A 110192-nucleotide genomic window follows, 5' to 3' on the forward strand; every position below is an offset into this window, starting at 1 on the left:
TCAACATGGATCATCTGCGCGAGCACAAGAAGGAGAGCCTGAGGGCCTTGGCCGCCTGAGCACCGTCATGTGTCCGCCGCTCCGCTAAACACGGGGGCTGCGCTGCGGACACGCCGACGTCACCGCAATGCCACGCCATTTTGCAGAACTTGACGCACACAACTTGTGTCCAGAACTGCAACGTGGTGCCGATACACCATCTCCCAGCCCTTCCAGCCGGTGAACAGCAGTATGCAGACCACTATGAACGACAAGAGCACACCCCATGGGCGGACCGCGGCTTCGGCGCCTTGCGCATAGCGAAGGTAGAAATTGATCAGTGCCACAACGACCGCGGTCAAGTTGCCCAGCATGTGGTACCAGGCGTCGGACAAGGCGCGAATGCGCGGCTCGTTGAGGAAGTCGATAAAACCGGCTGTCGCAGCGAGAAGGGCCATTACTATGGCTGCCCCGATCAGCCACATCGATGCTCGTGCCCAGAAGGCATCGGCAGTCCCCCAGAAAACCAGGTCGGTGACAAACGCACCGACAAGAAACGCGACAGGAAAAGGTATCAGCATCGGGTGGAGGGGGTGAGTTCCTACTTTGGCCGTACTAACTGGATTCGTGGGCATGGAACGCCTCCGCGTAGCAAAGCTTAAATAAACGCTCAGATACGGGTTTTCGTTCCAAATAGAGACCGACCTGAACTGCTGTCGCGAAGCTCCGGCTGACTCTTTCACGCCACCTGCCATGGCAGTCGGCGTATTTCATCCAGCTATTTTTGCGTCACTCAGCGGCAGCACCCGCCACGCCCTTGCGTGTGGCTTCCACCATCCGCCGCCGCGCCCTGAACACGCCCCATTGCTGGTCGACCAGCACGCCGATGAGGATCACCCCGCCCATGACGGCGAAGTTGAGCGAGGACGGGATGCCGAGCAGGTTGACGAGGTTCTGCAGCTCCTGCAGCAGCACGGTGCCGAGCAGGACGCCGATCAGCGAGCCTTCGCCGCCACGCAGCGAGAAGCCGCCGAGCACCGCGGCCGCGATGGCATAGAGCTCGTAGAACTGGCCGTGGCTCGCCGGCGAGATCGAGCGTGTGTACATGGCGAAATAGATCGCTGACAGCGCCGTCAGCACGCCGCAGATGACATAGGCGGCCATGACGATGCGGCCGGTGCGGATGCCGGAATATTTTGCCGCTTCCTCGTTCTTGCCGATGGCATAGAGATAGCGCCCGAACACCGACCGGTGCAGCACCACCCACATGACGACGGCGATGACGATCAGCGCGATGAAGCTGTTCGGCACGCCCCAGGACCGCCCCGCCGTCAGGAACTCGAGTTCCGGGAAGTTCTGTCCGAAGGCAAAGCCGGCGGTGCCGTCGGCGGTGTAGAAGCGCGCCACGCCGCGATAGATCAACAGGCCGCACAAAGTCACCACGAAAGGCTGCAATTTGAGCCGGGTGATCAGCCAGCCATGCGCCAGCCCGATGATGCCGCCGAGCACCAGGATCAGCGGCAGGGCGACCGGCCAGGCCATGCCGCGCGTGGCGATGAAGTCGATGAACAGCACGCCGAGCAGCGCAACCACCGAGCCGACCGACAATTCGATGCCACCGGTGATGATGACGAAGGCTTGGCCAATCGACAGGATGCCGAACAACCCGATCAGGTTCGAGGTGTTGGCGAGATTGATCGGCAGCAGGAAGCGTGGGTTGATGATTGCCACCACCGCGCCGACCACCAGGATCAGGATCAGCAGGCCGAGATCTTTCTTGCTCATCGTCTTCTCCCAGTGCCTGCGAACTACTTCGGCTGTTTGCCGACCGCCAGCAGCAGCACGTTTTCCTGGCTGAACCGGTCCTTGTCGAGAATGCCCGAGATCTGGCCTTCATGCATGACGGCAATGCGGTCGGAAACGCCGATCACCTCCTCCATGTCGCTGGAGATCATCAGCACGGCGACGCCGGCATCGGCCAGCGCCCGCATCAGCCCGTAGATCTCGGCCTTGGCGCCGATGTCGATGCCGCGGGTCGGCTCGTCGAGGATCATCACCTTCGGCTTCATCGCCAGCCATTTGGCCAGCACGACCTTTTGCTGGTTGCCGCCCGACAGCGTGCCGGTGCGCGTCTGGACGGAGGGCGCCCTGATGCCGAGATTGGTCTTCTGCTTCTCGGCGGTGGCGGATTCCGCGCCGGCCGAGACCAGCGAGCGCCGCGAATGCGCCGGCAGATTGGGCAGCGAGATGTTCTGGGCAATCGACAGGTCGAGCAGGATGCCGGTCAGCTTGCGATCCTCGGGGACGAGGAAAATACCGTTGGCCACTGCGTCCGCGGCCGAACCAAGAACCAGATCTTTTCCGTCAAGCTGGAACGAGCCGCCAAAGCTCTTGTCGATGCCGAACAGGACGCGCGCCAGCTCCGTCCGGCCCGAGCCGACGAGACCGGCGAGGCCGAGGATCTCGCCATGCCTGACATCGAGGTCGACGGGCCGGTCGGGATAGGCAGCGGTGCGAATGGCCTTGACCGACAGCGCGACAGAGCCCGGCGGGCGCGCCGATTCCGCGGCCTTCTCGCGCTCCTTCAGCATGCGGCCGATCATCAGCTTGACCATCTGGTCGTGATTGATGGCGCTCTTCGGCAAGGTTCCGGCGAGCATTCCGTCCCTGAGCACGACGACGCGGTCGGCGACGCGCTCGACCTCGTGCAGGCGGTGCGAGATGAAAATGACGCTGATGCCGTCTGCCTTCAGCGCCTTGATGACACCGAGCAGCTTGTCGGTTTCGGCGATCGGCAGGCTCGATGTCGGTTCGTCGAGGATGACCAGCCGCGCCTTGATCGACAGCGCCTTGGCGATCTCGACCATTTGCTGCTGGGCCAGCGACAGCGCCGACACCGGCGTATCGGCCGAGAAATTGGCGCCCACGCGTTTGAGCAGCGGCGCCGCCAGCGCTCGCAGCCTGGCGCGGTCGACCAGCCTGAACGGGCCGGCGCGCAGCGGTTCGCGGCCGAAGAAGATATTGGCGGCGACGTCGAGGTTCTCGAACAGGTTGAGTTCCTGGTGGACGAAAGCGATGCCCGAACCGATGCTGGCCTCGACGGTCAGACTGTCATGGGCGACGCCATCGACGGTGATGGTGCCGGTGTCCGGCCGGGTCACGCCGCCGAGGATCTTCATCAGCGTCGATTTGCCGGCGCCGTTTTCGCCGACCAGGCCGATGACCTCGCCGGGCCTGACCTCGATCGAGAACCCGTCCAGCGCGACAACGCCGGGATAGGTCTTGCGCACGCCGTCGAGGCTCAGGAACGGAGCGGCCGTGGATGCAACGATGGATGGATCGGAATAATTCATCACGCCTGACAGCAGCCGGTGAGCCGTTTTGGCCTCAGACTGACGGGCCTTGCGAGGCGCGTCAATAGAATCGCCGGCTCAGGGCGAACCCTTGAGCCGGCGCAACCTAATTCGCTCAGTTTCCCGACATCGCCTTGAGGTTGGCGGCGTAGGCGTCGACATCGTCCTTGCCGATGATCTTGGTCGGCACGATGATCAGGCCATCGGCGGGAACGCCCGACTTGTCGCCCTCGAGATAGGCGGCCATCAGCTTCATGCCCTGATAGGCCCATTCGAAAGGCTGCTGTACGACGGTAGCGGCGACGGTGCCTTCCTTGACGCCGCCCAGCGTGATCGGATCGTCGTCGAAGCCGACGACGGTGATCTGGCCGAGCTTGCCGGCATCGCGCAGCGCTTCATAGATGCGCGGCGTGTTGTAGGAGTAGAAGCCGACCATGCAGGTGACGTCGGGGCTGGCGACCAGCGCGTCCTCGACGTTCTTCTTGGCGCGGGCCTGGTCGATGTCGTCGCCACGCACGTCGACCAATTCGATCTTGGTGCCGGCGAGGCCGTCCTTCATGCCCTGGATGCGTTCCTTGGCATTGTCGGCGCCTAGCAGGCCAACGAAGCCGAGGCACTTGCCGCCGTCGGGCATTGCCTTCTTGGCGATCTCTGCCGCCTGCTTGCCGGCATCGACATTGGAAGAGCCGATATAGGCGACACGCTTGGTCTGCGGTGCGTCGCTGTCGGTGGTGAACAACGCCGTTTCCGAGGCGATCTTGTTCAGCCCGTCGGTCGACGTCTTGGGATCGACGGCCGAGACCATGATCGCCTTAACACCGGCCGTCACCAGATCGTCCATAAGGCGCTGCTGGATGGCGACCGAGGACTGCTCCGGATATTTGAGTTCGAGATTGTAATTGGGCAATTCGCCTTGAGCCTTCTTGACGCCGGCTTCGGCAGCCTTCCAGAAATCGGAAGCGCCGTTGACGACGAAGGCCAGTGTCGGCTTGTCGTCGGCCCGCGCAATTGCGCTGACGGACAGGCCGAGCAGCAGGGCCGCAGCGGCGACGGACGCATTTCGTATCGCAGATTTCATATTCAACCTCCCATTTGACTCAGTAATTTTCGCTGATGATGAACGTGCCGGCGCGGCTTGGACGCCCTCCTCCTCAGGGTTTCGGCAGCGAAGAACGACGCCATTCCAGCCGCGATCGTCGACTTTAGAGACTCATTCGTCGTTCGTAAATAGTCCGATTTGTCTGACATTTCCCGGCAGGCGAACTTCGGCTGATGGGAACCGTCCGATACCAGGCTGGCTTGCGTTCCGAACATGCGCGGTCCGATGTCGTCCGGGCATGACGGATTGACGTTATAGGGATGCCAGATATTAGTAAAGAGTATTAGTTGATCGGGATTCTCGCCACAAACGAGAGAGGCCTTCCAGTCGTTGCCGCTCGGGATTGGCGACTAAATCGTCTCAGAGGGTAGATTATATCTATTAGTGGCGCTTTGCCTTATAAATGCGAAATTCGAGGGACTAACGCCATGAACGAACCACTTCGGGATGCGGTCCTTCAGGGTACCAGACGGCGCAAGCCGTCCGGGAAAAACCCCAAGGGCCGCGTCACCATGACCGACATCGCGAGGGCCGCAGGCTGTTCGCAGGCGACGGTCTCGTTCGTCCTCAACAACACGCCGGGCATCAGGCTGTCGCAGCAAACCCGAGAGCGGGTGATCGAGACCGCACGAACGCTGGGCTATTCGCCGCCGGTGTTTTCCGCCCTGCGAGCCCCGGTTGCCGCATTCGGCGGGCTGGATGGCGTGATCGGCTTCGCAGTCGACCAACTGGCGACCAGCCCGGAGGCGGTCGTCGCCATTGAAGGGGCGCGGCAAGCCTCATGGAACGCCGGCAATGTGCTTTTGGTGGCGCAGACCATGGGCGACGAGGTGATGGAGCCTCGCGCCATCGCAGCGCTGACCAAGCGGGGCATTTCGGCGCTGATCTACATGACCATCTTCACCCGCGAGATCGTCGCGCCGGACCATCTCTACGGCCTCGACATTCCGGTCATCCTGCTCAACTGCTACACCGCCGACTATGCCTTCCCCGCCGTGGTGCCGAGCGAGATCGCCGGCGGCCAGAGCTCGACCCGCCACCTGATCAGCCATGGCCACAGACGTATCGCCACCATTACCGGCGAGCCCTGGATGCAGGCGGCGCAGGACCGCCTGAAGGGTTACCGCCGGGCGCTGGCGACAGCCGACATCCCGTTCGACCCGGCGCTGGTCGTCGAAGGCGATTGGTCGGCGAGCGCCGGCTATGCCGCGACCGTCAAGCTCTTGGCGCTGAAGGACCGGCCGACCGCCATCTTCTGCCAGAACGACCGCACCGCGATCGGCTGCTACGAGGCGCTAAAGGAGGCCGGCCTGCACATCCCCCGGGATATTTCGGTGATCGGTTATGACGACGAGGAGATCGCGCGGCATCTGTTCCCGCCGCTGACGACGTCGATCCTGCCGCATATGGCGATGGGACAATGGGCGATCGAGCAGCTCGAAGTCCCCGCTGCTCCCGGTCGTGGCCGCTATCCCATCACCAAGCTCGAATGCCCGCTGGTGGAGCGGGAGTCGGTTGGCGCTCTGGCGGGCTGAGGCGAGAGCGCCGGCGATCGACAATGGCACAGGCTTGACATCGGGCCCGGCATATACCCGATTGATTTCATGAGATTGCAAAGCTGCTACAATTTTCAGGACTTCCGCCGGCTGGCAAAACAGCGCCTGCCAGGTCCGATCTTCAATTATATCGATGGCGGCGCGGACGACGAGACGACGCTGCGGCGCAACACGGCGGCGTTCGAGGACTGCGATCTCGTCCCCAACGTCCTTGCCGGCGTCGGACAGATCGACATGTCGGTCACCGTCATGGGCCAGAAGCTGGCGATGCCGGTCTATTGTTCGCCGACGGCTCTCCAGCGGCTGTTTCACCATAGCGGCGAGCGCGCCGTCGCCGCGGCGGCGGAGAAGTTCGGCACGATGTTCGGCGTCTCGTCGCTCGGCACGGTCAGCCTGGAGGAAGTCCGCAAGCACAGGACGCCGCAGGTCTATCAGTTCTATTTTCACAGGGATCGCGGCCTGAACCGCGCCATGATGGAGCGCGCCAAGGCGTCCGGCGTCGAGGTGATGATGCTGACGGTCGACAGCGTCACCGGCGGAAACCGCGAGCGTGACCTGCGGACCGGCTTTTCAATCCCCTTTCGGCTTACGCTCGGCGGCATGATGCAGTTCGCGATCAAACCGAGATGGGCTATCGACTATTTGACGCACGAAAAGTTCAGCCTGCCGCAGTTGGACGGCCATATCGATCTCGGCGGCGGAGCGCTTTCCATCAGCCGCTATTTCACCGAGATTCTCGATCCATCCCTGGATTGGAAGGATGTCGAAGACATGGTGCGCTTCTGGAACGGCCAGTTTTGCCTGAAGGGGATCATGAGCGTTGCCGATGCCAGAAAGGCCGTCGACATCGGCTGCACCGGCATCGTTCTGTCAAATCATGGCGGCAGACAGCTGGACGGCTCGCGCAGCCCCTTCGACCAGCTGTCGGAGATTGCCGACGCGGTGGGCGACAAGATAGACGTGATCATCGACAGCGGCGTCCAGCGCGGCACGCATGTGCTGAAGGCCCTGTCGTTGGGCGCCAAGGCCGTCGGCCTCGGGCGCTACTATCTCTTCCCGCTGGCAGCCGCCGGACAGGCCGGCGTCGAACGGGCGCTCGGCCTGATGCGAACCGAGATCGAACGCGACATGCGGCTGATGGGATGCAGGTCGGTGGCAGAGCTTTCCAGGGGGAATGTGCGGTTTAGGTGATAGAGCCGGGAAGTGGCGCACGGCATAAGCTTTTCGAAGTGCGAAACTATACCGACCTGCCGCTGCTCCTGCCGTCCGTTTCGAAGACAGCCTCGCCGGAAACAGCATCCGTATATCCGCCCTCAAGCTGCTGCAACGTATGCCGGAACCGATCAAGATTGCCCAGCATTTTGGGCCTGGCATCGACCATGTGCTGAAAAGTGTCCCACTCTCCAATCGAGAAGAAGGCGCCATCTCCCGATTTGATGAGAGCCATTTTTCGCAATCCCTCGAAATTGCGCGGAGCGCTGCTGAACAGTTCGACGAATTCGTCTTCACTACCCGGCTTGACCCGGAAGCGGACGCTGTTGAATGCCGTCATCTACGTTCCCCCGTGAAAGAACTGAAAACCTCGAATATGCGAGGCCCTAACGCACCTCGAACCCTTCGAACAGGTGTACAGGAAAATCGGAAGGTTGGCTTCAGTCACCTCTGGCCGAAAGCCCCGTTTCTGGCGCTATTTTGCCAGGAAGAGGACGACGCTCGATCGCAATCGGTACGCCCTTCCGACCGGCAATGAAACGCGCTGTTAACGCCGTTCGCGGGTGACAGGATGTTGGCCGCAGTTCGAAGGTATAATCTGCGTCTCGCTGTCAGTTGCGGAGGCGAAAATGAATTTGCTTCGGATTGCGCTCTTGTGCACGGCCATGATCGACCTTGGAATGCCGGCCGTTCGCGCTGAGGATCGGCCTGTGCCGCAGAACAATAAAGCCGCAACAACGCAGCCGCCCGTTCATTGTGAGGGCCAAAATTGTCTCCCGCCGGCGAAAGATCCCGTGCAGGAATGCACTGGCCAGGATTGCACGCCAGGCCCGCCGACTGAACCGGGCCCGGAGATTAAGCAGGCCGACTGAGCAGCATTAGCTGACGATCCCCTTTTGGGCATGGATGGCGCTCAGCCCTCGCGACTTTCCGGCCACCGGTAGTAGATTCTGTTACCAATGTTCCCGGGGTAGGCATGAGTTTAATGGCGCGCCCGAAGAGATTCGAACTCCTGACCCCCAGATTCGTAGTCTGGTGCTCTATCCAGCTGAGCTACGGGCGCGCAACAGGCCATGCTTTGCATAGCCCCGCGATCCGATCCTGGCGACCGGCCGCGAATGTGAGCTGTTCCCTAGCGACTGAATTTGCGAAAAGCAAGCCGATCCTGGCCAAAAGTTTTGCCGTCATGCGCCGGCCGGCGAAGGCAAGATCGCGTCACGCGGCGGCCGAGCCGATAGGTCGTCGTCTTGGATCAGTCATTTGCCAATCGGAACGGCCCGTAACGAAACACGCCGTTGCACGGCGGCCGAGCCGATGGCTCGTAGTCTCGGACCAACCATTTGCGAATTGAAACGGTCCGTAACGAAACGGTTCGTTACGCCGGGCGACGCAGACCGTTGCGGGCCTGGTCGAGCCGGACCGGCTGGTCGGGAATGGTGACCGCGAATGTGGTGCGGCCGCCGATGCTTTCGACCAGCTCCACCGTGCCGCCATGGGCGCGGATCAATTCATGGGCGATCGCCAGGCCAAGGCCGGTGCCGCCGCTGCGGGCCGAGCCGCGAAATGCCGCGAACAGGTTTTCTCGCGCCTTTGGCGGCAGGCCGGGGCCGGTGTCGGTGACGACGATGCGGCTGACGCTGCCGATGCGCTCGGCCGATATGGTCAGGCGGCGCACCACGGCGCTCTCGGTGTCGGCCGCCATCGCCTGCACGGCGTTGCGGCTAAGATTGGTGAGCACGCGGAACAGCTGGTCGGAATCGGCGTCGACCTCGAGCACCGGATCGACGGCGTTGACGAATTCGATGCCGCATTCGATGTCGAGCAGGCCCTGGACGTCTTCGACCAGCTGGCGCAGCCGCAGCCTGCGGCGCGACGGCGGCGGCTCCTGGGTGCGGCCATAGGCCAGCACGCCCTCCGAATAGGACACCGCACGGTCGAGCGCGCGCAGCAGTTTTGGTGCGAAGGCCTGCACGGTCGGGTCCTTGACCTGGCGCAGGCGGTCCGACATCAGTTGCGCCGAGGCGAGGATGTTGCGCATGTCGTGGTTGATCTTCGACACGGCCAGGCCGAGATCGGCCAGGTGCTTCTGCTCGGTCAGCATCTTCTGCAGCCGCTCCTGCATCTGCGACAGCTCGCGTTCGGCGACGCCGATCTCGTCGGCCCGGGCGGCGGGGTGAATGATGCGACCGGGATCGTCGGGCGCCTCGGAAAAGGACAGCATCGAGCGTGTCATCGTCCTGATCGGGCCGATCATGATCAGGTCTATCGCGGCGTAGACCAGCATGGCGGTGAACAGCGAGATCAGCAGCGAGACGAAGGCGACGTTGCGCGAATAGATCAGCATGGCATTGCGCAGGCGGTGGTCGGGCATGATCAGCTCGAATTCCTTGTCGCTGTCGCCGACCGGCCCGAAAACGCGCAGCATCCGCTTGCCGCCGAAAAACAGCGTGTCCAGCGCGCCGGTCATACCCTTGATCATGCCGACATTGGCGATATCGATATGCTCGTCGACCTGCGGCGGCATTTCGGCCACCACCAGAAGCCGCGAGACGCCGCCGTCGCGCACGGCGATCGCCTTGGCGCCGATCGCCATCAGTACGTCGTTCTGGGCGGCACGCGACAGCGAGGCAGGTTCGCCCTGCACCAGGACGATGGAAACCGCGGCGGCGGTGCTCAGCCTCTCCTTCAGCCAGCTCAGCCTGTAGCTGGCGATCCAGGGCACGAAGATGAGGATTTCGGCCAAGAGCACGAAGACGATGGTGAGCAGCAGCAACTTGGTCGACAGGCCGCGCGCCAGCGGCACCCTGCGGGTGGCCGCCTTCGCCTGGGCGATGCTTTCGTCGGTTGCTGGGACTTCACTCATGCTCGTCGTCACGGCTGCCTGTCATCACGGCTGCTTGTCTTAGGGACTGCTCGTCTTCACGATCGCTTGATCGGGTGAGATTAGGCGATTGCGGCTTTTTTGCCAAATTCATCCTTGGTCGAAGCCGGACAAAGGGCCGCAAGACTTCGATGCCGGTCCGACAATGCCGGCCCGACACGCTGGATTGACTTCCAAAACCCTTCTTTCTATAAGCCCGCTCACGCTCGGGCCATTCGTCCCGGCGCGGTTTCGATCGCGCCAAAACCGGCCCGGCAAAGCTCCTGTTACAAAGTGACAGAATCAAGAAGGGCCGCACCCCGCGGTATTTAAACAAATGAAGCGTACTTACCAGCCGTCCAAACTCGTCCGCAAACGCAGGCACGGTTTCCGCGCCCGCATGGCCACCAAAGGTGGCCGCGGCGTCGTCGCAGCCCGCCGCAACCGCGGCCGCAAGCGTCTCAGCGCCTGAGCACCAAGCGAGAGACAAGATCGTTGCCCGCAACCGGCAAGCCAACGGGTGCCCATCCCAAGCGGCTTCTGAAGCGCGCGGAATTCCTGGCTGTCCGCCGCGGCGAAAAGCGCCGCGGGCGGCTTTTCCTCGTCGAGGTCCTGGGCCGCGGCGACAGCGAGGCGCCGCGCGTCGGCTACACCGTCACCAGGAAGGTCGGCAACGCCGTCGTTCGCAACCGCATCCGGCGGCGGCTCAGAGAGGCCGTGCGCACGCATGCCGCGGATGACATGGCGCCCGGCAATGATTATGTCATCGTCGGGCGCGAAGACGTGCTTACCACTCCGTTCGGCCAGTTGAAGGCCGAACTCTCCCGCAGATTGCGTGGAACACGATAGGCCAAGGGCTTCGATGGAAAACAACCGCAACTTCTTCATCACCATCGCACTGTCGGTGCTGATCCTGGCGCTTTGGCAATATTTCTATGTGATGCCGCGCAGCGAGATGCAGCGCGAAGCCGCCCGCATCGAAGAGCAGCGCGTGGCGGAGCAGAAGAAGGCCGCCCAAGGCACCAGCCCGGGCGCCAGCGAAACACCGGTGCAGCCGAGCGCCATTCCGAACGCGCCTGGCGGCAACGCGGTGACGCCGGCCGGCCGCGAGCAGGCGATTGCCTCGACCAGCCGCGTCAAGATCGACACGCCGAGCCTCGAAGGCTCGATCAACCTCACCGGCGCGCGTCTCGATGATCTCAAGCTCAAGCACTACACGGAGACGGTCGACAAAAACTCACCCAAGATCGCGCTGCTCAATCCTGAGTCGCTGCCGAACGGATATTTCGCCGAGATCGGCTTTGTTGGCGAAGACAAGGCGGGAACGCTGCCGGGACCCAAGACCGTTTGGAACGTCGACGGCAATCCGACGCTAACGCCGGCTACACCAGTGACGCTCACTTTCACCAACGACAAGGGCCTGACTTTCAAACGCACATTCTCGGTCGACAACGACTACATGTTCACCGTTTCCGACACCGTGCAGAATTCCGGTAGCAGCCCTGTCTCGCTGTTCAATTACGGCCGCATCACCCGCTTCGACAAGCCGGCGGTCGCCAGCATCTATGTGTTGCACGAAGGCCTGATCGGCGTCACCGGCAGCGAAGGCCTGCAGGAACACAAATACGCCGATCTCGAGAAAAACAAGCAGTACACACCGAGCAAGTCCAAGGACGGTTGGCTGGGCATCACCGACAAATACTGGGCGGCGACGCTGGTGCCGACAGAGGCGCAGGAGTTTCAGCCAAACTTCGCTTATTACGAGGACGGCCGTCATCGCTATCAAGCCGACTTCCGCACGGACGCGATTGCGCTGCAGCCCGGCGAATCCAAGACCATTGAATCGGAGATCTTTGCCGGCGCAAAGGAAGTCAACAAGATCAATGCTTACGAGAAAGATCGCAAGATAAGGCTTTTCGAAAAGCTGATCGATTGGGGCTGGTTCTGGTTCATAACTCAGCCGATGTTCTCGCTGATCGACACGCTTTACAAATTCTTCGGCAATTTCGGTCTGGCGATCCTCGCCACCACCGTCATTGTCAAGGCGCTGTTCTTCCCGCTCGCCAACAAGTCCTATGCGTCGATGGCGAACATGAAGAAGGTGCAGCCCAAGATGCTCGAGATCCGCGAGAAATACGCGGACGACAAGATGAAGCAGCAGCAGGCGATGATGGAGCTCTACAAGACCGAGAAGATCAATCCGCTCGCCGGCTGCTGGCCGGTGGCATTGCAGATCCCGGTGTTCTTCTCGCTCTACAAGGTGCTCTACATCACCATCGAGATGCGGCACGCGCCGTTCTTCGGCTGGATCCAGGATCTGGCGGCGCCGGACCCGACATCGATTTTCAACCTGTTCGGGCTGATCCCCGTTACCTTGCCGCACATGCTGATGATCGGCGTCTGGCCGCTGATCATGGGCGTGACGATGTTCCTGCAGATGCGCATGAACCCGACGCCGCCGGACCCGACGCAGGCGGCGATCTTCACGTGGATGCCCGTGATCTTCACCTTCATGATGGCGGGTTTTCCGGCCGGCCTCGTCATCTACTGGGCCTGGAACAACACGCTGTCGATCCTGCAGCAGGGTGTGATCATGAAGCGGCAAGGCGCCAAGATCGAATTGTGGGACAATCTGGTCGCGCTGTTCCGCAAGAAACCGTCGCCGGCGGAATAGCCGGCACTCCGACGATGCGAGACCAAAAAGCCCCGGTTCGTCCGGGGCTTTTTGCACAAGCTGCCCGCCTGGATTAAGCGATTGGTACTGCCGGACGGATCGCGCTATTTTGACCTGGCTGGCAGTTGCTCGACGGAGCTCGATATGACCGGACCCAATCCATCGATCAAGCATCCGATCCCGTTGCACACACGCGTCGGCTTTCTGAAACCGCTGGTGACGGCACCGAATATCGAGATCGGCGACTTCACCTATTATGACGACCCTGACGGACCCGACAAATTCGCCGAAAAATGCGTGCTGCATCATTATCCGTTCATCGGCGACAGGTTGATCATCGGCAAGTTCTGCGCCATTGCCGAGGGCGCGCGCTTCATCATGAACGGCGCCAATCACGCCATGTCCGGCTTTTCGACCTATCCGTTCAACATCTTTGGTCACGGCTGGGAGGAAGGTTTCGACCCGGCGACATGGTCGAAGGAGGTGCGTGGCGACACAATCGTCGGCAACGACGTCTGGATCGGCATGGAAGCGGTGATGCTGCCGGGCGTGAAGATCGGCGACGGCGCCATCGTCGCGGCAAAGTCGGTGGTGACGCACGATGTGCCGGCCTATGCGATCGTCGCCGGCAATCCGGCCAAGGTGGTAAAGATGCGCTTCGACGACAGGACCACCCGGCGGCTGCTGGCGCTGGCGTGGTGGCACTGGCCGGTGGAAAAGATCAGCCGCAATCTCGATGCCATTCGTGGCAGCAACATTTTTCTTCTGGAGGCAGCGGTTTGAACGCGTTGAACAAGACCACGATCGGCATCGAATTGTTCACGCGAGCCTGGATCTTCATCCGCGGCGTGCCGGCGATGAAATTCCTGCCGCCGGAGGGTCCACCCGAGATCGCCTTTGCCGGCCGCTCCAATGTCGGCAAATCGTCGCTGATCAACGCGCTGGTCAACCAGAAGGGGCTGGCGCGCACCTCCAACACGCCGGGCCGGACGCAAGAGCTCAACTATTTCGTGCCTGGCGGATTTTCGGGAGAAGGCGCCGATCTGCCGCCGATGGCGCTGGTCGACATGCCAGGCTATGGCTACGCCACGGCACCGAAGGAAAAGGTCGACGAGTGGACGAAGCTCGTGCTCGACTATCTGAAGGGCCGGGTGACGCTGAAGCGCGTCTACGTGCTGATCGATGCCCGCCATGGCATCAAGGCCAAGGACGACGAGGTGCTGTCGCTGCTCGACAAGGCGGCGGTGTCGTATCAGATCGTGCTGACCAAGACCGACAAGATCAAGGCGGCGGGGGTACCGCGACTGGTCGAGGAAACGCTCCAGAAGATCAAGAAACGCCCGGCGGCCTTCCCCTTTGTGCTCGCCACGTCGTCGGAAAAGAGCGAGGGCCTCGAGGAATTGCGTGCGGCGATCGTGCTCGCCGCCAATGGCGGATAGGCAACGGACTCCGACGGCTGGTCAGGCGGGGCTGGAGGCCCGTTCCTGCTCTGCAAGCTGTTCGGTGCCGTAGGCCTTCAGGAACACATCGACGCCCGACCTGACGATGTGTTCGATCTCGGCCGCACTTGGCGCCTTGGTGCGATAGGCGAAAATGCACTGGCGGAAAAGACCGGCCAGACACAGCTCGGTGAACTGATAGGCGGCAAGCTCGACGTCGTCGATCTTCAGCAGGCCGCGTTCGATAGCCATGTTGAGGAAAACGACGACCCTGTCATGGCCACGCTTCGGGCCGCGTTCGTAGAACCGGGCACCAAGCTCCGGAATGCGTTCCGACGCGCCGATCACCGTCCGCTGCGCCAGGATGACCCTCGCCGAAGTGATCTTCATGGACAGCACGATGCCGAACTTCACCAGCGTCTGGCGAAGGTCGCCGATCTGGTCGAGCACTTCGTACATGTTCTTGAAAATCGTGCCGCGCTCTTCCTCGATCAGCGCTTCGAACAGCTCTTCCTTGTTGGCGAAGTAGACATAGATGGTGCCCTTGGACACGCCGGCCTCGCGCGTAATGTCGTTCATCGACGCGGCTTCGAAGCCCTTATCGATGAAGACACGGCGCGCACCCTCGATGATCTGGCTGCGCTTGACCGGGTCTTGCCCCGCGGCCGGGCGGCCGCGCGGCAGACTGTCCAGCAGATCGCACTGGTCCTTGCCGGCGCTGGGCAATGGGCCTGAATCAGGCAAAGGAGCGGCCTTGGGGGCTTCGGCCATAATGTCACACCTCGTAAAATAATTCGAACCATCCGGTTCGATTGCTCTTGATATGGGCCTCTTTAAGCGCTAAGTCAACGTCGAGATCGAACCGAACGGTTCAGTCTGACGAAATTCAGCGCCAGTTAATTTAGAGAGATATCATGTCCTCGAACGCGCCCACCAGTGCCGAAGTCCGCCCCTTCCCCAGTGCCAAGGTCCAGCCTGCGATCGAAGCGCCGGAAACCCCTCTCAAGCCCGCCGACGTCACCCCGCTGGCTCCCGCCAAGAAGAAGCGCTCGATGCGCTCGATGTTGCTGCCCATCATCGGCCTGGCCCTGCTGGGCGCCGGCGCCTGGTATGGCTATGATTACTGGACCGACGGGCGCTTCATGATCACGACCGACGACGCCTATGTCCAGGCCGACACGGCGTTCATCTCGCCAAAAATCTCGGGTTATGTCGATCAGGTCAAAGTGACCGAGAACCAGCAGGTGAAGGCCGGCGACCCGCTGCTGATCGTCGATGACGGCGACTACAAGATAGCCGTTGCCCAGGCCGAGGCGCAGATCGCCACGTTGAGCAAGACGCTCGACCGCATCGATGCCCAGACCGAGGCGGCGCGCGCCTCGCTCAAGCAGGCGCAGGCGCAGAAGACCGCCGACCAGGCCGCGGCCGATAATGCGCAGCGAGCTCAGGTTCGTGCCGCCCAGTTGCTCAAGACCCGCGTCGGTACCCAGGCCCAGTTGGACGATGCCCAGACGGCGGTCGAGCAAGCCAATGCCGCACTAGCCGGCGCCGACGCGCAGATCGCGGCGGCTCAGGCGAATATCGGCGTGCTCCAGGCGCAGCGGGCGGAATCGGCAAGCACGCTGGCCTCGCTGCAGCTTGCCCACGACAAGGCGGTGCGGGATCTGTCCTTCACCGTGCTGCGCGCACCCTATGACGGCGTGGTCGGCAACCGCTCGGTCGAGCAGGGCGACCTGATCAGCCCCGGACAGAAGCTCGCCGTCATCGTGCCAATGGACAAGCTCTACATCGTCGCCAACTTCAAGGAGACCCAGCTTGCCCGGCTGGTGCCTGGTGAAAAGGTCAGAGTGTCGGTCGACGCGATCGACGGTCAGGACATCGAGGGTACCGTGTCGTCGCTGGCCCCGGCTTCGGGAGCAGTGTTCTCGCTGCTGCCGCCGGAGAACGCCACAGGCAATTTCACCAAGGTGGTGCAGCGCGTTCCGGTTCGCATCGACGTGCCCGCGGATGTGCTGAAGACGGCCAAGCTGCGCGCCGGCCTGAGCGTCGTCGTCGCTGTCGACAGCCGCACGGCGCCTTCGGCATCGAAGTAAAGCGGAACCGGGAGCAAAGGTCATGGCGACCGCAAGCCTAACTGCAGGATCGGCGCCGACGCCAGCCATGCCGGTGCCGGTTGACCACATCTCGACACGCCGCGTCATCGCCTTCCTGGCAATGGTGTTCGGCATGTTCATGGCCATCCTGGACATCCAGATCGTCTCGGCCTCGCTGGCCGAGATCCAGGCGGGCCTGAGCGCCAGTTCGGACGAGATTCCGTGGGTGCAGACGGCGTATCTGATTGCCGAGGTGGTGATGATCCCGCTGTCGGGCTTCCTCAGCCGGATGCTGTCGACGCGGGTGCTGTTCACAATCTCGGCGGCAGGTTTCACCGCGGCCAGCGCGCTGGCGGCGACCGCAACCAATATCGACCAGATGATCGTCTACCGCGCCGTGCAGGGCTTCATCGGCGGCGGCATGATCCCGAGCGTCTTTGCAGCCGCCTTCACCATCTTCCCGCCGTCGCGTCGCGCCATGGTCTCGCCGATGATCGGCCTGGTGGCGACGCTGGCGCCGACCATCGGCCCGACCGTCGGCGGCTATATCAGCCATGCCATGTCCTGGCACTGGCTGTTCCTGGTCAACGTCGTGCCCGGCATTCTGGTGACGACGGCCGCCTGGTCGCTGATCGACTTCGACAAACCCAATCTCAAGCTGTTCAGCAAGTTCGACTGGTGGGGGCTTGCCGGCATGGCCGCCTTCCTCGGCTGCATGGAATATGTGCTGGAGGAAGGTCCCAACAACGACTGGCTGCAGGATCAGGCGGTGTTCATCTGCGCCGTCATCATGACCTTCGGCGCGGTGCTGTTCTTCTGGCGCGTGTTCACCGCCGAGGAGCCGATTGTCGATCTGAGGGCTTTCAGCAATATCAATTTTGCCTTCGGCTCGCTGTTCTCCTTCGTCGTCGGCATCGGCCTCTACGGTCTGACCTATCTTTATCCCGTGTTCCTGGGGCGGATCCGCGGCTACGATTCGATGATGATCGGCGAGGCGCTGTTCGTCAGCGGCCTGGCCATGTTCTTCACTGCGCCGATCTCCGGCATCCTGTCGAACAAGATGGACCCGCGCATCATGATGATGATCGGCTTCTTCGGTTTCGCCACGGGGACCTGGTGGATGACGCATCTCACCGCCGACTGGGATTTCTATGAACTGCTGATCCCGCAGATCCTGCGCGGCTGCTCGATGATGCTTTGCATGGTGCCGATCAACAACATTGCGCTCGGAACCTTGCCGCCGGAGCGGCTGAAGAATGCGTCTGGCCTGTTCAACCTGACCCGCAATCTGGGCGGCGCCGTCGGCCTGGCAGTCATCAACACCGTGCTGATCGACCGCAATGCCTTCCACTACGCCAGGCTCTCCGAGCACGTGCAATGGGGAAGTGCCGCTGCGCAGCAGAAGCTGCAGAACATGACGCTCAACTTCGAGCAGACCGCCGGGCTCGACGCCTCCAAGGCGGCCATCTCCAAACTGTCAGGCATGGTCCAGCAGCAGGCGTCGCTGCTGTCGTTCATGGACGTATTCTTCATGCTGACGGTTTTGTTCGCGACGCTTGGGCTCTTCACCCTGGTGATCCGCAAGCCAGCCGCTCAGGGCGGCGGTGGCGGAGGCCATTGAGGCGCGCTGGATCCCCCGCCTGGCGCCCTCGCGCATGACCCCGAAAAGCGATTTTCGGGGTCATGCGCAAAATCAACCATTACGAAGTCCTCTCGCGCTCCGACAAAGTCAGGGTCGCAGCCGTCCTCACGCCGTCGCCGGCTTGAAGGTCAAGGCAACGCCATTGATGCAGTGTCGCAACCCGGTCGGCGGCGGACCGTCGTCGAATACGTGGCCGAGATGGCCGCCGCAGCGGCGACAATGGACCTCCGTGCGGGTCATGCCCAAAGACCTGTCCACGGTCTTGCCGACGGAATTCGGGATTTCCTGCCAGAAGCTCGGCCAGCCTGTGCCGGAATCGAACTTGGTCTCTGACGAATAGACCGGCAGGCCGCAGCCGGCGCAAGCGAAGATGCCTTTGCGGTGCTCGTTGAGCAGCGGACTGGTGCCCGGGTATTCCGTGCCCTCCTTGCGCAGCACATTGAAGGCCGCGTCGGACAGGATGGCGCGCCACTCGGCTTCGGTCTTGGTAACCTCGAAAGTCTCAGCCGCGCGTGCATCCTGGGCTCCGCCCATGCGCAGCGCGGTGGCGCCTGCGACAACGCCAATGGCTGCCGCACCACTCAAAAGAAGCTCGCGACGGTTCATGGCCATTCCTCCTGTCATTGCTTGTGCCAAATTCGACCGCCACACGGAAATCAAAAGCCGGTGACGATCGCTGTCCTCAAAGCGGGACTCCGCGCCTATCCACATCTTGCGTGAACGGCGCGGAGTGTGCGCAGGGAGGCCCTTAGCGATATCTTCGCCGGCAGCGTGCGTTTGTTACATCTTCGGCAGGAGAACCTTGTCGACGACGTGGATGACGCCGTTGGACTGCTCGACATCGGCGATCGTCACATTGGCGACGTTGCCGTTCTCGTCGGTCACGGTGACCTTGCCGCCGTCGGCCTTGAGCGACAGTTCGCAACCACCGACCGTCTTGACCTTGTGGGTGCCGCCGTCGTTCTTGACCATCTTGGCGACGTCGGCGGCCATCGCTTTGGCGCCGATGACATGGCAAGTCAGGATCTTGACGAGCTTGTCCTTGTTTTCAGGCCTGAGCAGCGTCTCCACCGTGCCGGCTGGAAGTGCCGCAAAGGCCTCGTTGGTCGGCGCGAACACAGTGAAGGGGCCAGCGCTTTGCAGCGTATCGACCAGGCCGCCTGCCTTGACGGCAGCGACCAGCGTCGTGTGGTCCTTCGAGTTGACAGCATTTTCGACGATGTTTTTCTGGGCGTACATGGCGGCGCCGCCGACCATCGGATTTTGAGCATAGGCAATGGTGGCGAGCGCGGAAATGGCGACCGTGCCGGCAAGCAAAAGGGTGGCGAATTTACGCATGATTTCAATCTCCTCGGGTTATCGTTCCCCTCATTTGGGAACGCAAGGAAATACGCGATAGAAATGCTGGAGTTTCGTCCTCTCCGCAAAAAAAATATTTGTCGCTGCAATTTGCCCGGCGCGGATCGACAGCCGCCAACAAGCTTTGCAGGCGTTTCAATCGCGGGAGATAGATTTCAGGTCTGCTTTCGGAGATGAGAAGCGGTCAGATGCTCTTCAGATCGCCCGCTGCGACCACCGGTCCAGTCGGCTGGCCGGTCGGTGAACCGCCGGCAGGCTCAACGCTGACCGCAAGCACGGCGCCTTGCGCCAATTTCTCCTGGACGGCGGGCGGGATGGCCAAATGCGCGGTCGCACCGGCCGGGATGACGCCCATCGACACCGGCGCCTTCTTGCCTTCGATCATCCACAGCTCGAAGTCCTTGCCGGCGGCCCGCTCGCCGGAAACGTGGGAAAGACCGACCTCGTGACGGGCGGCATCGTAGACGACGAGATATTTGACGTCGCTGCCTTCGGCCGCCAGCGAGGCGACAAGCCGCGCCTGCGGCGGTTCGGTGGACGGGCGGAAGTAAGGCACGGCGACGTAGATCGCCAGCGCCGCAATGGCGGCGGCGGCAAGACCGCGCCAGAAGCCAAGGCTCGACCACAGGCCGGCGCGCGGCTCTGCAGCGAACAGCCGGCGGTCCAATGCTTCCTTGACCCTGATCGGAGGCTCTGTCTCCGGATAGGCGGCGGCCATCGGCGAAAGATGCGCCTCCCAGGCATCGACAAGGCGCGCGAAGGCGGCGTCCGCATCGATGCGGCGCGACGCGATCTCGCGTTCATCGGCGGCCAGAACGCCAAGAACGTATTCGGCGGCGAACAGGTCGTCGCCCCCACGTTCCGGTCCATTGTCGTCAGCCAGCGTCATCTTTCCAGGCATTCTCTCAGTTTCAACAGGCTGCGGCGCAGCCAGGTCCGCATCGTGTTCAGCGGTACGCCATAGCGCTCCGCCAGTTCGGCATAGCTTTTGCCATCCAGATAGGCGCCCCGGACGGCCGCCGCCCGGTCCTTCTCCAATTCCTTGAGACAATGGTAGATGCGTTCGGACTCACCGCCCGCCACGGCCATGGCCTCCGGCCCCGGCGCCGGATCGGCCACGTCGAGCGCGGCATCGATATAGGCGGCAGGCTCTCGCCGCGCCCTGATCCGATCGATCGCATGATTGCGCGCAATGGCCACCAGCCAGGAGATCGGGCTCAGATCCGAAACGGCGAAACGGTCCGCCTTCGTCCATATCTTGACGAAGACCTCTTGAAGCGCCTCTTCTGCATCTCCCCGATCCTTCAATACACGAAGGCAGACGCCGAAAAGTTTCGCGCTGGTCTGCCGGTAGAGCAGATCGAACGCAGCCCGGTCCTTCATCGAAGTCCGGACAATCAGGTTGCTGATGTCCTGCGGCGTCATCCGCCGCCAAATTAGGCGATTGCAACGTATTTGCAACGACTGAAATGGTCTTGCGCACCGGCAGCGCCAGCGTCGATTGCCAATGAAATCGCCGCCCGCTAGCTTGCAATGAGCGGGAGGGCGACCATGTCGATCGAGCGGGTTCTGTGGGAGCATGACGCAACCGGCCAGGCCGCACTCGTGCACAAGGGAGAGATCACACCGCAAGATCTCGTCGATGCGGCGATCGCCCGGGCCGAGGCCACCCACCCGGAGATCAACGCCATCGCCGAACCGCTCTATGAGGCGGCGCGGGCGCGGGCGAAAACCGTCGACCGCAAGCTGCCGTTTGCCGGAGTGCCCTTTGCGCTGAAGGATCTTGGCATCGCTATGAAGGGCGTGCCGACGCATGGCGGCAGCCGCATCCCGGCCTTCACCCCCGATTTCAGCTCGGTGATGACGGAGCGCTATCTGGCCGCCGGCCTGATTCCGATCGCCACCAGCACCGCACCCGAACACGGGCTGAGGCTGGTGACCGAATCGGCGGCTTTCGGCATCACCCGCAACCCATGGGACACCGCGCATACGACCGGCGGTTCCTCGGGCGGTGCGGCTGCGCTGGTCGCGGCCGGCGTCGTGCCGGTGGCGCATGCCTCGGATGGCGGCGGCTCGATCAGGGTGCCTGCGGCCTGTACCGGGCTGGTCGGGCTGAAGACGTCGCGCGGCCGGGTGCCCTTGACGCCACTCGTCACTGAAAGCTGGTACGGCTTCGTCGTCGACCATGCGCTGGCTCGCTCGGTGCGCGACACGGCCCGGCTGCTCGACCTGACCCACGGGCCGGAACCACTGTCGCCCTATGCGGCACCGCCGCCGAAAGGCAGTTTCACTGCGGCCGCCGGGCGCGATCCGGGCAAGCTCAAGCTCGCCTTCTATCGAAAATCGCCGCTCGGCCTGCCGATATCGGAAGAGACGTTGAAAGCTCTGGATGCGGCGATCGGGCTGGCGCGCGAAGGCGGACACAGCGTCGAGGAGATCGACCTGCCCTATATCGATCGCGATTTCATCGCCGATTTCGCCAGAACCGTCGCTGCGGCGGTGGCCGGCACGATGCGTGGCGAGGCCTTGCGCGTCGGCCGCTCCATCTCAGGCGACATCGAACGCGCCACGCGCGTGATGAGCCGGTTCGGTGAAATTCTCTCGGCCGGCGAAATCTATGCCGGCCTGCAGCGGCTGCACGCCACTTCGCGCCGGCTTATCGCCGAAACCGCGCACTATGATGCGGTGCTGATGCCAGTTATCGCGCACCCGCCGGTCGCCTGCGGCGTCATGGACCCGAAAGGCGCCGACGAATTCATCGAGAATGTCCTGGACAGACTGCGCCTCGCCGGCCTGCTGAAGTTCAAGCCGCTATTCGGTCAGCTGATGGACAAGAGCCTGTGGTTCACCCACTGGCCGGCGATCCAGAACGTCAGCGGGCAACCGTCGATCACGCTTCCGGTTTACGTCACCGATGCCGGCCTGCCGCTCGGCGTCCAGGCCGCTGGCCGCCCCGGCGACGAGGAAACGCTTTTGTCGTTCGCCGCGCAGATGGAAAGGATCTCGGGCTGGCTGGGCCGACGGGCGCCGCTGCTGCGGCCGGCATAGGCGGTGATTTGATCGATCGTGACAGCAAAGCCGTTTGCCCCCTCCTCCAATTCCCGCTAAGACGCCGCCGTTCATGCCAAGCTGGGAACCACGCCGATGACGGATGTCGCCGCCACCGCCGAAATGCAGGCCGCGCTGCTTTCAAGGGCGCTGCCCTATATGCAGCGCTACGAGAACAAGACGGTCGTGGTGAAATATGGCGGCCACGCGATGGGCGACATCGCGCTCGGCAAGGCTTTCGCCCGCGACATCGCACTTTTGAAACAATCCGGCGTCAACCCGATCGTCGTGCATGGCGGCGGGCCGCAGATCGGCGCCATGCTCAGCAAGATGGGCATCGAATCCAAATTCGAGGGCGGCTTGCGCGTCACCGACCAGAAGACCGTCGAGATTGTCGAGATGGTGCTGGCCGGGTCGATCAACAAGGAGATCGTCGCGCTGATCAATGCCGAGGGCGAGTGGGCGATCGGGCTGTGCGGCAAGGACGGCAACATGGTGTTTGCCGAAAAGGCGCGCAAGACCATGATCGATCCGGATTCCAACATCGAGCGGGTGCTCGACCTGGGCTTCGTTGGTGAGCCTGTCGAGGTCGACCGCACATTGCTCGACCTCCTGGCGCGGTCCGAAATGATCCCGGTGCTGGCGCCGGTGGCGCCCGGCCGCGACGGCCATACCTACAACATCAACGCCGACACTTTTGCCGGCGCCATCGCCGGCGCCTGCCAGGCGACGCGCCTGCTGTTCCTTACCGACGTGCCCGGCGTGCTCGACAAGGACAAGAAGCTGATCGACGAGTTGACCGTGGCCGAGGCCAAGGCCCTGATCAAGGACGGCACTGTCTCGGGCGGCATGATCCCCAAAGTCGAGACCTGCATCGAGGCAATCGAGCGCGGCGTCGCAGGCGTCGTCATCCTCAACGGCAAGACGCCGCATGCGGTGCTGCTCGAGCTGTTCACCGAACACGGCGCCGGCACGCTGATCGTGCCGTGAGGCCGGGTGTCTGAGGGGCTCAAGCATTTGGCGAAATAGCGGTCACGGACTGACGCGACAGGCGTTCGACAACCATCGATTCCTCTTCCTCGTCTTGCGGCGCGCCCCAGAATTCGGCGAGCGTCGGGCCATTTTTCAGGCGGCGGTCGCGGACCAGAAAGCCCCAGACTTCGCGGAACCAGACGCGGCGGCCCATTTTGGTGTACCAGCGCATCGAATGCCGTTGCTCCGGATCCTTGTGGAACAGGATGCGCGCCAGCGCCTTGGGCCGCGACTGCACGGCCAGTTCGATCAGCTTGACGGCGAAGAACAACATCCACGGCTTGAGGCGCGTCATCCGCAGCACCTGGTGCTTGTAGTCCCACAGGCGGGCGTCCAGTTGGATCACCTTGCGGTCCCTGGCAATCCTGAAGAACGGCGTCCAGCGGTGCGGCGTTACATAGAGCGCCTGGATCTGGTCGGGGTCATAAGCGATCAGCTGGCGGAAGCCGCGCCAGAGGTCGCGCAAACTTTCGTCCTCGAAACCGGCCACCCAGGTCGCCATCGACAAGATGCCATTGAGGCGCAGCAGCCGTATCGCCTCGCGGTCGGATGAGGTGCTGCCGCCCTTGCGGATCAATGCAAGCGTCTGCTCGTCGGTATTTTCCATGCCAAGCAGCCAGCGGATGACGCCGGCCTGGCGATAGAGATGCAGGCTGTCGGCGTCGCGGACGATGTCGTCGGCGCGGGTGGAGCCGACGATCAGCACCGGCACATTCTCGGCGATCATCGCATCGAGAAAGGCGCGCCAGGATTTTTTGGACGACGTCGGGTTCTCGTCGGCGAGGTTGATCAGCTCGACGCCATGCTCGCGGTGCAGCCAGGCGATCTCTTGCGCGAATTTCACGGGGTCGCGATGCCGCCATCGCGTCCAGAAGCCGCGCTGGCCGCAATAATTGCACAGATGTGGGCAGCCTCGCGAGAACTGCATGACCACCGCACGCTTGCCTCCCCAATAGCTGTAGCGACTGAAATCGATCAGTTCCCAGCCGATGCGGTAGACGTCGAGGTTGGCGATCGTTCTTGCCGGCTTGGTGGCAAAGGGCTGGCGCAAATCGTCAGGAAAAGCGATCCCCGCCACGTCCGACAGCGGCTTGCGTTTCTCAAGCGCTTCGACCAGCGCGACGATTGTCGCCTCGCCCTCGCCGCGCACGATGAAGTCGAAGGCATGCGTTTCGGCCAGTATGTCGCGCCAGTGATAGGTCGGAAACACGCCGCCATAAATCAGGATTGTCGCTGGCTCGATGTGCTTGACCATGCCGGCGATCAGCAGGGCTGTCGGATGCGCAGAGGTCGAGCCGGAATGGCCGATCAGAATGCAGTCGGGATGGTCGCTCAAGGCGTCCCGGACCAGCGTGGCAAGCGGCATCGGCCCGAATTCGGCGTCCACAAGCCGTAGTTGATGTCCCGCGTCGATCAGCGGACCGCCCAGTGCCAGCAAGCCGAGCGGCGGCAGATGGTCGTCCGGCACACGGCTGCCGATGGCGGTATGCGGCGGGTTGATCAAGACGATTTTCATGGCGGGCCTTATGCAATGGCGGTCCGCATGTCGTAGTCGGCGATCTAGCTCTGGAGATTGGCTCGCTTCAGCAGTTTGTGTGCAGCTTTTCCGCAGAAATGCCTATCGTCTGAGATGTGCAAGCGGGACATGGCCAGGCCCCTTGATGTTCTGCAGCACAAGCTGCGTGTGTACGTCGCGCACGCCTTCGAGCCGCATCAGCCGGTGCATGACGAAGGCATTGAGCTCGTCGACCGACGGCACCATGACATGCAGCAGGAAATCGTAGTCTCCAGTCATCGTCCAGCACGACGACACCTCGTCCATGCGCTGCACGGCGGCGATAAAGGTTTCGGGCGAGCCGTCGCTGTGGGTTACGAGGCGCACCTGGATGAACACTTCGACCATCAGCCCGACGGCGCGGCGGCTGAGCACCGCAGCAAAGCCCTTTATGATGCCCGCTTGCTGAAGGGCCTCGAAGCGCCGCGCGCAAGGTGTCGTCGACAGCCCAATCTCCTGCGCCAATTCGGAGACCGGCTTGCGCCCGTCGCGCTGCAGGATGTCGAGCATCTTGATCTCGAATTCATCAAACTGAGGCATTTTCACTCTCCCAAAGCTCGATCGTGGAGTCTTTTACCTCCAACCCCGCATTTGAGCCACCATCAAAGCTGATTTGCCTCGCGCCATCCCGCTAGAATTTCCGGCAATCCGCTGATCATGATTTCCAGGGAGAGCAAGCCATGACAATGAACGTTGCCGACTATGCCCGCGAATGCGCTGCGCGAGGCCTTCGCGGCGATTATTCGGTCTGCCGTGCCGATTTCACCGTGGCGCAGGGCTACAATTATAGCGACGAAGAACAGGCGGTGTGGCGCACGCTGTGCGACCGCCAGACGAAGCTGACCAGGAAGCTCGCCCACCATTCCTATCTCGATGGCGTTGCGGCGCTCGGCCTTCTCGACAAGATCCCGGATTTCGGTGAGGTCAGCGAGAAGCTGCGCAAGCTCACCGGCTGGGAGATCGTCGCCGTGCCGGGGCTCATTCCCGCCGCGCCGTTCTTCGACCACCTCGCCAACCGCCGGTTCCCGGTCACCAACTGGCTGCGAACCCAAAAGGAGCTCGACTACATCGTCGAGCCCGACATGTTCCACGATTTCTTCGGTCACGTGCCGATCCTGACGCAGCCGGTCTTTGCCGACTTCATGCAGATGTATGGCAAGAAGGCCGACAGCGTGATTGCGCTCGGCGGCGACGAGATGATCACCCGGCTTTACTGGTACACCGTCGAATACGGGCTGATGCGCGAGCCGGGCCAGCCGCTGAAGGCTTTCGGTGCCGGGCTGATGTCATCCTTCACCGAGCTTCAGTTCGCGGTCGAAGGCGGCGAGGCGCACCATGTCCGCTTCGACCTGGAAACCGTGATGCGTACCGGCTACGAGATCGACAAATTCCAGCGTGCCTATTTCGTGCTGCCGTCGTTCGACGCCCTGCGTGATGCTTTCGAGACCGCCGATCTTGCGGCGATCGTGGCGCGCCGCAAAGGCGAGCCAGCGCTCGACCCGGCGAGCCTATAGGCTGTCGGTTATTTCCAACGCCTCGGCCTTCAGCCGGGCCAGTTGGTCGCGCTGAAGGTCGAGGGACGCCGTGACGAAGCGCAGGATCGTGGCGAGCTCAGTGTCGCTGAATGTGGCGATCAGCTTTTCTCCCTCCTGCGCGATCGCGCCATAATAGCGCGTCGATAGTTCTCGCGTGAGTTCCGTCGCCTCTATGACCACCTTGCGCCTGTCCTCAAGGCTGCGCGTTCGTGTCAGCAGGCCGCGCGCCTCCAGCCGGTCGATCAGCGCGGTGACCGCGGCCGGCGTCAACCCTGTTGCGGCCGCGACCTCGCCAGCCGATCGCGGGCCGCCATAGAGCAGCGCTAGGCAATGGCGTTCCGCCATACTCAGCCCAAGCCTATCGCCCACTGCCTCGTCATAAGCCTGCGTCGCGTCCTGCCAGCCCATAATGGCAAGGCTGATCGCGGTCTTCATGTCGGCCCGATTCATGCTTGACGAATTTATTTCGATCATCTAACTATCAATCTGCCTAACATTACGGCCATTATAGTAATATGCTGCATCAGGCGCAAGGCAAGGCCTATCGCAGCCTGCAAGGAGTGAAACATGAATCAGACCCCGACGCGCGGCCCACTCACACCAGCCGAGGAGTTCAAATACGCCAAGCTGGCGATGGAGTGGTATGGCTGGGGCTCTCCCATTGGCCTTGGCATCGCTCTGGTCGCGTTGGCGGCCGCCGTCCTGCTGTTCCGCATCGCTATCTTCGGATTTTGACAGTCTGGCCCCGGCGCGGTTGAATGCAGACAGGGTGGAACTCTCTCAGCTCAGGCGGCTTCGGAAATATCGCGGTCGATGATCGACAGATTGCGGCCGCGATGCTTGGCCTCGTAGAGCCGCTGGTCGGCGGCGCGCATTAGCTCCGACACTGCGGCGTCTCTGCCGCAGGTGATGCCGCCAATACTGACTGTCAGCGGAACCGTTCGTTCGTCGACGGGCCGGAAACGGATACGCTCGACTTCACGCCGGATGCGCTCGGCGATGCGCCTGGCCTCGTGTTCGGTGGCACCAATCAGAAGGGCGCAGAATTCCTCGCCGCCGATGCGGCCAAGCACGTCGCCGCTGCGCACGCCACGCTCTATCGCGTTTGCGATCAGGAGCAGCGCATCGTCGCCGATAAGATGGCCGTAGCTGTCGTTGATGGTCTTGAAATGGTCGGCATCGACGATCAGCAATGCCCCGCGATCGGATTTGCGCCGGGAGCCGTCGAGAGCGGCAAAGAAACTTTCGCGGTTGAGCATGCCGGTCATGTCGTCGCGGCTCGCCTTTTCCGCCAAGCGCCTGTGCGCGGCGGCGAGTTGGGCATGGGCGCGGGCGAGCTCGCGATGCGCGGTCTGCAACCTTTCGCCCTGCCAGAACGTATAGGCGCCGATGCTCCAGGCAAGCGCGAGCGGGCACACGGTGGATGTCAGCCAGATGGTGCGATTGATCGGAAACCCCATTGCCGGCACGACGATCAGCGTCAGCAAAAGCGAGACCGCGACGGAGGCGAAAGCGATGGCGGCAGACTTTAGAAATATGCGATTCATCGCTTGCTCCCACTGGTCCGTCTTTCGGCGATGCTTAAGATTTTAATCATTGCGCCATTTTTACCACCCAGGGCGCGCATAGGTTGTGGATAAACCTCCTGTTAGAAAGATCGTTTCGTGCCATAAGGACGTATGACCACACTTCCCGACCCCGGCCGCTTTGCCCATGTCACCGACTGGGTGTTCGATCTCGACAACACGCTTTATCCGCATCATTCGAATCTGTTCTCGCAGATCGATGTGAAGATGACCGCCTACGTCGGAGAATTGCTGACGCTGCCGCGCGAGGAAGCACGCAAGCTGCAAAAGGAGCTCTACCGCGAATATGGCACGACGCTGAACGGATTGATGACGCGCCACGGCATCGACCCCGATGATTTTCTCGAGAAAGTGCACGACATCGATTATTCCTGGCTGGTTCCAGATCCCGTCCTCGGCACCGCCATTCGCCAGCTTCCCGGCCGTAAATTCATCTTCACCAATGGCGATCGCCGGCATGCCGAACGCACCGCGCGGCAGTTGGGCATTCTCGAGCATTTCGATGATATTTTCGATATCGTCGCAGCCGGACTGAACCCCAAGCCGGCGCGGCAATCCTATGAGAAATTTGCCGAACTCCACGCCGTTACCGGGCAAAATGCGGTGATGTTCGAAGATCTTGCCCGCAACCTGTCGGTCCCGAAATCGCTGGGCATGACCACAGTGTTGGTGGTGCCGCGCAATTTCGAGCCGACCTTCTCGGAAATCTGGGAACGCGACCCGGCCAACGAGGACGATGTGGACTTCGTCACCGACGACCTCGCCGGCTTTCTCACGGCGATCGTGGAAGTCCCTGCTTGAGGCAGCCGGCGCGCTTCAAGTCCTTGCTTGCATGTCAAAGTTTATAGAAGCGGCTGACGATCCCCCAGGCCTCGTCGGCAGTGTCGACGAAATCGATGATATCCTGGTCGCCGGGCGTGATCGTGCCTTGCTCGGCGAGGAAATCGAGGTCGATCGCCCTTGCCCAGAAAGCCTTGCCGAACAGGATGACCGGCACGCGTTCCATGCGGCCGGTCTGGATCAGGGTCAGCGTTTCGAAGAACTCGTCCATCGTGCCGAAGCCGCCTGGAAACACCGCAACGGCCTTGGCACGCATGACGAAATGCATCTTGCGGACCGCGAAATAGTGGAAGTTGAAGCAGAGTTCCGGCGTCACGTAGGCGTTTGGCGCCTGCTCGTGCGGCAGCACGATGTTGAGACCGATCGACGGCGCGCCAACATCGTCGGCGCCACGATTGCCGGCCTCCATGACGCCCGGCCCGCCGCCGGTCACCACGACGAATTCGCGATAGTACGAGATGGCCGACTGCTGCGAGCAGAGGCGAGCGAATTTGCGCGCCTCCTCGTAATATTTGCTGTTTTGCTCGAGGTTCTTCTTCTGCGTCTCGTTCTTGGCCGCCCAGGCTTCGCCGCCGGGCTCGGGGATGCGGGCGCCGCCGAACAGGATGACGGTCGATTGGATGCCGCGCTCGGCCAGGATCATCTCCGGTTTCAGCAGTTCGAGCTGCAGCCTGACCGCGCGCAACTCGCGCCGCGTCATGAAATCGGGATCGTTCCAGGCCAGCCGGTATGTCTCCGCGCGCGTTTGCGGCGTGTCCGGCACGCTTCTCGACCGCTCCAGATCCTCGTCCGAATGCGGCAGCGGCGTCCATCCCGTTTTTTCCATGGGAGTCATATTTGCTTTACCCGTCCAATCATTCACCTGCGCCGTCCCGTGACGCTGCCGCGATTGACCCTCCCCAAGCCTTCACATAGGGTCCGCGCGACTTTCAAACAGGTTAAGGCGCCGGCCCTTAACACCTTGGTAATGGAGCGAATTCATGTCGAAGCCCGATCTCGCGAGCCTCGAGGAGATTATCGAGAACGCCTTCGAGGAACGCGACACGATTTCGACCGCAACCCGCGGCGAGACGCGCGAGGCCATCCAATCGGCGCTCGACCTGCTCGACCGGGGCGTCGCCCGCGTCGCCGAGCGGCAGGCCGACGGCAAATGGCACGTCAACCAGTGGCTGAAGAAAGCGGTGCTGCTGTCGTTCCGGCTCACCCCGATGGAGATCATAAAGGGCGGTCCCGGTCAGGCGGTATGGTGGGACAAGGTGCCTTCGAAGTTCGACGGCTGGAGCGCCGTCGATTTTGAGAAGGCGGGCTTCCGCGCCGTGCCGTCGTCGATCGTGCGCCGCTCCGCCTATGTCGCGCCCGGCGCCGTGCTGATGCCGTCCTTCGTCAATGTCGGCGCCTATGTCGACAGCGGCACCATGGTCGACACCTGGGCTTCGGTCGGCTCCTGTGCCCAGATCGGCAAGAATGTGCATCTGTCGGGCGGCGTCGGCATCGGCGGTGTGCTGGAGCCGATGCAGGCCGGCCCAACCATCATCGAGGACAATTGCTTCATCGGCGCCCGTTCCGAAGTGGTCGAAGGCTGCATCGTGCGCGAAGGCTCGGTGCTCGGCATGGGCGTCTTCATCGGCCAGTCGACCAAGATCGTCGACCGCGCCACCGGCGAGATCTTCTACGGCGAGGTGCCGCCTAATTCCGTCGTCGTCGCCGGCTCGCTGCCGGGCAAGCCTTTTCCAAACAACGAGCCCGGCCCCAGCCTCTACTGCGCCGTCATCGTCAAGCGGGTCGACGCCAGAACCCGTTCCAAGACATCGATCAACGAATTGCTGCGCGATTGATCTTTCTCAACGAATACGGACGGAATTCGCTTGCCTGACAGATCAGACCTCATCTGGCTTTTCTTCAGAACTTCGGGCCGCGTCAGCCGCGCGGCCTATTTTCTGGGAGGACTGCTGGTGGCCATCATACAGGCCCTCCCACTCTACCGTTTCACGCTGGTTCCGGAAGGCACTACCGAGAGCAACATGTGGTCGTTCATTTTCTTCATCGCCTTCATTGCCTCGCTTTGGTCGAACGTGGTGCTGGCGGTGAAGCGGTTGCACGACCTCGACAAGCCGGGCGTTGCGGCGCTGGTGCTGTTCGTGCCGGTTGTCTCGATTATCGCTTTCCTCGTGCTTTGCCTATTTCCCGGGCAGCCGGGACCCAACCGCTACGGCAAGCGCACCAACGCACCGGCCGAACCCTGAGCGCCGATCGGATATTTCGTCATGCGCTACCGCTCGCTTGATTCGAAACTGATCCTCGAAACCGCCGAACGGCTGGAAGAGCGCGTCGCCGAGCGTTTTCCCGATGCCGGCTTGCGCGGCGTCGCCGCCGAGCTCGTGTCGCTGTCGCGCGATCTGGCAAAGGCAGCCAAGGCGCTGGAGGCGCCGATCTGGTGGCTGCGCGGCCTCATCATCGCCGCCTTCGTCGTCGGAGCGCTGATGTTCCTGTTCGTCGGCACAATCCTGCCGCTCGGCCGCATCTCGGGAAACCACGATGCCTTCCAGTCGATGCAAGGCATCGAAGCCTCCCTCAACATGATCATCCTCGCGGTGCTGGGCTTTCTGGCCCTGATTCGCTCCGAGGAGCGGATCAAGCGCAAGCGGGTGTTTCGCCAGCTCCACGGGCTGCGTTCGCTGATCCACGTCATCGACATGCACCAGCTGACCAAGGATCCGGCAACGCTTTCAGCCAGTTTCAAGCCGACTGCGCATTCGCCAGCCCGCATCACCAACGCCGCCGACCTTGCCCGCTATCTCGACTACTGCTCCGAGATGCTGTCGATCACCGGCAAGATCGCCGCGCTGTTTGCGCAGTCGGTCAATGACGCCGTGGTCATCGACGGCGTCAACGACATCGAGAACCTGGCTTCGAACCTCTCGCGAAAGATCTGGCAGAAGATCACGCTGATCGAAACCCCTCATGGGCAGCCGGCACGTGCGGCGAAGACCTATCCCGAGCCGGGTCCGCCGCGTCGGCCTGCAGTCCGCAGACAACCGGGGCCGGCAAGCTAAAACCGGCCATCCGGCGGCAGATCCGCTAGAACGGTTCATCGTTTCGCAGAAACGCCGAACCGCTCTATCTTTTTGTTTTGACGCAATTCCGGACGGAAAACCGCTTCACACTTTTCCTGGAATTGCTCCAGAGCGGCGGAACGGGGAGTTCCGAAAGCCCGGTTTTGCGCCGGATGCTCTAAGCGAATGTTAATCACCCTGGCCCAGCATGCCGGCGAAGACTGTGTCGACCGGCACGGAGCGCTCGACTGGCAAGCGACCTATCCCTGACCACCAACGAGCCGCGCAAAACGTGGAGCGCCGCCGCTCGCCTGTTTGCCTGGTTCTCTTCGCCGATGAAATTGGAACCGGAAGCTGTCCGCGCCCGGCTTCTCGACACCACCTTCGAGCGCAAATTCGCGGTCCTGTTCGGCACCATCAGCGTTCTGTTGGTTGCGGTCAGCGCCGCTCTTGCCACCGGGGATTGGTGGCCCTACGCCTGGATTGCCGCCGACCTGATGCTTTTCACCGTCCGCGTTCTGCTGATGCGGGAATGCGAGCAGGCCCGCAGGCGCGGCTCGAAAGGGCCGCTGGCGGGCCTGATGGCAGCCAGCGGCGTCTGGTCGGTCGTTTTCGGCCTCGGCTGCTATGGCTGTGTTGCCGGCGGGAATATGGCGCTTTCCGTACTTGCCGCCTTGAATGTCGCAGGCGTCGTCGGCATGGTGTCGTCACGCAATGCGGCGACCCCGCGCTTCGCCATATTCGTCATGTTGGCCGTAAGCCTGCCTTACGTGGTCGGTGCATTGTTTTCTGCGGCGCCCGGAATGCCGATCGTCGGAATTCAAACGCCGTTCTATGTGGCCGGCGTCATCATCGTGCTGCTTCAGAACCACGCAATCAATGCCCGCATGATCCGCGCCGAACTGGACAATCGCGACCTGGCCATCAAGGACGCGCTGACCGGCCTGCCAAACCGCATCTTCCTGCAGGAGAAATTGCGCGACATGTGCCGCGACCTTGCGGCGCCGGCCGCCAATGGCGGCAAGCCGTTTGCAGTGCTCAGCATGGATCTCGACGGTTTCAAACAGGTCAACGACCGTTTTGGCCACGCCGTCGGCGACGTGCTGCTGCGCAAGGTGGCCGAACGATTGAAGCGCGGCTTCCGTCCGGGGGACGTGGTCTTCCGTATCGGCGGAGACGAATTCGTCATTCTTTTGCCCGCAACCTCGGAGATCGAGGCCACCTACCTGGCAAAGCGGGCCATCGAAAAGGTCTCGGTCCCCTTCGACCTCGGGGTCGGCTCCGCCATCCATGTCGGCTTGAGCGTCGGCAGTGCATGCGCACCCGCCGACGGAGGCGATCCGGAAATCCTGCTCACCTGTTCCGACCATGCGCTCTACGAGGCCAAGCGCACCGGCAAGGGCCGTTACTGGGCGCCTGTGCGGGCTACGATCTGACGGTCGCGACAACGGCTTCCGGCGTCTGGCAGGGCGATCCGCGCCTCTTCTGCTCGGCCGCGCGCACCAGTGCCGTAACATGCTTCAGCAACGGCGCCGGCGTGCCGGCCTTTTCGGCCAAACGCAGGACCGCGCCTTGCAGTTCGCCGATCTCCGTCGGCCGGCGGCGCTGAAGGTCATCCCACATCGACGAACGCGCGGCAGGGTCGATGGCAAGCATCCGCCGCGCCAAGAACTTGAACAGCCAGTCGGGCAGGCGAAGCACTTTCGGCAGCAGCGCGGGACGCAGGCCGGCGATGCGAGCGGGTTCGATGCCCGTCGCCATCATTGCCGCCAATGCTTCGTCGATCTGGCCGGCCAGGATCAGCCGCCAGCGGCGATCGGCAAGCTCTGCCGCCAGCGGCAGGCCGGAAAGCGCCACCAGCGCGTTGTTGAGGTTGAGCAGCAGCTTGCCCCATAGCACCGCTTCGATGTCACCATGCGTGGCAACGGCAAAGCCCTCAACGTCAAGCAGTTCGTCAAGGCCTGTCGGACCCTGTTCGATCATCACCTTGCCGCCGCTGGCGCGGTGCAGACGAAGCGGCAATTCGCCCTCCGCCGATTGGACCACGTTGAACGGCACCATGCCCGCGAGCACCCGCCGGGCGGCGAGATGGGCTCGCAACTTATCGGCATTGTCGACGCCGTTCTGCAGACTGAGTACCACCGCATCCGGTCGGGCATGGGCCGCAATAAGCCCGGCCATGTCCTGCGTCGCGCCGCTCTTGACCGTTAGCAGGATGACATCGGCACCGGGGAATGCCGCGGCCGGATCGGCGGTGACCGACAATGCCTCCGGCTTGACGGATCGGTCGCGGCCATCACGGTCGGTGATGCGCAATCCACCTTTTTGCAGCGCCTTCTCGATGCGAGGCCGCGCCAGCAGAACCACCTTTCGCCCGGCAAGTATCAGGCAGCCGCCGGCGTAGCATCCGATACTGCCGGCACCGGCGATTACGATCGTCCTGCCATGCGTGATCATGCGATGGCCCTGTCCTGGTCGAGAGGCCTTGCCGCAATTATACGGCATGAAAACCATAATGTCGGCGGCATGGCTGGCCCTTATGTCTGGCCGTGACAGGCCTTGCGCTTTCGACTATCGCTTTTGCCCATGACGCTGCCTACCGATCCGACCAGAAATCTGGCTGCTCTCATCCGCTGCGCTTCCGTGACGCCCGCCGAAGGCGGTGCGCTGAGTGCGCTGGAAGAAATGTTGAAGCCGCTCGGCTTTGCCGTCGAGCGCCCGATGTTTTCCGAATCCGGCACACCTGACATAGAGAACCTTTACGCGCGGCGTTCCGGCAACGGCCCGCATCTGATGTTTGCCGGCCATACCGATGTCGTACCGGTGGGCGATGAAACAGCCTGGACGCACCCGCCCTTTGCCGCCGAGATCGCCAATGGCGAGATGTTCGGCCGCGGCGCCGTCGACATGAAGGGCGGCATTGCTTGTTTCGTCGCGGCGGTAGCGCGACATATCGCGCAGAAGGGCGGCCCGAAGGGGTCGGTCTCGCTGCTGATAACCGGCGACGAGGAAGGGCCGGCGATCAACGGCACGACGAAACTGCTCGAATGGGCGGCCGCCAAGGGTGAGAAATGGCATGCTGCGATCGTCGGCGAGCCGACCAATCCCGACGCGCTCGGCGATATGATCAAGATCGGCCGGCGCGGCTCTCTATCGGGCACGGTCGTCGTCAACGGCCGCCAGGGCCACGCCGCCTATCCGCAGCTAGCCGACAACCCGGTGCGCGGCCTGGTGACGCTGGTCGACGCCTTGCTTCACCCCGTCTTCGACAACGGAACAAGGGATTTCCAGCCGACCAATCTTGAGGTGACCTCCATCGATGTCGGCAATCCTGCCACCAACGTCATCCCGGCGAAGGCGGCGGCTAGCTTCAATATCCGCTTCAACGACACATGGACCGCCGAGACGATCCAGGCCGAGATCCACAACCGCCTCGACCGGGCGGCGAAACGCAAGAAATACCGCGCCGGCAAGAAGACGCCGGTCGACTACGAGATCGTCTGGCGCGACGGGCCGAGCCATGTTTTCCTGACACGCGACGACAGGTTGATCGAGACGCTTGGCGGCTCGATCATGGCGGTGACCGGCAGGAAGCCGGCGCTCTCCACCTCCGGCGGCACCTCCGATGCCCGCTTCATCAAGGATTATTGTCCGGTGGTCGAATTCGGACTGGTCGGCAAGACCATGCACATGGTCGACGAACGCGTGGCGATTGCCGACCTCGAGACGCTGACGCAGATTTATCTGCGCTTCGTTGAAGACTGGTTTGCGCAGGACATATCCTAGTGATGCTTTCAGCGGATGAAACCTACGCTTCGCTTGCCGGTGCCTGGCGGCTGATGCTCGGCAAGGCCGACGGATTTCGCCTGCTCGACCTTTCGGCGGACGGTTTCTGGAACTCCTTTTTTGCCATCGTCGTCGCGGCGCCGGCACTGATCGTCGGCTGGGTCGGTATTGCCAACGAAATCGGCGATCCCAACGCATTCGTCGGCCGTTTCAGCATGTTGATCCGCCTGGCAACCGTCGATATCGGCGCCTGGGTGCTGCCGCTCATAGGCCTCGCCCTGGTGGCGCCGCGGGTCGGCGTCGGCGGCCGTTTCGTCCATTATGTCGTGGCCAGCAATTGGGCCTCGGCGATCATCGCCTGGATGATGCTGCCATCGGCGTTGATCCGGCTTTTCCTGACGTCGGCCAACGAAGTCTCCGGACTCGTGTCGCTGCTGTTGTTCGCGCTGTCGATGGTCTTGACCTGGCGGATGACCAACGTTGCGATCGGCAGGGGTGCGGCCGCCGGCAGCGCCGTTTTTGCCGGCATGTTCGTGGCGTCGCTGATCGTCCTGTTCGGCCTGCAGGCGCTGCTCGGGATCAGCGTTCCGGATCAGCCAGGCGTCGGATAATCGACGCCGACGAGAAACAGCCCGTCGGGCGGCGCCACCTGACCGCAGGCCGCACGGTCGCGCGCCTCAAGCGCCGCCTTGAGGTCGGCAACAGTCCAGCCGCCTTCGCCGACACGTTTGAGCGAGCCGACCATCGAGCGCACCTGGTTGTGCAGGAATGACCGCGCCGAAGCGCGGACCTCAATGAAATCGCCCGCCCGGCTGACATCCAGCCGGTCGAGCGTGCGGACGGGGCTGGTGGCTTGGCACTGGGTCGAGCGGAAGGTGGTGAAATCATGCCGGCCAACCAGCACCTTTGCCGCCTCGTGCATGGCACCGGCATCGAGCTGCTTCGGTACCCACCAGATCTTGCCCTTGTCGAGCGCCGCCGGCGCGCGGCGATTGACGATGCGGTAGAGGTAATGGCGGCCGATCGCCGAGAAACGCGCATCGAAGCCATCCGGCACGACGGCGGCCTTCAAGATGGCGATGCGCACCTTGGCCGCTTGCAGATGCGCGTTGACTGCGTCGCGCACCTTGTCGCCGGGCCATGCCTTGATCAGATCGACATGCGCCACCTGAGCGGTCGCATGGACGCCGGCATCGGTGCGGCCGGCGGCGCGCAGCGAAGCCTGCTCACCACAGAACTTCTCGATCGCCTGCTCGATCGCCTGCTGCACCGATGGCTGGTTGGCCTGGCGCTGCCAGCCGGCGAAGAGACTGCCGTCATATTCGATGTCGAGGCGAAAACGCGGCATTCCCGGATCGAGGCGAAAATCAGGCGGCGAGGGCTGAGCCGAAGGCCGAGGCGTAGACCAGCCTGCCGGTCTCCGGCGCCTCGCCCCAGGCAAGCGCCTGCAGGGCTTCGCTTTGGTAGTCGCTCTCGAATTTCGCGGCACGGGCACGACTGTAGCCGAAACGCCCATAATAGGCCGGATCGCCGAGCACCACGGCGAGCGTCTCGCCAGCAGCCTTCAGGCGGATATGCGCCTCGCGGACCAGCGCACCGCCGATGCCGGTGCCGTGGAACGACGGCTCGACCGCCAAAGGAGCCAAAGCCACCGCCGGGAAGCTCTTGCCGCCATTCTGCACGAAAAGCCGTGAAAACAGGATATGGCCGACCACTTGCCCGTCTTCGTCCGCCACCAGTTCGACGACGGCATCACCGCCGGTGACCAGCGCGTCGACCAGTCCGGCCTCCGTCTGCTGGCCGAATGCGTGTTCTTCGACAAGGCGGATCGCCTCGCGGTCCCGCGGCGTCGCCGCGCGTATGGACATCATGCTCATGACAATTTCATTCCTTTTTCGAGCTTGGCCCCGCGCAGAAACTCCTGCGCGGCAATGGGCCTTGCGCCCGCACGTTGAACTTCGACCGGCCTGATCGCGCCTGACCCGCAGGCGACCGTCAGCCGGTCATCGAGAATTCCTCCCGGTTCGCCGGCGCCTTGCGAGAGCGTCGAGCGAAGCAGTTTCAGCCGTTCCACGCGGCCGCCGATTTCGGCCTCGCACCATGCACCGGGAAAGGGCGACAGGCCGCGAATCTGGTTGTGCACGTCGCCGGCAGGTCGCAGCCAGTCTATGCGAGTCTCCGATTTATCGATTTTCTTGGCGTAGGTCACCCCCACCTCCGCCTGTGTGGTAAATGTCAGCGTATTCCGCTCCAGCCGTTCGAGCGCTTGCACCATCAGCGCAGCACCGAGGACCATCAGCCGGTCGTGCAGATCGCCGGCCGTCATGTCGGGACCAATGGGACATTTTTCAACCATTGCCACCGGGCCGGTGTCGAGGCCTTCCTCCATCCGCATCACCATAATGCCCGTTTCGGTATCGCCGGCCATGATGGCGCGCTGGATAGGGGCAGCGCCGCGCCAGCGCGGCAATAGCGATGCGTGACCGTTGAGGCAACCGAGCCGCGGCGCCTCGAGAATGGGTTTGGGCAGAAGCAGCCCGTAGGCGACGACCACGGCGACGTCGGCACCCAAGGCGCGGAACGCCTCCTGCTCCGCCTCGCCCTTCAGCGACACCGGCGACCGCACCTCGATGCCAAGCCGCTCCGCCTCGCGCTGCACCGGCGACGGCGTCAGTTCGAGCCCGCGCCGGCCGCCGGCGCGCGGCGGCTGCGTGTAGACGGCTGCCAACTCGTGCCCGGCCCCGGCAATCGCCCGCAGCGTCGGCACGGAGAATTCGGGCGTACCCATGAAGATGACACGCAGGGGCATTCGTCGACGCCTACCCCACCATCTTGCCCGGCGCCTTGTCCCTGGCGAGCTTCTTGAATTTCTTGAGCACCATGTCGCGCTTCAGCTTGGAGATGTGATCGATGAACAGCACGCCGTTGAGGTGGTCGATTTCATGCTGCAGGCAGGTCGCCATCAGCCCCTCGGCCTCGATCTCCTGCAGCTTGCCGTCGCGGTCGAGAAACTTCACCCGCACCGCCGCCGGACGCTCGACCTCGGCATAGTAATCGGGGATCGACAGGCAGCCTTCCTCATAGACCGACCGCTGGTCGGAGCTTTCAAGGATTTCGGGATTGATGAAGACGTGCGGCGCCGGCGTCTCGTCCTCTTTGGCGAGGTCGATCACCAGCATGCGCAAGGGTTCGCCGACCTGGATCGCTGCGAGGCCGATGCCGGGCGCGTCATACATGGTGTCCAGCATGTCGCCGGCCAGTTTGCGCAGATCGCCGTCGACACGCTCGACCGGTTTTGAAACCTGGCGCAGGACGGGATCGGGGAGGATGATAAGCGGCTTGATCGACATGGTGTCTCACCTAAGACCTCGCAGGAAAAGCGTCAACCGGGGCGCCTTCGGGTCGTTCACGTTTTGATCTGTGCCGGCAGACCGAATCATCTATGCTGTCGACATGAACGATCTGGCCACCATCCTGTCCGAACCTGTCGCCCGCCTCGGCGCCACCACGATCACGCTCGGCCAAGCCCTGGGTTTCGGCGCAATGCTGTTCCTCGGCCTGTTCGTGGCGCTCGTCGTTGCGCTCTGGCGATCGGCCAAGGCGCGTGCAGTGGCGGCCGCCGAAGCCGCCGACCACGCCCGCGACGCCGAGGTGCGGATGGCCGGCATCTTGGCAAACCAGGCGGAAATGCAGGGCCGCATGGGCGCCATCGCCGAAGTGTTCGGGGCGCGCCAGGCGGAACTGACACAGTCGATCGGCCAGCGTCTCGATGCCATGACCGGCCGCCTGGGCCAGACCATGACCGAGCAGACGAGATCGACGCATGAGAGCCTCGCCAAGCTGCAGGAACGGCTGGCGGTCATCGATATCGCGCAAGGCAACATCCAGTCGCTGGCCGGCCAGGTCGTGCAATTGCAGGCGATCCTTTCCAACAAGCAGACGCGCGGCGCCTTCGGCCAGTCGCGTATGGAAGCCATCGTCGCCGACGGATTGCCGCACGGCGCCTATGAATTCCAGGCGACCTTGTCGAATGGCAGCCGGCCCGACTGCCTGGTGAAGATGCCGAACGGCGCACCGTCGCTTGCCATCGATGCAAAGTTTCCGCTCGAGGCCTGGAATGCCATCCGGGCCGCCGAAGGCGCCGAACTGCAGAAGACCGCCGCACAGGCTTTCCGCCGCGACATCGAGGTGCATGTCCGCGATATTTCCGAAAAATACCTGATCCAGGGCGAGACGCAGGACACCGCCTTCATGTTCGTGCCTTCGGAATCGGTGTTCGCCGAAATCCACGAGAATTTCGAGGCCGTTGTCCAGAAGGCGCATCGCTCACGGATCGTCATCGTCTCGCCATCGCTTTTGATGCTGTCGATCCAGGTCATCCAGGCGATCCTCAAGGATGCCCGCATGCGCGAGCAGGCACACCTGATCCAGGGCGAGGTTATCCGGCTGATGGAAGACGTCTCCCGCCTCGACGAGCGGGTGCGCAAATTGCAGACGCATTTCGGTCAATCGGCCAAGGATATCGAGGACATCCTTGTCTCGACATCGAAGGTGACCAGGCGCGGACAAAAGATCGAGGCGCTGGAGTTTGGCGTGCAGCCGGCGGAGGACACCGCTGGTTCGAATGGCAGCGGAGCAAAAGCGGAAATCAGCCCGCGCGTCGCCGATTCGAAAACCGGGCAGTTGAGGCTAAGGGTCGTCGAAGGCGACGATTGAGAGCTACGCCGGAACCGGAGGCTTCGCCCGGGTCTGGCGCTACTGCTCCTCGATGATGGTTGTGCCTTCGAATTCCGGCAGCCAATGCAGCGCCGAGCGGTGCCAGATCTGCTTTCTCGGCACCAGTTGCTCGCGCTGCCGTGCCGTGCCGACCCTGATACCGTAAACCTTCGGTCCCTCGCCCGCCGACGTGGCGTAGAGATGCGAGCCGCACTCACCGCAAAATGCCTGGGCGCGCTTGGCGCCGCTCGAACCGGTCTTGATATAGATCTTCGGCGTGCCCTTGGTGATCCTGTAATTGTCCTCGGACGCCGGCACGGTGACGCGAAAGGCCGTTCCGGTTAGCTTCTGACAATCGATGCAGTGACAAATGGTGGTCTTTTCCGGATCGACTTCGGCCTCGTAAGTGATAGCGCCACAATGACACGCGCCGTCGATTTTCATCTTCGTTCCTCCTGGAGCTTTTGCCTGCGATCATAGCCGGGACTGCCCGATGGCGCATCGATTTCCTCAAGCCATTTTCCTTAGGCCGGTTCTTGTCCGGATGCCCCCGCCAAGGCCTTGCTCCGGCGTTCCCAGGTGCCGGTGGTCTGCGGCTTGACGAAGAGCCGCGTCACCTCCGGCATCTCCGCCTTCAGCCGCGTCTCGAGGCGCTCGACACAGGTCTCTATCTCCGGCGCCGACAAATGATCCTCGAACTCGATGCTCAAAGCGGCGACGATCTCCTGCGGACCCATATGCAGCGTCAGCACGCCATTTGCCCGTTGCACCGCCGGGTCCTGCTGGATGATGGCCAGCACCTCTGTTTGCACCTCGGGCGAGGCCGGCTCGCCGAGCAGCAGGCTCTTGCTTTCGCGCGCCAGGAAGATCGCGGTCCCGCCCAGGATCAGCGCGATGCCGATCGACGCGGCGCCGTCGAGCTTCGGCATGTCCAGCAGTTCCGCGGCCGATATCCCGGCGAAGGCGACAACGAGGCCGAGAAGTGCCGCGCTGTCCTCGAAGAGTACGGTATAGACACTCGGATCCTTGCTGAGCTGCACCGCCTCGAGCCAGCCGTGGCTGCCTTTTTGGTGGCGGAACTCCTTCAGCGCCACCAGCCAAGAGGTGCCTTCGAAGAGAAAGGAAAGGCCAAGGACAGCGTAGTTCACCTTGGCGTTGGCAATCGGCTCCGGCGCCATGATGTGCGTCACGCCTTCGTAGAACGATATGCCGGCGCCCAGTGCAAAGACGAGGAGCGCAACGATGAAGCTCCAGAAGTACAGCTCGCGGCCATGGCCGAGCGGATGCGTGCGGTCGGCCGGCCGTGCGGCACGGTGCATGCCGTAAAGCAGCAGGCTGCCATTGCCGGTATCGACGAGCGAGTGGACGCCTTCCGAGAGCATTGCCGAGCTGCCCGTGAACAAGGCAGCGGCAAATTTGGTCAGTGCGATCGCAAGATTTCCGGCGAGCGCCGCATAGATCACTTTTTTCGACCCGCCATGCGCCGCCATGGTGTGCTGCCTTGGTTGATGCACCGAGATTGGCGGAGCGCCCGCCCACGCTCCACAGCTCTCACAACGCCCGAAGTGCCCAGTTGTTCACAAGGTCAGTTGTTCAAAAGGGCGGCGCGGGGCTATTCGACGACCTCGTCCGTCCAGACCTTGAAGCCAGCCAGCGCGCCCGGCCCAAAAATGTGGGTCAGCGGCACATCGGCGGCATCGCGTCCGGAGGCAATCAGGATGCGGCCGATGCGCGGCGCGTTGTTGCGCGGGTCGAACGCGTGCCAGCGGCCGCCGAGATAGACCTCCATCCAAGCGGCGAAATCCATGTCCGACCACGGCTTTGGCAGGCCGATATCACTGATATAGCCGGTGCAGTAGCGGGTTGGAATGTTCAGGGCGCGGCAGAAGGCGACAGCGAGGTGGGCAAAGTCGCGGCACACACCACTCTGCTCGCGATAGGCCTCGGCAGCGGTGCGCGTCGGCCGTGCATTGAAATAGTTGAAGACGATGTGGTTATGGACGAAGTCGCAGACCGCCTGGACGCGCGGAATGCCGAGCGGGGTGCTGCCGAACAGCCGCCACGCTTCATTCGACAGCACGTCGCTCTCGCAATAACGGCTGGGCAGCAGGAACAGCAGCGTCTCCGACGGCAGATCGCGCACCTCGTGCTGCCACGCCGTCAGCTCGCGCGTCTCGAAGGAGCCGGGGTCGCGGATCACCGCGTCGGTGCCGAACGCAAAGCGCCCGGCCGGCGCAACGAAACGGTTGCACCAATTGCCGAAACTGTCGCGGTAGCTTTCGATCGGCACCGGCGGGTTCGACGTCAGGAAGTCCGGCCGCTCAAGATCGGATGCGCGCGAATAATGGACATTTAGCATCGCGATCAGCGGTGTTTCCTGCGGGAAGTCGAAGCTCATCTGGCAACCGATGTGGATCCGCATTGTCGTCCTGACCGGCCTGCCTGATCATCAGCCGGCGAAACGCGAGGGCTGATGCTGCAGTGCGAAGAAGACCATGGCACGGACCGCTGCGGTTTACGAGGGAATTAGAAACCGGTTGACAGCCATCGACCAGGGCGACTGCACGGCAGCGGCCTCTTGCAGTCGAGCGTTTTCTCTTGTTTCACTTCGCCAGACATCAACTGGAGGAACGAATCATGGCTAAGGGTGCGATGAAGGCAGGCAAGGAAGCCCGCAAGCCGAAGAAGGACGCGAAGAAACCCGCTCCGGCGCCGGCTCTGAAGGCACCGCCGGTGAAGGCGATGAAGCTGAAGGACAAGTAGGGCCGCAGCTACCGTTTCGGCTTATTTCGACCGGCCGCAAACGCGGCCGGTATGATTGTTCATTAAGCTCACGCGCATCCCCTATGGATGCGGCGAAGACAGTTTTTGCGCGTTCAAGAAATCGGCCGAAGCCATCGAAACGGAGCGTTCCGATGTCGTGGATTTTCCTGTTCCTCGCCGGCCTGTTCGAGATCGGCTGGGCGATCGGCCTCAATACACCGACGGATTCTCGAAGCCGCTGCCGACCGTCCTGACGGTAGCCTCGATGATCGTCAGCCTGACCTTGCTCGGCCTGGCGCTGAAGGCGTTGCCGGTCGGCACCGCCTATGCGGTGTGGACCGGCATCGGCACCGTCGGCACGGCGCTGTTGGGGATATGGCTGCTCGGCGAGCCAGCGACGGCGATCAGGCTGGCCTGCATCGCGCTAATCGTCTGCGGCATCATGGGACTGAAGCTCGCGGCTTAGCCGATTCTGATAGACGAACGCGTTCGGGGCCGCGGCAAGGCGGCCCTGATTCTTGAATTCGGCTGATCAGTGCCGGAAGCCGCTATCGCGCGGAGAAGCCGGGCGGCGTCCTGCCGGTGCGCTGCTTGCGCGCGGCATACCGTGCGTCACGCTTGGCCTTGCGTTCGGCCTCGTCGGCAAGAAAACGGGCGATGCGCTCATTCTCTTCAGCTTCCCGGATCTTCGCTTCGGCCTGTGCTGCTTCTTCGGCGGCAATGCGTGCCGCTTCGGCAGCTGCCTCGCGCTCGGCCTTTTCGACCGCTTCGCGCGCCAGCTTTTCCTGCTTCAGCCTGGCCTTTTCGGCCTCGCGTATAGCGCGGGCCTCGAGGATCGCCTTGCGCTCGGCCTGTCGTGCCAGCACCGCTGGATCATCTGCCGCCGGCTTTGCCTTGAAGCGCTCCAGAAGCGCCTTCTTTGCCTCGTTTGCGGCATTGCGCCGCTCGAAAACGTCCTTTTCCCTATAGATAGCCAAGTCCACTTCCTTGAAGTCAATTTGCGAGGCTTACATACGCGTGAAAACCGAGAGTTCAAGCGCCAAAACGGTATGCCAGCCATGAAATTCTGATCTGTTGCAGCCGGAAGACGCCATTTCGATTGAATTCGGCTGAAAGGCACCCGCACTGTTCACCATCCAGGCATCTGGCGGGGCGGCGGACTGATCGCTACGTGTAGCGCCAAGACAAAACGCTGAGATGACACACTATGGAACTCGGTCTCTACACCTTCGCCGACATCAGCCCGGAACCAGGTCCCGGTGCGATCGGTGCGCATGAGCGGTTGCGCAACCTGATCGAGGAGATCGAGCTCGCCGACCAGGTCGGGCTGGACGTCTTTGGTCTCGGCGAGCACCACCGTCCCGACTATGCTGCCTCGGCTCCGGTGGTGGCGCTGGCGGCGGCGGCCGAACGCACCAAGCGCATAAGGCTGACCAGCGCTGTCACCGTGCTGTCCTCCGACGATCCGGTGCGCGTCTTCCAGCAGTTTGCCACCCTCGATCTTCTGTCCGGCGGCCGTGCCGAGATCATGGCCGGGCGCGGCTCGTTTATCGAGTCCTTTCCGCTGTTCGGCTACAATCTCGAAGATTATGACGAGCTCTTCGCCGAGAAGCTCGACCTGCTGCTCGCCATCCGCGATCATGTCAAGGTGACCTGGTCGGGCAGTCTGCGCGCGCCGATCAACGACCGCGGCGTCTATCCGCGGCCCTTGCAGGACAAATTGCCGATCTGGATCGCCGTCGGTGGAACACCGCAATCCGTCGCCCGCGCGGGCGTGCTCGGGTTGCCGCTGGCACTGGCGATCATCGGTGGCGAGCCGGCGCGGTTCGCACCGCTGTTCGACATCTACAGGGATGCAGCCAGGCGCGCCGGCAACGATCCGGCAAGCCTTGCCACCAGTCTCAATGTGCACGGCTTCATTGCCGACACCACGGACCAGGCAGCCGACGATTTTTACGGGCCGCAGGCCGAGGTGATGAACCGCATCGGCCGCGAGCGCGGCTGGGGGCCGACATCGCGGGCGCATTTCGACCAATCGCGCGGCCCAAACGGCGCGCTGTTCGTCGGCAATCCAGAACAGGTGGCCGAGAAGATCATTGCCCAGCACAGGATATTCGGCAACGACCGCTTCCTGCTGCAAATGGCGATCGGCACCATGCCGCACGCCAAGGTGATGAAGGCCATCGAACTCTACGGCACCAAAGTGGCGCCGATCGTGCGCCGGGAAACTGCGAAGGCCGTTCCCGCCGTGGCGGCGCCGGTTGCCTGATTCCCAGTCACCTGATTCATTGCCAAGGCCGCGAGGCGGCCTTGCCGGTGACTCCAGCTAACGGAACCTTGAAGCGACAGAGGCGTTTTCGCCAACGGTCTGCACCAATCGCGGTGTGCCGCCGAGGGTCAGAATGAAAGCCGAACCCGACGCTTCGGGCGCAAGCGCTGCCGAAAGCCCGGATCCGCGCGTCGAGGCGCGGGCGGATGCGCATCTGATGCGTTCGCTGCTCGTCGGCATCTTCATCCTCATGGCGATCTACGCGCTTTACTTCGCCCGCGCCTTCTTCATGCCGGTCATTCTGGCTTTCCTGCTGGCGCTGACGCTGACGCCGATCGTTCGCTTCCTGCGCAAGCATGGCATGCCCGATGTCATTTCAGCGACACTGTTGGTGCTGCTTTCGTTCTGCCTCGTCGCCGTCGCGGGATATCTGCTCAGCGGCCCGGTCATCGACCTCATCAACAACACCTCGACGATCGGCCAGCAGCTTACCGAACGTCTGGCACAACTGCGCCGTCCGTTCGAACGGATCGTGGAGATTTCGCGCCAGATCGAGGGCCTGACACAGACATCCCAGGAGCCGGGCGTTCAGAGGGTGGCGACGGCGCCATCCGGTATTCTCTCGCAGGCCGCCGGCAATGTGCTGTCGGCCGGCGCCAGCGTTACCATCGTCTTCGTCCTGTCGCTGTTCCTGCTCGCCTCGGGCACGATGTTCTATGAAAAGATCGTCCAGTCCTTCCCCAGTCTCAGCGAAAAGAAGCGGGCGCTGCGCGTCGTCTACGACGTAGAACGTGAAATCTCGCATTATCTGCTTACTGTCACGGTCATCAATACATGTCTCGGCGTGGTCATCGGGCTCGGCCTGTGGGCGCTCGGCGTGCCCAACGCGCAGGTCTGGGGCGCGGCAGCGGCTCTGCTCAATTTCCTGCCCTATATCGGGGCGCTGACCACCATCACGCTGGTTACGATCATCGCGCTGATAAGCTTCGACACGATTTCCTATGCGCTGCTGGCGCCGGCCTTCGTCCTTATGTGCGATGTCGTCGAAGGCCAGTTCGTGACGCCGACGGTGGTCGGCCGCCGTCTCGAAATCAACGCAGTGGCGATCCTCATCGCCATCGCCTTCTGGTCGTGGCTGTGGGGTTTTGTCGGCGCGCTGCTGGCGGTGCCGCTGCTGGTCGTCATCAAGGTGTTCTGCGATCATTTCGACGGTCTCAGCCATGTCGGCAATTTCCTGGCGGCGCAACACACGGCAGCGATCGAGGACGAAGAGATTCCCGAGGTGAAAAAGTAGCGGCTTAAAGGGTCAAAAGCGTCCCCCCGATGGTGCAGATCACGACCTTGCATCGGTCGCACGTCCGTTGTGCCCTCAGCGCTCCATCAACATTTTGAATTTGCCGCCTCGGCAACGGCTTCCTACATCCCTTCGGCCCACAGGAAACCCGCGCCGATGACCGTTCTTTCCGTTCTCGACCTGTCGCCGATCGTCGAAGGCAGCAACGCTTCACAGTCACTCGCCAATTCGCTCGATCTCGCCCGTCATGCCGAGCGGCTGGGTTACCGGCGCTATTGGCTGGCAGAGCACCACAATATGCCGGGCATCGCCAGCGCCGCCACCTCGGTGGTCATTGCCCATGTGGCCGGCGGCACCAATACGATACGCGTCGGCGCCGGCGGCATCATGCTGCCCAATCATTCGCCGCTGGTCATCGCCGAGCAGTTCGGTACGCTTAACGCTCTGCATCCTGGCCGCATCGATCTCGGCCTCGGCCGGGCGCCCGGCACCGACATGGCCACGGCACGGGCGCTGCGCCGTAACCTCGACGCTGGCGCCGACAATTTCCCGCAGGACGTCGTCGAGCTGATGGGTTACTTGCAGCCGGCCGAAGACGGCCAACGCATCCGCGCGGTGCCCGGCGAAGGCGAAAAGGTGCCGATCTGGATTCTCGGTTCCAGCCTCTACGGCGCGCAGCTTGCCGCCATGCTCGGCCTGCCCTACGCCTTCGCTTCGCATTTTGCGCCGGCCGAACTCGACCATGCTCTGGAGATCTACCGCTCGCGTTTCCAGCCTTCGGAGCAGCTCGACAAGCCTTATGTGATGCTCGGCCTCAACGTCTTCGCCGCTCCTTCCGATGCCCAGGCGCGGCTGTTGTTCACCTCGCTGCAGCAGGCCTTCGTCAATCTGCGCACCGGCCGGCCCGGCCGATTGCCGCCGCCGGTCGAAGGATATGAGCGCGACCTCGATCCAATGGCCAAGACCATGCTCGGCCAAGCGCTTTCCTGCGCCGTCGTCGGCTCCCCGGAAACGGTCAGGCAAGGCATCGAGGCGTTTGTGCGCCGCACAGGGGCCGACGAGCTGATGGTCACAGCACAGATTTTCGACCATGCGGCGCGGGTGCGCTCGTTCGAGATCCTGGCCGACGCTCACAAATCGCTGTCGGAAGCTGCCTGAGAGTTGGTTCGCCACTTGCCACTGTTGCGGGCAAGGCCGGCCTTAGGCAGGGAACATCGCGAACAGGTGTGCGAAGACATGGCGAACATTTCGCGCGTTTTACGCGGAGGTTTTCGATCCGTCATGCTCGTCCGTTAGCGGGAAACGCCGCGTCCACTAAATGACGATCACCTTGGTGCCGATTGTGGCGCGGTCATAGAGATCGATGATGTCCTGGTTCATGAGGCGAATGCAGCCCGCCGACACAGCTTTGCCGATGGACCACCATTCAGGGCTACCGTGCAGGCGATATCCAGTGTCACCTTTCTCGTTGAAAAGATAAAGCGCCCGCGCACCGAGCGGGTTCACGAGTCCGCCCTCCATATGGGCCGGTATGATGCGGCCTCGCTTCTGCTCGCGTACAATCATGGCGGACGGCGCGCTCCAATCCGGCCATTCGCGCTTCCTCGCAACGTGAGCAGTGCCATGCCACTCGAAGCCCGCCTTGCCGACGCCGATGCCGTAGCGCAGTGCCTGACCGTCTCCCAGCACGTAGTAGAGAAACTTCGCTCCTGTATCGACAATGATGGTGCCAGGCGCCTCGTCAGTTGCATAAGGCACTGTCTGCCGACGGAACTTTTGGTCGACCTTGTAGATCGGAACCGGCGGAATGCGGAAACCGGCGTCGGTGAGGCCGCCATAGGCCTGGGGAAAGGTCTGTAATGCTCCGCCGGTGGTGCAGCCGGAGAATGCGACCATCCCAGCAAGTCCCAGCCCGATTAGGATCGATTTCACGCGCATGACTCAAGCCTGCGCCCATATCGGTGATCAGCCGCATCTCGTCATATTCCTAAACCGACATGCTTCGATTGCCAAGATTTTCCTGACTGTCGGCTGGCTGATTGTTGGCCACTTGGCTCGATCGGCGCCGCGTCCTTCAATTGCTCGGTTTTCGAACGACGAACGCCCGTAGTGGCTGCGAAGGCCCGGGGTCGGCAGGACAGAGGGAGCGCTGTCCGTCCGGCATTGCAAAGTTTCTGAACAGAGCCCAAGCGCTACGCGCTGACGCTCTGCGCAGTCGCACCTAGCGGACGGCATGAATTGCGGATCATCAAGCGTCCCTTGAGCGTCAGCTTGCGCGGCGGCGCATCCCTGTTTCCGGCGAGCCGGTCGAGCAGCAGATTGGCCGCCTGTTCGCCAATCGCCTGCACCGGCTGTGCGACCGTGGTCAATTGCGGCCGGAACACATCCGACCACGGAAAGTCGTCGAAGCAGGCGACCGAAATATCCTCCGGACAGGACAAGCCGATATCGCGAATGGCCTTCATGGTGCCGATCACCATCGGGTTGTTGGCCGAAAAGATGGCGCTCGGCCGGTCGTGCAGCGAAAGCAGCTGCATGGTGGCGTTGTAGCCGTCGACTTCATGGAAGTTGCCGAAGCGGACGAGTTCGGCCTCGGCCGGCAGGCCGGCGGCCTGGAGGGCCTCGCGGTATCCCGCCATGCGGTCATGCATCGGCGAGATATCGAACGAGCCGGAGATGTAGCCGATGCGCCGATGGCCGAGATCGATCAGGTAAGTGATGGCGTCGAACACCGCGCGCTGATTGTCGAGAACGACGGCATCGGTGTCGACACCCTGGCAAACACGGTCGAGCAGCACGACCGGCACATTGGCGTCGTCGACAATCCGTTTGAGGATCGCGCCGTCACCGACACGCGCGACGATCAGTCCGTCGACCATGCGGTCGAGCAGCAGCCTGATCTGGTCGTCCTGCGTGTTCAGGTGCTCGTCGGTGCAGCACAGCATGACGGCGTAGCCGGCCCTGTCGAAAGCCTGCTGGATGACCGAAACCACGTCGGTAAAGAACGGATTGGTGATGTGTGGGACGGTGAGCCCGATGGTGCGTGTGGTGCCCATCTTCAGGCTGCGGGCAATGGCGTTGCGCTTGTAGCCGATGTCGCGGATCGCCTGTTCGATGCGCTGGCTGAGCTCGGGGCTGACGGTCGCGGTGCCGTTGATCAGCGCCGATACGGTGGCCACGGAAACACGCGCGGCCTCGGCCACATGAAGCATAGTCGGAGCAGTGAATTTGCGCTGCTTTTTTCGTCCTGACGCTGTCATTTTCGAAACGTTTCACCACTCCACGGTAGCAATACGTACGGAATCTTATGATTTTGCGCAAGAATTGAAATGGAACAATCTCAGGCTCCAGATATTGCCTTGACATGATCGAAACGTTTAGATTAGCGTTTGAGGTGTTCGGTGACGACGGAGGGAGGCCGTCCTTGTCATGCAGCACGGCAATTCCATCCCTGCGCAAGGCGTTATGGCGGACGGCTCGGCTATCGTACTGAGCGCCGAGCACATCTCCAAGTCCTTCGGCGGTATCGCCGCGCTTGTCGATGTCGGCTTCGAACTGCGGCGCGGCGAGGTCCATGCGCTGATGGGCGAGAACGGCGCCGGCAAGTCGACGCTGATGAAGATCCTGTCCGGCGTCTATACGGACTATAACGGAACGGTCAGTATCGATGGCTATCCGGTGCGCTTTGCCGGCGTCCGCGAAGCCGAGCGCGCCGGCATCGCCATCATCCACCAGGAGCTGAACCTCGTTCCTGAACTTAGCGTCGCCGACAATATCTTTCTCGGCCGCGAGAAGCTGATCGCCGGGCTGATTGTCGACCGCAAGGCGAGCAGCCGCGCTGCCGGCGCGCTCTTGCAAAGGCTCGGCATCGAGTTCGACTCGGATGCGCGCGTCGGTGCCTTGCGCGTCGGCGAACAGCAGCTGGTCGAGATCGCCAAGGCGCTGTCGATGTCGGCGCGCATTCTGATCATGGACGAGCCGACCTCGGCGCTTTCGCCGGCCGAATGCCAGCGGCTGTTCCGCATCATCCGCCAGCTCGCCGACAGCGGCGTGGCGATCGTCTACATTTCGCACCGCATCGACGAGGTCATGCATCTGGCCAGCCGGGTCACGGTGTTTCGCGATGGACGCCACGTCCTGACGCAGGCGATGGACAAGCTCGACGAAGACGCCATAATTTCGGCGATGGTCGGGCGAAACCTGCTTGCTTCCTCCCAGGAGCACCGCATCCCGGGTGGCAACACCGTCCTTTCCGTAAGCGAGCTGTCGCTGTCGAAGCCCAATCGCCACGGCTGGCGCACCGTGCTCGATGGCGTCAGCTTCGATCTTGCCGCAGGAGAAATCCTCGGTATCGGCGGGCTTCTGGGCTCGGGCCGCACCGAAATCCTGGAAACCATCTTCGGGTCCAGCGGCGGACGTGCCGGCGGTGAGATCAGGCTCGATGGCGAGGCAGTAGAAATCCGTTCGCCGCGCGATGCGCGCCGGCTCGGCATCGCCCTGGTCACGGAAGACCGCAAGACGCAAGGCCTGCATCTCGAGGCCTCGATCACCGACAATGTCGCGCTGCCGCTGGTCGGCGCGCTGGCGCGGTTCGGCGTGCGCTCGCTGGCCGGTGAGCAAGGGCTGGCACGGGACGCCGTCAAGGCGCTCGGCATTCGCTGCGAGACCGTCGAGCAGCCGGCCGGCACGCTGTCCGGCGGCAACCAGCAGAAGGTCGTCATCGGCAAATGGCTAGCGACGAGGCCGCGGGTGCTGCTGCTCGACGAGCCGACACGCGGCATCGATGTCGGTGCCAAGCGGGAAATCTACGATCTCATCTTCAAGCTGGCGCGAGACGGGCTGGCGATCGCCGTGATCAGCTCGGAATTGCCGGAGCTGCTGCATCTTTCCGACCGTATCCTGGTCATGGCCGACGGCCGCCAGACGGGAATCCTGTCCCGCGCGCAAGCCAGCGAGGAGGCCATCATGCGGCTTGCGGCGCCGCGACGGACGATGACGAGGCCTGCCGCATGAGCATTTTGCATATCCTGTCCCGGACGAAGCTCTATTGGGGCCTGATCGCCATCTTCCTGATCGGCGTGCTCGGCTCGCCGATCAGCTCCAAGGGCAACAACATCTTCCTGTCCTACGGCAACCTGCTCGATGTGCTGCGCCAGGTGTCGACCACCGGGCTGATTGCCACCGGCATGACTGCGGTGATCATCACCGGCGGTATCGACCTTTCCGTCGGCTCGCTGATGGCTATCTGCACGGTCGTCTGTGCCATGCTGCTGACGGTCCCCGGCGTGACGCCGGCGGTGGTGCTGGGGGTGCCGACAGTTGCCCTGGCAGCCCTTTGCCTCGGCATTCTCGTCACTCGTTTCATCCTGCTGAACATCGAAAAATCCCGCGCCGGCGCGCAGGCCACGCACGACATCAGGTTGGACAGCGTTCGCGGGCTGGTGACGCCCGGCATTGTCGGGGTGATCCTGTGCAGTCTGGTGCTGTGGTTCCTGCTGCCGCAGGTGGGCTCAAAATTCGGCGTGCTCGGCGTGCTGCTGGTGGCGCCTTGCGTCGGCCTGCTGTTCGGCGCGCTCAACGGCTTCATCATCGTCGCCGGGCGGCTGCAGCCCTTCATCGTGACGCTGGCGATGATGGTCACTGCGCTCGGCATCGCCCGGCTGACAGCCGGCCAGAACAATGCGGTGCTGCCGGTCTACACCGGCTCGAATGCCACCGCCGATTTCGAAATGCTGCGCTCGCTGGTATTCGGCGTGATCCCGATGCCGGGCCTGTTCTTCCTCGGCGCCATCCTGATCTACGGCGCCGTGCTGCGCTTCACCCCGTTCGGCCGCTATGTCTACGCAATCGGCGGCAATGAGGAGGCGGCGCGGCTGTCGGGCATCGCCGCAGGCCGCGTGAAGATCGCCACCTATGCCGTGTCAGGGCTGCTGGCCGGCATCGCGGCGGTGCTCTATGTCGCGCAGTACCGGCAAGGCAAGCCGGACGCCGGCGCCGGGCTGGAGCTCGACGCGATCGCCGCCGTGGTCATCGGCGGCACCAGCCTGATGGGCGGACGCGGCAGCCTCACCGGGACGTTCTGCGGCGTGCTGATCTTCGGGCTGCTCTCCAACATCCTGCAGCTGCACAACATCAATTCGAACCTTCAGCTGGTGCTGAAGGGGATGATCATCATCGGTACCGTGCTCGTACAGGAGCGCAGTGCCGGTGATCTTCTCTTCTATCTGCGACTGCCCGGTGGGCAAGCGCACAAGGAAACGGCCGCGGCAAAGCGGCCGTCGCAAGAGACCGCGTCTCTGAATATTGGAGGAAACAAGAAATGAAACGACGTGAATTGTTGAAGCTCGCCGGGCTGACAGCGGCACTCCTGACCACGACCGCCATGCTTGCCGGCGGCGCCCATGCGCAGGACAAGAAGTGGAAGATCGGCTTCTCGCAGGTGACGACCATCGAACCCTGGCGCGCCCAGTTCAACAAGGACATCCTGGCCGAAGCGGCCAAGCATCCGGAAGTCGAGCTGATCATCACCGACGGCGAGGACAAGACCGAGAAGCAGGTCGCCGATGTCGAAAACCTTATCCGTCAGGAGGTCGATGCGCTCTTGGTATCACCGAAAGAATCCGCCGGCCTGACCGGTGTCGTGCAGCAGGCGATCGATGCCAAGATCCCGGTCTTCGTGCTCGACCGCAACGTCGAAACCAACGACTACACGCAGTTCGTCGGCGGCGACAACAAGCTGATCGGCCGGGCTGCCGGTGAATATGCCGTCGAGCTGCTTGGCGGCAAGGGCAAGGCCGCCGGCAACGTCGTCGAGATCTGGGGCGGCATGGGCACCCAGCCGGCACACGATCGCCATGACGGCTTCCATGAATTCACCGACAAGGAGCCGGGCATAAAATACCTGCTCGACCAGCAGTCGGGCGACTGGAAGCAGGACCAGGCCTACAACATCATGGCGACGGCGCTGCGCAACAACGAGAAGATCGATCTTGTCTACGGCCACAATGATCCGATGGCCTATGGCGCCTATCTTGCCGCCAAGGATGCCGGACGCGAGAAGGACATCAAGTTCATCGGCATCGATGGCCTGCCCAATGAAGGGGTAACGCTGGTCAACAATGGCGAACTGACGGCGACCTTCACCTATGTGACACCCGGCGCCGAAGGGCTGCGGCAGGCGATCAAGTTCCTGAACGGGGAGAAGGTGGAAAAGACCATCACCCTGCCGACGCAGAAGATCACCAAGGAAAATGCCGCCCAGATCCTGAAGGACAACGGCCTCTGAGACGAGGCTTTCCTGCCGGGCGTTCAGCGCCCGGCAGGAACAACAACCAAACGCCGGCAGGCAGCAGATTAAGCCAGCTTGGCCAGCAGCTTCATGAAAATGGCCGCTTCCTTGGCGGAAAGCGGCGCCAGCGTTTCCTGCGTAATCTCACGGGCAAGCGGAATCAGCCGCTCGATCGCGTCGCGCCCGTCGGCGGTCAGATTGACCAGCAGGCGCCGTTTGTCGACTTCGTGTTTGCTAAGTTCGACAAAGCCACGCGCTTTCAGCCGGTCGATGACGCCCTTCACGGTCGCCGCATCCATGGCGATCAGGCTGCCAAGCTGGTTCTGCGAGGTCTCGCCGACGTCGCGCAATTTGGCCAAAGCGGCAAATTGCGGCGGCGTCAGATCGGCGATGTGTGCGGCGAAGATCGAGACATGGCGCTGATGCGCCTTGCGCAGGATGAAGCCGACCTGCTCCTGCAAGCGATAGTCGTTTTCGTCAGGCTCCTCGGCCTCGACCAGCTTGAGCAGATTGTCCTCGGCGCTCACCGCAGCCCATCCCATGCCTTAATGTCCTTGGCCGCCAGCCCACCCATGCGGTCGTGCACGCGCGGGCCGCAGGTCATGGCGAGGCAAAACAGGATCTCGTCGGGACGGGGGCCATCGCTGATGCCGATTTCCATGGCATCGAAATGGCTGCGCACATAGGCGGCGTTGATGTGGCCGAGCGGCACATCGAGCCGCGCGCCGAAGCCGCCGACCTTCTTCGCCGAGGGCACGATCGCCTTGGCGTCGCCGAGCCGTTCGCGCATGGCATAGCCGCCCGGCACATGCCACAGCGCGCCATGCTCCAGCTCGCCCGCCATGCCGACGATGGCGCCCTTGCCGTAACCGTCGATCTGTTTGACGTCGCCGCCCAATGCGTCGATAAGCCTGTCGGAGAGCAGCAGCCCGAGCGGCTTCAAATCCTCCATGGCGCTCTGCAGTTCCTCGACGTAACGGCCGGCGAACGGGTTCTTGACCACAGCCATGGCCGCCGCGCGGTGCCGCGGCACCTTCGCCACCGGCCCGCCTTCGTGAAAAATCTCTTCGGTCAGCACGGCGATCTTGCGGATCGGAAACTCAGGCATGAGCAATTTCCCTCTCTAAAACTTTATTGGCGAGCGCCATCGGACCTGCGATGCGCGCCTGACCGCCGAGGAAAAGCGCCGCGGCGGCAATCAGGCCGCGCCGCCGAAACTCCTCGGCAACGGCAAATCCGCCTTCCAGCGCAATAGCGATTTCAGCGGCGGAAAGCAGCCCCACGCCCTGCGTCACCAAACGGTCGCCGAGGTCGCTGTCAGGTGCGAGATCGCGCGCCCGTACGCGCCTAACGGCCGGATGACCGGGCAGGTCGACGGCGTTGGCGATCAAGGTCGCGGCGGCATCGGCTTCAGCACCCGTTCGCGCCACCACCGTGACCGCGTCGGCGATGCCCAGCGAAAAGGAGCGGCCGCGCCAGCCGCTTGTCGCGACACCGCGGACGCGATCCTCGGCGCGGATCGTGAGACGGTCTGCCAGTCCATGACCTGTCCCGGCAATGGCAAGCGTCATCGACTGGCCGCTCCCGAGATGGATCGCGCTGTCGCCGCCATTGTTGACATAGGCGCGCTCGAACCGGCGGCCGGCAAGCAGCGCGCCAAGCACTTCGTCGGCTACCGAGCCGGCGACGGCCGCCATTGGTGTGATGAATTGTTTCGCTAGCGGAACGACCGCCGCTTCCATGCGGCGCGCCGTCGGGCCAGCGAAAGCACGTGGCCGCGAGGCGGCCGGGCGCCGCAGTTCGGGCAACTCTTCGACCAGTTCGGGCAGGATTGTCTGGAAGCGCGCCACTGCCTGGCGATATGCGGCGCTGCATTCACTCGCCTCGCCGAATGCCTCGACGATCAGGTCGATCGGCCCATGATTGAGGTGAAGCCTCCGGCCGTCCTCGAGCCAATGCGCCTGCGGGCCGTTCATCGCCCGGCCCCGTTTGCGGCCGCGCGACGCAACTGCGCCAGCGGCGGCCAGGGATTGTCACGGGGTGCGGCCGTGCCGCGGCGCGGATTGAGATATTCGCCGCCCTTGGCCAGGATATCGTCGACGCTGCGGATTTCGCCTTCGTAGCCGCCAAGCCTGACATAATCGTCGCGGCGCATGGTGAACTCGATCGGCGCCACCAGCGCCGGGGTCGGCACATAGCCGAAGGCGCCTTCCGGCACGCGGGTGACGTCGACCATCAGCGTGATGCCGCCGCCCGGCCAGACATAGACCGGCGCGCCGCCGACCGTCACATAGGTCGTCAAGCCCTGCACCGAGCGGGTCAGATTGACCGGGTTCTCGGTGACGCCGGCGCGCAGCGAGCCGCCGGCGCCGCCGACGAAAAGCACGGTGCAGAGCGCCGGCTCGCAATTGTCCTCGATCAGGTCGACCGACTTCCGCAGCCGCTCCGGGAACGGTTTCTGGACCGGCTTCAGTTCGTCGTCGAGCTCGTAATAGGCGAATTGCTCGCCGGTGGTCGAGACCATCAGCAGCGACATGCCGGGGCGCGCACCCTTTTTGGCGTTCCATTCACCAAGGATCGACAGCGGGTCGGAAATGCTGGTGCCGCCCCAGCCGAGGCCGGGCTCCGACACCTTGAAATAACGGCCCGGCGTCGAACGGCGGCCGATGATCTTGATGCCGGTATCCTGCCAGCCAAGCACCTTGCCGGCCTGATGCTCGGAGACGACGCCGGTGATGTGGTCATCGACCACCACCACGTCGTCGACAAGGCCGCGCCATTGGGTCGCGAACATGCCTATGGTAGCCGAACCGCAGCCGACGCGCATGCGCTGCTCGAGCTTGCCGTCGATGACCGGCGGCTTGCCGGCTTCGACGATGACGGTGGCGCCGCCGTCGATGACGAGTTCAACCGGTTTGCGGTTGCACAGGGCGAGCATGGCGTCGCAGGTGGCTCGCCCTTCAGCCTTCGAGCCGCCGGTCAAATGATGTACGCCGCCCAGCGACAGCATCTGCGAGCCGTATTCGCCGGTCGTGACATGGCCGATCGCCTCGCCTTGGGCACGGACCGTCGCCGTTTCGGGGCCGATATGACGGTCGGTGTCGATCTTCACCTTGACGCCGCAATAGGAGAAGATGCCCTCGGTGACGACGGTGACCAGATCGACGCCCCCGACCTCCTGGCTGACGATGAAGGGCGCCGGCTTGTAATCGGGATAGGTGGTGCCGGCGCCGATGGCGGTGACGAAGCGGCGGCCGGTGTTGACCAGTTCGCCGTCCCATGCCTCGCCTTCTTCGGCAAAGGGTACGATTGCGGCGCCGGTCTCGGCCGCGTGGTCGAGGATGGTCAGTGGATCCATCCGCACGATCCTGCCGCCAACATTGCCGTAGCGGTCGCAGGCGCCGGTGCGGCCTTCGGCGATGTAGCACATGACCGGACAGGCATCACAGCGGATCTTCTCGGCCACCAGCTTCTCGCCGGGATCGTGTGTCTCGAAGCGTTCGGCAAGCTCGCTCATCGGCGCGCCTCCTTGTCGAGGATGGCGGCGCGGATGCGGGTCGGCGTCGCCGGAATTTTGGTGACCAGCACACCGGTGGCGTGGCGGATGGCGTTGAGGATCGCCGGCGCCGTCGGGATCAGCACATGCTCGCCCAAACCCTTGGCGCCGAAAGGTCCTTCCGGATCCGGAACTTCTATCAGGATGGTCTCGATCGGTGGCACGTCGCCGATCGTCGGGATCAGATAATCGTGCAGGTTTTCGGTGCGGCCGGGGATGAATTCCTCCATCAGCGCCATGCCGATGCCCTGGGCGATGCCACCCTCGATCTGGCCCTCTGCCAGTAAAGGGTTGATGGCCTTGCCGACATCGTGAGCGGCGGTGATTTTTATAAGCTTCACGGTGCCGAGCCTGAGGTCGACCTCCAGTTCGGCGATCTGGGCGCCATAGCCATAGACGGCATAAGGCTTGCCCTGGCCCTTGGCATCGAGCGGCAGCGTCGGCGGGTCGTAGCTTCCCTCGGCGCGGAAGACAAAGCCTTCGGCGTCTACCTTCAGCGAGGAAAGATCGATGCGGCGCGTCGCTTCGCCTTCCCCGATGCTCAGATTTGCGCCGTCCAGCGCAATCGCCGCCTTTTCCGAGACATTGGCGAAACGCAAGATCTCATCGCGCAAGGCGCGGCCGGCCTTTTCGGCGGCCTTGCCGGTGACGAAGGTCTGGCGCGAGGCCGACGTCTTGCCGGCGTCGGGGGTGATTGCCGTGTCGGCGCCTTTCAGCCGCAGCTTTTCAAGCGGAAGACCCAACGCGTCGGCGCAGATCTGCGCGATGACAGTGTTCGAACCTTGCCCGATATCGACCGCCCCCTGATGCAGGACGACTTCGCCCGATGCCGAGATGCCGACCTTGATGGTCGACGGATTGGGCAGCGAGGTGTTGCCGCAGCCGTACCAGCAAGAGGCGACGCCGACGCCGCGTTTTTTTTCGCTGCTGCTACGGGCGTTGAACGCGTCGGCGTCAGTTAGGGCACGCCGCCAATGTGAGCGGAGGGCCCCTAGGCAGTCGGCGATGCCGACGCCCGACTCGAGCCGCTGCCCGGTAACTGTTTCGGATCCGTTCCGAAGGCAGTTCTTCAGGCGAAAGTCGAGCCGATCCATGCCGAGCTTGTCGGCCAGGTAGTCATAGAGGGTCTCCTGCATGATCGTCGCCTGCGGCACGCCGAAACCGCGAAAGGCGCCGGCAATCGGGCCATTGGTGTGGATGGCGCGGCCTTCGGCGCGATAGTTCGGCGTCGCATAGGGGCCGGAGGCGTGCACCGGCACGCGGTTGGCGACCGTCGGCCCCCAGCTGGCATAGGCGCCGGTGTTGAAATCGCCGGCGAAGACCATGCCGGTGATGCGGCCGTCGGCATCGGCGCCGATGCTCGCTCTCATCTGAGCGGGATGGCGCTTGGTGGTCGAGATCATCGATTCGGTGCGGGTATAGGCGAGCGCCGCCGGCCGGCCGGTTTTCATGGCGACGAGGCCGATGAGCGGTTGCAGCGAGACGTCGAGCTTGGAGCCGAAGCCGCCGCCGGTGGCGGTCGGCACGATGCGCACCTTTTCCGGGGCAACGCCGAGCACTTTTGCCGTGTCGTCACGGTCCATATAGGGCGCCTGCGTGCAGGCGACGACGACCAGCGTGTCGCCGTCCATGAAGGCATAGCCGGCTTCCGGTTCGATATAGGCGTGCTCGACATAGGAGGTGTCGATGGCGCCGGAAACGACGAAAGCCGCACCGGCAAGCGCGGCTTCGGGGTCGCCACGCTCGACGAAGCCGGAGGTGAGCAGGTTCGAGGGCCGGTTTTCATGGACCAGTTGCGCACCGCCGGCCTGCGCTTCGCCAGTTTCCAGAAAATGCGGCAACTCGGTCCAACTGACAGGAAAATCGGCAAGGTCGAGATCGAGGATAGCCTCGCGTTCGCCGGCAACCAGCGCCACCGCCTCACCGCGAAAGCGCGAAACCCCTTCGGCCAGCGCCGGCTGGTCGGCGAAGGGCGCGATGACGCCGAAACAATTCTTTCCCGGTATGTCGGCGGCGGTGAAGACGCCGGCAATGCCAGGACGGGATTTCACCCAGCTGCCGAGATCGCCAAAAGTGAAAGCGGCATGATAATGCGGCGAGCGGACCACCAACACCGACAATGCGTCGGCCGGGAATGAATCACCGCCGAATTTTTCGCCGCCAGTGACTTTCGGAAGGCCATCGAGGCGGATCGGGGAGGAGCCGACGGCATGGCCAGAGGATGGCATGCGCTGATCGAGACCGTCGGCGTGGCGCCAAGCATCCATCACCGCGGTGACGATCTTGCGGTAGCCGGTACAGCGGCAGAGCACGCCGCCCAGCGCATCCTGCGTTTCGGCCTCGCTCGGGCAAGGCGTCCTGTCCAGGAGTGCCGTTGCGGCGACCAGCAGGCCGGGCGTGCAGGCGCCGCATTGCGCTGCGCCATGGCTGAGGAACGAAGCCTGCAGCGCCGACAACCGGCCATTGGCGAGGCCTTCGACGGTCGTCACCACGGTGCCGGAGGCGGAAGCCGCGGGCATCAGGCAGGCGCAGACCGGCTCGCCGTCGACCAGCACCGTGCAGGCGCCGCAATCGCCGGCATCACAGCCGATCTTGGTGCCGGTCAGCCGCAACTCGTCGCGCAGCACCGCGGACAGCCGCCGCGCCGGCGGCACACAAACGCTGACGGCGGCGCCGTTGACTTCGAAGGCGATGTCGGCGCGCTCCATGCCCATCAGGCGGCCGCCCTTTCGTCGGGAACAGCGCCCATCGCACCAAGCACGGCGCGGGCGACGATCTCGCGTGCAGCGTCCAGCCGATATTCGGCGCTGCCGCGCACGTCGCCGATCGGCGACAGCTCGTCCATCGGTGCGGATTGGATCGCAGTGGCCAGCGCGTGGCCGACGGGCCGGCCGCGTAGCGCCGCCTCGACACCCGCCAGGCGCCTGGCGACAACCGAGCAGGAACCGACGGCGACGGCCGCGTTCCTGACCATACCATCTTCGACGGCCAGGCGTGCGGCGGCCATGGCGATGGAGATGACGAGATAACGCCGCGCGCCGAGTTTCACGAAGGCGGAGCTGCCGGCGGTCGCGGGTTTGGGAATGCGGATTGCCGTGACCATTTCGCCGGGCTGCAGTGCGGTGCGACGGTTGCCGAGGATGAATTCTGCAAGGGGCAGATGCCGGGTCGCCACAGCGGAACGCAGTTCGACTTCGGCATCGAGCACCAGCAGCGCCGGCACGCCGTCGGCGGCCGGCGAGGCGTTGCAGAGATTGCCGGCAATCGAGGCAACGTTCTGGATCTGCACCGAGCCGACTTCCCGCGCCGCCTGCTTCAGCGCGTCGAAAGCCGCCGGCAGAGGATGGCGGACGAGATCGGTCCAGGTGGTGCGCGCGCCGACGAGCCAATGGTTTTCGGCTTCGGCAATGCCGCGCAATGCCACCAGGCCATTGATATCGAGGACATTGTCGCGGAAAGGCTTGCTGCCCTGTGCCGGATAGAAGTCGGTGCCGCCGGCGAGGATGCGCCATTGCCCTTCGCCCAGCAAAGCGAGGGCATCGTCGACCGTGGTGGGTTTTGCGTAACGGATCACGCTTTGCCTTCCCAGAATGGGCTTCCCGAGAGGGGATCCTGCCGAAAGATTTTCCCGAGCATTCAAGGCAGGAAATTCATTCGTATGCAAATGATATCAAGCCGGCAGGAATTGTCAAAGCCAGAGTTTGCACGGCCGTTGGCACCGGTGCACCCGGAACGCATTTGTTATGCCATGAGAGGTTGACGCAGCCGGCCATCTGGTCAAGTTTCTGCGTCCGGTCGCGTTTTCATTGGAGCCTAAGCTCAAGACCAAGAAAATAAGGAGGCTCCATGGCCGACGAAGCGCTTGTCGTTATCGACCTGCAGAACGATTTCTGCCCGGGTGGCGCCCTTGAAGTGGCCGGTGGCGACGAAATCGTGCCGTTGGTCAATGACCTGATCCGGCGGACCGAGCACGTCCTCCTGACGCAGGACTGGCACCCTGCCGGCCATTCGAGCTTTGCCTCCAGCCACCCCGGCAAGCAACCGTTCGAAACGATCGACGTGCCTTATGGCCACCAGACGCTGTGGCCGGATCACTGCATCCAGGGCAGCCTGGGATCGGATTTCCATTCGGGCCTCGCCTGGAGCAAGGCCGAACTGGTGATCCGCAAGGGGTTCCGTCCTGCGATCGACAGCTATTCCGCATTCTTCGAGAACGACCGGACGACGCCGACCGGCCTTGCCGGCTATCTCCGGGATCGGAACATCGAGATGCTGACCCTGGTCGGCCTGGCGACGGATTTCTGCGTCGCCTTTTCGGCGCTCGACGCGGTCAAGCTCGGTTTTGAGACATCCGTGCGGCTCGACGCCTGCCGCGGCATCGATCTCAACGGCTCCGTGGAGAGGATGCTGGGCCGGATGCGCGATGCCGGCGTGACACTGATTTGAACGTCATCCAGCCGAACCTGACAGACTTTTGAGGGGCTTCATGCGGTTTGCGGCGTTGACGGCAAGTGCTGCACTTACTGCAGCAATCTTTTCTCCGAGAGCGGTTCTCGCGGCCGAAGCGCACGAATTGCCGGGCGCCGCCATGTCGCTTTGGTGGGTGCTGCCGTTTGCCGGGCTATTGCTTTGCATCGCGACCGGCCCGCTGCTGTTCCATCATGCTTGGGAGCACCATTTCGGCAAGATCGCTGCCTTCTGGGCAGCGTTGGTGATCGGGCCGCTGGCCATCGCCTTCGGCATCCCGTCCGCCACGCAGGCGGTGCTGCATGCGCTGCTCACCGAATACATGTCGTTCATCATCCTGCTGTTTGCGCTGTTCACCATTTCGGGCGGTATCTTCGTTGCCGGCAACATACACGGCACGCCGCTGGTCAATGCCGGGCTGTTGCTGGGAGGGGCGCTGCTTGCCTCGATCATCGGCACAACCGGCGCCTCGATGATCCTGATCCGGCCGCTCATCCGCGCCAACGACAACCGGCGCTTCAACGCGCATGTCGTCATCTTTTTCATCTTCCTGGTGTCCAACATCGGAGGGTCGCTAACGCCGCTGGGCGATCCGCCGCTGTTCGTCGGCTTTCTGCGCGGCGTCGATTTCTTCTGGACGACAGTTCACCTGCTGCCCGAGACGCTGTTCGTCGCCGGCGTGGTGCTGGCTGTTTTCCTGGCGATCGACATCATCATGCATCGCCGGGAGGAAGGCGCGCCGAAGATCAAGGATCCGACGCCCGACAGCAAGGTGCGCATTCGCGGCCTGGCCAACATCCCACTGCTGGCCGGCGTAATCGCCGCGATCCTGATTTCCGCTGCCTGGAAGCCGGGAGTGAGTTTCTCTTTTCAGGGCGTCAGCCTCGAGCTGCAGAATCTGGTGCGCGACGCCGCCATCCTGATACTGGCCTTCACTTCGCTTGTCGTCTCGCCGAAGGAGTTTCGCGGCGCAAACGCCTTCAACTGGGGGCCGATTGCCGAGGTGGCGAAGCTGTTCGCCAGCATCTTCATCTGCATCGTGCCGGTCGTCGCCATATTGCGGGCCGGGCTCGACGGCGCGCTGGCGCCGTTGGTGCTGCTGGTCAGTTCGCCGACCGGCGCGCCGGACAACCTTGCCTATTTCTGGCTGACCGGAGCGCTGTCGTCCTTCCTCGACAATGCGCCGACCTATCTGGTGTTCTTCGAGCTGGCCGGCGGCGATGCGCAGCATCTGATGACCGAGTTCGCCTCGACGCTGGCGGCGATCTCGGCCGGCGCGGTGTTCATGGGCGCCAACACCTATGTCGGCAATGCGCCGAATTTCATGGTCTATGCCATTGCCAGGCATCGCGGCATCAAGATGCCGAGCTTCTTTGGCTATATGGCGTGGTCGGGCGCCGTGCTGATCCCGACGTTCCTGCTTGCCGGCTTGCTGTTCTTTGCCTGATCATCCGACGCCGACATAGCGACGGACCGCCGAGGGATCGGCACGCAATTCCTCGACATCGACCGTCTCGCGGTTGCGGCCGTTTTCGATGAAGCAAACGCGGTCTGCGACCGACAGCACAGCATCGACGCGCTGCTCGACAAGAATTGTCGATACGCCAAGCGCACGCAATTTCGACACGGTTTCGCGAATCTTGGCGATCATCGACGGCATCAGCCCTTCGGTCGGCTCGTCGAGCAGGAGCACCTGCGGTTCCAGACACAGGGCGCGGGCCATGGCCAGCATCTGCTGCTCGCCGCCGGACAGCGTGCCGGAACGCTGCCTGAGGCGCTGGCGCAACAGCGGGAAGAGATCGAGCACGTTTTCGCGCGTCGCCTTGCCCTTGTTGCGGGCCATCAGGCCGATCTCGATGTTTTCACCCACCGTCATCTCGGCGAACAGCCGCCGGCCCTGCGGCACGTAGGCGACGCCGGCCTTGGGCACCTCGTGCGCCGGCAAGCCGGTCAATTCCCGCCCTTCGAGCCGGATCGAGCCGGAGCTTACCGGCACCAGGCCCATGATTGCCTTCAGCGTCGTCGTCTTGCCGGCGCCGTTGCGGCCGAACAGGCAGAGCACTTCGCCCTCGTTCAAGACAAGATCGAGGCCATAGAGCACCTGGACCTCGCCATAGAAGCAATCGAGCCCGGAAACGGTCAGTGCCTTGGACTGGACCTCAGCCATGGGTCGTCCCCAGATAAGCGTCCTGCACCGCGGCATTGGCGCGGATCTGCTCGGGCGTGCCTTCAGCCAAAATCCTGCCGGCGTTGAAGACGGTGATGCGGTCGGCGAGCCGCATGACCACCGGCATGTTGTGCTCGATCAAAAGCACGGTGGCGCTATCGGCGATCTCGCGTACCAGCTCGATGAAATTATCGATCTCGCTGTCGGCCAGCCCTTGCGTCGGTTCGTCGAGGATCAGCAGCCGCGGCTTCAGTGCCAGTCCCATCGCCACTTCCAGCAACCGCTGGTGACCGTAGGACAGATGCCCGGCCGGCATGTCGGCGCGGTCGGCAAGGCCGGTACGCTCAAGCGCGGCCATGACGCCGGTGTGAACCGCGCCCTTCGAGCGGCCGTCGGTCAGCGTGCGCTGCACCGGCAGGGCAACATTGTCGTAGGCGCTGAGATTGGCAAAGACGCTGGTGATCTGGAACGTATAGGCGATGCCAAGGCGAACCCTGGCGTAGGCAGGCAGGCTGGTGATGTCGGCGCCGTCGAAGACGATCATGCCCGACGAGGGCTGGATGCGGCCGCTGACCAGGCTGACGAAGGTGGTCTTGCCGGCACCGTTGGGGCCGATGATGGCGCGAATCTCGCCCGGTATCAGCGCGAAGTCGACGCCGTCGACGGCACGCAAGCCGCCGAAACTGCGCGACAGGCCTTTGGTGGTGAGCAGCGGCATCATGGCAACCACCCGAGCCAGCGCTGGCGGATGCTGCCGAGAATGCCTCTCGGGAAGAACAGCACCAGCAGGATGAGCGCTATGCCGACGATCAGCAGATAGGCCGAGGTGTAGCCGCTGGCGACGTCGATGACATAATACATGAACAGCGTGCCGATCAGCGGACCGAGCGTGGTGGCGGCACCGCCCAGCAGCACCCAGAGCAGCGGCAGGATGGAGTATTGCACCGAGGCGAAGCTCGAGCCGACATAGCCGAACAGCAGCGCATAGGCCGCGCCGGAAGCCGCGCAGATGCTGCCTGAGATGACGACGGCGGCGAGCTTGCTGGAGAACGTGTCGTAGCCAAGCATCTTGGTCCGCTCTTCGTTCTCGCGGATGGCGACCAGCACACGGCCATAGCCGGAGCGGACTATCGCCAGGCTTATGAGCAGCACGATCGAGAACTGTGCCAGCGCACTCATATAGCGCACGGTCGGGTTGGTGAGGTCGAGCGACGTGCTGCCCAGGACAAGGACCCGCATCGGCTGCGGCACGACCATGCCCTGGTCGCCACCGGTCCAGGCAGCGAAATAGAGGATGACGAGATAGAATACCTGCGCGAACATCATGGTGACGATCATGAAGGCGACGCCGGAGGTGCGCAGCGCCAGCAGCCCGATCACCAGCGCGAGAAGCGCGCCGCAGGCAAGCCCGGCTGCGAAGGCGGCCGGCACGCTCCAGCCGAGATGGATGACGGCAAGGCCGGCGCCATAGAGCCCGGCTGAAAAGAACATGGCATGGCCGAGGCTAAGCAGCCCTACATAGCCGAACAGCAGATTGTAGCCCATGGCGAAGACCGCCAGCACCATGATGCGGGCGAGCAGGCCGTGATGGTATTCCGGCAGGACGAAGCTAAGCCCGAAAAGCAGGGCGATGACGCCGAGGTGCAGCGCATATGGCTTTGCCGGCGAAGCATCCTTCATCGCGATGTCGTCCCGAACAGGCCCTGCGGCCGGAACACCAGCACCATGGCGACGAGCAAGGTGGCTATGATCTTGGCCAGCGTCGGTGAGAAGAACACCGAGATGATGCCGTCGGAAAGGCCGATCAGCACCGCGGCGACGACCGTGCCGCGCAGCGAGCCGAGGCCGCCGATGATGACGACGATGAACGATAGCAACAGCGGGTCCTGTCCCATCAGATAGTGCGCCTGGCTGATCGGCACGATCAGCACCGCGGCGACAGCGGCCAGCATGGCGCCGAGCGCGAAAACACCGGCATAGACTCTGGTCACCGGGATGCCGAAGGCCTGCGCCGTCTCGCTGTCATATTGCGTGGCGCGCATGACGAGGCCGATTTTCGTGCGCGTCAGCACCAGCCAGGTCGCGACCAGCAGCAGCGCCGACGCGGCGATGATCGACAGCTTGTACCCGGAATAGCCGAACCACGGCAGGAGGATGCGGTAGCTGAACGGCGGCTCCACCGGCCGCGCCTCCGGGCCGTAGAAGGTCAGTGCCAGTTGCTGGATGATGTAGAGCATGCCGATGGTGGCGACGATGGTGGCTTCCGGATTGTAGTTGAGCCGGCGCAGCACCAGCCGTTCGGCGACCAGCGCGATCAGGCCGACGATCAGCGGCGCCAGCACCAGGGCGGCCAGAAAGCCGAGCGCCGGATGGCCAGATATCGCCGTTGAGATCGCCCAGGCAAGCACCGCGCCGAGCATGAAAAACTCGCCATGCGCGACATTGACGACGCGCATGACGCCGAACACCAGCGACAGGCCAAGCGCCGTCAGCGCCAGGACGGCGGAGGTGACGAGGCCTTCGAGAGCGGCGAGGAGCAGGTGGGGTCCGAAGTGCATCGCCTAAGCACCGGCGGATGCGCGAAGCACCCCCCTCTGGCCTGACCTCTTTGCCAAAACTTGGCATCTCCCCCTCGAGGCGAGAGATTGGCTGTCATCACCGCTTTCGCCAATCGTCGAGGTCGGAAAGCGGCCGCCTTCGCAGGAACTGCCAATCTCCTCCATTGAGGGGGAGATGTCCGGCAGGACAGAGGGGGGTGGGCCGAAGCGCACTGTGCTTAATGAAACCAAGCTCACAGCGTCTGCGTCGTGTAGTCCCCCTCAGGCTCGTAGAGGCCGTCCTCGATCTTGGTCTTGTGGACGACATTCAGCCGGCCGCCTTCGACCTTGGAGATGTTCTGGATACCAAAGCACTGGTGGATCTTGCCGTTGAAGGTTTTCGGTCCCTGCGGATGCTCGGGCCCCTCGGCGAACTCGGTCAACGCCTCGGTCGCCTCGACCAGCTTGGCGCGGTCTTCCGGCCCCTTGTAGCCGGCATCCTCCATCGCCTTCTTGACGACGTAGAGCGTTTCCCAGCAGCCGAACATGTGCGCGGCGGTGGAGACGTCCTTGGGATCGCCGACGGCGGCACCATTGTCGTCGATGCCGACGGCGGCGCGGTAGGCCTTCTGTGCAGGGGAATCGTCGGGCTGCGCGTAGCGCGGCGAGCCTTCCCAGAAATGGCTACCGTCGAGGAATTCGAGGCCGGGGCTGTTGATGTCGGTGGCTTCGAGCGAATCGATGAAGCCGAACAATTGCGGCCGATTGGAGCCGTAGAACTCGCCGAGCTCCTTGACGAAGGTGAGCACCGCCGGGCCGACCATGACGTGGTAGATCACCTCGGTCTCCGCGGGGATCTGCGGGAAATATTTGGTGAAGGAGGATTCCGTCGGCGGAATCGCGATCTGCGCAATGACCTCGGCGCCTTGCGCCTTCAGCGCCGGCGGCAGGTAGTCGCGATGGTCATAGCCGAAAGCGAAATCGGGGAAGATCTGCGTCACCTTCTTGCCGGCATTGGCGGCAATCCACGGCGCCATCGACTGGATCTGGCTTTTCACATCGGTGATGCCGGGCTGGAAGACGTAGCGGTTCAACTTGGTCGACGCGACGTGGTGGCCTTCGCTGACGACGAAATAGGGCATCTTGGCCTCGCCGGCGGCCGGCGCCGAGCCGATGACGACATGCGAAAACAGCGTGCCGTAGACTATATCGGTCTTGTGCTGGGAGGCGAACTTGCCGACCACTTCGGCGCCCCGGCCGGGATCGGTGCCGTCATCCTCGATGATCACGTCGACCGGCCGGCCGTTGATGCCGCCGGAATCGTTGATCGCCTTGACGGCAGCCGCTGTGGTCTTCTCGTACCAGCGGCCATAGGCGGCGCCGATGCCGGTGCGGTGCGACTGGAAGCCGATCTTGATCGGCGCCGAGCTCTGCGCCTGGCTGTAACGCACGAAACCCGGCGCGACGGCAAGACCGGCGCCGGCGGCAAGGCCCTTCAGCGCCGTGCGGCGGGTGAGAGCGGATCTGGAGAGATCGAAAAACCCATTCTTGTCAGTCACGGCAGTTCCCCTTGTTTTTGAGCTTTGACCAATGGCTGTAGCAGGCAGGCCACTCTTGTTAAGAGGGCGAAAATTGCATGTGTACAAACTAAATCACCAAAGCTCTGACGTGGCAAGCGAGCTTTCCCCAAGGTTCGATTGACGGGCATCCGCACACCTCGTTCATCCGGCGCTCGGCGTCGCAAGCAGCCATAGGCCGAGGACGGTGTAGGCGATCATCAGCACGGTGAGCGGGAACTGGCTGAGCGCGGCGCGAGCCGGAATGGCGTGCAGCCGCCAGGCCAAGCCATGGGCGACAAGCACAGCAAGCATGTGGCCGGCTATGATGACGCCGGCCTGGAGGTTCCACAGCCACCATGCCGAGCCGGCGCCGGCGACGACGCCGGCTTCAATTGACATGTCGGCTGTGCCGAACAGGTTCCAGCCCAGCGCAAACGGGTCGGAGAGAGCGGCAATCGCATATTGGCCGTCGACCAGCAGCGCCGTCAGATAATGCGCCACGTGATAGGCGAGCGCGATGGGCACGATCGACCAGACCAGCAGCCCGGCGGCGTGGCCGAGGGAATGCTTGCTGCCGGCAAGGTGCTGGCCAAGAAAGACGGCAAGCGCGAACACGGCCGCAAGCACGACAAAGGTCAGCACAAGGCCGAAACTGCCGATGCCGATCAAGGCGGTGCGTCCCGGAAACTCAAGCGGATTGATGCCGAACCAGCCTAGCCAGAAGAAGGTTTTCGACAGGCCGTCGAAGGATACCGATGACAGCGCAAGCAGCAGGAAAGCGACGCCGCTGAGCGGTAGCGGCGCGGCAGCGAGCAGCTTGGCGCCCGGCCAGCAGAGTTTTAGCCGGCCGTCTCCACTACGTTCGACGATGGCGAAGCGCGCCACCATGGAAAAGAACACGGTCAGGAACTCACCGCGCAGGGTCCAGTCGCGGTAGCCGAAGACCTGCATGGCGGCGAAGCTCAGCAGCCAGTAGAGGCCGGCGGCCCAGGCCAGCCGCGCCGGGTCGTCGGGCGCAGGGTCGATCAGCTCGAACCAGGCGAAGGCGAAGAACAGCAGGAAAGCCGGCCAATAGCCGAGCCGTTGGGGGAGCAGATACGGCTGCGATCTGCCGAACAGGTGCGAGACGACGCGGCATGGCCCGTACCACGGATTGGCCCACGACCAGAGATCGCCGGCGAGCCCCTGCAACAGAGCCAGGCCAACCCAGAGCAGCGTCCATACGGTCAGCGGCAGCGGATTGGAGAGCGGATCGCGGCTGCCGAACAGGCCGGCGGCAATCAGAATTGCAAAGCCGGCAAAGGATACCAGGCTGACGGCAATCCGCGCGCCGTCGCCGAAGGCGAAAAGCGGCAGGCGTTTGCGCCAGAAGCGGTCGAGGGAGTCCGGCGGGAGTAGAGCGAGGATCAGGAAGCTGGCGGCAACGGCGAGCGCGCCACCGACGACGTAGTAGCCGGTGGGGAGAAGCAGGACGTGGCCGCGGTCGGAGGCGTGGGCGAAGGCGGGCGTGGATGGGAATGCCAAGGAAGCGACGAGGCCGGGAAAGGGCCCGATTGCAGAAATGCAGCGCTCTACGGCGCCCCCCTCTGTCCTACCGGACATCTCCCCCTCAAGGGGGGAGATCGGCGGTTCCGCCGCCGGCTCTCCTTCTGCAACTTTGGTGATTGGCGAAACCGGCAATGAGGGCGCAATCTCCCCCCTCGTGGGGGAGATGTCCGGCAGGACAGAGGGGGGCGCGAAGGAACTCATACTACGCAAGAGTTCCCCTACCTCACACCTTCACCAACTGCTCCACGCGGTCCTTCTGGCCGAAGATGCGCAAATAGCGCTCGATCTCTTTCTCGTCGCCTGTCGACTTGGCCGGATTGTCGGAGAGCTTGACCGCCGGCCTGCCATTGGCCTCAGTGACCTTGCAGACCAACGAGATGGCGTCTAGCCGGTTGGTCTCGGTCGGCGCGCAGCCCTCGAAATCATTGGTCAGGTTGGTGCCCCAGCCGAAGGACATGCGCACCTTGCCGCGGAAGTGGCGGTAGGTTTCCTCGATGGTCTCGACCTCCAGCCCATCCGAGAAGATGAGCAGCTTCTGCTTGGGGTCCTTGCCCTTTTCGCGCCACCAGGAAATGATTTTCTCGCCGCCTTCGATCGGCGGCGCGCTGTCGGGGCGGAAGCCGGTCCAGTCGGCGACCCAGTCCGGTGCATCGCGCAGGAACGCCGCTGTGCCGAAGGTGTCCGGCAGTACGATCAGCAGGTTGCCGCCGTAGTAGCGCTGCCAGTCCTGCAGCACCTTATAGGGCGACTGTTTCAATTCCTTTTCCGAATTGGTGAGCGCGGCGAATACCATCGGCAGTTCATGCGCGTTGGTGCCGAGCGCTTCGAGGTCGTTGTCCATGGCGAGCAGCACGTTCGAGGTGCCGGTGAAGGCCTCGCCGATGCCCTCCTTCAACGCTTCGACGCACCAGCGCTGCCACAGGAAAGAATGGCGGCGGCGGGTGCCGAAATCCGAGATGCGGATGCCGGGCAGCGCCTTCAGCCGCTCGGTCTTGGCCCACATCTTGGCCTTGGCGCGGGCATAGAGCACGTCGAGCGCGAACGGCCCGAACGCCCGCATGGCCGCGCGCGAGCGCAGTTCGTTGATAATTGCCAGCGCCGGGATCTCCCACAGCGTCGTGTACATCCACGGACCGCTGAAGGCGAGTTCGTATTGGCCGTCGCGCTTGGAAAGCTCGTATTCGGGCAGCCGGAAATTTTCCAGCCAGGCGAGGAATTCCGGTTCGAATATCTGCTTGCGGCCATAGAAGGTGTTGCCGCCGAGCCAGATCATCTCTTTCTTAGAGAAGCGCAAGGTGCGGGCATGGTCGAGCTGCTCGCGCAGCTCCGTCTCATCGATCTCCTCGGCAAGGCGGACCGAGGTGGTGCGGTTGATCAGCGAGAAGGTGGCGTCGACCTTGGGATACATGCCCCAGATCATCTGCAGCATCAGAAGCTTGTAGAAATCGGTGTCGAGCAAGCTGCGGACGATCGGGTCGAGCTTCCAGGTGTGATTGTAGACGCGCCGCGCTATATCGGTCTTTGCCATCGCTCAATGCGCCTTCGCTGCTCGCTCTAGCTTTTTGTCTAGCGCAATTCCGGACGGAAAACCGCTGCGCACTTTTCCTGGAATTGCTCCAAATGCCTCTTAGCATCGAATTTTTGAACGCGCCTCCCGCATTGCGGGCTGGCCCGACAAAAAGAAGCCCCTGCGGCAAGCGGCGCCTGCGGCAGTTTCGGCCTCAGGAAGCGGTCTTGGCGCCGACCACCTTGAGCGCTGGACGCTTGCGGCGAATGCCGATGCGGCCTGCCACCGGCGCGTCGGCGCGGCGGTCGGCCTGCTCTTTCTCGGCAAACAGCCAGTCGATGAACAATTGCACGATCGGCGCCGACCGCATCTCGTTGCGGCAGACGACATAGAAATCGTCGACGGCCGGCACGGAAAGACTGAACGGGGCGACAAGCAGGCCCCTGGCGAGCAGTCCGCTTGCCGTCACCGTGTCGCCGAGCGCCACGCCATGGCCGTGGACAGCGGCCTCGGTCGCCATCCGCGCGTCGCCAAGATGGTGGCGGCGGCCGCGCTCCAGGTCCAGCGCGTCAGCGGCGGCCAGCCAGGTATGCCATTCGCGGCCGTCGTCGCCATGTAGGAAGACGTGATCGGCGAGGTCGCGGACGGTGCGGATCGGGCGGTTGTTGATCAGCGTCGGGCTGACCACCGGGAACAGTTCGAGGCCCGACCATTTGCGCATCCAGCAGTCGGTCCAGCTGCCGTCACCATAGTGCACGCAGACATCGATATGCGGTGCGCGGACGTCCTTGGCATCATTGGATGGGATCAGCGTCAGCCTGATATCCGGATATTGCGAGGTGAAGCTGCCCAGCCGCGGGATCATCCACAGCAACAGTAGCGCCGGCACGCAGGATACAGAGAGAACGCCGGTGCTGGCCGGCCTCGTCATGCGCTGCGTGGCGGCGGCAATGCCGTCGAAGGCGGTCGACACCGCCGGCAGCAACTCGGCGCCGTGCGGCGTCAGCTTCACCCGCTGACCGGCACGCTCGAACAGCTTGACACCCAACGATTGCTCGAGCGCCTTGATCTGATGGCTGATGGCGCCGTGGGTGACGTTGAGCTCAGCCGCCGCCTTGCTCAGCGAGGCGTGGCGCGCCGTCGCCTCGAAGGCGCGCAGCGGGTTGAGCGGTGGCAAACGCTTGGCCATTTGGACCCTAGGCTCTGTGAGATTTTCTCACAGATAACACACTAACAATATCAATTGATTTTTCAATGCAGCTACGGGACACTTTGCCCAGGCATTGCATCAAGACGTGAAATCTGCAGGCAGCCGACGGCTGCGGCTATCGGGGCCGCTGTCCGCGCGCCGCACCAGCCATGGAGGACCGACATGGGTTACGACCGCGGCAAGCTCGAAGCGTTGCGCCGCAAATACGGCGAGAGCCATGGCGGCGAAATGTTCGACCCGAAATTCCAGCGTGTCGCCGACAAGATCTTCTCCAAGACCGGCACGCGACTGGCGCCCTATTCCGGCATCCCGACCTTCCTCGCGGCGCCCTATCGTGAAATCGCCGCCGACAATCCGGATTTCGGCGATCTGCAGGTGGCGATGATCGGTATGCCGATGGATCTGGGCGTCACCAACCGGCCGGGCGCCCGTTTCGGGCCAAGGGCGCTGCGCGCCATCGAGCGCATCGGCCCCTACAATCATGTGCTGGAATGCGCACCGACGCATGAGCTGAAGGTCGCCGACATCGGCGACGTGCCGTTCCAGAGCCGCTACCGGCTGGAGACCAGCCATGACGACATCGAACGCCGCACCAACCAGATCGTCGACGCCGGCGTCCTGCCCTTGTCTGTCGGCGGCGACCATTCGATCAGCCACCCGATCCTGAAGGCTGTCGGCAAGAGGGCGCCGGTGGGCATGATCCATATCGACGCGCACTGCGATACCAGCGGCCTGTTCGACATGACCAAGTTCCACCATGGCGGGCCGTTCCGCAACGCGGTGCTGGACGGCGTGCTCGACCCGAGCCGCACCATCCAGATCGGCATTCGCGGCTCGGCCGAGTATCTGTGGGAGTTCACCTATGAGTCCGGCATGACCGTCGTGCATGCCGAAGAGGTGACCGGCCTCGGCATTCCCGCAATTATCGAGAAGGCGCGCAGGATAGTCGGCGACGGCCCGACCTATGTCTCGTTCGACATCGACAGCCTCGATCCGGCCTTCGCGCCGGGCACCGGCACACCGGAAGTCGGCGGGCTGACGACGCGCGAAGTGCTCGAGCTGCTGCGCGGCCTGAAGGGACTCAACATCGTCGGCGGCGACGTCGTCGAGGTGGCACCGCAGTACGACGCGACCACCAACACGGCGCACGCCGGCGCGCAGGTGCTGTTCGAGATCCTCAGCCTGATGGTCTTCAGCCCGGCAATCACCGGCAAGGCGGGCTGACACGCTCGACCATGATCCCGAAAGTGGGAACCGGTTTTCGGAGAAGATCATGGTCCAGTAGAGAAGGCGGCCGCCGCGCTGGAGCCGGCGGCCGGACTCAAACAAACAAGCTTCCAGCAGGGGAATGACAATGACGCTTCACATGAAGACACTTCACATCAAGCTAAAATCAACCTTCGCCGCCATGCTGATGTTCGGCGCGGCCAGTTTCGGTTTCACCCAGGCCGCCAATGCCGACGCGATCGACGACATCACCAAGGCAGGCGCGATCAATGTCGGTATCTTTTCCGACTTCCCGCCCTTCTCCTCGGCCAGCGCCGACATGAGCATCAAGGGCTACGACATCGACGTGGCGCAGTTCATCGCCGACCAGCTCAAGGTCAAGCTCAATCTGGTCAGCGTGACCGGCCAGAACCGCATTCCGTACCTGACCGACAAGCGTGTCGACCTGCTGATGAGCGTCGGCTATTCCAAGGAGCGTGAGCAGGTGATCGATTTCGCCGCCGCCTACGCGCCCTATTACATCGCCGTCATCGGCCCGGCAGCACTTGCGGTCAAAGGCAAGGAAGACCTTGCCGACAAGTCGATCGCCGTCAATCGCGGCACGCTGGAGGACACCTCGCTGACCGAGGCGGCACCCGCCTCGGCCGACATCCGCCGCTTCGACAACTACAATTCCGTCATCCAGGCCTTCATTTCGGGTCAGACCCAATTGATGGTGGTCGGCAACGATGTCGGCGCCCAGGTGCTCGCCCGGCAGGAGGAACTGAAGCCGGAGCAGAAATTCCAGCTACTCACCTCGCCCTCGCATATCGGCCTCAACAAGAAGGAAGACCGCCTCAAGCAGGCGGTCAACGATGCGGTCGCCAAGATGCTGGCCGACGGCAAACTGGACGAAAGCTCGAAGGCCTGGCTGAAGACACCGCTCGATCCCGCCAATCTCAAGGATTGACGGCCAGTGACCTATAGCCTCGACTTCGGCTGGCTTGCCGGGGCGACAGGGGCGATCGCGCGCGGCGCGGCCACGACGATCCTGCTGATCGCCGTGACCACGCTGGCGGGAACGTTGGTGAGCATCCTCGGCGCGGCAGGGCGGCGGAACGGTCCGCTGCTGCTCAAGCGGGCGATCGGCGTGTATGTCGAGGTGATCCGCAACACGCCGTTCCTGGTGCAGCTGTTCTTCATCTTCTTCGGGCTGCCCAGCATCGGCGTCAGGCTCGATCCGGTGCTGGCAGCCATGCTGGCGATGACGCTCAACATGGCCGCCTATACGATCGAGATCGTTGGCGCCGGGCTCGACGCGGTGCCGCCCGGGCAGACGGAAGCGGCACTGGCGCTTGGGCTCAGGCCGCGCCAGGTCTTCATCAAGATCGTGCTGCCGCAGGCGCTCAAGGTGATCTATCCGGCGCTGACCAGCCAGATCGTCATCATGATGCTGGAATCCGCCGTGGTGTCGCAGATCGCCGTTCGCGAGCTGACCTATGAAGCCGACATGCTGCAGGCGCGCACGTTCCGGGCTTTCGAGACCTATTTCGTGGTGACGTTTGTCTATCTCGTCCTGTCGATGGGGCTGCGCCGGCTGCTGGTCGGCGGCGGGCGCCGGGTTCTCGGAGCCGGCGTGTCATGATCGAATTCACCTTCTGGGACATTCTGCGCAACCTGCTGCTGGCGGCGCGCTGGACGGTGCTGTTGTCGCTGGCCGCGTTTGTCGGCGGGGCCGTGGTCGGCATGATCGTGCTGTTCTTCCGGATCGCCAAGAATAAATGGGCGCGCCGGCTTGCCTCCGGCTACATCGCGCTTTTCCAGGGCACGCCGCTGCTGATGCAGCTCTTCCTGATGTTCTTCGGCTTGCCGATGCTGGGCCTGCGCATCGAGCCGTGGACCGCGGCGGTGCTTGGCCTGACCTTCTTTGCCAGCGCCTATCTCGCCGAGATCTGGCGCGGCGGCGTCGATGCGCTGCCGCGCGGCCAGTGGGACGCCGGCGCCAGCCTCGGCCTGCACTATTTGCAGGAACTCCGGCTGATCATCTTGCCGCAGGCGTTTTCGATCACCCGCGCACCGACCGTCGGCTTCCTGGTGCAGCTGATCAAGTCGACCGCGCTGACCTCGATCATCGGTTTCGAGGAGCTGGTGAGGACATCCAACGCGATCAACAATGCGACCTTCGAACCGTTCAAAGTCTATGGGCTGGTAGCGCTGATCTTCTTCGTCATGTGCTTTCCGCTGACGCAATATGCGCGTTCGCTCGAACGACGGGCTGCGCCCCGCTGAGCGGAGAGAGAATGCCGTATTGACCGACATCGACGGCGCCTACAAACTGGGAAGCTGTCCTTGCGGCGCTCGAACGCCTCGTTGAGTCACGGACAGACATTGGCGAACGACGGCTTCTGACCCACGGCGAACGGTCCGGGCCGAAGTTTTCTCTCTGTCAGCGGAACTGAGTGCATTGGGTTCAAAACGGGGTGGTAGATGGCTGGAAAGGGAGCGACGCTCACCGCACAAGAAAAGCGCGTAACGAAGGCACTACTGAACAAGGGGTGGACCAGCCAGGACGTACAAGCGCTAGTAAACAGTGGGCGAAAGGCCACGGTCAACTTCGGGCGCATCTCGGGAGTGAAGAAGGACGCCGCGCAAGGAGCAGCTGCCGATGCGGAGGTCGATTTCTTCAAGCTCTACAAGCAGGCTTACGATCCTCAAACGGGTCTAAACCGTTACGATGATGAAAAGCTCATCCGCGCTCGCGAGGCAATGATCCTTGCTGTGCAGATATTCAACAGCGCAGCGCTGAAATTTAAAACCGAAGTATTTTGTGTTCTTGCAAACATTGCTTGGACGTACCTTCTGCACGAGTATTACCATCGAAGGGGTGTCATGATTGTTGACCCTGACGGGAACTCGCTTCTTCTCGGTTATATGATCGAGCGGCAAGATTGCCCGCTCACGGGCGGCATTCGAGACAATCTGCGGGTCATGAAGAAGCTCCGCGACAAAGTTGAGCATCTCCTGTTGGGGAAAGCCGATATCCAATGGATGCCTCTGTTCCAAGCGTGCTGTTTGAATTTCGACAAGACCCTATGCGAGATGTTTGGCAGCAGGCTGACCCTTTCGCATGATCTGTCGTTCGCGTTGCAATTTGCCCGTCTGAATATTGAGCAGGCGTCGATGGCAAACCAGTACGACATACCGGAGCACATAGCTGCTCTTGACGCATATCTGATGGAAGAACTGACGGCTGGGCAGCTCACGAACCTCGAGTTCCAATTCAAGGTCATATACACGCTCGATGTGGCATCCAAGAGCAAGGCGCATTTCCAATTCTTCAAGCCCGATTCCGCGGAAGGAAAGGAAATTCACAATGTCCTCGGCTACCTTAAGGCCGCCGACGAGATGTACCCCATCAAGGCGGGGAAGATTCCGGCACTTGTGCGCGAAAAATCAGAAGTGCAGTTTACCGGCAACGACCACATCAAAGCATGGCGGCATTACAAAGTGCGCCCAAATTCTAAGGCTGCAAACCCAGAAAACACAAATAAAGACTTCTGCATCTACCATCCAGCGCATGGCGACTACACTTACTCCCAAGCGTGGGTTGACAAACTCGCTGGGGATATTGTTGACCCGCTAAAGCTCGCGGCGATCCGCGCAGTTAAAGTCTGGTAACTGTTGATCCCAACCGTGGCGTGAAATCCGCTTAAAACATGACCGGAACGCCCAGGCGCACCGACGTCCCGTGACATTTAGATTAGCGGCAGTTACAAGGACATATGGCGTCGTAGTGTAACGGTAGCACACCTGCCGATTAGAGGAATGTGTTTTTGAAAGCAGGTAGTGTGGGTTCAAATCCCGACGGCGCCGTCAGCTTGAGCACTCGCCCGATCCAGCCGCTGAGAGAACTGCTCGTCGCTGTGGGCGAAACAGTGGCCAACCTTAACACTGCTGTCGTCGGCCTTGATGCCGTCGAAAGGGGCCACGAGAAGCCGGAAACTCTAAATATCTCCTGGAACCCGCAGGATCGCGTGGCCGCAGCTCGCAAATCGAGGAGATTTGTGCTCGAGGCAATACTCGTTCGAGTTGCTGAGGCCCTCTCAGAATTTGTGTCGGCAATGGCACAGTTACCTCGTTTCAGCTCTGCCCGCAGCACCTGGAATAGCAAGACGACCCGTGCAGAAAAGCTCGCCGATTTGGCCACTGAAGCGCTCGGTTCAGAGAGTTATTTGGTTGCAGGTGCCGCGCTGCTCATTCATTGGCGAAATCGTGTAGTTCATCCGCGTTCTCGGGCATCGCTGACGCCTCAACAGGTTGGAAATCTGCGATCAGCATCCGGGGAGATCGATTCAAGCTTTGCGGGACTCTCGGTAGATCGACTACTAAATGATTTCGAGACCGGCCGACCAACTCTGAAGGACATATCGAGCTTGATCGCGATGTCCATCAGGATGGCTCGCGAAATGGACAAGGCAGTGAATTTCTTGTCGAACAACGAACTCGATTCCCTATTGGAGTACTATGGCTTAAAGGCGCGAATTTTAGAAATTGAAGCTCAAACGACCCTATCCAAGTGCCACGCATCGACGCTCCGTATGCTTCAATCCACGGCGCCTGGATTGATGGAGGCATACCGCCGTTTAAATCCCGGCAATTCACGAGAAGACGGCTGAGTGCTGAACGTCGGCTTTGGGCACGACATCAGCGTCCGCTCTTAGCGCTAGCAGACATTTCATGGATAGATCTGAAGCCGCCACCGCAACCTTAGGATAAGACGGCTGCCTGGCAATCGGTGCCAGTTACTTTCAATGGCTGAAGACAAGCGGCGGCGCGATCTTGTCTCGCCGCAGCCAGCGCCCCAGCAAAAGCGCGGCGACCACCGCCAGCCCGGACGACAGGCCCATCCAGATGCCGACGCCGTTGAAGCCGAAACGAAAGGCTAGCAGCACGCCGAGCGGCAGCCCGATGCCCCAATAGCCGATCGCGGCATAGATCATCGGCACCTTGGTGTCGTGCAGGCCGCGCAGCATGCCGCTGGCGACCGCCTGCGCACCGTCAAAAACCTGGAACAGCGCGGCAAAGGCGAGGAACGACACGGCAAGCGCCACCACCTCGGCATTAGCCGGATTGCCCAGATCGATGAAGGCGCCGATCAAGAGATGCGGCCACAGGATCATCACCAGCCCCATCAGCGCCATGAAGGAGACACCGACGACATAGGCGGTCCAGCCAGCCCGGCTGACACCTTCCGGATTGCCGGCGCCGTGGGCAAGTCCGACGCGCACAGTCACCGCCTGGTTGAGGCCGAGCGGCACCATGAAGGTGATCGAGGCGATCTGGATGGCGATCGCATGGGCGGCAAGCGAAGCTGCATCGATCAGGCCCATGAGAAAGGCCGCCGCGTTGAAGATCGTCACCTCGAACGCCAGCAGGCCGGCGATCGGCAGGCCGAGCCGCAGCAGGCCCTTGAAGCGCGGCCAATCGGCGCGCCAGAAGCGTCCGAACAGACGATAGCGCCGGAATTTCTTCTCAAGCATCACCACCGCCGCCATGCCGGCGAACATCAACGTGCTGGACAGAGTGGTGGCGAGGCCGGAGCCGGCGATGCCCATCGATTGGATGCCGAGATTGCCGAACATGAACAGCCAGTTGAAGAAGGCGTTGCAGGCGACGGCAACGAACACGATGATCAGCGCCCAGCCCGGCCGCTCCAGCGCCGAAATGAACGAGCGCAGGACGATGTAGCCGAAAAAGGGCAGCACCGCCCATTCGAGCCAGCGCAGATAGATGCCGGCCTGGTGCGCCAGCGCCGGTTCCTGACCCATGGCCAGCAACACGCTCTCGCCGTGCCAGAGAAGGGCCCAGATCGGAATGCAAATGAGGATCGCCAGCCACAGACCCTGGCGCACGGTGCGGCGCAGGTCGCGCACCGAGTGCCGACGGCGGCCGAGCTCGGTCGCCATCATCGGCGAGGTCGCCAGCATCAGGCCGAGCCCGAAGATAAGCGGCATGAAGTAGAGGTTGGCACCAAGCGCACCGCTGGCCAGCGTGTCCGGCCCCAGCCGCCCCATCATCATGACGTCGGTAGCGGTCATCGCGGTCTGGCCGAGATTGGTCAGCACCATCGGCCAGGCGAGCGCCAGCATCGCCCTGATTTCCCGACGCCAAAGGTTTTCCGGCGCGCGAGCGTCGGCTTCGATCGCAGACATTCTAGTTTTCCGCCTATCCGATTGCGGCACGTCGGCAAGAGCCGGAAGCCGCGTCTCAGCGCGGAAAATGGCCAAGATCGGCCGGATTCCGCATTACGACGGGTTTGTCTATCAAATGGGCACCGGTGGCAAGAGGCTGACTTGCGGAAGGGTTAAGCCAGTCGGTTCAATGCAGGCTATTGGAGAGGCTATGGAAGCCGCTATGGTCGCGGCAGATCCATTTGAAAGGCAGCCTGATGAGCGCGTTTCCCGAAATCTATCTGGTTCGGCATGGCGAGACGGAATGGAGTGCGTCCGGAAAACATACCGGCCGAACCGACATACCGCTGACGCCGACCGGCGAGGAAGCGGCAAGGCGAATCGCTGAGCGGCTCGAGGGCCTCTCCGTCTCGGCGGTGTGGTCGAGCCCGTCGCAGCGCGCCTTCAACACCTGTGCGCTGGCCGGCTTCGGCTCGTCAGGCGTGAAGAAGGACGATCTGGCGGAGTGGGATTATGGTGCCTATGAGGGATTGACCACCAAGCAAATCCTCGCCGAGCGCCCCGGCTGGCGTCTCTTTCGCGACGGCTGCCCGAGCGGCGAGTCCGCCACGGATGTCGGCTCGAGGGCGGACCGGATCGTCAGCCAGTTGCGCGAGGTCGGCAGCAATGTCCTGGTCTTCTCAAGCTCGCATTTCCTTAGGGTGCTGGCCGCACGCTGGCTCGGCCTGCCGCCGCAAGCCGGCGCGTTTTTCGTGCTGGATACCGCCAGCATAAGCGTGCTCGGTTATGAGCACGACCTTGACGAGCCGGTCATCCGGCGCTGGAACCAGAGATAGCAACCGATCCCGATTTATCGGATCGCGTCCAGCGCCTGCCTTTGCCTGTGCATTTCGAGAAACACGCGGTAGTCGCGATCGAACCGGCCGGCGGCAGCCGGATTGGGCTCTCGCGTCCTGCCGCCCTGTTGCATGGCGACGCAGGCAGCGTTCAAATCGGGAAAAAGCCTGGCCGCGGTGGCGGCAATCATGCCGGTGCCGAGCAGCACCGCCTCGTCCGCCAGCGGCTCGACCACTGTGCAGCCGGTGGCGTCGGCATAGAGCTCCATCAACAGCGGGTTCTTGGTGTGGCCGCCGGTGACGTGCAGCGTGTCGATGAGATAGCCGTTCTCGTTCAGCGCTTCCAGCACATGACGGACGCCAAGCGCGATGCTGACGGCGGTGCGCCAGTAGAGCTTGCACAGACTGTCGAAGGAGGCATCCAGCGTCAGCCCGCTGATGACGCCGACGGCATGCGGGTCGGCGAGCGGCGAGCGGTTGCCGTGAAAATCGGGCAGTACGTGCAGCCTTGCGGCGAGGTTGTCGCCCTCGGCGGCGCGCAGCTCGGCGACGCGGTGGGCAATCCTGGCATGCATGGCGGCATCCGGCTCGCCGCCGGCGCCATGCCAGCGGATGATGTGGTCGAGCAGCGCGCCGGTGGCCGACTGGCCACCTTCCGACAGCCACAGGCCGGGAAGGGCTGCGCCATAATATGGGCCCCAGACACCGGCGAAAGGCTGCGGATCGGGCGACATCGCCATGACGCAACTCGACGTACCGGCAATCAGGGCCAGATGGCGGCCGATGTTCGTCGCGTCACCGGCGAAACCGCCGAGCACGCCAAGCGCGCCGGCATAGGCATCGATGACGCCGGCGCCGACCCGGCATTTTTCGGTGAGGCCAAGCTCCGTCGCGGCTTGCGCGCCGAGCGGGCCGATATCGGCACCGACCGGGCTTGCCTTTTCCGGCAGGTTGCCGTGCTCAAAGATATCGCCGAGCCCGACGGCTTCGAAGAAGTCGCGCCGCCAGCCGGTCGCTTCATGGGCTAGATAGGTCCATTTGGCGGTCAGCGTGCATTGTGAACGGGAGAGCGAGCCGCTTGCCTTCCAGGTGAGGAAGTCGGTGAGGTCGAATAGATAGCCGGCTTCGTTCCATGTTCCGGGCAGGTTGCGCTTCAGCCACATCAGCTTCGGCGTCTCCATTTCCGGCGACATGACGCCGCCGATATAGTCGAGCACAGCGTGGCCGCTTTCAGTGCATTCGTCGGCCTCGGCAATTGCGCGATGGTCGAGCCAGACAATGGTGTCCCAGCGCCTTTCACCAGTGACGGACACGCTGAGCTGGCCGCCATGCCGGTCTCGCACCACCAGCGAGCAGGTGGCATCAAAGGAGATGCCGACGATATCCTCGGCCCGCACGCCCGCCTTTTCGCGGGCAGCGCGGACGGCCATGCACACCGCCGACCATATATCCTGCGAATCGTGCTCGGCATGGTCGGCCTTCGGCTGCTGCATGGCGATCGGGTGCTCGGCGCGGCCGAGCAAGGCGCCACCGGTGTCGAGAATGCCGGCACGAGCGCTTCCGGTGCCGACATCGACCGCGCAAACGAAACTGTTGGTCAAGGTGTTCTTGCTCTCGCTCCCAGGCCTGCAATCAGATCGGGCAATTGCAGCATGTCAGCGAATATAAAGTCCGGCTCACTCGACGCAAGCCGCGCTTTCAATGCCGGGTTGCCGGTGTGCGAGCCGCCGGTGAAGGCAAGGACGCGCATGCCGGCCGCCCGCGCCGCCTCGATGCCGGCCGGGCTGTCCTCGACGACGAGGCAGTTTCGCGGGGCCGCTTTCATTTTATCTGCTGCGTGGAGAAAGAGATCGGGCGCCGGTTTGCCCCGCGCCACCATGGCGGCGCTGAACAAATGCGGCTCCAGCAGCCCAAGCAACCCGGTGACGTCGAGCGCATAGCGGATGCGTTCCAGGGTGCCGGAGGAGGCGACGCAGCACGGTACGCCGAGCCTCGGCAGGACCTGTGCGATACCTGGCATCGGTTTCAGCTCCTCGCGGAATCTGCGCATCAGTTCGGAGCGCATCTCGGTCAGATGCTGGTCGGTGAGATCGAGCCCGAAGTCGCTTGCGAGGATTTCGCGGACGCTCTTCATGCTCTTGCCGAGGAAGTGCTCGTAGGCAATGTCCTCGCTGACGTTGCCGCCGGCAAGCGCGATCATCTCCAGCAATGCCGAGACGGACAGCATCTCACTGTCCACCAGCACGCCGTCACAGTCGAAAATGACCAGTTCAGGCGTCATCGCGCTGGATCGGCTTCAGAGGTCGCCGGCGAGATAGCGCGTCAGTGTCGCGCGCGCGCCGTCCGCCCACAGCAGTCTCAGCGCTTGGCCGAAGGCTTCAGCGAACGGCGGCGAGCGGCCGACATCGCCATAGATGTCCTCCATGGCAAGCCAGGCGGCAGGCATGTCCCTGGCCGCCTTGGCCGTCGCCTGCAACCGGCCCCAGTTCGGGTCGTTGGGCTCGGTGACGGCACCGGAATCCGTCGTGCCGAAGCAGTAGCGACACCAGAGCGCCGATTCCAGCGCAAGGCCGGTGACACTTTTGCCAGCCTTCAGCCGGTCGGCGATGGTCGGGATGATGAATTTCGGCTGGCGGTTGGAGCCGTCGAGGCAAAGCCGGCGTATGGTGTCGCCGATCTTCGGATTGGAGAAGCGGTGCTCGATGAGCTGGTAGTAATCTTCGAGGTCGGTGTCCGGAACCGGCGGCACGGTCGGGATGATTTCGTCATGCTCGAGCTTGTCGAGGAAGCCGCGTACCAGCGGCTCCTGCATCGCCTCATGGACGAAATGGATGTCCATCAGCCCGGCCGGATAGGCGATGGTCGCATGGCCGCCATTGAGGATGCGGATCTTCATCAGCTCATAGGGCGCGACGTCGCTGACGAACTGCACGCCGACCTTTTCCAGCGGCGGGCGGCCGTCGGTGAAACGGTCCTCCAGCACCCATTGCTTGAACGGTTCGCAAAACACCGGCCAATTGTCGTCGAGGCCGAACTCGCTGGAGAGAATGCCGCGCTCGCGGTCGGTGGTGGCCGGCGTGATGCGGTCGACCATGCCATTGGGAAAGGCAACGTTCTCGCTCACCCAGTTTGCCAAACCTTCGTCGATCAGCCGCGCAAGGCCGATGACGCCATCTGAGGTGACGTGGCCGTTATGGGGGATGTTGTCGCAGGACATAATTGTGAAGGGCACGATACCGTCGGCGCGGCGGCGCAGCAGCCCGGCGAGGACGAGGCCGAAGACGGTCTTCGGCGTCGCCCCCGGCTCAGCGTCGGCAACGATGTCGGGATGTGTCGGATTGAAGACGCCGGATGCCGGATCGATGAAATAGCCGCCCTCGGTAATGGTCAGGGAGACGATCTTGATCGCCGGATCGGCAAGCCGCTCGACGATTGCGGCCGCATCGCCCGGCACCAGGAAGTCGATCATGACGCCGGTGACGCGCGCGCTCATATGGCCGCTGTCCTGCTCGACCACGGTGGTCAGCCAGTCCTGCTCCTGCAACTTGCCGCGGCCGACCTTCTCGCCCTCGAAGACGCCAGCGCCAACAATGGCCCAGTCGTGGCCGACACCCGAATTGAACAGGTCGTCGAGATAGACGGCCTGGTGCGAGCGATGGAAATTGCCGACGCCGAAATGCACGATGCCGGCCTTGAGCGCGGCGCGATCATATTTCGGGCCGGCGACCTTGGGCGGCAGCTTGGCGAGGATGGAAGAAGAGAGTTTCACGGTCATCTGCTTTTACCCTTTAGCGGGACGGCTCTTCCCCCCGTGGAGGAGACGGGGGGAAGAGCGCCTTCGCCCCCTCAACTCATCCACTGGCCGCCATCGACATTATAGGTCTGGGCGACGATGTACTCGGCCTCATCGCTGGCCAGGAACACCGCCATGCCGGTGAGGTCTTGCGCCGTGCCCATGCGGCCATAAGGCACGGCTTCGCCGACCAGCCTCTTCTTCTCGCCCCTCGGCCGGTTCTCGAACTTGGCGAACAAGGCATCGACATGGTCCCAATGCTCGCCGTCGACGACACCCGGGGCGATGGCATTGACGTTGATGCGGTGTTTGATCAGGTCGAGCCCTGCCGACTGGGTGAGCGAGATGACCGCCGCCTTGGTGGCGCAGTAGACGGTGACCAGCGCCTCGCCGCGGCGCCCGGCCTGGCTTGCCATGTTGATGATCTTGCCGCCCTTGCCCCGGGCAATCATCGAACGGGCGGCGGCCTGCAACGTAAACAGCGTGCCGGCGACGTTGACCGAAAACAATTTGTCGTAGCTTGTCTTGGTGATCTCGACGATCGGCGCCAGGTCGAACAAAGCAGCGTTGTTGATCAAGATATCCAGGCCGCCGGCCCTGGCTTCGACCGCCTTGACGGCCTCATCGATAGACGCGAGATCGGTGACGTCGAGCTTTACCGCGTAGGCGTTGCGGCCGATTTCCGAAGCCGTCTTCTCGGCGGCTTCGAGATTGATGTCGCCAATCGCGACCGTCGCCCCTTCGCGCATGTAGGCTTCGGCAAACGCCCTGCCGATGCCGCGCGCCGATCCGGTAATCAGCGCCGATTTACCCCGGAGCCTCATTGCAGCATCGCCTTCCCGTCGGCGCCGAAACGATGCAGCTTGGCCTTTTCCGGCGTCAGGTAGATCGTGTCGCCGTGATGGGCGGCCAACTCGCCGTCGGCACGCACCGTCAGCTGCCCGACACCATCCGCCTGGACGTGCAAAAACGTGTCGGAGCCGAGATGCTCGGCAACCCCGACCGTCGCCTTCCAGTCGCCTGACGTCTTCGAAATGTTCATATGCTCCGGGCGGATGCCGACTGTCTTGGCGCCATATTTGGCGGCCGGCGCGCCTTCGATCAGGTTCATCTTCGGCGAACCTATGAAGCCGGCGACGAACAGGTTCTTCGGCGTCTTATAGAGCTCCATCGGCGAGCCGACCTGCTCGATATTGCCGGCATTGAGCACGACGATCTTGTCGGCCATGGTCATCGCCTCGATCTGGTCGTGGGTGACGTAGACCATGGTTGTCTTGAGCTGGTGATGCAGCTCGCTGATCTCCAGCCGCATGGTGCCGCGCAGCGCCGCGTCGAGATTGGACAAAGGCTCGTCGAACAGGAAGGCCGACGGCTGGCGCACGATGGCGCGGCCGATGGCGACGCGCTGCCGCTGGCCGCCGGAGAGCTGGCCGGGGCGGCGGTCGAGGTAGTTGGTGAGGTTCAGGATCCGCGCGGCGTCCTTCACCTTCTTGTCGATGGTCGCCTGGTCCTCGCCCGCCATCTTCAGCGGGAAGGCGATGTTCTTGGCCACCGTCATGTGCGGGTAGAGCGCATAGGACTGGAACACCATAGCCAGCTTGCGCTTGGCCGGCGCCTCGCCGGTGACGTCGCGACCATCGATGATGATGGTGCCGCCGCTGGTATCCTCGAGACCGGCGATCAGACGCAACAGGGTGGATTTGCCGCAGCCCGACGGGCCGACGAAGACGACGAACTCTCCGTCCTCGATGACCAGATCGAGGCCGGGGATGATGGACGTCGCCCCGAAGGATTTGGAGACGTTCTTGAGCGTGATGTTTCCCATGGTTTCCTCCCCCGAAGGGCTATCTTTTCGTTTTGCGTCAGGCGATGCCCGCTACTTTACCGCACCGAATGTCAGGCCTCGGACCAGCTGCTTCTGGCTGAACCAGCCCATGATCAGGATCGGCGCGATCGCCAGCGTCGAGGCGGCCGAAAGCTTGGCCCAGAACAGCCCCTGCGGGCTGGAGAAGGAGCTGATGAAAGCGGTGAGCGGCGCGGCCTCGGTGGTGGTCAGCCGGATCGTCCAGAACGCCTCGTTCCAGGCGAGAATGATGTTGAGCAGCATGGTCGAGGCGATGCCGGGGACCGCCATCGGCGTCAGCACGTAGATGATCTCGTTCCAGAGCGATGCGCCGTCCATGCGCGCCGCTTCCAGGATCTCGCCCGGGATCTCGCGAAAATAGGTGTAAAGCATCCAGACCACGATCGGCAGGTTGATCAGCATCAGCATGACCATCAGGCCGATGCGGCTGTCGAGCAGACCGGTATCGCGGAAGATCAGATAGATCGGAAACAGCACGGCGACGGCCGGCATCATCTTGGTGGAAAGCATCCACATCAGGATGTCCTTGGTGCGTTTGCCCGGCGAAAACGCCATCGACCATGCCGCCGGTATGGCGACGAGCAGAGCCAGGATGGTCGAGCCGACCGACAGGAACACCGAGTTCAGGAAGAATTTGAAATAGCCGTTCTGCGCCTGGACCTCGGAATAGCTCTCCGTGGTTCCCGACGGGAACAGGTTGAAGCCCTGGATAGCCTCCTGCTCCGACTTGAACGAGGTGATGATCGTATAGAGGATCGGGAAGAAGATCAGCAGCGCGACGATCCAGGCGGCCGCGGTAGCAATCGTCTTGTGCTGGGTGGTGACTGCACGTGCCATGGTCAGGTCCTCCCTATCGGCGATGTTGGCGGCAGGGTCGACCCCCACTCCGGTTTGCTGCGCAAACCACCTCTCCCCCGATCGACGGGGTAGAGGAAGGGCGCGGCTTCGATGCAGGCCTTTCCTCTCTCCCGGGCAGGGGGAGAGGTGTCCCGCGCAGCGGGACGGAGTGGGGGTGGTTCAGCGCACGTGCCATCTTATCCTCCCTTATTTATCCAGGTTCTTGCCGACAGCGCGCATGGCGAAGAAGGCAACGATGTTGGCGAGAATGACGGCAATGATACCGCCGGCGGACGCCTGGCCGATTTTGAACTCCAGCAATGCCTTCTGATAGACGAGGAAGGGCAGGTTGGTGGAGGCGTAACCCGGGCCGCCATTGGTGGTGACGAGGATCTCGGCATAGACCGACAGCAGGAAGATCGTCTGGATCAGGATGACGACGGTTATGGCGCGCGACATATGAGGCAGCGTCAAATAGATGAAGCGGCTGATGAAGCCGGCGCCGTCCATTTCGGCGGCTTCCTTCTGCTCGACGTCGAGCGACTGAAGCGCGGTCAACAGGATCAGCGTAGCAAACGGCAGCCATTGCCAGGCAACGATGATGATGATCGCCAGGAGCGGGTGCTGCCCGAACCAATCGATCGGCTGCCCGCCGAAGAAGCGCGCAATATCGGCGAAAACCCCGTACTGCGGATGCATGATCATGTTCTTCCAGACCAGTGCTGCCACCGGTGGCATGACGAAGAACGGCGAGATGACAAGGATGCGGACGATGCCCTGTCCCCACATCGGCTGATCGAGCAGAAGGGCGAGCAGAATACCGCCGATCACCGTGATCAAAAGTACGCTGACGACGATGGTGAGCGTGTTGAGGATCGACTGCAGGAATGCCGGGTTGGAATAGAACAGCGCGTAGTTCGAAAACCCGACGAAGCCGTCGCGCATCGGATTGAGCGGGTTGTATTGCTGGAAGGAAAACCACAGCGTGAATGCCAGCGGCACAATCATCCAGACCAGCAGCAGCACCACGGATGGCGCCATCATGAAACGGGCAAGCGAACGGGTCTGCTGAGTAGCCATGACGGTCACCCTTCGAGGTCGGCCAAGTTTTTCAGCGGTGTGAAAGCTGGCCGCCCGAACTGGGATTCGGGCGGCCGTTGCCGTTCGCCATTGGCAACCGGCACCGGGAGGAGCTTACTTGATGTAACCGCCCTCGGTCATCGTCGCGGTGGCGGCGTCCTGCGCCTGCTTCAAGGCATCGTCGACGCTCGACTGGCCGGCAAGTGCCGCCGAGAAGAGCTGGCCGACGGTGGTGCCGAGACCCTGGAACTCAGGAATAGCGACGAACTGGACGCCGACATAAGGCACCGGCTTGACGGTTGGGTGCGTCGGATCGGCGGAGTTGATCGAGTCCAGCGTCATCTTGGCGAAAGGCGCTGCCTTCTGGTACTCGGGATTGGCATAGAGCGAGGAGCGCGTTCCCGGCGGAACGTTGGCCCAGCCTTCCTTCGAGGCGACGAGCTCGGCATAGTGCTTGCTGGTGGCCCAGGATACGAACTTTTGAGCGGCGTCGGCCTTCTGGGTGCCGGCGGGGATGGCCAGCGACCAGGCCCACAGCCAATTGCCGCGCTTGCCGAGGCCATTGTCCGGTGCCAGCGCATAGCCGACCTTGTCGGCGACGGTGGAGTTCTTCGGGTCGGAAACGAAGGAGGCAGCGACGGTAGCGTCGATCCACATGCCGCATTTGCCCTGCTGGAACAGCGCCAGGTTCTCGTTGAACCCATTGGACGACGCGCCCTCGGGGCCGTCGGCCTTCATCAGGTCGACATAGAACTGCAGCGTGTTCTTCCATTCGGGCTGGTCGAATTGCGGCTTCCAGTTCTCGTCGAACCAGCGCGCGCCGAACGAGTTCGACATGGCGGTCAGGAAGGCCATGTTCTCGCCCCAGCCGGCCTTGCCGCGCAGGCAGACGCCGTTCACGCCGTTGGCCCGGTCGGTCATCTTGTCGGCGGCCTGCTTGATGAAGTCCCAGGTCGGTGCATCGGGCATCTTGAGCCCGGCCTTTTCCATCAGGTCCTTGCGGTACATGACGAAGGAGCTTTCGCCGTAGAACGGGGCTGCGTAGAGCTTGCCGTCGACCGACAGGCCGCCGGCTATGGCCGGGATGATGTCCTTGACGTCGTAATCGTCGCCGAGCTTGTCGAGCGGCAAAAGCCAGTTCTGCTTGGCCCAGATCGGCACTTCATAGGTGCCGATAGTCATCACGTCGTACTGGCCACCCTTGGTGGCGATGTCGGTGGTGACGCGCTCGCGCAGGACGTTTTCCTCGAGCGTGACCCACTGCAGCTGAATGTCGGGATTCTTGGCGGTGAAGTCGTCGGTCAGCTTCTGCATGCGGACCATGTCGCCATTGTTGACCGTGGCGATGGTGATGGATTCGGCATGCGCGGCGAAAGCGAGGGCGCTGGCCGAGAACAGGCCTAGGGTGAACGTGCGAAGTTTCATCAAAATTCCTCCCATAAACCAAGATGAGCATTTGCCTTGGCTGTGAGCAATTACTCACTTGAAATGAATTATGTCAAGACGAATTCGTTGCTGCAGCGCAGCACGCCGGGTCTCGTGCAGCGGCAAGCCTGGGACGTTTGCGGCATGTCTGACGAAGGATTCGGCCGGGCTGATTGGGCCCGGCGCTTTGCTATCGGGCTTGCTGGGATTCAGCCTACTGGCAAGCGATCTCGCCCAGGATCCAATCGCGGAAGGCGCGGATCTTCGGCACGTTGCGTCGTGCCGTCGGATAGACCAGCCAATAGGCGTGGCCGTCGTCTCCGACCAGATCAAAGGGCTGGATCAGGCGGCCGTCGGCAAGTTCGGTCTTGAACAGCGCCTTGGTAACGATCGCCACGCCGTGGCCGGCAATCGCGGCATTGGCCTCGTAGGCCTGCGCGCCCATGCTGGTGCCGGGACGCTTGGCCAGTTCCTCGACCGGCAGGCCGGCGGCGGCAAACCAGTCCCGCCACCAGATGTCACCCGGGTCGAGGATCGGCAGCCGCAGCAGGTCGGCCGGCTCCTTGACGCCGCCGATGCTTGCCGCGAGCTTTGGACTAAGGACCGGCGTGAAATCGGCCCTGAAAAGCATATGGGTCTCGACGCCCGGCCAGTTGCCGCCGCCGGAGCGGATGGCGATGTCGATATCCTCTCTGGCAAAGTCGACAACCCTGTTCGAAGTATCGACGCGCACCGCCAGCGACGGATGCGCGACCTGGAACGAACCGAGATGCTGCGCCAGCCAGTTGGAGGCAAATGTCAGCAGCGTCGAAACGCAAAGCAAGCCGTCGGCGCCGGTGCGCGCGGCGGCATAGGCGCCGCTCAACAGCGCGAACGCCTCGCTGACCGCGGGCGCCAGGCGCTGGCCGGGTTCGGTCAGCACGATCTGTTTTGGCTGGCGCAAGAACAGGGGCGCGCCGATGCGCTCCTCCAGAAGCTTGATCTGATAGCTTGCCGCCGCCTGCGTCATGCCAAGCTCCTGGGCGGCCTTGGTGAACGAGAGATGCCGCGCCACCGCCTCGAACACCCGGATCGCCTGAAGCGGAGGAAGCTGCGAAACCAGCTGTCGTGAATTGAGCTCCGGCATAAGCCCTCCTTATGGGCAGTGATCGACGTTTGATTGGCGGCACCGGCCGGTCCTACCGATATTCCGTATTGAAGATCAATTTACGCCTAGAGATAGCGAAGGCTGACGATCATGACCACAATACAGGAAAAGCTGCTTCTTGCTCCAGCCCATGGCTGGTTTTCACGGTTGGCGCGGGGATTGGCAAGGCACTCGGCGCGGAAACGGGCCTATCTCGACGTCCGGGAGCTGCCGCCGCATCTGCAGCGCGACATGGGCTTTCTCGACGGCAACGATCCTTGCGGCCGGCACCAGTAGTGACGCTCGTTTTATCGGGGCTTCAGGTGCGTTCGATTTCACATGATCGTTTCCGACCGCCAGCGGCTCGGAGATCATGCGCCCGCCAGCAAGGCGGCGGCGGTCCGCTCATCGGTGATGAGGCCGTTGACCAGCCGCCGGTTGACGGCGGCGAAGATGCCCGGCAGCTTGCGGTCGCCCATGGCAAGCGCGATCACCAGCGACTTTTCGCGCGACGGCAGCGGTGCCGACGACACCCGATCATTGGTGATGCCCTCGATCATGCGGCCGTCACGATCGAATACCCAGCCGACGATCTCGGCGACGCCGCCGGCCTTCTGCAGCGCCTTTAATTCACCCTCCGAAATGAAGCCGTCCTCGTAAAGCGGCGCCTTCGGGCCGAGATCGCCGATGCCGACAAAGGTGACGTCGGCCTCGGCCGCAAGCGCCAGCGTCGGCTGGATCATCGGCTGGCTGAGCAGCATCTCGCGCTCCTCGGGCGAGGAAGCGATGACCGGCAAAGGCATCGGAAACGAACGCGCCTTGACCCTGTCGGCCATGGTGAAGATGACGTTGTAGAAGGCCGCCGAGCCGTCCGGCGAGATGTTGCCGGTCAGCGACACCACTTTGTGCTGCGGGCATTCCATCGGCGGCAGTTGCTCGATCGCGGCCTTCAGCGTGCGGCCGGTGCCGATCGCCATGACGATCGGCAGCGGCGACCGCAGCCGCCGTTCGATCTCGGCCGCCGCCGCCTCGGCGACGCCGATGACGGTGGAGGAAGAAGAAGGGTCGCTCGGCACCACCTCGACCAGATCAAGCGCAAAGCGCGATTTCAGCCGTGCCGCAAGGTCGAGGCAATTGGCGATCGGATGGTCGACGCGCACCTTGATCAGCCCTTCGGAGACTGCGAGCGACACCAGCCGCTGCGCCGTCTGCCGCGAGATGCCAAGCGTGGCGGCGATCTGGTCCTGGGTGTTGCCTGCGACATAATAGAGCCAGCCGGCACGCGCCGCGTCGTCCAGCCTGTTGCCGCCGCTGTCCTGCCGCGAATTCAAGTTCCTGCCTCCCAACCCCGCCGAGCATAAGAGGCGGAGCGCAGTAGTTTCGCAGGGAATGAACTTGCGCGCAATTGCCTATTGTAAGAGCAATTGCTTAGTGATGAAACTTGGTGTTTGGAGCGAAGTGACAGGTCGACCCAGTCTCGTTGCAACAGCAAGGCTGTCGAGGTCGCACCAATCCCGGTTCTAAAGCGCGTTGCGTTCGATCGGCCTCATGCGACGCGTTTTAGGTTCCTTTTTATGCATGTCGTCATCGCAAAACCGCTGCACACTTTGCGCGACATGCATTAGCGGGGACGCGGCGGTTTATCTCGCGCGCTAAACGCCTTAAGGAATTTTTTGAGAATGGAGCCTTGCATGACGCCGAAAGCGGTTTTCTGGGATATGGACGGCACGCTGGTCGACAGCGAGCCGCTGCACGAGGCGGCGCTGATTGCGGCGCTGCACAGCGTCGGCATCGCGCCGCCGGCCGACCTGCATGAGCGCGTGCTCGGCATCGCCGCATGGCCGGTCTACGAAATGCTGCGCGACGAGTTCGGCCTCGACCTGCCTTTCGACGACTGGATCGTGCGCAAATACGATCACTATCTGCCGATGGCCGAAACGCTGACGCCACGCACCGGCGCGATCGAGATTTTCAATGAGCTGCTCGCGCTTGGCGTGCCGCAAGCGGTGGTGTCCAACTCGGACAGGCTGATCGTCGATGCCAATCTGCGCGCCGTAGGCCTCGCATATCCCGGCATGAAGACGGTCAGCCGCAACGACGTGCGTGAAGGCAAGCCGCATGCCGAACCTTTCCTGCGCGCCGCCTGGTTGGCCGACGTCGATCCCGCCGAGGCCGTGGCGGTCGACGACAGCGTGACCGGCGCCACGGCGGGGCTGGCAGCTGGAATGAAGACGATTTTCTGGCCAGAGGTGCCCATGGAGGGGCCGCCGGGGGCGATTGTCATCAACAGCGCCGGCGAATTGCGGGCCGAACTCGGGCTTTAAGCCAGGCCCGGCGGGACCGCGCTCAACTCCGGTAGGCAGGCTCCTGCTCGTCGAGGATCGCCTTCAGTTCGGAAAGGTGGCGCTCGGCCTGGCCGGGATAGTCTTCCTGTTCCCTTGCCGCTTTCTCCGCGATCTCATCCGACAGTACCCGCAGCGGCCGGCCGGTCCACAGCGCCTTGATGTAGGTTTCGGCGGCGCGCTCGAAATAGAACATGCGGTTGAAGGTGTCGGCGACGCTGTCGCCGATGACCAGCACGCCATGGTTGCCCATCACCATCACCTTGACCTTCGGGTCGACAAGAAGCTGCGAGCAGCGCTCGCCCTCTTCCTCGAAGGCCAGCCCGCCATAATGAGCGTCGACGACATGGCGGTTGAAGAAGATCGCCGAGTTCTGGTCGATCGGCGGCAACGTCGAGTCGGCGAGCGAGGCAAGCACGGTGGCGTGGATCGAGTGGACATGCATGACGCAGCGTGCATGACGCACGTTGCGATGGATGGCGCCATGCAGGCCCCACGCCGTTGGATCGGGCGCATTCGGGCCGGCCAGCGTGTCAGGATCGTTGGCGTCGATCAACAGCAGGTCGCTCGCCTTGATGCGCGAGAAATGCACCTGGTTGGGGTTCATCAGGAACTGCGAGCCATCGTCGTTGACCGCCAGCGAGAAATGATTGGCCACCGCCTCGTGCATGTTGAGCCGCGCCGTCCAGCGGAAGGCGCAAGCGAGATCGACGCGCTCCTCATAGAACGGCAGGTTGGTCAGCACTTCCTTCTGCAGGCGGGCGATGCTCATCGTAACCTCCGTGAAAGAGGCGAGGATGCCGCGCGACTGGAACGCGCGCAACCGGTTTCGTTTGGTGCAGGCGAACGCGATTGCTATGCCGCCGTGCTGGTGGCAGTGCCGGCTCTCAGCCCGCCATACTCGACGATGAAATCTATCACCTCCTGAAGCCCTTTGCCGCGCGACAGGTCGGTGAAGCCAAACGGCCGTTTGCCGCGCATGCGGGCAGCGTCGCTTTCCATCACGTCGAGATTGACGTTCACATAGGGCGCAAGGTCGCTCTTGTTGATGACCAGGAAATCCGACCGCGTGATTGCCGGGCCGCCCTTGCGCGGGATCTCCTCGCCCTGGCAAACCGAGATGACATAGAGCGTCAGGTCGGCAAGGTCCGGCGAGAAGGTGGCGGCGAGGTTGTCGCCGCCCGATTCGATGAAGACGATGTCGAGATCCGGGAATTTTCTGGTCATTTCGGCGATCGCCTGCAGATTGATCGAGGCGTCCTCGCGGATGGCGGTGTGCGGGCAGCCGCCGGTCTCGACGCCGATGATGCGATCCTCAGGGAGCGCCTGCAGCCGGGCTAGCATCATGGCGTCTTCCTTGGTGTAGATGTCGTTGGTGACGACGGCGATCGAGAACTCGTCACGCAGCGCCTTGCAAAGCTTTTCGGTGAGCGTCGTCTTGCCCGAGCCGACCGGACCGCCGATGCCGACGCGAAGAGGACCGTTGGGTGATATCATGCGGGGAACTCCGTGAGGGCAAGAATGGCAAAGCCAAGCCCGATCAACAGACAGAGCGGCGAATAGTAGCTGACATCAAGCCGCGCGAAAGGCTGTTCGGGCGTCAACCGGCGCCACCACGGCGTGAAGCCGGCAATGCCGCGCGCCAGGAAAACCAGCGCGATGAGCAAGCGACGTGGCGGCAAGCCCGGCCTTGGGAAAGGGCGTGGCAAAGATGCCCTCGAGCGCCATCGGCCACAGCGTCGCCAGGCCGAGGCAGGCGGCAACGGCGAAGCTGGCGAAGAGTGCCGGCATCTCGTCGACGCCATGAAAGCCGATGACCGCATGAGCGCAGGAGGCGGCGTCCCTGCCCGGCCAGATGCCGCCAATGTCCCAATAGACATGCAGTGCTGTGATCAACAGCAGGACGAGCGAGAGGACGAAAGCGAGGGCGATCATGAGCGGAACAGCCGCGAATACTGGGCCTCGTGCTTCATCGCCGTGACGTCGGAGATGAAAGCGCAGCCGCCGAGATCATCGAGGGTCGAGCCGGCAGCGCGGTCGGCCGTGGCCAGGGCAAGCGGTTCGAAGGCGGCCAGTAGCGTCATCGCGGCACTCTGGCCAACGATGCCAAGCCGGATCGCAGCCTGGACGAGATTGGAGAAGAAGGCCTGCAAAAAGGCCGCCAGGGCGTCCCGCAGCGCAATGCCGTGATCGCCGGCAACGGCGCCGACGGCAACGCAATAGGCACATTCGGCCGGCAGGCGATCCAGCACCTGGCACGGCCAGGCGAAGGCCGCCTTCAGGAAAGCAGCGCCCTGCAGAATGGTCTCGGCATGGCGCTCGCGCGAGCCTGCCAGAGCTTCGGCAAGGGCGACGATTTCATCGAGATCGCCGGTTTCGCGCGCCCTGCGCCAGCTTTCGGCAAACAGCACCGCATCATTCCAGCCCGAACCCATCTCGACCAGCGTTTCCAGCCACGCGGCGAGCTCTTTGCTGTCGGCAACCAGCCCGGCATGCACGGCTTGCTCGAGACCATGGCTGTAGGAAAAGCCGCCGACGGGGAAGGAAGGCGACAGCCACGCCATCAGCCGCAACAAAGCAATATTGGAAGGCTGGGCAACGTTGGAAGGCTGGTCAGTCATGGTCATGGTCGTGCGAATGGCTGTGGGAATGCGATTCGCTATGGGTATGGGAATGCGCTTCGGCATGGCTGTGCGCATGCGCCTCGGCGTGAGAATGGCCATGGCCGGAATAAGCGCCGCGCACCGGCTTGAACGGTTCGGAAACGTCGCTCACGGTGGCGTCCAGCCCTTCCAGCATCGCCTTGATGACATGGTCGCGCAGGATGAGGATTCGGTCAGCCTCGATTGCGGCGGCGAGATGACGGTTGCCGATATGCCAGGCAAGTTCGGCGAGATGGATCGGGTCGCTGCCCCTGATATCGTAGAGCGGCTCTTCGGCCGCGATGATCTCGATGTGGCGGCCATCCTCCAGCACCAGCCGGTCACTATGGTTCAAGGTCACCGGTTCGGGCAGGTCGACCAGCACCTTGTCGCTACGGGCCGTTTCGATGGCGCGACGGCGCAGATGCCGCTCGTCATGGGCAAGCACCGCACTGTCGTATGGCGTGGTGGTTCCGGCTTCGCCCGCGGCCAGGACGGAGACGGCGCGCGGGAATTTGGTGAAGTCGGTGCGAATATCGAGCTTCATGTAAAAACTGCCTCTCCCAAAAAGCCTAGCCTATCGCGTCCGCCGCCCCAATGGGGCTCAGACGATCGTGTCGAAGAGCCGCAGGATGAACGATATCTGATAGACGAGCGCGCCGGCGACAAAGGCGATGTGAAAGCGGCGGTCGCGCAGCAGGATCGCAATGACGCAAAGCGCGACGAAAACCGGCGTGCGGATCAGATATTCGACGCCAAAATGGGCGAAATGCTCCGGCCCTTTCAGCAGCGTATCGATCACGTCGAGCAGATAGGTCGCCGCCAGCAGGCCGAAGAACCAGGCCCGGCGCGAATAAAAGAAATCCTCATAGCTGGTGTAGTCCAGCATCGAATCCGGAAACAGCAGCGCGCAGAGCAGGAACAGCGTGACGGCGTAGAAGATGATGAACAGGTATTTGCCGAAGGTCCAATTCTCGATCTGGAACAGGCCGAACTCCCACCACCAGAAATGCACCAGCATTAAAAGCACCGACGCAACCCAGGCGAGGTGCACGGGATAGAGCCGGTATTGGCCGGGATGCTGGACGATGCGGGCGACCCCCGACAGCAGGCGGGTGACGCCGAGGCCGATCACCATGCCCAGGACGATGCGGATATGCGGGAAGATGTCGTGGGCGTTGGGGAGTTGCGGGTCCATAAGCCTGGCGCGGCATGTTCTACATCGGTCGTTCTAACGCCTATGGTTCAGAACAGGAAGTAGCGTTGCGCCATCGGCAGCACGGTAGCCGGCTCGCAGGTCAGGAGTTCGCCGTCGGCGCGGACCTCATAGGTTTCGGGGTCGACCTCGACATGCGGCGTGGCGTCATTGAGCACCATCGAATGCTTGCCGATGCCGCCGCGGGTGTTTTCGACCGCGACCATCTGCTTGTCGACGCCGAGCCTGCCGCGCAGGCCGGCGTCGAGCGCGGCCTTCGAAACGAAGGTCACCGACGAATTGGTCATCGCCTTGCCGTAGGCCCCGAACATCGGCCGGTAATGCATCGGCTGCGGCGTCGGGATCGAGGCGTTGGGATCGCCCATCGGGGCGGCGGCGATCATGCCGCCGATCAGCACCATGTCCGGCTTGACGCCGAAAAAGGCCGGATTCCACAGCACGAGGTCGGCGCGTTTTCCCACCGCCACCGAGCCGATGTCCTTCGACAGGCCATGCGCGATGGCCGGATTGATGGTGTATTTGGCGATGTAGCGGCGGACGCGGAAATTGTCGTTGTCGCCGGTCTCCTGCGGCAGCGAACCGCGCTGGCGCTTCATCTTGTCGGCGGTCTGCCAGCAGCGGATCGCCACTTCGCCGACACGGCCCATGGCCTGGCTGTCCGACGAGATGATCGAGAAGGCGCCGATGTCGTGCAGAATGTCTTCGGCGGCGATGGTTTCCTTGCGGATGCGGCTCTCGGCAAAGGCGATGTCTTCGGGGATCGACGGCGACAGATGGTGACAGACCATCAGCATGTCGAGGTGTTCGGCCAGCGTGTTGACCGTGTAGGGGCGGGTCGGATTGGTCGAGGACGGAATGACGTTGGGCAGGCCGCAGACCTTGATGATATCAGGTGCGTGGCCGCCGCCGGCGCCTTCGGTGTGGAAGGCATGGATGGTGCGGCCCTTGATCGCCGCGACCGTGTTTTCGACGAAGCCGGACTCGTTCAGCGTGTCGGTGTGGATCATCACCTGCACGTCGTAATCGTCGGCGACCGACAGGCAGCAGTCGATTGCAGCCGGTGTCGTGCCCCAGTCCTCATGCAGCTTCAGCGAGCAGGCGCCGGCGAGCACCATCTCCTCGAGCGCGGCAGGCAGCGACGCGTTTCCCTTACCCGACAGGCCGATATTCATCGGGAAGGCGTCGAAAGACTGGATCATGCGCGCCAGATGCCACGGCCCCGGCGTGCAGGTGGTGGCCAGCGTGCCGTGCGCCGGGCCGGTGCCGCCGCCGAGCATGGTGGTGATGCCCGACATCAGCGCTTCCTCGATCTGCTGCGGGCAGATGAAGTGGATATGCGCGTCGAAGCCGCCGGCGGTCAGGATCTTGCCCTCGCCGGCGATGATCTCGGTGCCGGGACCGATGATGATGGTGACGCCGCCTTGGGTATCCGGATTGCCGGCCTTGCCGATCGCGGCGATACGGCCGTCCCTGAGGCCGATATCTGCCTTGACGATACCGGCGGTGGCATCGACGACCAACGCATTGGTGATGACGGTGTCGACCGCGCCTTGCGCGCGCGACACCTGGCTCTGGCCCATGCCGTCGCGGATGACCTTGCCGCCGCCGAACTTCACCTCCTCGCCGTGAAGAGTGAGATCCCTTTCGACCTCGATGAACAGCTCGGTGTCGGCGAGCCGGACCTTGTCGCCGACGGTCGGGCCGTACATCTGCGCATAGGCGGCGCGGGTGATTTTAGCCATCAGCAATTGCTCCGGAAATACAGCCCGAAAATACCGCTTGTCGAAGCCGGGCCCCACATTGCCGCCATCCTATGGTCACGCAATGACCCGCTGAGCGACACTTTCCGATCCCATTTAGCGTTTGAGGTGGCCGGGCCACCCCAAAACGACCATTTGCCAATCGATGGAAAGGAACATCCATGCGCAAAACGACCCTTCTGGCAGCCGCCGCCACGCTGGTGCTCGCAACCGCCGCCAGCGCCCAGCAACAGCCTGCGCAGCAGCCCAGTCCGGCGCCGGCTGCGCCTGCTCCTGCCGCGCCCGGGGCGCAGCCGCAGGCGCCCACCATCCAGGCGATCAACGTCGTCGATATCAAGGATCTGCCCGCGGACACTCAAGCCAAGGTCAACGAGGTGATCGCCAAGCGCAGCGATGCCGACCTGCAGAAACTGCGCGGCTCGATCGACGCGACACCGCAGGTCAAATCCGCGCTCGAAGCCAAGGGGCTCACCTCGGCGCAGGTGATCGCCGCCAGCATGAGCACCAATGGCGCGCTGACGCTGATCACCAAGAAAGCGAGCTGACGAGACGAGGCGGCGGGCCGGCGCCCGGCCAGCCCGCCGCATCACAAAGGGAACCTTCACGGGGGACGTTACGTTTCGGTCCTGTCGCCCTGACACGAGCCTCGAAAAGGACCCTGAGAACGAGCGATGGCGATCACCACCTTCTCCGACACCAGATGGCTGCATGGGATTGCCGCGACCGCGTTTCTGGCAGCCAGCATTCCGCACGCCGCGCTGAACGCGCAGAGCCTCGACAGCGCCGAGACCGTCAACCGGATCGTCGGCTCGGAGGTCGGCCAGGAAGAGACCCAGACAAATGCGGAAGCCGGCAAGGTCAGTTCGGCGATCGACCGCACGCGTGAAAACATCGCCGCCGTGCGCAAGACATCCAAGCTCGACAAGGTCGATATCGTGTTTCTTACCGATGCCGCGCGCACTGAAGGCGGCCCGCCACCGGCGATCGAAAACAAGGTCAGGCAACATCGGGACGACATCGCCGAGCTGCGCAAGGAGATCGAAGCGAACGCATTGCTGTTCAACGCCATCGATTCGCGGCGAGTGCAAACCGAGGACGTTCTGGCGGTGGAATTCGACGATCCGGGAAAGGTCGTCATCTATGCGGCGGCCAAGCCGCCCGGCTGAGCCGAAACTGCTCGACGCCTTCGATCTCACAGCGCGCCCATGATCTTCTGCTGAAATCCGTAGACCTCGCGCTTGCCGCCGAACGGCACCAGGGTAACGTCGCGCTCTTGGCCGGGCTCGAAGCGCATGGCGGTGCCGGCAGCGATGTCGAGGCGCATGCCGCGGGCCTTGTCGCGATCGAATCTCAGTCCCTCATTGGTCTCGAAGAAATGATAATGGCTGCCTACCTGGATCGGCCGGTCGCCGCTGTTGGCTACCTTCAAGGTGACCGTCGCCAGACCCTTGTTCAGTTCGATCTCGCCGCTTGCCGTGATGATTTCGCCGGGGATCATCGCGGCCTCACACGACGCCGAAAGCGAGGCCGGCGCCAATCGCGGCACAAGCGGCGCCAGCGGCGCGGGCAAGCCCGCGGAAGCGCCAGCCGAGACCGAGACCGGCCGCGATGCCGACGGCGTGGAGCAGTGCCGTGGCAACGGCAAAGCCCGCCATATAGCCGAGTCCGCCGACATTCTCAGGCACCTCGGTGCCATGGGCATAGCCGTGGAACAGCGCGAACAGGCCGATGACGGCGACGCCGGCCGAGACAGGAAGATCGACGGCGAGCGCAACCAGCAGCCCGATTGCCACGACGGACGCCAGTATCGCCGGCTCGACGAAAGGCATCGGCACATGCAGCATGCCGAGCACGCCGCCGGCCAGCATGACGCTTACGAAGGCCAGCGGCCATGCCCAGATCGCTTTGTCGCCCTTGAGCGCGGCCCATAGCCCGACGGCAAGCATCGCCGTCATGTGATCGAGGCCGGAGAGCGGGTGGGAGAAGCCGGCGGTGAAGGACCAAACCGTGCCGACGCCGACATGGGCATAGGCTGGCATTGCTGCCGCCAGCAGCAGGACCGCCGACAGCGTTGAGCGTTTCATCGTAGCGGGGATCATCGGCGTAGCTTCCATCTTCGAGTACCTCTCACGCCGCCTTGCGGGCCGGAGCGCAGCCCTCTGCCTTGAGGACGCGCTTGGTGGAGGCCGGATATTTCTTCAGCAGCGCTGCCGAACGGATCGGGCGGGCCGAGAAGTTGCCGCCGCAATTCGGACAGGCGCCGCCGAGCACGTTTTGTGCGCAGTCGGCGCAAAAGGTGCATTCGAAGGTGCAGATCACCGCATCCGTCGCATCGGGCGGCAGATCCTTGTCGCAGCACTCGCAGTTGGGACGCAGCTCAAGCATTTTCCTCTCCTTGGCGGTGTTATCTGATCGGCTCGTGCACGGTCACCAGCTTGGTGCCGTCTGGAAACGTCGCCTCGACCTGCACATCGTGGATCATTTCTGCAATGCCTTCCATCACCTGGGCCCGGGTGACGACATGGGCGCCGGCCTCCATCAGCTCGGCGACCGCGCGGCCGTCGCGGGCACCCTCGACGACGAAATCGGTGATCAGCGCGATCGCTTCCGGATGATTGAGCTTGACGCCGCGTTCGAGCCGCTTGCGGGCCACGATCGCCGCCATGGCGATCAGCAGCTTGTCTTTCTCCCTCGGCGTCAGATTCATGCTTTTTCCTGCGGTGGCACAATCGAAATCAGAGTGACCATAATTTGGGCAGGCCCGCCCGTCCGTTGAGCAATTCGACAAGCGGCACCAGCCGCTTGCGGAGCTGGTAGCCGTCCTCAGCGAACAGCCTCGCAAGAAGCTTGCCAGATTTTCGCACGCTCCAGAAACTGACGCCGCCCTGGCCGCCGACTATGCCTCGGGCCGGCTCGAGCAAAGCCTCTGCCTGTGGCGACACCATCAGCAGCGTAGCCACGGCGACGGCACCGCCGGCCGCTGCGGGACGGTTCAAGGTGGCCGCAACGTCCGGCCCGATGCGGAACTCCTCTGCATGGACCAGCGCCCCGTGCTGGCGGACGCGCCAGCGGTCGTGGAAATGGCCTTGCGAAGCCCGTTCACCCATGGCCAGGCGGCCGAAGACGGTAGCCTCCAGGATCAGCGCCTCGGCTCCGGTGGCAAGCTCCACGTCAAGGCTGCGGGCAAAGGCCGAGCGGTCGAAGACGATGGTTTCCTGTGGCAGCCAGGCAATGTGGCCGTCTTCCCCGACAGTCAGCTGCACCCGCACTTCGGCGCGGTCGGATGCGGCGCGATAGATTTTCTCGCAGGCCTGCGTTGTTATGGTTGCGGAGGCGCCGGCACCGACATCGACCTCCCAGGCGAGACGGTCGCCACCGGTCAGCCCACCGGCGGTGTTGATCAGGACGGCTTCGAGCGGATCGGCCGAGACCGCCGGCATGCGGATCTTGGCCGAACCGTCCTGGTACAGACGCCGAAGACGCGTGCGGCCTCCGTTCCAGTCGCAGCCAAGCCGCGCGACGCCGGCAACACGCTGGGCCGGCGGCACTGAAGTCAAGCTATATGCGATCGTATCCACGACACCAACGTTAAGCACTGCGGCGGCTTTGTCGATATATAGCTTGTTGCTTGACAGCGTTTCGGTTTCTATAGAGGGAGCCACCTTGGTACGGTCACCGGCGCCTGGCGGGGGTAAAAGGCGCCGATGACGACGTAATCGAGGACAAAAGGGGCGCTGATCAGTTGGCGTCGGGAAACGACAGAGTTGGGGAAGAAACCGAATGGCTGACCAGCTGGCAAACGATATCATCGCCAAGATCAAGGCTCATGCCGAGCCGGGCGGCGAGGAAATCACCACCAGTACCGAACTGACCGCCCTCGGCATCCATTCGCTGGAACTGACGGAGATCATCTTCGATCTCGAGGAAGAGTATGGCATCGAAATCGAGATGAACACTGTCGATGCCTGGAGCAATCTGAAGAATGTCGGCGACATGGTCGAGGCGGTTCGCGCGCTGATCGCGAAAAAAGCCTGACTGAATGCACAAGCGCGTCGTCATCACGGGCATCGGCGGATTATGCGGGCTCGGCACCAATGCACCGGCAATCTGGAATGAAATGCGCGCCGGCCGTTCGGCAATCGGCGCGATCGACAATCCGCTGCTGCATGATCTGAAGGTCAAGGTCGGCTGCGAAATCAAGGCGCTTCCCGAGCACGGCATCGACCGCAAGCAGGTCGTGTCGATGGACCGCTTCAGCCTTCTGGCGACGATCGCCGCGCGGGAGGCGGCACAGCAGGCGGGATTGAACCCGCACGCGGCCAACACCTACCGGATGGGCACCATCGTCGGCGTCGGCGTCTGCGGCTGGGAGGCAATCGAAGAGAACTATCGCGCCATCCTGCTCGAAGGCAAGAACCGCGCCGGCATCTTCACCGTCCCGAAAGTAATGCCGGGCGCTGCAGCCGGCCATGTCAGCATGAATCTTGGTCTGCGCGGGCCGGTGTTCGGCATCACCTCTGCCTGCTCGTCATCCAACCACGCCATTGCCTCGGCGGTCGATCAGATCAGGCTCGGCCGGGCCGACGTCATAGTCGCCGGCGGCACCGATGCGCCGCTGGTCTGGGGCATCCTCAAGGGCTGGGAGGCCCTGCGGGTGCTGTCGCCGGACACCTGCCGGCCGTTTTCCGCCGACCGCCAGGGGCTCGTGCTCGGCGAAGGCGCCGGCATGGTGGTGCTGGAAACATATGAGCATGCCATGGCGCGCGGCGCCGCCATCCTTGCCGAAATCGCCGGCGTCGGCCTTTCCGCCGACGCCTCCGATATCGTCGCGCCAACCATCGAAGGGCCTGAGGCGGCGATGCGCTTCTGCCTCGTCGATGCCGGGCTCAATCCCGAGGACGTCGACTATCTCAACGCGCATGGCACCGGCACCAAGGCCAACGATCAGATCGAGACGGCGGCGATCAAACGCGTGTTCGGCGGCCATGCCTACAAGCTTTCGGTGTCCTCGACCAAATCGATGCACGCCCACTGCCTCGGCGCCTCCGGCGCGCTGGAAATGATCGCCTGCGTGATGGCGATCCGCGAAGGCATCGTGCCGCCGACCGCCAATTATCGGGAAGCCGACGCCGACTGCGATCTCGACATCACGCCGAACGTGGCGCGCGAACGCACCGTGCGCACCGCGATCAGCAACAGCTTCGCCTTCGGCGGCACCAACGCGGTGCTGGCGGTCAAGGCCGTGTGACCGCACCCCTTGCGGGTCCTTCACCGGGGCCGGCGAAACTTTCCATGCGCATATTGATCGCGCCAGGCGTCGCGCCTAACTCTCTGCGACCCGCCATGACCGTGCCGCTCGGCGCGGTCCCCTACCAGGAGTTTCGATGACCGATCTGTCCGCGTTTCCGATTGCTACGCGCTGGCCGGCGAGCCACCCCGACCGCATCCAGCTTTATTCGTTTCCGACGCCGAACGGGGTGAAGATATCGATCGCGCTGGAGGAACTTGGCCTGCCTTACGAGCCGCATGCCGTCGATATCGGCAAGAACGAGAGCTGGACCCCGGAATTCCTGTCTTTGAACCCGAACGGCAAGATACCGGCGATGATCGATCCGGACGGCCCGGGCGGCAAGCCGATCGGCTTGTTCGAATCCGGCGCCATCCTGCTTTACCTCAGCGACAAGACCGGCAAGCTGGTCCCGGCAGACGCGACGCTGCGTTATGAGACGATCCAGTGGGTGTTCTTCCAGATGGCTTCGATCGGGCCGATGTTCGGCCAAGTCGGATTCTTCCACAAATTCGCTGGGCGCGAAATCGCCGACAAGCGCCCGCTGGAACGTTATCGCGACGAGTCGCGACGGCTGATCGGCGTCCTAGAAACGAGGCTCAAGGGCCGCAGCTGGATCATGGGCGACGATTACAGCATCGCCGATATTTCGATGCTTGGGTGGGTGCGCAATCTGATCGGCTTCTACGAGGCGCGGGAACTCGTCGGTTTCGACGATTTCCCCAGCGTGGGCGCATGGCTGGAGCGTGGCCTCGCCCGGGCGGCGGTGCAGAGGGGCCTCACCATTCCGGCCAGAAGCTGATCTTACGTCGATTCCGCTCGGCTATTTTGCCTTGGTCCGGGGTTTTGAGCCGCCCTTGCCGACTACGGAAGCAGCAAGCGACGCCGCACCTTTGGCGGTGGCAAGCACGGCACCGGCGGCGACATTGGCCGTTGCTTTAACAGTGCGCATTGCGCTGCCTGCGATCGATCCTCTGCTGCTTACCGATCTTTTGGGCTTGGGTGCAGCGGCTTTGGCCGCGGCAGGCACCACCTTCTTCGGCGCTGCCTTGCCAAAGCTGGGCTTTGCCGCATCCTTGGAGCGGGCCGCCGCTGCCGGGCCGGCGCTGGTTTTCGCTCGAGTTGCTTTTGATCGTGTTGCCCTGCCCTTGGCGGGCGCAGGCTTTCTTGCCATGGTTTCCATCGAACGGTTCCCTCATAGGCACAATTGCCGTGTCCGGGATAACGGCCTGAAACTGTCAAGGTTCCGGCCGGGCGGTTCCTTGCAAGTCAGGCCAGGTCGCCGACCACCAGGTCGGCGGGCCGCCGACGGGCAAGCACGCGGTCGATGTTCGGCATATCGTTAGAGGCGATCCAGGCGCGCGCGTCCTCGTCGGACCGGCCGTGCTCGTGCCATCTCTCCAGCAGTCGGCGCTCGAGCTCGGCGCGCGGCACATCGACAAAGATCGAGAAGTCGAACAGTGGCGCCAGCCGCGTCCATGGCTCTTCGTCGAGCAGGAGATAATTGCCTTCGACCAGGATGAATTTGGTCTCGGTGCCAATGATCGCAGCGGCGGCGCGCGACAGCTCCATGCTGCGGTCGAAGACCGGGATGGCGATATCCGGCTCGCCGGCGCGGATGCGCTTCAGCAGCGCTTCGAAGCCGGCAAAATCAAAGGTTTCCGGAGCACCTTTTCGCGCGCGAAGGCCGCGTCGATCGAGCACGACGTCATCGTAATGGAAGCCATCCATCGGCACGACTTCCGCCGTGCTTTCCGGCAGCAGGTCGTGCAAGCCTGCCGACAATGTCGACTTGCCGGCGCCGGGCGGACCGGCAATGGCAACGATGAAGCGCGGCGCCTTGCCGGCGCGCTTGAAAATGGCAGCAGCGATATGGGCGATTTCTGACATTGGCCCCCTTACGGTGGTTCTGGCGCATTTTGGCGGCAGTTTTCGAAAATTTCAAACGCCGGCTTGTGCCAAGCCTTCAATCGGGCCTGGATTGACCGATCCGCAGGAAATCGCCGTCGACGCCGATGTCGCGCACGGCACCGTCAGCCGCCAGGATGCGCATGCGGCCCGGCGAGGTCGTGACGTCGTGCGGCGGCTCGCCGGATGGCCATGGCAGTGCGCCGATGACATGGCGGAACGAAAAGCGGCGCCCTTCGGAAAGGGCAAAGGCGGTCGCCACGCCTTCGCGCTTCAGCCAATTGTCGCCGAGCGATGCGGCGTGGCCGACGGCCGTGCGGCCGTCCTCGATGCCGAGCACGCCGCGGTGGCGGCCACTCCATGGCGCATAATCGCGCCCGCCATTGCTGACCCACAGCATGGTGACCGGCAGTTCGGCCGGGTTCTTCAGCACCAGCACCAGATCGGCTTCCGCCTGGCGCGCCAGCGCGGTCCAGCCCGGCCCGCCATGATCGGCCTCGACCAGCGTGACGAAGTCCTCACGCAGCTGGTCCATGCGATAGGTGGTCAGGTCAATCGTGCCGCCGTTGGCGGCGGGAAAGCGCGTCAGGTCGGCGCTTCGCGCCGGGTAGGCGAGCAACGAGCGGCCGCGGGCCGGATCGGGCTCCGGCGCCTCACTCGGCGTTGCGGCAAGGCGCTTGGGCGAGAAGGCTAGCCTGCCGCCGGCCGTCATCACCGTCATCGGGTGGTGGGCGACGGGAATGGCGCCGGCGCCGCCGGAAAAGACGTGCTCCTGATAGAGAAAGGGATGATCGTCGCGCAAGGTCAGGATCTTGTCGACGGTCGCGCCCATGACCGGGCGCTGCAGCCGGAAGACGGCGCGCCAGCCGTCGGCCGTTGCCGCGCTGTCGACGACGTCCCAGCGACTATTTGCCGGCCAGCCATGCAAAGGTGCCGCTTCGACGTCGCTGATCGAGAACGGCGCGCAGAGGAAATCGCCGGACAGGTGGACCGTCCCTTCAGGCAGGTCTTTCGGCAGCATCTCGCGCGGCTCGCCGACCCAGGGTGCGCGATGCAGCGGCTTCAGCCGGCGGCCATCGATATCGACCGTCATGTCGGCGAGATGGCCGACGGCAAGATCGACCGATACCGAAATGCCCTTCGCCGTGATCGTGACCGTATCCATGTGCACCTACCGATTCTGCCAGCCCGATTCTGCCAGCCCGATTCCGGCGGCCCGATTCTGCCGGCGCCAGCAAAGCCCACTCGCCGCCGGTTGCGCAAGCGCGGTGGCCGGCAATTCACATCAGGCGGCGCCACGTCGGCCTGTGGACAGGGCACCGTTCGAGGCCCCGACCGATATTAACCAAATGGACTGTGCCTTTGCGTTAAGATAGCTTCGCGTCGTCTCAGAAACAGCCTGCCTTCGGAACTGACTTGTCCGCCTTCCGGTTCTTTTCGTCCGTCCACAAATGCGTCGCTGTGCTGGCGCTGCTGCTGTTTGCTGCCGGCTGCACGACTGTCACGCCGCCCGACAGCGTGCTGGCGGTACCGGCGCCGCCGCAGAAATATGCCGCCATGGTCATCGATGCCGGCACCGGCAAGACGCTGTTCGAGGTCAATTCGACGGCGCCGCGTTACCCGGCGTCGCTGACCAAGATGATGACGCTCTACCTCCTGTTCGAGGCGCTGGATTCTGGCCGCATCAGCAAGGAGACGCAAATTCCGGTGTCGGACAACGCCGCCCGGCAGCCGCCGACCAAGCTGCGGTTCAGGCGCGGCGAGACCATCGACGTCGATTCGGCGATTCGCGCCATCGTCGTCAAATCGGCCAATGACGTGGCGGTCGCAATTGCCGAATATCTCGGCGGCAGCGAAGAGGCGTTCGCCGGCATGATGACAGCCAAGGCGCGCCAGATCGGCATGAGCAGCACCGTGTTCCGCAATGCCTCGGGCCTGCCGGACGGTGACCAGCACACCAGCGCGCGCGACATGGCGGTGCTCGGCATGGCGCTGCACGCCCGCTTCCCGCAGCATTTCCACTATTTCTCCGAAAGCGACTTCATGTTCCGCGGCAGGCTGGTGCGCGGCCACAACGACATGCTCGGCCGGGTGCGCGGCGTCGACGGCATCAAGACCGGCTACATCAGGGCTTCGGGCTTCAACATCGTCACCTCCTATAATGCGGACGGGCACAGGCTGATCATCGTGGTGATGGGAGCCGACAGCGCGCGCCAGCGCAACGACCACGTCGAGGCGCTGATCCAGCGCAGCCTGTTGCCGACCTCCGAGGCAAAGACGCGGCTGCTGTATGCCGAGGAGCAGTGACAGTTGAAGTCCGAGTGTTACCGCGTGCGGGTTCAGGCGACAAACGCAGAGCCGCCGTTTTGCGCGACACTGCTGAGATACTTTGCCGGCGGCTTGCCAAGCGCTTTCTTGAACATGGTGATGAAGGCGGTGACCGATTCGTAACCGAGATCGGCCGAAACCTGCTGCACGCTGGCGCCGGAGGCCAACTCGCGCATTGCGACGATCAGGTGCAGTTGCTGGCGCCAGCGCCCGAAGGTCAGCCCTGTCTCTTTCACCACGAGACGTGCGAGACTGCTCTCGCTGAGCGCGACGCGACTGGCCCATTCCGCCAGGGTGCTGCGATCGGCAGGATCTTGCGCCAACGCCGCCGCGATGCGCCTCAAGCGCGGCTCGGACGAGATCGGCAAATGCAGCTGCTGGACAGGCATGCGCGGCAATTCGGTGAGCAGAGCCCTGGTCAGGAGCTCGCCCCTCGCGTCATCGTCCTCAACGCGATCCGTCAGCTCTATGATGAGCTCGCGCAGCAACGGCGTGATCGAAAGCGTGCAGCACCGGTCCGGCAGGTCGGTAGCTCCCGGTTCGATATAGACGAAGAAAATCCGGGCATTGGCGGTCGCGATATTGCTGTGCTCCATGTCGCCGGGAATCCACACCGCACAATGCGGCGGCACCATCCACAGGCCGCTGGGGACGCGACATGTGACGCCACCGCCCAGCGCGAAGACGAGTTGCCCTTTGCGGTGGTGGTGGTCCGGCACCTCCGCCCTGGTTTCGGTAACGTCAACGCGCACGGCGATTGCCGGGGCGAGGACATCATCTGGATCGAAAGGCCAGGGGTAGCGGAGAGGCTGTCTCATATTGACTGATTTTAGCGATCGACTGCCAAGATATCTAAATTACTCAAACAGGAAAGTCGATAGTTTAGGGATGAGTAACTCAGAAGCCGACAGGCGGGCTTCCATTTAGTCATGCCCTGCTTGCGTTCTGAACGTCGGACCAACAAGCCCGGCGCACGAAAACAGGCTGGCGTCCGCCACGCAGCAAGAAGGGACGACACCAATGCTCGCCTTGATCACATCTTCCGACAGCGCCACCGGGTTGCGGCTCGCCGAGCTTGGCGAGCCCGAGCCCGCCCCGCACGAGGCGCTGGTCTCGGTCCGGGCAGTCTCGCTGAACCGCGGCGAACTGCGCCTGCTCAACATCCGTCCGAACGGCTGGGTGCCTGGCCAGGACGTCGCCGGAATTGTCGAGCGCGCCGCCGCCGACGGCTCCGGGCCGGCCGTCGGCGCCCGGGTTGCGGCTCTGGTCGACGAGGCCGGGTGGGCCGAACGGGTCGCCGTTCCAACCGACCACCTCGCCGTCCTGCCGGACGACGTCAGCTTCGTCTCCGCCGCCACTGTTCCGGTCGCGGGCACGACCGCGCTGCGGACCCTGCCCCTCGGCGGCGACCTGGCCGGCCAGCGGGTCCTGATTACCGGCGCAAGCGGCGCGGTCGGCCGTTTCCAGATCCAGATCGCCCGCCAGCAGGGCGCGTCGGTGGTGGCGGTCGCCGCTGAACGGCATGCCGACGATCTCCGCGGCCTCGGAGCCGAGCGGGTCATCGAATCGATAGCGCTGGCCGAAGGACTGTTCTCGCTGATTACCGAATCGGTCGGCGGCGATAGCCTCGCCCATGCGATCGAACGGGTCGCGCCTGGCGGGACCGTCGTCATGTTCGGCTCGAGCAGCGGCGAACTCACGCCCATCGGCTTCCGCCAGTTCGTTCCGGGGCACGAAGGTGCGCGGCTGCAGACCTTCGCCTACTACGC

113 protein-coding genes, 2 tRNA genes and 2 pseudogenes (1 of these 117 running past the window's edge) are annotated in these 110192 nt (G+C 63.2%); 48 read left to right on the forward strand and 69 right to left on the reverse strand.

Annotated elements, in window-relative coordinates; translation table 11 throughout:
* Window positions 1-119: 119 nt before the first annotated feature.
* From NKI18_RS08355 to NKI18_RS08370, 4 genes are all read right to left on the reverse strand, one after another.
* On the reverse strand, window positions 120-614 hold the full coding sequence (locus NKI18_RS08355; protein ID WP_352619468.1) for a DUF2231 domain-containing protein: 495 nt from the start codon (window positions 612-614) through the stop codon (window positions 120-122).
* A 154-nt stretch (window positions 615-768) separates the two neighbouring features.
* Window positions 769-1764 (reverse strand): ABC transporter permease, encoded by a 996-nt coding sequence (locus NKI18_RS08360; protein ID WP_352619467.1) that lies wholly within the window; start codon window positions 1762-1764, stop codon window positions 769-771.
* Window positions 1765-1787: 23 nt separating this feature from the next.
* Window positions 1788-3332 (reverse strand): sugar ABC transporter ATP-binding protein, encoded by a 1545-nt coding sequence (locus NKI18_RS08365; protein WP_352568572.1) that lies wholly within the window; start codon window positions 3330-3332, stop codon window positions 1788-1790.
* 115 nt (window positions 3333-3447) lie between these two features.
* Window positions 3448-4410 (reverse strand): sugar-binding protein, encoded by a 963-nt coding sequence (locus tag NKI18_RS08370; RefSeq protein WP_023677500.1) that lies wholly within the window; start codon window positions 4408-4410, stop codon window positions 3448-3450.
* Window positions 4411-4859: 449 nt separating this feature from the next.
* On the opposite strand from NKI18_RS08370, the gene NKI18_RS08375 reads away from it, so the two are divergent.
* Window positions 4860-5966, forward strand: a complete 1107-nt coding sequence (locus NKI18_RS08375; RefSeq protein WP_352568509.1) for a LacI family DNA-binding transcriptional regulator — start codon at window positions 4860-4862, stop codon at window positions 5964-5966.
* 69 nt (window positions 5967-6035) lie between these two features.
* Complete coding sequence (locus NKI18_RS08380) at window positions 6036-7178, forward strand: alpha-hydroxy acid oxidase (protein WP_352619466.1); 1143 nt, start codon at window positions 6036-6038, stop codon at window positions 7176-7178.
* A gap of 46 nt (window positions 7179-7224) precedes the next feature.
* Here the strand turns inward: NKI18_RS08380 and NKI18_RS08385 are convergent, their stop codons facing one another.
* The 3 genes from NKI18_RS08385 to NKI18_RS08395 all read right to left on the reverse strand — a co-directional run bounded on the left by NKI18_RS08385 (window position 7225) and on the right by NKI18_RS08395 (window position 10062).
* Complete coding sequence (locus NKI18_RS08385) at window positions 7225-7539, reverse strand: antibiotic biosynthesis monooxygenase family protein (RefSeq protein ID WP_352619465.1); 315 nt, start codon at window positions 7537-7539, stop codon at window positions 7225-7227.
* A 646-nt stretch (window positions 7540-8185) separates the two neighbouring features.
* Window positions 8186-8262, reverse strand: a tRNA-Arg gene (locus NKI18_RS08390).
* 312 nt (window positions 8263-8574) lie between these two features.
* Window positions 8575-10062, reverse strand: coding sequence for an ATP-binding protein (locus tag NKI18_RS08395; protein ID WP_023677495.1), 1488 nt, complete (start codon window positions 10060-10062; stop codon window positions 8575-8577).
* 334 nt (window positions 10063-10396) lie between these two features.
* Between NKI18_RS08395 and rpmH the strand changes: the two genes are divergently transcribed.
* The 5 genes from rpmH (at window position 10397) to yihA (ending at window position 14172) form a co-directional block, all read left to right on the forward strand.
* Window positions 10397-10531: a 50S ribosomal protein L34 gene (gene rpmH, locus NKI18_RS08400; protein WP_008833937.1), complete on the forward strand. Its 135-nt coding sequence runs from the start codon at window positions 10397-10399 to the stop codon at window positions 10529-10531.
* 23 nt (window positions 10532-10554) lie between these two features.
* The gene (rnpA, locus tag NKI18_RS08405; RefSeq protein WP_352539960.1) at window positions 10555-10908 is read left to right on the forward strand and encodes a ribonuclease P protein component; all 354 of its coding nucleotides are present in this window, start codon (window positions 10555-10557) and stop codon (window positions 10906-10908) included.
* A 13-nt stretch (window positions 10909-10921) separates the two neighbouring features.
* A complete protein-coding gene (yidC, locus tag NKI18_RS08410) occupies window positions 10922-12733 on the forward strand; it encodes a membrane protein insertase YidC (protein ID WP_352619464.1) in 1812 nt (603 codons plus the stop codon).
* A 144-nt stretch (window positions 12734-12877) separates the two neighbouring features.
* Window positions 12878-13516, forward strand: a complete 639-nt coding sequence (locus NKI18_RS08415) for a CatB-related O-acetyltransferase (RefSeq protein ID WP_352619463.1) — start codon at window positions 12878-12880, stop codon at window positions 13514-13516.
* The gene (gene yihA, locus NKI18_RS08420) at window positions 13513-14172 is read left to right on the forward strand and encodes a ribosome biogenesis GTP-binding protein YihA/YsxC (protein ID WP_352619462.1); all 660 of its coding nucleotides are present in this window, start codon (window positions 13513-13515) and stop codon (window positions 14170-14172) included. The genes NKI18_RS08415 and yihA overlap by 4 nt, the downstream gene beginning before the upstream one ends.
* 21 nt (window positions 14173-14193) lie before the next feature.
* Here yihA and NKI18_RS08425 read toward each other — a convergent pair whose 3' ends face one another.
* Window positions 14194-14943 (reverse strand): TetR/AcrR family transcriptional regulator, encoded by a 750-nt coding sequence (locus NKI18_RS08425; RefSeq protein ID WP_352455986.1) that lies wholly within the window; start codon window positions 14941-14943, stop codon window positions 14194-14196.
* 143 nt (window positions 14944-15086) lie between these two features.
* Between NKI18_RS08425 and NKI18_RS08430 the strand changes: the two genes are divergently transcribed.
* Window positions 15087-16265: an HlyD family secretion protein gene (locus NKI18_RS08430; protein WP_352619461.1), complete on the forward strand. Its 1179-nt coding sequence runs from the start codon at window positions 15087-15089 to the stop codon at window positions 16263-16265.
* A 67-nt stretch (window positions 16266-16332) separates the two neighbouring features.
* A complete protein-coding gene (locus NKI18_RS08435; RefSeq protein WP_352619475.1) occupies window positions 16333-17886 on the forward strand; it encodes a DHA2 family efflux MFS transporter permease subunit in 1554 nt (517 codons plus the stop codon).
* Between the two features lie 126 nt (window positions 17887-18012).
* Here the strand turns inward: NKI18_RS08435 and msrB are convergent, their stop codons facing one another.
* The 4 genes from msrB to NKI18_RS08455 all read right to left on the reverse strand — a co-directional run bounded on the left by msrB (window position 18013) and on the right by NKI18_RS08455 (window position 20691).
* Entirely contained in the window at window positions 18013-18513 is a 501-nt protein-coding gene (gene msrB / locus NKI18_RS08440) for a peptide-methionine (R)-S-oxide reductase MsrB (protein ID WP_023677487.1), read from the reverse strand.
* 174 nt (window positions 18514-18687) lie between these two features.
* Complete coding sequence (locus tag NKI18_RS08445) at window positions 18688-19245, reverse strand: fasciclin domain-containing protein (RefSeq protein WP_023677486.1); 558 nt, start codon at window positions 19243-19245, stop codon at window positions 18688-18690.
* A gap of 205 nt (window positions 19246-19450) precedes the next feature.
* On the reverse strand, window positions 19451-20155 hold the full coding sequence (locus NKI18_RS08450) for an anti-sigma factor (RefSeq protein WP_352619474.1): 705 nt from the start codon (window positions 20153-20155) through the stop codon (window positions 19451-19453).
* A complete protein-coding gene (locus tag NKI18_RS08455; RefSeq protein WP_023677484.1) occupies window positions 20152-20691 on the reverse strand; it encodes a sigma-70 family RNA polymerase sigma factor in 540 nt (179 codons plus the stop codon). Before NKI18_RS08455 ends, NKI18_RS08450 begins: the two co-directional genes overlap by 4 nt.
* 126 nt (window positions 20692-20817) lie before the next feature.
* Here NKI18_RS08455 and NKI18_RS08460 point away from each other — a divergent pair, with 126 nt between their 5' ends.
* Complete coding sequence (locus tag NKI18_RS08460; protein ID WP_353019380.1) at window positions 20818-22314, forward strand: amidase; 1497 nt, start codon at window positions 20818-20820, stop codon at window positions 22312-22314.
* Window positions 22315-22410: 96 nt separating this feature from the next.
* Window positions 22411-23304, forward strand: coding sequence for an acetylglutamate kinase (gene argB, locus NKI18_RS08465; RefSeq protein ID WP_023677482.1), 894 nt, complete (start codon window positions 22411-22413; stop codon window positions 23302-23304).
* Between the two features lie 19 nt (window positions 23305-23323).
* On the opposite strand, the gene bchE is transcribed toward argB, so the two are convergent.
* Complete coding sequence (bchE, locus tag NKI18_RS08470) at window positions 23324-24862, reverse strand: magnesium-protoporphyrin IX monomethyl ester anaerobic oxidative cyclase (protein ID WP_352619459.1); 1539 nt, start codon at window positions 24860-24862, stop codon at window positions 23324-23326.
* A 102-nt stretch (window positions 24863-24964) separates the two neighbouring features.
* Window positions 24965-25441: an Lrp/AsnC family transcriptional regulator gene (locus tag NKI18_RS08475; protein ID WP_023677481.1), complete on the reverse strand. Its 477-nt coding sequence runs from the start codon at window positions 25439-25441 to the stop codon at window positions 24965-24967.
* 140 nt (window positions 25442-25581) lie between these two features.
* On the opposite strand from NKI18_RS08475, the gene phhA reads away from it, so the two are divergent.
* A complete protein-coding gene (phhA, locus tag NKI18_RS08480) occupies window positions 25582-26415 on the forward strand; it encodes a phenylalanine 4-monooxygenase (protein ID WP_352619458.1) in 834 nt (277 codons plus the stop codon).
* Here phhA and NKI18_RS08485 read toward each other — a convergent pair.
* Window positions 26410-26910, reverse strand: a complete 501-nt coding sequence (locus NKI18_RS08485; protein WP_352619457.1) for a MarR family winged helix-turn-helix transcriptional regulator — start codon at window positions 26908-26910, stop codon at window positions 26410-26412. The two genes, phhA and NKI18_RS08485, sit on opposite strands and share 6 nt — an antisense overlap.
* Window positions 26911-27003: 93 nt before the next feature.
* Between NKI18_RS08485 and NKI18_RS08490 the strand changes: the two genes are divergently transcribed.
* Window positions 27004-27171: a hypothetical protein gene (locus NKI18_RS08490; protein WP_352619456.1), complete on the forward strand. Its 168-nt coding sequence runs from the start codon at window positions 27004-27006 to the stop codon at window positions 27169-27171.
* 50 nt (window positions 27172-27221) lie between these two features.
* Here NKI18_RS08490 and NKI18_RS08495 read toward each other — a convergent pair whose 3' ends face one another.
* On the reverse strand, window positions 27222-27983 hold the full coding sequence (locus NKI18_RS08495) for a GGDEF domain-containing protein (RefSeq protein WP_352619455.1): 762 nt from the start codon (window positions 27981-27983) through the stop codon (window positions 27222-27224).
* 132 nt (window positions 27984-28115) lie between these two features.
* Between NKI18_RS08495 and NKI18_RS08500 the strand changes: the two genes are divergently transcribed.
* Window positions 28116-28823, forward strand: coding sequence for a pyrimidine 5'-nucleotidase (locus NKI18_RS08500; RefSeq protein ID WP_352619454.1), 708 nt, complete (start codon window positions 28116-28118; stop codon window positions 28821-28823).
* 34 nt (window positions 28824-28857) lie between these two features.
* On the opposite strand, the gene NKI18_RS08505 is transcribed toward NKI18_RS08500, so the two are convergent.
* Window positions 28858-29697, reverse strand: coding sequence for an LOG family protein (locus tag NKI18_RS08505; protein ID WP_352588564.1), 840 nt, complete (start codon window positions 29695-29697; stop codon window positions 28858-28860).
* A 145-nt stretch (window positions 29698-29842) separates the two neighbouring features.
* Here NKI18_RS08505 and dapD point away from each other — a divergent pair, with 145 nt between their 5' ends.
* The 4 genes from dapD to NKI18_RS08525 all read left to right on the forward strand — a co-directional run bounded on the left by dapD (window position 29843) and on the right by NKI18_RS08525 (window position 33351).
* Entirely contained in the window at window positions 29843-30697 is an 855-nt protein-coding gene (gene dapD / locus NKI18_RS08510) for a 2,3,4,5-tetrahydropyridine-2,6-dicarboxylate N-succinyltransferase (RefSeq protein ID WP_023677474.1), read from the forward strand.
* Between the two features lie 30 nt (window positions 30698-30727).
* Window positions 30728-31105 carry a DUF805 domain-containing protein gene (locus NKI18_RS08515; RefSeq protein WP_023677473.1) on the forward strand — a complete coding sequence of 126 codons (378 nt, stop codon included), beginning with the start codon at window positions 30728-30730 and terminating at the stop codon, window positions 31103-31105.
* Between the two features lie 21 nt (window positions 31106-31126).
* Window positions 31127-31915 (forward strand): hypothetical protein, encoded by a 789-nt coding sequence (locus NKI18_RS08520; protein ID WP_352619453.1) that lies wholly within the window; start codon window positions 31127-31129, stop codon window positions 31913-31915.
* 335 nt (window positions 31916-32250) lie between these two features.
* Window positions 32251-33351: a GGDEF domain-containing protein gene (locus NKI18_RS08525; protein WP_352619452.1), complete on the forward strand. Its 1101-nt coding sequence runs from the start codon at window positions 32251-32253 to the stop codon at window positions 33349-33351.
* Here NKI18_RS08525 and NKI18_RS08530 read toward each other — a convergent pair.
* Window positions 33341-34372, reverse strand: a complete 1032-nt coding sequence (locus NKI18_RS08530) for a 2-dehydropantoate 2-reductase (RefSeq protein ID WP_352568524.1) — start codon at window positions 34370-34372, stop codon at window positions 33341-33343. The two genes, NKI18_RS08525 and NKI18_RS08530, sit on opposite strands and share 11 nt — an antisense overlap.
* 129 nt (window positions 34373-34501) lie before the next feature.
* Between NKI18_RS08530 and dapE the strand changes: the two genes are divergently transcribed.
* Window positions 34502-35701, forward strand: a complete 1200-nt coding sequence (gene dapE / locus NKI18_RS08535) for a succinyl-diaminopimelate desuccinylase (protein WP_352619451.1) — start codon at window positions 34502-34504, stop codon at window positions 35699-35701.
* 2 nt (window positions 35702-35703) lie between these two features.
* On the forward strand, window positions 35704-36312 hold the full coding sequence (locus NKI18_RS08540) for a hypothetical protein (protein ID WP_023677470.1): 609 nt from the start codon (window positions 35704-35706) through the stop codon (window positions 36310-36312).
* Here NKI18_RS08540 and truA read toward each other — a convergent pair.
* Genes truA through def form a run of 4 tightly spaced genes read right to left on the reverse strand, consistent with a single transcriptional unit; the run spans window position 36294 to window position 39051 of the window.
* Window positions 36294-37049, reverse strand: coding sequence for a tRNA pseudouridine(38-40) synthase TruA (truA, locus tag NKI18_RS08545; protein ID WP_352619450.1), 756 nt, complete (start codon window positions 37047-37049; stop codon window positions 36294-36296). The two genes, NKI18_RS08540 and truA, sit on opposite strands and share 19 nt — an antisense overlap.
* A gap of 19 nt (window positions 37050-37068) precedes the next feature.
* Window positions 37069-37578, reverse strand: coding sequence for a GNAT family N-acetyltransferase (locus NKI18_RS08550; RefSeq protein ID WP_352455966.1), 510 nt, complete (start codon window positions 37576-37578; stop codon window positions 37069-37071).
* The gene (fmt, locus tag NKI18_RS08555) at window positions 37575-38504 is read right to left on the reverse strand and encodes a methionyl-tRNA formyltransferase (RefSeq protein ID WP_352619473.1); all 930 of its coding nucleotides are present in this window, start codon (window positions 38502-38504) and stop codon (window positions 37575-37577) included. Before fmt ends, NKI18_RS08550 begins: the two co-directional genes overlap by 4 nt.
* Window positions 38505-38520: 16 nt before the next feature.
* A complete protein-coding gene (gene def / locus NKI18_RS08560; protein WP_352619449.1) occupies window positions 38521-39051 on the reverse strand; it encodes a peptide deformylase in 531 nt (176 codons plus the stop codon).
* A 103-nt stretch (window positions 39052-39154) separates the two neighbouring features.
* Here def and NKI18_RS08565 point away from each other — a divergent pair, with 103 nt between their 5' ends.
* Window positions 39155-40417 carry a DNA recombination protein RmuC gene (locus tag NKI18_RS08565; protein WP_352619448.1) on the forward strand — a complete coding sequence of 421 codons (1263 nt, stop codon included), beginning with the start codon at window positions 39155-39157 and terminating at the stop codon, window positions 40415-40417.
* Between the two features lie 39 nt (window positions 40418-40456).
* Here NKI18_RS08565 and NKI18_RS08570 read toward each other — a convergent pair whose 3' ends face one another.
* The 3 genes from NKI18_RS08570 to NKI18_RS08580 all read right to left on the reverse strand — a co-directional run bounded on the left by NKI18_RS08570 (window position 40457) and on the right by NKI18_RS08580 (window position 42839).
* Window positions 40457-40861 (reverse strand): GFA family protein, encoded by a 405-nt coding sequence (locus NKI18_RS08570; RefSeq protein ID WP_023676952.1) that lies wholly within the window; start codon window positions 40859-40861, stop codon window positions 40457-40459.
* A gap of 80 nt (window positions 40862-40941) precedes the next feature.
* The gene (locus tag NKI18_RS08575) at window positions 40942-41907 is read right to left on the reverse strand and encodes a cation diffusion facilitator family transporter (protein WP_352619447.1); all 966 of its coding nucleotides are present in this window, start codon (window positions 41905-41907) and stop codon (window positions 40942-40944) included.
* Between the two features lie 122 nt (window positions 41908-42029).
* A complete protein-coding gene (locus NKI18_RS08580) occupies window positions 42030-42839 on the reverse strand; it encodes a transglutaminase-like domain-containing protein (RefSeq protein ID WP_352501143.1) in 810 nt (269 codons plus the stop codon).
* 215 nt (window positions 42840-43054) lie between these two features.
* On the opposite strand from NKI18_RS08580, the gene NKI18_RS08585 reads away from it, so the two are divergent.
* Both NKI18_RS08585 and sugE read left to right on the forward strand, forming a co-directional pair.
* Window positions 43055-43180 (forward strand): hypothetical protein, encoded by a 126-nt coding sequence (locus NKI18_RS08585; protein ID WP_013528464.1) that lies wholly within the window; start codon window positions 43055-43057, stop codon window positions 43178-43180.
* A gap of 152 nt (window positions 43181-43332) precedes the next feature.
* Window positions 43333-43646, forward strand: a pseudogene (gene sugE / locus NKI18_RS08590) (quaternary ammonium compound efflux SMR transporter SugE).
* A gap of 82 nt (window positions 43647-43728) precedes the next feature.
* Here the strand turns inward: sugE and NKI18_RS08595 are convergent.
* Complete coding sequence (locus NKI18_RS08595; protein WP_352472362.1) at window positions 43729-44157, reverse strand: DUF6481 family protein; 429 nt, start codon at window positions 44155-44157, stop codon at window positions 43729-43731.
* A gap of 230 nt (window positions 44158-44387) precedes the next feature.
* On the opposite strand from NKI18_RS08595, the gene NKI18_RS08600 reads away from it, so the two are divergent.
* From NKI18_RS08600 to NKI18_RS08610, 3 genes are all read left to right on the forward strand, one after another.
* Window positions 44388-45449: an LLM class flavin-dependent oxidoreductase gene (locus NKI18_RS08600; RefSeq protein WP_352619446.1), complete on the forward strand. Its 1062-nt coding sequence runs from the start codon at window positions 44388-44390 to the stop codon at window positions 45447-45449.
* Window positions 45450-45582: 133 nt separating this feature from the next.
* On the forward strand, window positions 45583-46743 hold the full coding sequence (locus tag NKI18_RS08605) for an AI-2E family transporter (RefSeq protein WP_023676958.1): 1161 nt from the start codon (window positions 45583-45585) through the stop codon (window positions 46741-46743).
* A 156-nt stretch (window positions 46744-46899) separates the two neighbouring features.
* Window positions 46900-47901 carry an LLM class flavin-dependent oxidoreductase gene (locus NKI18_RS08610; protein WP_352539939.1) on the forward strand — a complete coding sequence of 334 codons (1002 nt, stop codon included), beginning with the start codon at window positions 46900-46902 and terminating at the stop codon, window positions 47899-47901.
* A 156-nt stretch (window positions 47902-48057) separates the two neighbouring features.
* Here the strand turns inward: NKI18_RS08610 and NKI18_RS08615 are convergent, their stop codons facing one another.
* On the reverse strand, window positions 48058-48681 hold the full coding sequence (locus tag NKI18_RS08615) for a L,D-transpeptidase (protein WP_352619445.1): 624 nt from the start codon (window positions 48679-48681) through the stop codon (window positions 48058-48060).
* Window positions 48682-48935: 254 nt separating this feature from the next.
* Window positions 48936-49955, reverse strand: coding sequence for a LacI family DNA-binding transcriptional regulator (locus tag NKI18_RS08620; protein WP_352449454.1), 1020 nt, complete (start codon window positions 49953-49955; stop codon window positions 48936-48938).
* A 217-nt stretch (window positions 49956-50172) separates the two neighbouring features.
* Between NKI18_RS08620 and NKI18_RS08625 the strand changes: the two genes are divergently transcribed.
* The 3 genes from NKI18_RS08625 to NKI18_RS08635 are packed head-to-tail and all read left to right on the forward strand — an operon-like array spanning window position 50173 to window position 54028.
* On the forward strand, window positions 50173-51756 hold the full coding sequence (locus NKI18_RS08625) for a sugar ABC transporter ATP-binding protein (protein WP_352619444.1): 1584 nt from the start codon (window positions 50173-50175) through the stop codon (window positions 51754-51756).
* On the forward strand, window positions 51753-53066 hold the full coding sequence (locus tag NKI18_RS08630; RefSeq protein WP_023676963.1) for an ABC transporter permease: 1314 nt from the start codon (window positions 51753-51755) through the stop codon (window positions 53064-53066). The genes NKI18_RS08625 and NKI18_RS08630 overlap by 4 nt, the downstream gene beginning before the upstream one ends.
* On the forward strand, window positions 53063-54028 hold the full coding sequence (locus NKI18_RS08635; RefSeq protein WP_352619443.1) for a substrate-binding domain-containing protein: 966 nt from the start codon (window positions 53063-53065) through the stop codon (window positions 54026-54028). Before NKI18_RS08630 ends, NKI18_RS08635 begins: the two co-directional genes overlap by 4 nt.
* A 68-nt stretch (window positions 54029-54096) precedes the next feature.
* Here the strand turns inward: NKI18_RS08635 and NKI18_RS08640 are convergent, their stop codons facing one another.
* Genes NKI18_RS08640 through NKI18_RS08665 form a run of 6 tightly spaced genes read right to left on the reverse strand, consistent with a single transcriptional unit; the run spans window position 54097 to window position 61161 of the window.
* On the reverse strand, window positions 54097-54558 hold the full coding sequence (locus NKI18_RS08640) for a MarR family winged helix-turn-helix transcriptional regulator (RefSeq protein ID WP_352456012.1): 462 nt from the start codon (window positions 54556-54558) through the stop codon (window positions 54097-54099).
* Window positions 54555-55139, reverse strand: a complete 585-nt coding sequence (locus NKI18_RS08645) for an amino acid synthesis family protein (protein WP_352619442.1) — start codon at window positions 55137-55139, stop codon at window positions 54555-54557. The genes NKI18_RS08640 and NKI18_RS08645 overlap by 4 nt, the downstream gene beginning before the upstream one ends.
* Window positions 55132-56007 (reverse strand): UPF0280 family protein, encoded by an 876-nt coding sequence (locus NKI18_RS08650; protein ID WP_352619441.1) that lies wholly within the window; start codon window positions 56005-56007, stop codon window positions 55132-55134. The genes NKI18_RS08645 and NKI18_RS08650 overlap by 8 nt, the downstream gene beginning before the upstream one ends.
* Window positions 56004-57548, reverse strand: a complete 1545-nt coding sequence (locus NKI18_RS08655; RefSeq protein ID WP_352619440.1) for a 6-hydroxynicotinate reductase — start codon at window positions 57546-57548, stop codon at window positions 56004-56006. The genes NKI18_RS08650 and NKI18_RS08655 overlap by 4 nt, the downstream gene beginning before the upstream one ends.
* Window positions 57545-60301, reverse strand: coding sequence for a molybdopterin-dependent oxidoreductase (locus tag NKI18_RS08660; RefSeq protein WP_502900671.1), 2757 nt, complete (start codon window positions 60299-60301; stop codon window positions 57545-57547). Before NKI18_RS08660 ends, NKI18_RS08655 begins: the two co-directional genes overlap by 4 nt.
* Complete coding sequence (locus NKI18_RS08665; protein ID WP_352539932.1) at window positions 60301-61161, reverse strand: FAD binding domain-containing protein; 861 nt, start codon at window positions 61159-61161, stop codon at window positions 60301-60303. Before NKI18_RS08665 ends, NKI18_RS08660 begins: the two co-directional genes overlap by 1 nt.
* Window positions 61162-61433: 272 nt before the next feature.
* Here NKI18_RS08665 and pncA point away from each other — a divergent pair, with 272 nt between their 5' ends.
* Window positions 61434-62033 (forward strand): bifunctional nicotinamidase/pyrazinamidase, encoded by a 600-nt coding sequence (gene pncA, locus NKI18_RS08670; protein ID WP_352619439.1) that lies wholly within the window; start codon window positions 61434-61436, stop codon window positions 62031-62033.
* Window positions 62034-62175: 142 nt separating this feature from the next.
* Complete coding sequence (locus tag NKI18_RS08675) at window positions 62176-63501, forward strand: sodium:proton antiporter (protein WP_502900672.1); 1326 nt, start codon at window positions 62176-62178, stop codon at window positions 63499-63501.
* Here the strand turns inward: NKI18_RS08675 and NKI18_RS08680 are convergent, their stop codons facing one another.
* The 8 genes from NKI18_RS08680 to gcvA (NKI18_RS08715) all read right to left on the reverse strand — a co-directional run bounded on the left by NKI18_RS08680 (window position 63502) and on the right by gcvA (NKI18_RS08715) (window position 72561).
* Window positions 63502-64221, reverse strand: coding sequence for an ABC transporter ATP-binding protein (locus NKI18_RS08680; RefSeq protein ID WP_352619437.1), 720 nt, complete (start codon window positions 64219-64221; stop codon window positions 63502-63504).
* Complete coding sequence (locus NKI18_RS08685; RefSeq protein WP_352619436.1) at window positions 64214-64942, reverse strand: ABC transporter ATP-binding protein; 729 nt, start codon at window positions 64940-64942, stop codon at window positions 64214-64216. The genes NKI18_RS08680 and NKI18_RS08685 overlap by 8 nt, the downstream gene beginning before the upstream one ends.
* The gene (locus tag NKI18_RS08690; RefSeq protein ID WP_352619435.1) at window positions 64939-65901 is read right to left on the reverse strand and encodes a branched-chain amino acid ABC transporter permease; all 963 of its coding nucleotides are present in this window, start codon (window positions 65899-65901) and stop codon (window positions 64939-64941) included. The genes NKI18_RS08685 and NKI18_RS08690 overlap by 4 nt, the downstream gene beginning before the upstream one ends.
* Entirely contained in the window at window positions 65898-66779 is an 882-nt protein-coding gene (locus NKI18_RS08695) for a branched-chain amino acid ABC transporter permease (protein WP_352568540.1), read from the reverse strand. The genes NKI18_RS08690 and NKI18_RS08695 overlap by 4 nt, the downstream gene beginning before the upstream one ends.
* A 233-nt stretch (window positions 66780-67012) precedes the next feature.
* Window positions 67013-68317 carry an ABC transporter substrate-binding protein gene (locus NKI18_RS08700; protein WP_352578167.1) on the reverse strand — a complete coding sequence of 435 codons (1305 nt, stop codon included), beginning with the start codon at window positions 68315-68317 and terminating at the stop codon, window positions 67013-67015.
* A gap of 162 nt (window positions 68318-68479) precedes the next feature.
* Window positions 68480-69919, reverse strand: a complete 1440-nt coding sequence (locus tag NKI18_RS08705; RefSeq protein ID WP_352619434.1) for a hypothetical protein — start codon at window positions 69917-69919, stop codon at window positions 68480-68482.
* 169 nt (window positions 69920-70088) lie between these two features.
* Entirely contained in the window at window positions 70089-71393 is a 1305-nt protein-coding gene (pncB, locus tag NKI18_RS08710; protein ID WP_352619433.1) for a nicotinate phosphoribosyltransferase, read from the reverse strand.
* Window positions 71394-71586: 193 nt separating this feature from the next.
* Complete coding sequence (gene gcvA / locus NKI18_RS08715; protein ID WP_023676980.1) at window positions 71587-72561, reverse strand: transcriptional regulator GcvA; 975 nt, start codon at window positions 72559-72561, stop codon at window positions 71587-71589.
* A gap of 183 nt (window positions 72562-72744) precedes the next feature.
* Between gcvA (NKI18_RS08715) and speB the strand changes: the two genes are divergently transcribed.
* The 7 genes from speB to NKI18_RS08750 all read left to right on the forward strand — a co-directional run bounded on the left by speB (window position 72745) and on the right by NKI18_RS08750 (window position 78464).
* A complete protein-coding gene (gene speB / locus NKI18_RS08720) occupies window positions 72745-73806 on the forward strand; it encodes an agmatinase (protein WP_352619432.1) in 1062 nt (353 codons plus the stop codon).
* A 130-nt stretch (window positions 73807-73936) separates the two neighbouring features.
* Entirely contained in the window at window positions 73937-74758 is an 822-nt protein-coding gene (locus tag NKI18_RS08725; protein WP_352449471.1) for a transporter substrate-binding domain-containing protein, read from the forward strand.
* A 6-nt stretch (window positions 74759-74764) separates the two neighbouring features.
* Window positions 74765-75433 (forward strand): amino acid ABC transporter permease, encoded by a 669-nt coding sequence (locus tag NKI18_RS08730; RefSeq protein WP_352619431.1) that lies wholly within the window; start codon window positions 74765-74767, stop codon window positions 75431-75433.
* A complete protein-coding gene (locus tag NKI18_RS08735; protein WP_352619430.1) occupies window positions 75430-76077 on the forward strand; it encodes an amino acid ABC transporter permease in 648 nt (215 codons plus the stop codon). The genes NKI18_RS08730 and NKI18_RS08735 overlap by 4 nt, the downstream gene beginning before the upstream one ends.
* 198 nt (window positions 76078-76275) lie before the next feature.
* Window positions 76276-77466 (forward strand): DUF3644 domain-containing protein, encoded by a 1191-nt coding sequence (locus NKI18_RS08740; RefSeq protein ID WP_352619429.1) that lies wholly within the window; start codon window positions 76276-76278, stop codon window positions 77464-77466.
* Window positions 77467-77572: 106 nt separating this feature from the next.
* Window positions 77573-77661 (forward strand) — tRNA-OTHER (locus NKI18_RS08745).
* Window positions 77622-78464: a hypothetical protein gene (locus tag NKI18_RS08750; RefSeq protein ID WP_352619428.1), complete on the forward strand. Its 843-nt coding sequence runs from the start codon at window positions 77622-77624 to the stop codon at window positions 78462-78464. Before NKI18_RS08745 ends, NKI18_RS08750 begins: the two co-directional genes overlap by 40 nt.
* A 132-nt stretch (window positions 78465-78596) precedes the next feature.
* On the opposite strand, the gene NKI18_RS08755 is transcribed toward NKI18_RS08750, so the two are convergent.
* On the reverse strand, window positions 78597-80000 hold the full coding sequence (locus NKI18_RS08755; protein ID WP_352619427.1) for an MATE family efflux transporter: 1404 nt from the start codon (window positions 79998-80000) through the stop codon (window positions 78597-78599).
* Window positions 80001-80233: 233 nt separating this feature from the next.
* On the opposite strand from NKI18_RS08755, the gene NKI18_RS08760 reads away from it, so the two are divergent.
* The gene (locus NKI18_RS08760; protein ID WP_352619471.1) at window positions 80234-80815 is read left to right on the forward strand and encodes a histidine phosphatase family protein; all 582 of its coding nucleotides are present in this window, start codon (window positions 80234-80236) and stop codon (window positions 80813-80815) included.
* Window positions 80816-80829: 14 nt separating this feature from the next.
* Here the strand turns inward: NKI18_RS08760 and NKI18_RS08765 are convergent, their stop codons facing one another.
* The 9 genes from NKI18_RS08765 to gcvA (NKI18_RS08805) form a co-directional block, all read right to left on the reverse strand.
* Window positions 80830-82416, reverse strand: coding sequence for an FGGY-family carbohydrate kinase (locus tag NKI18_RS08765; protein WP_352619426.1), 1587 nt, complete (start codon window positions 82414-82416; stop codon window positions 80830-80832).
* The gene (locus NKI18_RS08770) at window positions 82413-83096 is read right to left on the reverse strand and encodes an HAD family hydrolase (RefSeq protein WP_352619425.1); all 684 of its coding nucleotides are present in this window, start codon (window positions 83094-83096) and stop codon (window positions 82413-82415) included. The genes NKI18_RS08765 and NKI18_RS08770 overlap by 4 nt, the downstream gene beginning before the upstream one ends.
* A 15-nt stretch (window positions 83097-83111) precedes the next feature.
* Complete coding sequence (locus NKI18_RS08775) at window positions 83112-84590, reverse strand: mannitol dehydrogenase family protein (RefSeq protein WP_352455926.1); 1479 nt, start codon at window positions 84588-84590, stop codon at window positions 83112-83114.
* A 71-nt stretch (window positions 84591-84661) separates the two neighbouring features.
* On the reverse strand, window positions 84662-85432 hold the full coding sequence (locus NKI18_RS08780) for an L-iditol 2-dehydrogenase (protein ID WP_023676990.1): 771 nt from the start codon (window positions 85430-85432) through the stop codon (window positions 84662-84664).
* Window positions 85429-86433, reverse strand: a complete 1005-nt coding sequence (locus tag NKI18_RS08785; RefSeq protein ID WP_023676991.1) for an ABC transporter ATP-binding protein — start codon at window positions 86431-86433, stop codon at window positions 85429-85431. Before NKI18_RS08785 ends, NKI18_RS08780 begins: the two co-directional genes overlap by 4 nt.
* Before the next feature lie 51 nt (window positions 86434-86484).
* Window positions 86485-87309, reverse strand: a complete 825-nt coding sequence (locus NKI18_RS08790; RefSeq protein ID WP_023676992.1) for a carbohydrate ABC transporter permease — start codon at window positions 87307-87309, stop codon at window positions 86485-86487.
* Between the two features lie 207 nt (window positions 87310-87516).
* The gene (locus NKI18_RS08795; RefSeq protein WP_023676993.1) at window positions 87517-88389 is read right to left on the reverse strand and encodes a carbohydrate ABC transporter permease; all 873 of its coding nucleotides are present in this window, start codon (window positions 88387-88389) and stop codon (window positions 87517-87519) included.
* A 114-nt stretch (window positions 88390-88503) separates the two neighbouring features.
* Window positions 88504-89814 carry an ABC transporter substrate-binding protein gene (locus NKI18_RS08800; protein WP_023676994.1) on the reverse strand — a complete coding sequence of 437 codons (1311 nt, stop codon included), beginning with the start codon at window positions 89812-89814 and terminating at the stop codon, window positions 88504-88506.
* Between the two features lie 214 nt (window positions 89815-90028).
* On the reverse strand, window positions 90029-90940 hold the full coding sequence (gcvA, locus tag NKI18_RS08805) for a transcriptional regulator GcvA (protein ID WP_352619424.1): 912 nt from the start codon (window positions 90938-90940) through the stop codon (window positions 90029-90031).
* Between the two features lie 111 nt (window positions 90941-91051).
* On the opposite strand from gcvA (NKI18_RS08805), the gene NKI18_RS08810 reads away from it, so the two are divergent.
* Window positions 91052-91237 carry a hypothetical protein gene (locus NKI18_RS08810; protein WP_352619423.1) on the forward strand — a complete coding sequence of 62 codons (186 nt, stop codon included), beginning with the start codon at window positions 91052-91054 and terminating at the stop codon, window positions 91235-91237.
* A 74-nt stretch (window positions 91238-91311) separates the two neighbouring features.
* Here the strand turns inward: NKI18_RS08810 and NKI18_RS08815 are convergent, their stop codons facing one another.
* Entirely contained in the window at window positions 91312-92271 is a 960-nt protein-coding gene (locus NKI18_RS08815) for a sugar-binding transcriptional regulator (RefSeq protein ID WP_352619422.1), read from the reverse strand.
* Between the two features lie 360 nt (window positions 92272-92631).
* On the opposite strand from NKI18_RS08815, the gene NKI18_RS08820 reads away from it, so the two are divergent.
* On the forward strand, window positions 92632-93264 hold the full coding sequence (locus NKI18_RS08820) for an HAD family hydrolase (RefSeq protein ID WP_352619421.1): 633 nt from the start codon (window positions 92632-92634) through the stop codon (window positions 93262-93264).
* A 22-nt stretch (window positions 93265-93286) separates the two neighbouring features.
* Here the strand turns inward: NKI18_RS08820 and NKI18_RS08825 are convergent, their stop codons facing one another.
* The 7 genes and pseudogenes from NKI18_RS08825 to ureC form a co-directional block, all read right to left on the reverse strand.
* A complete protein-coding gene (locus tag NKI18_RS08825; RefSeq protein ID WP_352619420.1) occupies window positions 93287-94054 on the reverse strand; it encodes a class II aldolase and adducin N-terminal domain-containing protein in 768 nt (255 codons plus the stop codon).
* An 83-nt stretch (window positions 94055-94137) separates the two neighbouring features.
* The gene (ureG, locus tag NKI18_RS08830; RefSeq protein WP_352619419.1) at window positions 94138-94779 is read right to left on the reverse strand and encodes an urease accessory protein UreG; all 642 of its coding nucleotides are present in this window, start codon (window positions 94777-94779) and stop codon (window positions 94138-94140) included.
* Window positions 94776-95217 (reverse strand): annotated as a pseudogene (locus NKI18_RS08835) (DUF3995 domain-containing protein). The gene ureG and the pseudogene NKI18_RS08835 overlap by 4 nt, the downstream one beginning before the upstream one ends.
* Window positions 95214-95909, reverse strand: a complete 696-nt coding sequence (locus NKI18_RS08840) for an urease accessory protein UreF (protein ID WP_502900673.1) — start codon at window positions 95907-95909, stop codon at window positions 95214-95216. Before NKI18_RS08840 ends, NKI18_RS08835 begins: the two are co-directional and overlap by 4 nt.
* Window positions 95896-96471 carry an urease accessory protein UreE gene (locus NKI18_RS08845; RefSeq protein WP_352619417.1) on the reverse strand — a complete coding sequence of 192 codons (576 nt, stop codon included), beginning with the start codon at window positions 96469-96471 and terminating at the stop codon, window positions 95896-95898. Before NKI18_RS08845 ends, NKI18_RS08840 begins: the two co-directional genes overlap by 14 nt.
* Window positions 96472-96528: 57 nt before the next feature.
* Window positions 96529-97122: a hypothetical protein gene (locus tag NKI18_RS08850; RefSeq protein ID WP_352619416.1), complete on the reverse strand. Its 594-nt coding sequence runs from the start codon at window positions 97120-97122 to the stop codon at window positions 96529-96531.
* 47 nt (window positions 97123-97169) lie between these two features.
* Window positions 97170-98882 carry an urease subunit alpha gene (gene ureC, locus NKI18_RS08855; RefSeq protein ID WP_502900674.1) on the reverse strand — a complete coding sequence of 571 codons (1713 nt, stop codon included), beginning with the start codon at window positions 98880-98882 and terminating at the stop codon, window positions 97170-97172.
* A gap of 179 nt (window positions 98883-99061) precedes the next feature.
* On the opposite strand from ureC, the gene NKI18_RS08860 reads away from it, so the two are divergent.
* Together NKI18_RS08860 and NKI18_RS08865 are read left to right on the forward strand one after the other, a co-directional pair.
* Window positions 99062-99445, forward strand: a complete 384-nt coding sequence (locus tag NKI18_RS08860) for a hypothetical protein (protein WP_023677006.1) — start codon at window positions 99062-99064, stop codon at window positions 99443-99445.
* Between the two features lie 126 nt (window positions 99446-99571).
* A complete protein-coding gene (locus NKI18_RS08865) occupies window positions 99572-100066 on the forward strand; it encodes a hypothetical protein (RefSeq protein WP_023677007.1) in 495 nt (164 codons plus the stop codon).
* 26 nt (window positions 100067-100092) lie between these two features.
* On the opposite strand, the gene NKI18_RS08870 is transcribed toward NKI18_RS08865, so the two are convergent.
* The 5 genes from NKI18_RS08870 to NKI18_RS08890 are packed head-to-tail and all read right to left on the reverse strand — an operon-like array spanning window position 100093 to window position 102478.
* Window positions 100093-100398 carry an urease subunit beta gene (locus tag NKI18_RS08870; RefSeq protein WP_023677008.1) on the reverse strand — a complete coding sequence of 102 codons (306 nt, stop codon included), beginning with the start codon at window positions 100396-100398 and terminating at the stop codon, window positions 100093-100095.
* Window positions 100399-100405: 7 nt separating this feature from the next.
* The gene (locus NKI18_RS08875; RefSeq protein ID WP_352619415.1) at window positions 100406-100999 is read right to left on the reverse strand and encodes a HupE/UreJ family protein; all 594 of its coding nucleotides are present in this window, start codon (window positions 100997-100999) and stop codon (window positions 100406-100408) included.
* Window positions 101000-101027: 28 nt separating this feature from the next.
* The gene (locus NKI18_RS08880; protein ID WP_352619414.1) at window positions 101028-101285 is read right to left on the reverse strand and encodes a DUF1272 domain-containing protein; all 258 of its coding nucleotides are present in this window, start codon (window positions 101283-101285) and stop codon (window positions 101028-101030) included.
* Between the two features lie 19 nt (window positions 101286-101304).
* Complete coding sequence (locus NKI18_RS08885) at window positions 101305-101607, reverse strand: urease subunit gamma (protein ID WP_023677011.1); 303 nt, start codon at window positions 101605-101607, stop codon at window positions 101305-101307.
* A gap of 28 nt (window positions 101608-101635) precedes the next feature.
* The gene (locus NKI18_RS08890; RefSeq protein WP_502900675.1) at window positions 101636-102478 is read right to left on the reverse strand and encodes an urease accessory protein UreD; all 843 of its coding nucleotides are present in this window, start codon (window positions 102476-102478) and stop codon (window positions 101636-101638) included.
* Between the two features lie 202 nt (window positions 102479-102680).
* Between NKI18_RS08890 and NKI18_RS08895 the strand changes: the two genes are divergently transcribed.
* From NKI18_RS08895 to NKI18_RS08905, 3 genes are all read left to right on the forward strand, one after another.
* A complete protein-coding gene (locus tag NKI18_RS08895; protein WP_023677013.1) occupies window positions 102681-102935 on the forward strand; it encodes an acyl carrier protein in 255 nt (84 codons plus the stop codon).
* A gap of 4 nt (window positions 102936-102939) precedes the next feature.
* Entirely contained in the window at window positions 102940-104148 is a 1209-nt protein-coding gene (locus NKI18_RS08900; protein WP_352619413.1) for a beta-ketoacyl-[acyl-carrier-protein] synthase family protein, read from the forward strand.
* 136 nt (window positions 104149-104284) lie between these two features.
* The gene (locus NKI18_RS08905) at window positions 104285-104989 is read left to right on the forward strand and encodes a glutathione S-transferase family protein (protein WP_352619412.1); all 705 of its coding nucleotides are present in this window, start codon (window positions 104285-104287) and stop codon (window positions 104987-104989) included.
* Between the two features lie 21 nt (window positions 104990-105010).
* Here NKI18_RS08905 and NKI18_RS08910 read toward each other — a convergent pair whose 3' ends face one another.
* The 3 genes from NKI18_RS08910 to NKI18_RS08920 all read right to left on the reverse strand — a co-directional run bounded on the left by NKI18_RS08910 (window position 105011) and on the right by NKI18_RS08920 (window position 107260).
* The gene (locus NKI18_RS08910) at window positions 105011-105139 is read right to left on the reverse strand and encodes a hypothetical protein (protein WP_302893450.1); all 129 of its coding nucleotides are present in this window, start codon (window positions 105137-105139) and stop codon (window positions 105011-105013) included.
* 317 nt (window positions 105140-105456) lie between these two features.
* Entirely contained in the window at window positions 105457-106077 is a 621-nt protein-coding gene (locus NKI18_RS08915) for a nucleoside triphosphate hydrolase (RefSeq protein WP_352619411.1), read from the reverse strand.
* 76 nt (window positions 106078-106153) lie between these two features.
* On the reverse strand, window positions 106154-107260 hold the full coding sequence (locus NKI18_RS08920) for a hypothetical protein (protein ID WP_352619410.1): 1107 nt from the start codon (window positions 107258-107260) through the stop codon (window positions 106154-106156).
* Window positions 107261-107511: 251 nt separating this feature from the next.
* Between NKI18_RS08920 and NKI18_RS08925 the strand changes: the two genes are divergently transcribed.
* Window positions 107512-108402, forward strand: coding sequence for a D-alanyl-D-alanine carboxypeptidase family protein (locus NKI18_RS08925; protein ID WP_352619409.1), 891 nt, complete (start codon window positions 107512-107514; stop codon window positions 108400-108402).
* Window positions 108403-108434: 32 nt separating this feature from the next.
* Here NKI18_RS08925 and NKI18_RS08930 read toward each other — a convergent pair whose 3' ends face one another.
* Window positions 108435-109241 (reverse strand): AraC family transcriptional regulator, encoded by an 807-nt coding sequence (locus tag NKI18_RS08930; protein ID WP_352619408.1) that lies wholly within the window; start codon window positions 109239-109241, stop codon window positions 108435-108437.
* A gap of 202 nt (window positions 109242-109443) precedes the next feature.
* Between NKI18_RS08930 and NKI18_RS08935 the strand changes: the two genes are divergently transcribed.
* A protein-coding gene (locus tag NKI18_RS08935) for a zinc-binding dehydrogenase (protein ID WP_352619407.1) crosses the window boundary here: on the forward strand, window positions 109444-110192 show its 5' portion. Its footprint extends 172 nt past the window's final position; the window shows 749 of its 921 coding nt (coding positions 1-749); the start codon lies at window positions 109444-109446; the stop codon falls past the right edge of the window.

Source organism: Mesorhizobium sp. M0800, from assembly GCF_040320095.1.
In the GTDB taxonomy this organism is placed as follows: Bacteria; Pseudomonadota; Alphaproteobacteria; order Rhizobiales; family Rhizobiaceae; genus Mesorhizobium.

Coding starts and splice junctions, on each gene's coding strand:
- NKI18_RS08355 (WP_352619468.1), bottom strand. CDS start 614: ATGCCCACGAATCCAGTTAGTACGGCCAAAGTAGGAACTCACCCCCTC.
- NKI18_RS08360 (WP_352619467.1), bottom strand. CDS start 1,764: ATGAGCAAGAAAGATCTCGGCCTGCTGATCCTGATCCTGGTGGTCGGC.
- NKI18_RS08365 (WP_352568572.1), bottom strand. CDS start 3,332: ATGAATTATTCCGATCCATCCATCGTTGCATCCACGGCCGCTCCGTTC.
- NKI18_RS08370 (WP_023677500.1), bottom strand. CDS start 4,410: ATGAAATCTGCGATACGAAATGCGTCCGTCGCCGCTGCGGCCCTGCTG.
- NKI18_RS08375 (WP_352568509.1), top strand. CDS start 4,860: ATGAACGAACCACTTCGGGATGCGGTCCTTCAGGGTACCAGACGGCGC.
- NKI18_RS08380 (WP_352619466.1), top strand. CDS start 6,036: ATGAGATTGCAAAGCTGCTACAATTTTCAGGACTTCCGCCGGCTGGCA.
- NKI18_RS08385 (WP_352619465.1), bottom strand. CDS start 7,539: ATGACGGCATTCAACAGCGTCCGCTTCCGGGTCAAGCCGGGTAGTGAA.
- NKI18_RS08395 (WP_023677495.1), bottom strand. CDS start 10,062: ATGAGTGAAGTCCCAGCAACCGACGAAAGCATCGCCCAGGCGAAGGCG.
- rpmH (WP_008833937.1), top strand. CDS start 10,397: ATGAAGCGTACTTACCAGCCGTCCAAACTCGTCCGCAAACGCAGGCAC.
- yidC (WP_352619464.1), top strand. CDS start 10,922: ATGGAAAACAACCGCAACTTCTTCATCACCATCGCACTGTCGGTGCTG.
- NKI18_RS08415 (WP_352619463.1), top strand. CDS start 12,878: ATGACCGGACCCAATCCATCGATCAAGCATCCGATCCCGTTGCACACA.
- NKI18_RS08425 (WP_352455986.1), bottom strand. CDS start 14,943: ATGGCCGAAGCCCCCAAGGCCGCTCCTTTGCCTGATTCAGGCCCATTG.
- NKI18_RS08430 (WP_352619461.1), top strand. CDS start 15,087: ATGTCCTCGAACGCGCCCACCAGTGCCGAAGTCCGCCCCTTCCCCAGT.
- NKI18_RS08435 (WP_352619475.1), top strand. CDS start 16,333: ATGCCGGTGCCGGTTGACCACATCTCGACACGCCGCGTCATCGCCTTC.
- msrB (WP_023677487.1), bottom strand. CDS start 18,513: ATGAACCGTCGCGAGCTTCTTTTGAGTGGTGCGGCAGCCATTGGCGTT.
- NKI18_RS08445 (WP_023677486.1), bottom strand. CDS start 19,245: ATGCGTAAATTCGCCACCCTTTTGCTTGCCGGCACGGTCGCCATTTCC.
- NKI18_RS08450 (WP_352619474.1), bottom strand. CDS start 20,155: ATGACGCTGGCTGACGACAATGGACCGGAACGTGGGGGCGACGACCTG.
- NKI18_RS08455 (WP_023677484.1), bottom strand. CDS start 20,691: ATGACGCCGCAGGACATCAGCAACCTGATTGTCCGGACTTCGATGAAG.
- NKI18_RS08460 (WP_353019380.1), top strand. CDS start 20,818: ATGTCGATCGAGCGGGTTCTGTGGGAGCATGACGCAACCGGCCAGGCC.
- argB (WP_023677482.1), top strand. CDS start 22,411: ATGACGGATGTCGCCGCCACCGCCGAAATGCAGGCCGCGCTGCTTTCA.
- bchE (WP_352619459.1), bottom strand. CDS start 24,862: ATGAAAATCGTCTTGATCAACCCGCCGCATACCGCCATCGGCAGCCGT.
- NKI18_RS08475 (WP_023677481.1), bottom strand. CDS start 25,441: ATGCCTCAGTTTGATGAATTCGAGATCAAGATGCTCGACATCCTGCAG.
- phhA (WP_352619458.1), top strand. CDS start 25,582: ATGACAATGAACGTTGCCGACTATGCCCGCGAATGCGCTGCGCGAGGC.
- NKI18_RS08485 (WP_352619457.1), bottom strand. CDS start 26,910: ATGATCGAAATAAATTCGTCAAGCATGAATCGGGCCGACATGAAGACC.
- NKI18_RS08490 (WP_352619456.1), top strand. CDS start 27,004: ATGAATCAGACCCCGACGCGCGGCCCACTCACACCAGCCGAGGAGTTC.
- NKI18_RS08495 (WP_352619455.1), bottom strand. CDS start 27,983: ATGAATCGCATATTTCTAAAGTCTGCCGCCATCGCTTTCGCCTCCGTC.
- NKI18_RS08500 (WP_352619454.1), top strand. CDS start 28,116: ATGACCACACTTCCCGACCCCGGCCGCTTTGCCCATGTCACCGACTGG.
- NKI18_RS08505 (WP_352588564.1), bottom strand. CDS start 29,697: ATGACTCCCATGGAAAAAACGGGATGGACGCCGCTGCCGCATTCGGAC.
- dapD (WP_023677474.1), top strand. CDS start 29,843: ATGTCGAAGCCCGATCTCGCGAGCCTCGAGGAGATTATCGAGAACGCC.
- NKI18_RS08520 (WP_352619453.1), top strand. CDS start 31,127: ATGCGCTACCGCTCGCTTGATTCGAAACTGATCCTCGAAACCGCCGAA.
- NKI18_RS08525 (WP_352619452.1), top strand. CDS start 32,251: ATGAAATTGGAACCGGAAGCTGTCCGCGCCCGGCTTCTCGACACCACC.
- NKI18_RS08530 (WP_352568524.1), bottom strand. CDS start 34,372: ATGATCACGCATGGCAGGACGATCGTAATCGCCGGTGCCGGCAGTATC.
- dapE (WP_352619451.1), top strand. CDS start 34,502: ATGACGCTGCCTACCGATCCGACCAGAAATCTGGCTGCTCTCATCCGC.
- NKI18_RS08540 (WP_023677470.1), top strand. CDS start 35,704: ATGCTTTCAGCGGATGAAACCTACGCTTCGCTTGCCGGTGCCTGGCGG.
- truA (WP_352619450.1), bottom strand. CDS start 37,049: ATGCCGCGTTTTCGCCTCGACATCGAATATGACGGCAGTCTCTTCGCC.
- NKI18_RS08550 (WP_352455966.1), bottom strand. CDS start 37,578: ATGAGCATGATGTCCATACGCGCGGCGACGCCGCGGGACCGCGAGGCG.
- def (WP_352619449.1), bottom strand. CDS start 39,051: ATGTCGATCAAGCCGCTTATCATCCTCCCCGATCCCGTCCTGCGCCAG.
- NKI18_RS08565 (WP_352619448.1), top strand. CDS start 39,155: ATGAACGATCTGGCCACCATCCTGTCCGAACCTGTCGCCCGCCTCGGC.
- NKI18_RS08570 (WP_023676952.1), bottom strand. CDS start 40,861: ATGAAAATCGACGGCGCGTGTCATTGTGGCGCTATCACTTACGAGGCC.
- NKI18_RS08575 (WP_352619447.1), bottom strand. CDS start 41,907: ATGGCGGCGCATGGCGGGTCGAAAAAAGTGATCTATGCGGCGCTCGCC.
- NKI18_RS08580 (WP_352501143.1), bottom strand. CDS start 42,839: ATGCGGATCCACATCGGTTGCCAGATGAGCTTCGACTTCCCGCAGGAA.
- NKI18_RS08585 (WP_013528464.1), top strand. CDS start 43,055: ATGGCTAAGGGTGCGATGAAGGCAGGCAAGGAAGCCCGCAAGCCGAAG.
- NKI18_RS08600 (WP_352619446.1), top strand. CDS start 44,388: ATGGAACTCGGTCTCTACACCTTCGCCGACATCAGCCCGGAACCAGGT.
- NKI18_RS08605 (WP_023676958.1), top strand. CDS start 45,583: ATGAAAGCCGAACCCGACGCTTCGGGCGCAAGCGCTGCCGAAAGCCCG.
- NKI18_RS08610 (WP_352539939.1), top strand. CDS start 46,900: ATGACCGTTCTTTCCGTTCTCGACCTGTCGCCGATCGTCGAAGGCAGC.
- NKI18_RS08615 (WP_352619445.1), bottom strand. CDS start 48,681: ATGCGCGTGAAATCGATCCTAATCGGGCTGGGACTTGCTGGGATGGTC.
- NKI18_RS08620 (WP_352449454.1), bottom strand. CDS start 49,955: ATGCTTCATGTGGCCGAGGCCGCGCGTGTTTCCGTGGCCACCGTATCG.
- NKI18_RS08625 (WP_352619444.1), top strand. CDS start 50,173: ATGCAGCACGGCAATTCCATCCCTGCGCAAGGCGTTATGGCGGACGGC.
- NKI18_RS08630 (WP_023676963.1), top strand. CDS start 51,753: ATGAGCATTTTGCATATCCTGTCCCGGACGAAGCTCTATTGGGGCCTG.
- NKI18_RS08635 (WP_352619443.1), top strand. CDS start 53,063: ATGAAACGACGTGAATTGTTGAAGCTCGCCGGGCTGACAGCGGCACTC.
- NKI18_RS08645 (WP_352619442.1), bottom strand. CDS start 55,139: ATGCCTGAGTTTCCGATCCGCAAGATCGCCGTGCTGACCGAAGAGATT.
- NKI18_RS08650 (WP_352619441.1), bottom strand. CDS start 56,007: ATGAACGGCCCGCAGGCGCATTGGCTCGAGGACGGCCGGAGGCTTCAC.
- NKI18_RS08655 (WP_352619440.1), bottom strand. CDS start 57,548: ATGAGCGAGCTTGCCGAACGCTTCGAGACACACGATCCCGGCGAGAAG.
- NKI18_RS08660 (WP_502900671.1), bottom strand. CDS start 60,301: ATGGGCATGGAGCGCGCCGACATCGCCTTCGAAGTCAACGGCGCCGCC.
- pncA (WP_352619439.1), top strand. CDS start 61,434: ATGGCCGACGAAGCGCTTGTCGTTATCGACCTGCAGAACGATTTCTGC.
- NKI18_RS08675 (WP_502900672.1), top strand. CDS start 62,176: ATGTCGCTTTGGTGGGTGCTGCCGTTTGCCGGGCTATTGCTTTGCATC.
- NKI18_RS08680 (WP_352619437.1), bottom strand. CDS start 64,221: ATGGCTGAGGTCCAGTCCAAGGCACTGACCGTTTCCGGGCTCGATTGC.
- NKI18_RS08685 (WP_352619436.1), bottom strand. CDS start 64,942: ATGATGCCGCTGCTCACCACCAAAGGCCTGTCGCGCAGTTTCGGCGGC.
- NKI18_RS08690 (WP_352619435.1), bottom strand. CDS start 65,901: ATGAAGGATGCTTCGCCGGCAAAGCCATATGCGCTGCACCTCGGCGTC.
- NKI18_RS08695 (WP_352568540.1), bottom strand. CDS start 66,779: ATGCACTTCGGACCCCACCTGCTCCTCGCCGCTCTCGAAGGCCTCGTC.
- NKI18_RS08705 (WP_352619434.1), bottom strand. CDS start 69,919: ATGTCCGGTAGGACAGAGGGGGGCGCCGTAGAGCGCTGCATTTCTGCA.
- pncB (WP_352619433.1), bottom strand. CDS start 71,393: ATGGCAAAGACCGATATAGCGCGGCGCGTCTACAATCACACCTGGAAG.
- gcvA (WP_023676980.1), bottom strand. CDS start 72,561: ATGGCCAAGCGTTTGCCACCGCTCAACCCGCTGCGCGCCTTCGAGGCG.
- speB (WP_352619432.1), top strand. CDS start 72,745: ATGGGTTACGACCGCGGCAAGCTCGAAGCGTTGCGCCGCAAATACGGC.
- NKI18_RS08725 (WP_352449471.1), top strand. CDS start 73,937: ATGACGCTTCACATGAAGACACTTCACATCAAGCTAAAATCAACCTTC.
- NKI18_RS08735 (WP_352619430.1), top strand. CDS start 75,430: ATGATCGAATTCACCTTCTGGGACATTCTGCGCAACCTGCTGCTGGCG.
- NKI18_RS08740 (WP_352619429.1), top strand. CDS start 76,276: ATGGCTGGAAAGGGAGCGACGCTCACCGCACAAGAAAAGCGCGTAACG.
- NKI18_RS08755 (WP_352619427.1), bottom strand. CDS start 80,000: ATGTCTGCGATCGAAGCCGACGCTCGCGCGCCGGAAAACCTTTGGCGT.
- NKI18_RS08770 (WP_352619425.1), bottom strand. CDS start 83,096: ATGACGCCTGAACTGGTCATTTTCGACTGTGACGGCGTGCTGGTGGAC.
- NKI18_RS08775 (WP_352455926.1), bottom strand. CDS start 84,590: ATGACCGTGAAACTCTCTTCTTCCATCCTCGCCAAGCTGCCGCCCAAG.
- NKI18_RS08780 (WP_023676990.1), bottom strand. CDS start 85,432: ATGAGGCTCCGGGGTAAATCGGCGCTGATTACCGGATCGGCGCGCGGC.
- NKI18_RS08785 (WP_023676991.1), bottom strand. CDS start 86,433: ATGGGAAACATCACGCTCAAGAACGTCTCCAAATCCTTCGGGGCGACG.
- NKI18_RS08790 (WP_023676992.1), bottom strand. CDS start 87,309: ATGGCACGTGCAGTCACCACCCAGCACAAGACGATTGCTACCGCGGCC.
- NKI18_RS08795 (WP_023676993.1), bottom strand. CDS start 88,389: ATGGCTACTCAGCAGACCCGTTCGCTTGCCCGTTTCATGATGGCGCCA.
- NKI18_RS08800 (WP_023676994.1), bottom strand. CDS start 89,814: ATGAAACTTCGCACGTTCACCCTAGGCCTGTTCTCGGCCAGCGCCCTC.
- gcvA (WP_352619424.1), bottom strand. CDS start 90,940: ATGCCGGAGCTCAATTCACGACAGCTGGTTTCGCAGCTTCCTCCGCTT.
- NKI18_RS08810 (WP_352619423.1), top strand. CDS start 91,052: ATGACCACAATACAGGAAAAGCTGCTTCTTGCTCCAGCCCATGGCTGG.
- NKI18_RS08820 (WP_352619421.1), top strand. CDS start 92,632: ATGACGCCGAAAGCGGTTTTCTGGGATATGGACGGCACGCTGGTCGAC.
- NKI18_RS08825 (WP_352619420.1), bottom strand. CDS start 94,054: ATGAGCATCGCCCGCCTGCAGAAGGAAGTGCTGACCAACCTGCCGTTC.
- ureG (WP_352619419.1), bottom strand. CDS start 94,779: ATGATATCACCCAACGGTCCTCTTCGCGTCGGCATCGGCGGTCCGGTC.
- NKI18_RS08840 (WP_502900673.1), bottom strand. CDS start 95,909: ATGACCATGACTGACCAGCCTTCCAACGTTGCCCAGCCTTCCAATATT.
- NKI18_RS08845 (WP_352619417.1), bottom strand. CDS start 96,471: ATGAAGCTCGATATTCGCACCGACTTCACCAAATTCCCGCGCGCCGTC.
- NKI18_RS08850 (WP_352619416.1), bottom strand. CDS start 97,122: ATGGACCCGCAACTCCCCAACGCCCACGACATCTTCCCGCATATCCGC.
- ureC (WP_502900674.1), bottom strand. CDS start 98,882: ATGGCTAAAATCACCCGCGCCGCCTATGCGCAGATGTACGGCCCGACC.
- NKI18_RS08860 (WP_023677006.1), top strand. CDS start 99,062: ATGCGCAAAACGACCCTTCTGGCAGCCGCCGCCACGCTGGTGCTCGCA.
- NKI18_RS08865 (WP_023677007.1), top strand. CDS start 99,572: ATGGCGATCACCACCTTCTCCGACACCAGATGGCTGCATGGGATTGCC.
- NKI18_RS08870 (WP_023677008.1), bottom strand. CDS start 100,398: ATGATCCCCGGCGAAATCATCACGGCAAGCGGCGAGATCGAACTGAAC.
- NKI18_RS08875 (WP_352619415.1), bottom strand. CDS start 100,999: ATGATCCCCGCTACGATGAAACGCTCAACGCTGTCGGCGGTCCTGCTG.
- NKI18_RS08880 (WP_352619414.1), bottom strand. CDS start 101,285: ATGCTTGAGCTGCGTCCCAACTGCGAGTGCTGCGACAAGGATCTGCCG.
- NKI18_RS08885 (WP_023677011.1), bottom strand. CDS start 101,607: ATGAATCTGACGCCGAGGGAGAAAGACAAGCTGCTGATCGCCATGGCG.
- NKI18_RS08895 (WP_023677013.1), top strand. CDS start 102,681: ATGGCTGACCAGCTGGCAAACGATATCATCGCCAAGATCAAGGCTCAT.
- NKI18_RS08900 (WP_352619413.1), top strand. CDS start 102,940: ATGCACAAGCGCGTCGTCATCACGGGCATCGGCGGATTATGCGGGCTC.
- NKI18_RS08905 (WP_352619412.1), top strand. CDS start 104,285: ATGACCGATCTGTCCGCGTTTCCGATTGCTACGCGCTGGCCGGCGAGC.
- NKI18_RS08910 (WP_302893450.1), bottom strand. CDS start 105,139: ATGCGCACTGTTAAAGCAACGGCCAATGTCGCCGCCGGTGCCGTGCTT.
- NKI18_RS08915 (WP_352619411.1), bottom strand. CDS start 106,077: ATGTCAGAAATCGCCCATATCGCTGCTGCCATTTTCAAGCGCGCCGGC.
- NKI18_RS08920 (WP_352619410.1), bottom strand. CDS start 107,260: ATGGATACGGTCACGATCACGGCGAAGGGCATTTCGGTATCGGTCGAT.
- NKI18_RS08930 (WP_352619408.1), bottom strand. CDS start 109,241: ATGAGACAGCCTCTCCGCTACCCCTGGCCTTTCGATCCAGATGATGTC.